General features: G+C 63.1%; 118 protein-coding genes and 4 tRNA genes (1 of these 122 cut by a window edge). 30 read left to right on the top strand and 92 right to left on the bottom strand.

The genetic code is table 11. The features are described from left to right. Positions 1-130, top strand: the 3' portion of a protein-coding gene (locus GN300_RS19625) for an acyl-[acyl-carrier-protein] thioesterase (RefSeq protein WP_007728423.1). It extends 629 nt beyond the left edge of the window; the window shows 130 of its 759 coding nt (coding positions 630-759); the start codon falls outside the window, past its left edge; it ends in the stop codon at positions 128-130. Here the strand turns inward: GN300_RS19625 and GN300_RS19620 are convergent. Then, on the bottom strand, positions 127-327 hold the full coding sequence (locus tag GN300_RS19620; protein ID WP_003941897.1) for a hypothetical protein: 201 nt from the start codon (positions 325-327) through the stop codon (positions 127-129). The genes GN300_RS19625 and GN300_RS19620 overlap by 4 nt on opposite strands. A 73-nt stretch (positions 328-400) precedes the next feature. On the opposite strand from GN300_RS19620, the gene GN300_RS19615 reads away from it, so the two are divergent. Continuing rightward, positions 401-898 carry a histidine phosphatase family protein gene (locus GN300_RS19615; protein ID WP_063314749.1) on the top strand — a complete coding sequence of 166 codons (498 nt, stop codon included), beginning with the start codon at positions 401-403 and terminating at the stop codon, positions 896-898. Positions 899-911: 13 nt separating this feature from the next. Here GN300_RS19615 and GN300_RS19610 read toward each other — a convergent pair whose 3' ends face one another. After that, positions 912-1,919: an LLM class flavin-dependent oxidoreductase gene (locus tag GN300_RS19610; protein ID WP_058038139.1), complete on the bottom strand. Its 1,008-nt coding sequence runs from the start codon at positions 1,917-1,919 to the stop codon at positions 912-914. Between the two features lie 88 nt (positions 1,920-2,007). On the opposite strand from GN300_RS19610, the gene GN300_RS19605 reads away from it, so the two are divergent. After that, complete coding sequence (locus GN300_RS19605; RefSeq protein ID WP_003942070.1) at positions 2,008-2,394, top strand: glyoxalase superfamily protein; 387 nt, start codon at positions 2,008-2,010, stop codon at positions 2,392-2,394. 72 nt (positions 2,395-2,466) lie between these two features. Here GN300_RS19605 and GN300_RS19600 read toward each other — a convergent pair whose 3' ends face one another. From GN300_RS19600 to GN300_RS19470, 27 genes are all read right to left on the bottom strand, one after another. Continuing rightward, positions 2,467-6,423, bottom strand: a complete 3,957-nt coding sequence (locus GN300_RS19600; protein WP_003941914.1) for a DNA-directed RNA polymerase subunit beta' — start codon at positions 6,421-6,423, stop codon at positions 2,467-2,469. 117 nt (positions 6,424-6,540) lie between these two features. After that, entirely contained in the window at positions 6,541-10,047 is a 3,507-nt protein-coding gene (locus tag GN300_RS19595) for a DNA-directed RNA polymerase subunit beta (RefSeq protein WP_063314750.1), read from the bottom strand. Positions 10,048-10,509: 462 nt separating this feature from the next. After that, entirely contained in the window at positions 10,510-11,358 is an 849-nt protein-coding gene (locus GN300_RS19590; protein WP_063314751.1) for a hypothetical protein, read from the bottom strand. A gap of 45 nt (positions 11,359-11,403) precedes the next feature. Continuing rightward, the gene (locus tag GN300_RS19585; RefSeq protein WP_063314752.1) at positions 11,404-12,132 is read right to left on the bottom strand and encodes a hypothetical protein; all 729 of its coding nucleotides are present in this window, start codon (positions 12,130-12,132) and stop codon (positions 11,404-11,406) included. A 99-nt stretch (positions 12,133-12,231) separates the two neighbouring features. Continuing rightward, positions 12,232-13,479: an MCE family protein gene (locus GN300_RS19580; RefSeq protein ID WP_003942085.1), complete on the bottom strand. Its 1,248-nt coding sequence runs from the start codon at positions 13,477-13,479 to the stop codon at positions 12,232-12,234. Further along, the gene (locus tag GN300_RS19575) at positions 13,476-14,753 is read right to left on the bottom strand and encodes an MCE family protein (RefSeq protein WP_003941859.1); all 1,278 of its coding nucleotides are present in this window, start codon (positions 14,751-14,753) and stop codon (positions 13,476-13,478) included. The genes GN300_RS19580 and GN300_RS19575 overlap by 4 nt, the downstream gene beginning before the upstream one ends. Beyond that, positions 14,750-16,003 carry an MCE family protein gene (locus GN300_RS19570; protein ID WP_003941941.1) on the bottom strand — a complete coding sequence of 418 codons (1,254 nt, stop codon included), beginning with the start codon at positions 16,001-16,003 and terminating at the stop codon, positions 14,750-14,752. Before GN300_RS19570 ends, GN300_RS19575 begins: the two co-directional genes overlap by 4 nt. Continuing rightward, complete coding sequence (locus GN300_RS19565; protein ID WP_003942053.1) at positions 16,003-16,998, bottom strand: MCE family protein; 996 nt, start codon at positions 16,996-16,998, stop codon at positions 16,003-16,005. Before GN300_RS19565 ends, GN300_RS19570 begins: the two co-directional genes overlap by 1 nt. Beyond that, the gene (locus GN300_RS19560; protein WP_003941932.1) at positions 16,995-18,074 is read right to left on the bottom strand and encodes an MCE family protein; all 1,080 of its coding nucleotides are present in this window, start codon (positions 18,072-18,074) and stop codon (positions 16,995-16,997) included. The genes GN300_RS19565 and GN300_RS19560 overlap by 4 nt, the downstream gene beginning before the upstream one ends. Beyond that, entirely contained in the window at positions 18,071-19,432 is a 1,362-nt protein-coding gene (locus GN300_RS19555) for an MCE family protein (protein WP_003942007.1), read from the bottom strand. The genes GN300_RS19560 and GN300_RS19555 overlap by 4 nt, the downstream gene beginning before the upstream one ends. Beyond that, positions 19,429-20,289, bottom strand: a complete 861-nt coding sequence (locus tag GN300_RS19550; RefSeq protein WP_003941894.1) for an ABC transporter permease — start codon at positions 20,287-20,289, stop codon at positions 19,429-19,431. The genes GN300_RS19555 and GN300_RS19550 overlap by 4 nt, the downstream gene beginning before the upstream one ends. A gap of 5 nt (positions 20,290-20,294) precedes the next feature. Then, positions 20,295-21,089: an ABC transporter permease gene (locus tag GN300_RS19545; protein ID WP_003942038.1), complete on the bottom strand. Its 795-nt coding sequence runs from the start codon at positions 21,087-21,089 to the stop codon at positions 20,295-20,297. Positions 21,090-21,098: 9 nt separating this feature from the next. Continuing rightward, on the bottom strand, positions 21,099-22,220 hold the full coding sequence (locus GN300_RS19540) for an ABC transporter ATP-binding protein (protein WP_206029546.1): 1,122 nt from the start codon (positions 22,218-22,220) through the stop codon (positions 21,099-21,101). Positions 22,221-22,479: 259 nt separating this feature from the next. Beyond that, complete coding sequence (rplL, locus tag GN300_RS19535) at positions 22,480-22,866, bottom strand: 50S ribosomal protein L7/L12 (protein WP_003941857.1); 387 nt, start codon at positions 22,864-22,866, stop codon at positions 22,480-22,482. Positions 22,867-22,944: 78 nt separating this feature from the next. Then, positions 22,945-23,529, bottom strand: a complete 585-nt coding sequence (gene rplJ / locus GN300_RS19530; protein WP_003942074.1) for a 50S ribosomal protein L10 — start codon at positions 23,527-23,529, stop codon at positions 22,945-22,947. A gap of 419 nt (positions 23,530-23,948) precedes the next feature. Beyond that, a complete protein-coding gene (locus GN300_RS19525; RefSeq protein ID WP_063314754.1) occupies positions 23,949-24,641 on the bottom strand; it encodes a hypothetical protein in 693 nt (230 codons plus the stop codon). Between the two features lie 134 nt (positions 24,642-24,775). Beyond that, the gene (rplA, locus tag GN300_RS19520; RefSeq protein ID WP_063314755.1) at positions 24,776-25,495 is read right to left on the bottom strand and encodes a 50S ribosomal protein L1; all 720 of its coding nucleotides are present in this window, start codon (positions 25,493-25,495) and stop codon (positions 24,776-24,778) included. A gap of 109 nt (positions 25,496-25,604) precedes the next feature. Next, positions 25,605-26,039, bottom strand: a complete 435-nt coding sequence (gene rplK, locus GN300_RS19515; RefSeq protein WP_003941896.1) for a 50S ribosomal protein L11 — start codon at positions 26,037-26,039, stop codon at positions 25,605-25,607. Positions 26,040-26,105: 66 nt separating this feature from the next. Next, positions 26,106-26,942 carry a transcription termination/antitermination protein NusG gene (nusG, locus tag GN300_RS19510; protein WP_003942049.1) on the bottom strand — a complete coding sequence of 279 codons (837 nt, stop codon included), beginning with the start codon at positions 26,940-26,942 and terminating at the stop codon, positions 26,106-26,108. Between the two features lie 84 nt (positions 26,943-27,026). Next, positions 27,027-27,530: a preprotein translocase subunit SecE gene (gene secE, locus GN300_RS19505; RefSeq protein WP_003942030.1), complete on the bottom strand. Its 504-nt coding sequence runs from the start codon at positions 27,528-27,530 to the stop codon at positions 27,027-27,029. Positions 27,531-27,561: 31 nt separating this feature from the next. Then, a tRNA-Trp gene (locus GN300_RS19500) sits at positions 27,562-27,634 on the bottom strand. A gap of 173 nt (positions 27,635-27,807) precedes the next feature. Next, the gene (gene hadB / locus GN300_RS19495; protein WP_003941909.1) at positions 27,808-28,233 is read right to left on the bottom strand and encodes a (3R)-hydroxyacyl-ACP dehydratase subunit HadB; all 426 of its coding nucleotides are present in this window, start codon (positions 28,231-28,233) and stop codon (positions 27,808-27,810) included. Then, the gene (gene hadA, locus GN300_RS19490; protein WP_019744315.1) at positions 28,220-28,774 is read right to left on the bottom strand and encodes a (3R)-hydroxyacyl-ACP dehydratase subunit HadA; all 555 of its coding nucleotides are present in this window, start codon (positions 28,772-28,774) and stop codon (positions 28,220-28,222) included. Before hadA ends, hadB begins: the two co-directional genes overlap by 14 nt. A gap of 86 nt (positions 28,775-28,860) precedes the next feature. Then, a complete protein-coding gene (rpmG, locus tag GN300_RS19485) occupies positions 28,861-29,028 on the bottom strand; it encodes a 50S ribosomal protein L33 (RefSeq protein ID WP_003941903.1) in 168 nt (55 codons plus the stop codon). Between the two features lie 61 nt (positions 29,029-29,089). Then, a tRNA-Met gene (locus tag GN300_RS19480) sits at positions 29,090-29,162 on the bottom strand. A gap of 45 nt (positions 29,163-29,207) precedes the next feature. Next, positions 29,208-29,280: transfer RNA gene (locus GN300_RS19475), tRNA-Thr, on the bottom strand. Positions 29,281-29,610: 330 nt separating this feature from the next. Beyond that, positions 29,611-29,693: transfer RNA gene (locus GN300_RS19470), tRNA-Tyr, on the bottom strand. A 224-nt stretch (positions 29,694-29,917) separates the two neighbouring features. Here GN300_RS19470 and GN300_RS19465 point away from each other — a divergent pair. After that, positions 29,918-30,409 carry a YajQ family cyclic di-GMP-binding protein gene (locus GN300_RS19465; protein WP_003941854.1) on the top strand — a complete coding sequence of 164 codons (492 nt, stop codon included), beginning with the start codon at positions 29,918-29,920 and terminating at the stop codon, positions 30,407-30,409. Positions 30,410-30,480: 71 nt separating this feature from the next. Here the strand turns inward: GN300_RS19465 and htpX are convergent, their stop codons facing one another. Next, complete coding sequence (gene htpX, locus GN300_RS19460; protein WP_007728460.1) at positions 30,481-31,344, bottom strand: zinc metalloprotease HtpX; 864 nt, start codon at positions 31,342-31,344, stop codon at positions 30,481-30,483. 152 nt (positions 31,345-31,496) lie between these two features. Next, the gene (locus GN300_RS19455) at positions 31,497-32,546 is read right to left on the bottom strand and encodes a polyprenyl synthetase family protein (RefSeq protein WP_037129929.1); all 1,050 of its coding nucleotides are present in this window, start codon (positions 32,544-32,546) and stop codon (positions 31,497-31,499) included. A gap of 104 nt (positions 32,547-32,650) precedes the next feature. On the opposite strand from GN300_RS19455, the gene GN300_RS19450 reads away from it, so the two are divergent. After that, a complete protein-coding gene (locus GN300_RS19450) occupies positions 32,651-33,913 on the top strand; it encodes a geranylgeranyl reductase family protein (protein WP_372482300.1) in 1,263 nt (420 codons plus the stop codon). A 55-nt stretch (positions 33,914-33,968) separates the two neighbouring features. Here the strand turns inward: GN300_RS19450 and GN300_RS19445 are convergent, their stop codons facing one another. From GN300_RS19445 to menD, 4 genes are all read right to left on the bottom strand, one after another. Next, on the bottom strand, positions 33,969-34,667 hold the full coding sequence (locus GN300_RS19445; RefSeq protein ID WP_003941879.1) for a demethylmenaquinone methyltransferase: 699 nt from the start codon (positions 34,665-34,667) through the stop codon (positions 33,969-33,971). A gap of 37 nt (positions 34,668-34,704) precedes the next feature. Beyond that, positions 34,705-35,850, bottom strand: coding sequence for a glycosyltransferase family 1 protein (locus GN300_RS19440; RefSeq protein ID WP_197487691.1), 1,146 nt, complete (start codon positions 35,848-35,850; stop codon positions 34,705-34,707). A gap of 68 nt (positions 35,851-35,918) precedes the next feature. After that, a complete protein-coding gene (locus tag GN300_RS19435; RefSeq protein ID WP_007728471.1) occupies positions 35,919-36,362 on the bottom strand; it encodes a DUF3592 domain-containing protein in 444 nt (147 codons plus the stop codon). After that, positions 36,359-37,972, bottom strand: a complete 1,614-nt coding sequence (gene menD, locus GN300_RS19430; protein WP_003942063.1) for a 2-succinyl-5-enolpyruvyl-6-hydroxy-3-cyclohexene-1-carboxylic-acid synthase — start codon at positions 37,970-37,972, stop codon at positions 36,359-36,361. The genes GN300_RS19435 and menD overlap by 4 nt, the downstream gene beginning before the upstream one ends. Before the next feature lie 68 nt (positions 37,973-38,040). Here menD and GN300_RS19425 point away from each other — a divergent pair, with 68 nt between their 5' ends. Continuing rightward, a complete protein-coding gene (locus GN300_RS19425) occupies positions 38,041-38,643 on the top strand; it encodes a flavin reductase family protein (protein ID WP_039972961.1) in 603 nt (200 codons plus the stop codon). A 58-nt stretch (positions 38,644-38,701) separates the two neighbouring features. Further along, positions 38,702-39,529: a siderophore-interacting protein gene (locus GN300_RS19420; protein ID WP_042453072.1), complete on the top strand. Its 828-nt coding sequence runs from the start codon at positions 38,702-38,704 to the stop codon at positions 39,527-39,529. 66 nt (positions 39,530-39,595) lie between these two features. Here the strand turns inward: GN300_RS19420 and GN300_RS19415 are convergent, their stop codons facing one another. Genes GN300_RS19415 through GN300_RS19405 form a run of 3 tightly spaced genes read right to left on the bottom strand, consistent with a single transcriptional unit; the run spans position 39,596 to position 41,732 of the window. Continuing rightward, positions 39,596-40,042, bottom strand: a complete 447-nt coding sequence (locus GN300_RS19415) for a hypothetical protein (protein WP_003941973.1) — start codon at positions 40,040-40,042, stop codon at positions 39,596-39,598. 48 nt (positions 40,043-40,090) lie between these two features. After that, positions 40,091-41,086 (bottom strand): o-succinylbenzoate synthase, encoded by a 996-nt coding sequence (locus GN300_RS19410; RefSeq protein WP_063314757.1) that lies wholly within the window; start codon positions 41,084-41,086, stop codon positions 40,091-40,093. Position 41,087: 1 nt separating this feature from the next. Beyond that, a complete protein-coding gene (locus GN300_RS19405) occupies positions 41,088-41,732 on the bottom strand; it encodes a PaaI family thioesterase (RefSeq protein WP_037129937.1) in 645 nt (214 codons plus the stop codon). Between the two features lie 83 nt (positions 41,733-41,815). On the opposite strand from GN300_RS19405, the gene GN300_RS19400 reads away from it, so the two are divergent. Both GN300_RS19400 and GN300_RS19395 read left to right on the top strand, forming a co-directional pair. After that, complete coding sequence (locus GN300_RS19400) at positions 41,816-42,709, top strand: 1,4-dihydroxy-2-naphthoyl-CoA synthase (RefSeq protein ID WP_024487301.1); 894 nt, start codon at positions 41,816-41,818, stop codon at positions 42,707-42,709. A 28-nt stretch (positions 42,710-42,737) separates the two neighbouring features. Continuing rightward, complete coding sequence (locus GN300_RS19395) at positions 42,738-43,127, top strand: VOC family protein (protein ID WP_003941917.1); 390 nt, start codon at positions 42,738-42,740, stop codon at positions 43,125-43,127. Positions 43,128-43,224: 97 nt separating this feature from the next. Here the strand turns inward: GN300_RS19395 and GN300_RS19390 are convergent, their stop codons facing one another. From GN300_RS19390 to GN300_RS19370, 5 genes are read right to left on the bottom strand one after another with little or no spacing between them, the layout of a single operon-like run. Continuing rightward, on the bottom strand, positions 43,225-43,584 hold the full coding sequence (locus GN300_RS19390) for a hypothetical protein (RefSeq protein ID WP_003942018.1): 360 nt from the start codon (positions 43,582-43,584) through the stop codon (positions 43,225-43,227). Between the two features lie 2 nt (positions 43,585-43,586). Then, positions 43,587-44,345: an ABC transporter ATP-binding protein gene (locus GN300_RS19385; RefSeq protein ID WP_003941866.1), complete on the bottom strand. Its 759-nt coding sequence runs from the start codon at positions 44,343-44,345 to the stop codon at positions 43,587-43,589. Beyond that, entirely contained in the window at positions 44,342-45,085 is a 744-nt protein-coding gene (locus tag GN300_RS19380; RefSeq protein WP_063314758.1) for an ABC transporter ATP-binding protein, read from the bottom strand. Before GN300_RS19380 ends, GN300_RS19385 begins: the two co-directional genes overlap by 4 nt. Further along, the gene (locus GN300_RS19375; protein ID WP_063314759.1) at positions 45,078-47,336 is read right to left on the bottom strand and encodes an ABC transporter permease; all 2,259 of its coding nucleotides are present in this window, start codon (positions 47,334-47,336) and stop codon (positions 45,078-45,080) included. The genes GN300_RS19380 and GN300_RS19375 overlap by 8 nt, the downstream gene beginning before the upstream one ends. Before the next feature lie 60 nt (positions 47,337-47,396). Further along, positions 47,397-48,821, bottom strand: coding sequence for an ABC transporter substrate-binding protein (locus tag GN300_RS19370; protein ID WP_063314760.1), 1,425 nt, complete (start codon positions 48,819-48,821; stop codon positions 47,397-47,399). Between the two features lie 284 nt (positions 48,822-49,105). Here GN300_RS19370 and GN300_RS19365 point away from each other — a divergent pair, with 284 nt between their 5' ends. The 5 genes from GN300_RS19365 to menE are packed head-to-tail and all read left to right on the top strand — an operon-like array spanning position 49,106 to position 52,417. Then, the gene (locus tag GN300_RS19365; RefSeq protein WP_063314761.1) at positions 49,106-50,305 is read left to right on the top strand and encodes an inorganic phosphate transporter; all 1,200 of its coding nucleotides are present in this window, start codon (positions 49,106-49,108) and stop codon (positions 50,303-50,305) included. A 15-nt stretch (positions 50,306-50,320) separates the two neighbouring features. Continuing rightward, the gene (locus GN300_RS19360) at positions 50,321-50,584 is read left to right on the top strand and encodes a hypothetical protein (protein ID WP_003942079.1); all 264 of its coding nucleotides are present in this window, start codon (positions 50,321-50,323) and stop codon (positions 50,582-50,584) included. Between the two features lie 54 nt (positions 50,585-50,638). Beyond that, positions 50,639-50,974 (top strand): DUF3349 domain-containing protein, encoded by a 336-nt coding sequence (locus GN300_RS19355; RefSeq protein ID WP_003941853.1) that lies wholly within the window; start codon positions 50,639-50,641, stop codon positions 50,972-50,974. Between the two features lie 4 nt (positions 50,975-50,978). Further along, complete coding sequence (locus tag GN300_RS19350) at positions 50,979-51,281, top strand: DUF3349 domain-containing protein (protein ID WP_003941976.1); 303 nt, start codon at positions 50,979-50,981, stop codon at positions 51,279-51,281. Beyond that, a complete protein-coding gene (gene menE, locus GN300_RS19345) occupies positions 51,278-52,417 on the top strand; it encodes an o-succinylbenzoate--CoA ligase (protein WP_063315120.1) in 1,140 nt (379 codons plus the stop codon). The genes GN300_RS19350 and menE overlap by 4 nt, the downstream gene beginning before the upstream one ends. A gap of 54 nt (positions 52,418-52,471) precedes the next feature. Here menE and GN300_RS19340 read toward each other — a convergent pair whose 3' ends face one another. Beyond that, a complete protein-coding gene (locus tag GN300_RS19340; RefSeq protein WP_063314762.1) occupies positions 52,472-53,365 on the bottom strand; it encodes a type IV toxin-antitoxin system AbiEi family antitoxin domain-containing protein in 894 nt (297 codons plus the stop codon). Between the two features lie 154 nt (positions 53,366-53,519). On the opposite strand from GN300_RS19340, the gene GN300_RS19335 reads away from it, so the two are divergent. Together GN300_RS19335 and GN300_RS19330 are read left to right on the top strand one after the other, a co-directional pair. Then, entirely contained in the window at positions 53,520-54,527 is a 1,008-nt protein-coding gene (locus tag GN300_RS19335; RefSeq protein WP_003941960.1) for a daunorubicin resistance protein DrrA family ABC transporter ATP-binding protein, read from the top strand. Further along, positions 54,524-55,351 carry an ABC transporter permease gene (locus GN300_RS19330; protein ID WP_003941848.1) on the top strand — a complete coding sequence of 276 codons (828 nt, stop codon included), beginning with the start codon at positions 54,524-54,526 and terminating at the stop codon, positions 55,349-55,351. Before GN300_RS19335 ends, GN300_RS19330 begins: the two co-directional genes overlap by 4 nt. Positions 55,352-55,372: 21 nt before the next feature. Here GN300_RS19330 and GN300_RS19325 read toward each other — a convergent pair whose 3' ends face one another. Next, entirely contained in the window at positions 55,373-58,621 is a 3,249-nt protein-coding gene (locus tag GN300_RS19325; RefSeq protein ID WP_063315121.1) for a BTAD domain-containing putative transcriptional regulator, read from the bottom strand. Between the two features lie 49 nt (positions 58,622-58,670). Between GN300_RS19325 and GN300_RS19320 the strand changes: the two genes are divergently transcribed. After that, positions 58,671-59,540, top strand: a complete 870-nt coding sequence (locus GN300_RS19320) for a 1,4-dihydroxy-2-naphthoate polyprenyltransferase (protein WP_019744341.1) — start codon at positions 58,671-58,673, stop codon at positions 59,538-59,540. A gap of 12 nt (positions 59,541-59,552) precedes the next feature. Here GN300_RS19320 and GN300_RS19315 read toward each other — a convergent pair whose 3' ends face one another. From GN300_RS19315 to GN300_RS19300, 4 genes are read right to left on the bottom strand one after another with little or no spacing between them, the layout of a single operon-like run. Beyond that, entirely contained in the window at positions 59,553-59,933 is a 381-nt protein-coding gene (locus GN300_RS19315) for a phage holin family protein (protein ID WP_003941998.1), read from the bottom strand. A gap of 49 nt (positions 59,934-59,982) precedes the next feature. After that, positions 59,983-60,549 carry a Clp protease N-terminal domain-containing protein gene (locus GN300_RS19310; protein WP_063314763.1) on the bottom strand — a complete coding sequence of 189 codons (567 nt, stop codon included), beginning with the start codon at positions 60,547-60,549 and terminating at the stop codon, positions 59,983-59,985. A gap of 5 nt (positions 60,550-60,554) precedes the next feature. Then, positions 60,555-60,806 (bottom strand): HTH domain-containing protein, encoded by a 252-nt coding sequence (locus GN300_RS19305; RefSeq protein ID WP_003941869.1) that lies wholly within the window; start codon positions 60,804-60,806, stop codon positions 60,555-60,557. A gap of 54 nt (positions 60,807-60,860) precedes the next feature. Continuing rightward, complete coding sequence (locus tag GN300_RS19300) at positions 60,861-61,598, bottom strand: 1-acyl-sn-glycerol-3-phosphate acyltransferase (RefSeq protein WP_054828445.1); 738 nt, start codon at positions 61,596-61,598, stop codon at positions 60,861-60,863. A 122-nt stretch (positions 61,599-61,720) separates the two neighbouring features. On the opposite strand from GN300_RS19300, the gene GN300_RS19295 reads away from it, so the two are divergent. After that, positions 61,721-62,344, top strand: a complete 624-nt coding sequence (locus GN300_RS19295; protein ID WP_063314764.1) for a GNAT family N-acetyltransferase — start codon at positions 61,721-61,723, stop codon at positions 62,342-62,344. On the opposite strand, the gene GN300_RS19290 is transcribed toward GN300_RS19295, so the two are convergent. After that, complete coding sequence (locus GN300_RS19290) at positions 62,242-63,345, bottom strand: PLP-dependent cysteine synthase family protein (RefSeq protein ID WP_063314765.1); 1,104 nt, start codon at positions 63,343-63,345, stop codon at positions 62,242-62,244. The two genes, GN300_RS19295 and GN300_RS19290, sit on opposite strands and share 103 nt — an antisense overlap. Next, a complete protein-coding gene (locus GN300_RS19285; RefSeq protein WP_030535490.1) occupies positions 63,342-63,728 on the bottom strand; it encodes a DUF4229 domain-containing protein in 387 nt (128 codons plus the stop codon). The genes GN300_RS19290 and GN300_RS19285 overlap by 4 nt, the downstream gene beginning before the upstream one ends. Positions 63,729-64,019: 291 nt before the next feature. On the opposite strand from GN300_RS19285, the gene GN300_RS19280 reads away from it, so the two are divergent. Further along, positions 64,020-64,232, top strand: a complete 213-nt coding sequence (locus GN300_RS19280) for a BldC family transcriptional regulator (protein WP_003942029.1) — start codon at positions 64,020-64,022, stop codon at positions 64,230-64,232. Positions 64,233-64,416: 184 nt separating this feature from the next. Next, positions 64,417-64,623, top strand: a complete 207-nt coding sequence (locus GN300_RS19275) for a hypothetical protein (protein WP_003941996.1) — start codon at positions 64,417-64,419, stop codon at positions 64,621-64,623. Positions 64,624-64,648: 25 nt separating this feature from the next. On the opposite strand, the gene GN300_RS19270 is transcribed toward GN300_RS19275, so the two are convergent. The 7 genes from GN300_RS19270 to hemL form a co-directional block, all read right to left on the bottom strand. After that, positions 64,649-66,310, bottom strand: coding sequence for a MinD/ParA family protein (locus tag GN300_RS19270; RefSeq protein WP_156511687.1), 1,662 nt, complete (start codon positions 66,308-66,310; stop codon positions 64,649-64,651). Positions 66,311-66,453: 143 nt separating this feature from the next. After that, positions 66,454-67,416: a c-type cytochrome biogenesis protein CcsB gene (ccsB, locus tag GN300_RS19265; protein WP_003941951.1), complete on the bottom strand. Its 963-nt coding sequence runs from the start codon at positions 67,414-67,416 to the stop codon at positions 66,454-66,456. Beyond that, positions 67,413-69,077, bottom strand: a complete 1,665-nt coding sequence (locus GN300_RS19260) for a cytochrome c biogenesis protein ResB (RefSeq protein WP_063314766.1) — start codon at positions 69,075-69,077, stop codon at positions 67,413-67,415. Before GN300_RS19260 ends, ccsB begins: the two co-directional genes overlap by 4 nt. Next, positions 69,074-69,922 carry a cytochrome c biogenesis CcdA family protein gene (locus GN300_RS19255; RefSeq protein WP_007735278.1) on the bottom strand — a complete coding sequence of 283 codons (849 nt, stop codon included), beginning with the start codon at positions 69,920-69,922 and terminating at the stop codon, positions 69,074-69,076. Before GN300_RS19255 ends, GN300_RS19260 begins: the two co-directional genes overlap by 4 nt. Before the next feature lie 2 nt (positions 69,923-69,924). Beyond that, a complete protein-coding gene (locus GN300_RS19250) occupies positions 69,925-70,530 on the bottom strand; it encodes a TlpA disulfide reductase family protein (protein WP_003942071.1) in 606 nt (201 codons plus the stop codon). After that, positions 70,527-71,186 carry a histidine phosphatase family protein gene (locus GN300_RS19245; protein WP_003941868.1) on the bottom strand — a complete coding sequence of 220 codons (660 nt, stop codon included), beginning with the start codon at positions 71,184-71,186 and terminating at the stop codon, positions 70,527-70,529. The genes GN300_RS19250 and GN300_RS19245 overlap by 4 nt, the downstream gene beginning before the upstream one ends. Positions 71,187-71,252: 66 nt before the next feature. Continuing rightward, a complete protein-coding gene (hemL, locus tag GN300_RS19240; RefSeq protein WP_063314767.1) occupies positions 71,253-72,578 on the bottom strand; it encodes a glutamate-1-semialdehyde 2,1-aminomutase in 1,326 nt (441 codons plus the stop codon). A gap of 110 nt (positions 72,579-72,688) precedes the next feature. Here hemL and GN300_RS19235 point away from each other — a divergent pair, with 110 nt between their 5' ends. Together GN300_RS19235 and GN300_RS19230 are read left to right on the top strand one after the other, a co-directional pair. Next, positions 72,689-73,036, top strand: coding sequence for a hypothetical protein (locus tag GN300_RS19235; RefSeq protein WP_063314768.1), 348 nt, complete (start codon positions 72,689-72,691; stop codon positions 73,034-73,036). A gap of 59 nt (positions 73,037-73,095) precedes the next feature. Continuing rightward, a complete protein-coding gene (locus GN300_RS19230) occupies positions 73,096-75,027 on the top strand; it encodes an acyl-CoA dehydrogenase (protein WP_063315123.1) in 1,932 nt (643 codons plus the stop codon). A 40-nt stretch (positions 75,028-75,067) separates the two neighbouring features. Here GN300_RS19230 and GN300_RS19225 read toward each other — a convergent pair whose 3' ends face one another. Then, positions 75,068-76,084, bottom strand: coding sequence for an ABC transporter permease (locus GN300_RS19225; protein WP_007735285.1), 1,017 nt, complete (start codon positions 76,082-76,084; stop codon positions 75,068-75,070). Between the two features lie 131 nt (positions 76,085-76,215). Between GN300_RS19225 and GN300_RS19220 the strand changes: the two genes are divergently transcribed. Next, positions 76,216-76,776, top strand: coding sequence for a TetR family transcriptional regulator (locus tag GN300_RS19220; protein WP_007735287.1), 561 nt, complete (start codon positions 76,216-76,218; stop codon positions 76,774-76,776). Here GN300_RS19220 and GN300_RS19215 read toward each other — a convergent pair. From GN300_RS19215 to GN300_RS19175, 9 genes are all read right to left on the bottom strand, one after another. Then, positions 76,767-77,642, bottom strand: coding sequence for a TIGR03619 family F420-dependent LLM class oxidoreductase (locus GN300_RS19215; protein WP_063314769.1), 876 nt, complete (start codon positions 77,640-77,642; stop codon positions 76,767-76,769). The two genes, GN300_RS19220 and GN300_RS19215, sit on opposite strands and share 10 nt — an antisense overlap. After that, entirely contained in the window at positions 77,639-79,297 is a 1,659-nt protein-coding gene (locus GN300_RS19210; RefSeq protein WP_063314770.1) for an ABC transporter substrate-binding protein, read from the bottom strand. Before GN300_RS19210 ends, GN300_RS19215 begins: the two co-directional genes overlap by 4 nt. A 24-nt stretch (positions 79,298-79,321) precedes the next feature. Further along, positions 79,322-80,383 (bottom strand): DUF1214 domain-containing protein, encoded by a 1,062-nt coding sequence (locus GN300_RS19205; protein WP_063314771.1) that lies wholly within the window; start codon positions 80,381-80,383, stop codon positions 79,322-79,324. An 88-nt stretch (positions 80,384-80,471) separates the two neighbouring features. Continuing rightward, positions 80,472-81,617, bottom strand: coding sequence for a sulfotransferase (locus GN300_RS19200; RefSeq protein WP_063314772.1), 1,146 nt, complete (start codon positions 81,615-81,617; stop codon positions 80,472-80,474). A 22-nt stretch (positions 81,618-81,639) separates the two neighbouring features. Then, the gene (locus GN300_RS19195) at positions 81,640-82,431 is read right to left on the bottom strand and encodes an SDR family oxidoreductase (protein WP_063314773.1); all 792 of its coding nucleotides are present in this window, start codon (positions 82,429-82,431) and stop codon (positions 81,640-81,642) included. Continuing rightward, a complete protein-coding gene (locus GN300_RS19190) occupies positions 82,425-82,784 on the bottom strand; it encodes a nuclear transport factor 2 family protein (protein ID WP_003942015.1) in 360 nt (119 codons plus the stop codon). Before GN300_RS19190 ends, GN300_RS19195 begins: the two co-directional genes overlap by 7 nt. Positions 82,785-82,808: 24 nt before the next feature. After that, complete coding sequence (gene cysN / locus GN300_RS19185; RefSeq protein ID WP_063314774.1) at positions 82,809-84,710, bottom strand: sulfate adenylyltransferase subunit CysN; 1,902 nt, start codon at positions 84,708-84,710, stop codon at positions 82,809-82,811. Continuing rightward, positions 84,710-85,615, bottom strand: a complete 906-nt coding sequence (cysD, locus tag GN300_RS19180; protein ID WP_019744365.1) for a sulfate adenylyltransferase subunit CysD — start codon at positions 85,613-85,615, stop codon at positions 84,710-84,712. Before cysD ends, cysN begins: the two co-directional genes overlap by 1 nt. Continuing rightward, complete coding sequence (locus GN300_RS19175) at positions 85,612-86,358, bottom strand: 3'(2'),5'-bisphosphate nucleotidase CysQ (RefSeq protein ID WP_042453014.1); 747 nt, start codon at positions 86,356-86,358, stop codon at positions 85,612-85,614. Before GN300_RS19175 ends, cysD begins: the two co-directional genes overlap by 4 nt. 254 nt (positions 86,359-86,612) lie before the next feature. Here GN300_RS19175 and GN300_RS19170 point away from each other — a divergent pair, with 254 nt between their 5' ends. Beyond that, positions 86,613-87,224, top strand: a complete 612-nt coding sequence (locus GN300_RS19170; RefSeq protein WP_003942004.1) for a TetR/AcrR family transcriptional regulator — start codon at positions 86,613-86,615, stop codon at positions 87,222-87,224. Between the two features lie 12 nt (positions 87,225-87,236). Here GN300_RS19170 and GN300_RS19165 read toward each other — a convergent pair whose 3' ends face one another. The 12 genes from GN300_RS19165 to GN300_RS19110 all read right to left on the bottom strand — a co-directional run bounded on the left by GN300_RS19165 (position 87,237) and on the right by GN300_RS19110 (position 95,991). After that, entirely contained in the window at positions 87,237-87,518 is a 282-nt protein-coding gene (locus GN300_RS19165; RefSeq protein ID WP_003942012.1) for a metal-sensitive transcriptional regulator, read from the bottom strand. Between the two features lie 31 nt (positions 87,519-87,549). Continuing rightward, complete coding sequence (locus GN300_RS19160) at positions 87,550-87,822, bottom strand: hypothetical protein (RefSeq protein WP_007735305.1); 273 nt, start codon at positions 87,820-87,822, stop codon at positions 87,550-87,552. Further along, positions 87,815-88,330 (bottom strand): hypothetical protein, encoded by a 516-nt coding sequence (locus tag GN300_RS19155; protein WP_003941872.1) that lies wholly within the window; start codon positions 88,328-88,330, stop codon positions 87,815-87,817. Before GN300_RS19155 ends, GN300_RS19160 begins: the two co-directional genes overlap by 8 nt. After that, entirely contained in the window at positions 88,323-88,760 is a 438-nt protein-coding gene (locus GN300_RS19150; RefSeq protein WP_003942066.1) for a hypothetical protein, read from the bottom strand. Before GN300_RS19150 ends, GN300_RS19155 begins: the two co-directional genes overlap by 8 nt. Before the next feature lie 15 nt (positions 88,761-88,775). Continuing rightward, complete coding sequence (locus GN300_RS19145; RefSeq protein ID WP_003941930.1) at positions 88,776-88,931, bottom strand: hypothetical protein; 156 nt, start codon at positions 88,929-88,931, stop codon at positions 88,776-88,778. A gap of 57 nt (positions 88,932-88,988) precedes the next feature. Beyond that, on the bottom strand, positions 88,989-89,651 hold the full coding sequence (locus GN300_RS19140; protein WP_003942024.1) for a hypothetical protein: 663 nt from the start codon (positions 89,649-89,651) through the stop codon (positions 88,989-88,991). A gap of 49 nt (positions 89,652-89,700) precedes the next feature. Beyond that, positions 89,701-90,675 (bottom strand): porphobilinogen synthase, encoded by a 975-nt coding sequence (gene hemB, locus GN300_RS19135; RefSeq protein ID WP_007735309.1) that lies wholly within the window; start codon positions 90,673-90,675, stop codon positions 89,701-89,703. Positions 90,676-90,750: 75 nt separating this feature from the next. Next, complete coding sequence (locus GN300_RS19130; protein ID WP_003941969.1) at positions 90,751-92,313, bottom strand: bifunctional uroporphyrinogen-III C-methyltransferase/uroporphyrinogen-III synthase; 1,563 nt, start codon at positions 92,311-92,313, stop codon at positions 90,751-90,753. 60 nt (positions 92,314-92,373) lie between these two features. Next, positions 92,374-93,348, bottom strand: a complete 975-nt coding sequence (hemC, locus tag GN300_RS19125; protein WP_007735311.1) for a hydroxymethylbilane synthase — start codon at positions 93,346-93,348, stop codon at positions 92,374-92,376. Next, positions 93,345-94,706, bottom strand: coding sequence for a glutamyl-tRNA reductase (locus GN300_RS19120; RefSeq protein ID WP_003941867.1), 1,362 nt, complete (start codon positions 94,704-94,706; stop codon positions 93,345-93,347). The genes hemC and GN300_RS19120 overlap by 4 nt, the downstream gene beginning before the upstream one ends. Beyond that, a complete protein-coding gene (locus GN300_RS19115; RefSeq protein ID WP_007735314.1) occupies positions 94,703-95,590 on the bottom strand; it encodes a redox-sensing transcriptional repressor Rex in 888 nt (295 codons plus the stop codon). Before GN300_RS19115 ends, GN300_RS19120 begins: the two co-directional genes overlap by 4 nt. A 140-nt stretch (positions 95,591-95,730) precedes the next feature. Then, positions 95,731-95,991, bottom strand: coding sequence for a glutaredoxin family protein (locus GN300_RS19110; protein WP_003941953.1), 261 nt, complete (start codon positions 95,989-95,991; stop codon positions 95,731-95,733). A 200-nt stretch (positions 95,992-96,191) separates the two neighbouring features. Between GN300_RS19110 and GN300_RS19105 the strand changes: the two genes are divergently transcribed. Next, complete coding sequence (locus GN300_RS19105) at positions 96,192-97,187, top strand: HAD family phosphatase (RefSeq protein WP_020968932.1); 996 nt, start codon at positions 96,192-96,194, stop codon at positions 97,185-97,187. Between the two features lie 39 nt (positions 97,188-97,226). On the opposite strand, the gene GN300_RS19100 is transcribed toward GN300_RS19105, so the two are convergent. From GN300_RS19100 to GN300_RS19070, 7 genes are all read right to left on the bottom strand, one after another. Next, on the bottom strand, positions 97,227-98,264 hold the full coding sequence (locus GN300_RS19100; RefSeq protein ID WP_007735315.1) for a lysophospholipid acyltransferase family protein: 1,038 nt from the start codon (positions 98,262-98,264) through the stop codon (positions 97,227-97,229). Beyond that, positions 98,261-99,394 (bottom strand): NAD-dependent epimerase/dehydratase family protein, encoded by a 1,134-nt coding sequence (locus tag GN300_RS19095; RefSeq protein WP_063314775.1) that lies wholly within the window; start codon positions 99,392-99,394, stop codon positions 98,261-98,263. Before GN300_RS19095 ends, GN300_RS19100 begins: the two co-directional genes overlap by 4 nt. A gap of 217 nt (positions 99,395-99,611) precedes the next feature. Continuing rightward, positions 99,612-99,713 carry a 30S ribosomal protein bS22 gene (locus GN300_RS19090; protein WP_003402602.1) on the bottom strand — a complete coding sequence of 34 codons (102 nt, stop codon included), beginning with the start codon at positions 99,711-99,713 and terminating at the stop codon, positions 99,612-99,614. Between the two features lie 244 nt (positions 99,714-99,957). Beyond that, on the bottom strand, positions 99,958-100,194 hold the full coding sequence (locus tag GN300_RS19085) for a helix-turn-helix domain-containing protein (RefSeq protein WP_003941845.1): 237 nt from the start codon (positions 100,192-100,194) through the stop codon (positions 99,958-99,960). 126 nt (positions 100,195-100,320) lie between these two features. Next, a complete protein-coding gene (gene proC / locus GN300_RS19080; protein WP_003941923.1) occupies positions 100,321-101,136 on the bottom strand; it encodes a pyrroline-5-carboxylate reductase in 816 nt (271 codons plus the stop codon). Between the two features lie 34 nt (positions 101,137-101,170). Beyond that, entirely contained in the window at positions 101,171-102,016 is an 846-nt protein-coding gene (locus GN300_RS19075) for a thioesterase family protein (protein ID WP_007735317.1), read from the bottom strand. Beyond that, entirely contained in the window at positions 102,013-102,651 is a 639-nt protein-coding gene (locus GN300_RS19070) for a MerR family transcriptional regulator (protein WP_063314776.1), read from the bottom strand. The genes GN300_RS19075 and GN300_RS19070 overlap by 4 nt, the downstream gene beginning before the upstream one ends. A gap of 150 nt (positions 102,652-102,801) precedes the next feature. Between GN300_RS19070 and GN300_RS19065 the strand changes: the two genes are divergently transcribed. The 4 genes from GN300_RS19065 (at position 102,802) to GN300_RS19050 (ending at position 108,817) form a co-directional block, all read left to right on the top strand. Beyond that, positions 102,802-103,425 (top strand): TetR/AcrR family transcriptional regulator, encoded by a 624-nt coding sequence (locus tag GN300_RS19065; RefSeq protein ID WP_003942051.1) that lies wholly within the window; start codon positions 102,802-102,804, stop codon positions 103,423-103,425. A 155-nt stretch (positions 103,426-103,580) separates the two neighbouring features. Further along, positions 103,581-105,047 (top strand): wax ester/triacylglycerol synthase domain-containing protein, encoded by a 1,467-nt coding sequence (locus GN300_RS19060; protein WP_007735322.1) that lies wholly within the window; start codon positions 103,581-103,583, stop codon positions 105,045-105,047. Positions 105,048-105,050: 3 nt separating this feature from the next. Continuing rightward, entirely contained in the window at positions 105,051-107,387 is a 2,337-nt protein-coding gene (locus GN300_RS19055) for a glycerol-3-phosphate 1-O-acyltransferase (RefSeq protein WP_007735324.1), read from the top strand. After that, a complete protein-coding gene (locus GN300_RS19050) occupies positions 107,384-108,817 on the top strand; it encodes an HAD-IB family hydrolase (RefSeq protein WP_003941905.1) in 1,434 nt (477 codons plus the stop codon). Before GN300_RS19055 ends, GN300_RS19050 begins: the two co-directional genes overlap by 4 nt. On the opposite strand, the gene GN300_RS19045 is transcribed toward GN300_RS19050, so the two are convergent. Genes GN300_RS19045 through GN300_RS19035 form a run of 3 tightly spaced genes read right to left on the bottom strand, consistent with a single transcriptional unit; the run spans position 108,797 to position 111,772 of the window. Beyond that, positions 108,797-109,681, bottom strand: coding sequence for a sugar phosphate isomerase/epimerase (locus GN300_RS19045; protein WP_042923251.1), 885 nt, complete (start codon positions 109,679-109,681; stop codon positions 108,797-108,799). The genes GN300_RS19050 and GN300_RS19045 overlap by 21 nt on opposite strands. A gap of 7 nt (positions 109,682-109,688) precedes the next feature. Next, positions 109,689-110,822, bottom strand: coding sequence for a hypothetical protein (locus tag GN300_RS19040; protein WP_063314777.1), 1,134 nt, complete (start codon positions 110,820-110,822; stop codon positions 109,689-109,691). Beyond that, positions 110,822-111,772 carry a Ppx/GppA phosphatase family protein gene (locus GN300_RS19035; RefSeq protein ID WP_003941975.1) on the bottom strand — a complete coding sequence of 317 codons (951 nt, stop codon included), beginning with the start codon at positions 111,770-111,772 and terminating at the stop codon, positions 110,822-110,824. The genes GN300_RS19040 and GN300_RS19035 overlap by 1 nt, the downstream gene beginning before the upstream one ends. Positions 111,773-111,838: 66 nt before the next feature. On the opposite strand from GN300_RS19035, the gene GN300_RS19030 reads away from it, so the two are divergent. Then, positions 111,839-112,624 carry a hypothetical protein gene (locus tag GN300_RS19030; protein WP_003941928.1) on the top strand — a complete coding sequence of 262 codons (786 nt, stop codon included), beginning with the start codon at positions 111,839-111,841 and terminating at the stop codon, positions 112,622-112,624. A gap of 100 nt (positions 112,625-112,724) precedes the next feature. Here the strand turns inward: GN300_RS19030 and GN300_RS19025 are convergent, their stop codons facing one another. Further along, the gene (locus GN300_RS19025; protein WP_003942020.1) at positions 112,725-113,414 is read right to left on the bottom strand and encodes a response regulator transcription factor; all 690 of its coding nucleotides are present in this window, start codon (positions 113,412-113,414) and stop codon (positions 112,725-112,727) included. Next, the gene (locus GN300_RS19020) at positions 113,411-114,646 is read right to left on the bottom strand and encodes a cell wall metabolism sensor histidine kinase WalK (protein ID WP_003941938.1); all 1,236 of its coding nucleotides are present in this window, start codon (positions 114,644-114,646) and stop codon (positions 113,411-113,413) included. The genes GN300_RS19025 and GN300_RS19020 overlap by 4 nt, the downstream gene beginning before the upstream one ends. Positions 114,647-114,657 lie beyond the last annotated feature (11 nt).

Below are 114,657 nucleotides of genomic sequence, written 5' to 3'. Positions count from 1 at the left end.
CGAGTACCTCTCCCCCATCGTCTCCAGCGACGACGTCGTCCTGCGCAGCCGCGTCGACGACAAGACCGTCACGGTCTGGTTCCTGGTCGGCGAAGCGCTCCGCGCAGTTGCGCAGGTGAGCGCCCTCTAACGCAGTTTCTGGGTCGCGACAGCCGCGACACCGAACACCAACGCAAGAAGAATCGCGGCCCAGAAACCGAAGAGCCACCACACCACGCCGAACACGACCACTGCCGGGGCAACGGTGATGAAAGCGATGGTGGGGCTTTCGCGTACCACCTCGAGTGCAGTTCGGGCATTAGTTCGATCGAGCTTCTTACCGGCCATCGAAAACCTCCTTCAAGGTCCTGACCATCCAGAGTAACCGGACTGACGGGCACAAAGCGGATACCGTGAACGCATGGCCGACCACCGCACCCTCGTCCTCATGCGACACGGCAAGTCCAGCTACCCCGAGGGCATCCGTGATCACGAGCGTCCGCTCGCCGAACGGGGCCTGCGCGAAGCCCGCATCGGCGGCGAATGGATCCGCGAAAACGTCCCGCCCGTCGACGCCGTTCTGTGCTCCACCTCCCGGCGGACCGTCGAAACCCTTGCCTCGACGGGAATCGAAGCTCCCGCCGGGTTCGAGAAGTCCATCTACGGCGGCTCACCCGCAGACGTCATTGCAGCTGCGCGAACCACGTCCGACCACGTCAAGACGCTCCTGATCGTCGGACACGAACCCGGAATTCCCTGGACTGCAATCGATCTCGCATCGAACGAAAACTCCGAAGCGGCCCAACGTATCCGCGACAAGTTCCCCACTTCGGCGATCGCCGTCCTCTCCGTACCGGTGCCGTGGACCGAACTCGACGACTCCGTCGCCACTCTGCTCGAGTTTCACGTGCCTCGTTAGATCAACCACACTGCTAAACCACCTCACGCAGTAGGCGGTCCGAAAGTGCAAGCGCGTCACGGTCGTACGTCGACGTGGACGCCAGCAATTCGTCGGCACCGGTTCGCTCGGCCAGATCGTGAAGCTGCTGCTTCACCTCGACGGGCGTCCCGTGCAGCGCCGAAGCCGTGAACGACTCGATGCGCCTGGCGTTTCGATCACTGCGCGGGGCGCGCCTGATCTCGTCCGGCGACACGAGCGGCGGAAACTCCCCTGTCCGTGACGATTCTGCGAGCGCGTACGCCTCCGGGATCAGCAACTCACGGGCCGCCTCGGTGGTATCGGCAACCGCCACCTCGAGGGAAACCACCACATAGGGTTCGGGGTGTGTGTCGGTGGGCTGGAAAGCTCGGCGGTACTCGTCCAACGCATCCACCCGATCGGTGCTACCGATTCCCAGTATCGGCCCACCCACGACCACCGGAAGCCCCAGCTGCGCTGCCACTTTCAGACCTGTGCGCGTCGCCAGCACGAAGATCGGGACTCCAGTCTGCGACGCCGGCCGTGCCGTCACTGCCGCGGAACCGTCCAGATAACGCCTCACCTCGTCCAGGTCCGACACAAACGTGTCCGGAGCGTCCTTGCCACGTCGTAGTGCCTGACGAACAGGCTCCGTGAATCCCAGCGATCGGCCGAGGCCGAGATCGATTCGCCCCGGGTACAGAGCCTCCAGCATCAGGAACTGCTCGGCGACGATCAGCGGTTGGTGATTCGGCAGCATGACCCCACCGCTGCCGAGTCTGATATCGCGCGTATGCGCGCCGATCGCGGCAAGCAGTACTGCCGGCGACCCGCTCCCGATCCCGGGCACCGCGTGATGCTCGGCCACCCAGAACCGGTGGTAGCCGAGAGCGTCGGCGTGCGCGGCACGTTCGACGGAATGCGTCAGAGCTGCGGAGTCGGGGTATCCGCTCCTGGTTCGGGATCGGTCGAGCAGTGAGAGAAGCACCCTCGGAGCAACAAGGAATTCGGAAAGTTTCATCCGGACGCCAAACGAGGACCGTTTCTGACCGCAATACCCGCAACACTGGACCTGTCGCCGGAATTCACCATCACATGAAGGGCACGTCATGGACATCAAGCTCGAACTGGTCGCCATTCCCGTCACCGACATCGACCGCGCCAAGGACTTCTACGTCCGCCTCGGATTCAATGCCGACCACGATCACACGGTCAGCGAAGACCTGCGATTCGTCCAGCTGACCCCTCCCGGTTCGGCCTGCTCGATCTGCATCGGCAAGGGAATCACCGACGCCGAGCCCGGCTCGGTCGTCGGCATGCAGGTAGTGGTCAAGGACATCGAAGAGGCCGAGCGCGAGTTCAAGAGCCGCGGCATCGACATCAGCCCGATCGACGACCAGGCCTGGGGGCGGTTCATCTACTTCGCCGACCCCGACGGGAACAAGTGGGCCGTCCAGGAGATCGTCATCCCGGACCTCAGCGGCAGCAACTCCTGAAAACGTCCCACTCCTGACATGAAAAATCCCCCCACCTCTTTCGAAGTGGGGGGATTTTCTACGAACTAACGCTTAGCGGTAGTCGTTGCTGAAGCCGTAGTCGTCCAGCGGAACTGCAGCACCGGTGTTCTGGCCGAAGCCGTCCGGGCTGTAGTACTGGTCGTCGTACGACGGCACTGCGTAAGCAGCGGCGCGTGCCTCTTCGGTGGGCTGAACCTGGATGTTGCGGTAACGGTTGATACCGGTACCGGCAGGGATCAGCTTGCCGATGATGACATTTTCCTTCAGACCGATCAGCTTGTCCGAGCGGCAGTTGATAGCCGCGTCGGTCAAGACACGAGTGGTCTCCTGGAACGATGCCGCGGACAGCCACGAATCCGTCGCGAGCGACGCCTTCGTGATACCCATGAGCACCGGACGGCCGGCTGCGGGCTCGCCACCCTCGGCGACAACGCGGCGGTTTGCCGACTCGAACTCGGCGCGCTCGGTGAGCGAACCGGGCAGGAACTCGGTGGCACCGGAATCGATGATCGTCACGCGACGAAGCATCTGGCGCACGATGACCTCGATGTGCTTGTCGTGGATCGACACACCCTGGCTCCGGTACACCTCCTGGACCTCGTTGACCAAGTGGATCTGAACCTGACGCGGACCCATGACTCGCAGGACCTCGTGGGGATCGGCAGCACCTTCCATGAGCTGCTGTCCGACCTCGACGTGGTCACCGTCAGCCAAGAGGCTTTCGCGACCGTCGGCATGCTTGAAGACACGCAGACGCTGACGCTTGCTGAGCTTGTCGTAGACAACCTCTTCGCCGCCGTCGTCCGGAACGATGGTGATCTTGTAGAAACGATCGCCGTCTTCGAGCTGTACCCGACCGGTGACGTCCGCGATAGGAGCCTTGCCCTTGGGCACACGTGCCTCGAACAGCTCCTGGACACGCGGCAGACCGCCGGTGATGTCATCTCCTGCGACACCACCCTGGTGGAAGGTACGCATGGTCAGCTGGGTACCGGGCTCACCGATCGACTGTGCGGCGACGATACCGACAGCCTCACCGATGTCGACCAGCTTGCCGGTGGCCATCGAGCGGCCGTAGCAAGTGGCGCAAACGCCGGTGCCGGTGGTGCAGGTCAGGACCGAGCGGACCTTGACCGTCGTGATGCCGGCTTCGAGCAGAGCATCGATCGCGGGGTCACCGAGATCGTGGCCACGCTCGACGATGACGGTGCCGTTCGCGTCGACTGCATCGGCCGCCAAGGTACGGGCGTACGTGCTGGTCTCCACGTGAGCATCGCGGATCATCGTGCCGTCGGCCTGCTTCTCGGCGATCGTGGTGACGATGCCGCGCTCTGTTCCACAGTCGACCTCGCGGACGATGACGTCCTGCGAAACGTCCACCAGACGACGGGTCAGGTAACCCGAGTCGGCGGTGCGGAGTGCGGTATCGGCCAGACCCTTACGAGCACCGTGCGTGTTGATGAAGTACTCGAGAACGGTCAGGCCTTCCTTGAAGGAAGACTTGATCGGACGCGGGATGAACTCACCCTTCGGGTTTGTCACCAGGCCCTTCATACCGGCGAGCGAGCGAACCTGAGTCATGTTGCCGGCTGCGCCGGACTTCACGATCATCGGGATCGGGTTGCTGTCGGGGAAGTGAGCCTCCATGGCCTTGCCGACCTTGTCGGTCGCTTCCTGCCAAATGGTGACCAGAGCGCTGTTGCGCTCCTTCTTGTCCAGAGCACCACGCTGGTACTGCTTCTCGATCTTGTCGGCCTGAGCCTCGAAGTCCTCGATGATGGCAGGCTTCTCCGGCGGCACGAGCACGTCGGAGATCGAGACCGTGACACCCGAACGGGTGGCCCAGTAGAACCCGACGTCCTTGAGCTTGTCGACGGTCTGAGCAACCACGATCATCGGGTACCGCTCGGCGAGATCGTTGATGATCGTCGCCTGGCGCTTCTTCGGCATCTGCTCGTTGACGAACGGGTAGTCCGCCGGAAGCAGCTCGTTGAAGAGCACACGGCCGAGTGTCGTGGTGGCGGTCCAGCCGTCACCGTAGTTCCAGCCCTCGGGGAACAGTTCGTTCTCGAGGTCGCGCGGCGGACGCTGCTGCGTCAGACGCACCTTGATCTGAGCCTGAACCGAGAGCGCGCCGCGGTCGACTGCCATCTGAGCCTCGGCGGGCGAGGAGTACACGCCCTGCTCTGCCTCGTCGTTGGTCGGAGCAACGAGCTCACCGGTGACACCCTCGTCGAGACGGGTCAGGTGGAACAGACCCGTGACCATGTCCAGACGCGGCATGGCGAGCGGGCGACCCGAAGCAGGCGAGAGGATGTTGTTCGAGGACAGCATCAGGATGCGTGCCTCGGCCTGAGCCTCTGCCGACAGCGGGAGGTGAACAGCCATCTGGTCACCGTCGAAGTCGGCGTTGAAGGCCTCACACACCAGCGGGTGGAGCTGAATGGCCTTGCCCTCGACGAGCTGCGGCTCGAATGCCTGGATACCCAGACGGTGCAGCGTAGGTGCACGGTTGAGCAGCACGGGGTGCTCGGCGATGACCTCTTCGAGGACGTCCCACACCTGGACGCGCTTGCGCTCGACCATGCGCTTTGCCGACTTGATGTTCTGCGCGTGGTTCAGATCGACCAGACGCTTCATCACGAACGGCTTGAACAGCTCGAGAGCCATCAGCTTGGGCAGACCACACTGGTGCAGCTTGAGCTGAGGACCGACGACGATGACGGAACGACCCGAGTAGTCGACGCGCTTACCGAGCAGGTTCTGACGGAAGCGACCCTGCTTGCCCTTGAGCAGATCGCTCAGGGACTTCAGCGGGCGGTTACCCGGTCCGGTGACCGGGCGTCCACGACGACCGTTGTCGAACAGGGCGTCGACCGACTCCTGCAGCATCCGCTTCTCGTTGTTGACGATGATCTCGGGAGCACCGAGGTCGATCAGTCGCTTGAGGCGGTTGTTGCGGTTGATGACGCGGCGGTACAGGTCGTTGAGGTCGGACGTCGCGAAACGTCCACCGTCGAGCTGAACCATCGGGCGAAGCTCCGGCGGGATCACCGGAACAGCGTTGAGGACCATGCCCATCGGCGAGTTGCCGTTGGTCTGGAATGCCGCAACCACCTTGAGGCGCTTGAGTGCACGCAGCTTCTTCTGGCCCTTGCCGCTGCGGATGGTCTCGCGGAGAGACTCTGCCTCGGCGTCGAGGTCGAAGTTCTGCATCAGGATCTGGATGGACTCTGCGCCCATCGCACCCGTGAAGTACTCGCCGTAACGGTCGACCAGCTCGCGGTACAGGAGCTCGTCGATGATGAGCTGCTTGACGCTCAGCTTGGTGAAGGTGGTCCAGATCTCGTCGAGACGATCCAGCTCACGCTGCGCGCGGTCACGGAGCTGACGCATTTCGCGCTCGCCGCCGTCCTTGACCTTGCGGCGGACATCGGACTTCGCGCCCTCTGCCTCGAGCTCGGCGATGTCGGCTTCGAGCTTCTGCGCACGTGCCTCGAGATCGGCGTCGCGCTGATCTGCGACGGTCTTCTTCTCGACCTGCATCTCGGCTTCGAGGGTGGACAGCTCGTTGTGACGGAGCTCCTCGTCGACACCGACGATGACGTAGGCAGCGAAGTAGATGATCTTTTCGAGATCCTTCGGAGCCAGGTCGAGCAGGTAACCGAGACGGCTCGGAACACCCTTGAAGTACCAGATGTGCGTGACCGGTGCGGCCAGTTCGATGTGACCCATGCGCTCACGACGAACCTTGGCGCGAGTGACCTCGACGCCACAGCGCTCACAGATGATGCCCTTGAAGCGGACACGCTTGTACTTACCGCAGTAGCACTCCCAGTCCCGAGTGGGGCCGAAGATCTTCTCGCAGAAGAGGCCGTCCTTCTCGGGCTTGAGCGTGCGGTAGTTGATGGTCTCCGGCTTCTTGACCTCGCCGTAGGACCAATTGCGGATGTCCTCTGCACTGGCCAAGCCAATGCGGAGTTCATCGAAGAAGTTGACGTCGAGCACGTAACTTCCTTTCCCCGTTGGGGTTACGGTTGCCGGTCACCCGGCAACCTGACTGCCAATTCAAATGTGAACTACGCCCCCGGGCCGCTCTTTCAAGAGCAACCCGGGGACCGAAACCTAGTTCGCGAGGTCGTCGACCGTCGCAGCTTCGTTCCTGGACAGGTTGATGCCCAGGTTCGCTGCGGCCCGCTCCAAGTCCTCGTCGTCGCCGTCCGCCATCGTGATGGCCGCGCCGTCCGAGGACAGCACCTCCACGTTGAGGCAGAGCGACTGGAGCTCCTTGAGGAGCACCTTGAACGACTCGGGGATGCCGGGTTCGGGGATGTTCTCGCCCTTGACGATGGCTTCGTACACCTTGACTCGACCGACCACGTCGTCCGACTTGATGGTCAGCAGTTCCTGCAGCGTGTAAGCCGCGCCGTAGGCCTGCATCGCCCAGCACTCCATCTCACCGAAGCGCTGGCCACCGAACTGGGCCTTACCACCGAGAGGCTGCTGCGTGATCATCGAGTACGGACCGGTCGAACGAGCGTGGATCTTGTCGTCGACCAAGTGGTGCAGCTTGATGATGTACATGTAACCGACCGAGACCGGGTACGGGAACGGCTCGCCGGAGCGGCCGTCGAACAAGGTGGCCTTTCCGTCGGGTCCGACCATCTGCTCGCCGTCACGGTTCGGCAGCGTCGCGCCGAGGAGACCGGTGAGCTCGTCTTCCTTCGCACCGTCGAACACCGGGGTGGCGATGTTCGAGTCGGCCGGAGCGGACAGCATCTCTTCCGGCAGGGTCGCAGCCCAGTCGGGACGAGAGCCGTCGGACGCGATCTGAACGTTCCAGCCGGTCTTGCCGATCCACCCGAGGTGGGTCTCCAAGACCTGACCGATGTTCATACGACGCGGGACGCCGTGCGTGTTCAAGATGATGTCGACAGGCGTGCCGTCCGAGAGGAACGGCATGTCTTCCTGCGGCAGGATCTTGCCGATGACGCCCTTGTTACCGTGGCGGCCGGCGAGCTTGTCACCGTCCTGGATCTTGCGCTTCTGTGCCACGTAGACGCGGACCAGCTCGTTGACACCGGGAGGCAGATCGTCGTCTTCGTCACGCGAGAACACGCGGATTCCGATGACCTTGCCGGTCTCACCGTGAGGAACCTTGAGGGACGTGTCACGAACCTCGCGAGCCTTCTCACCGAAGATGGCGCGAAGGAGGCGCTCTTCGGGGGTCAGCTCGGTCTCGCCCTTCGGCGTGACCTTTCCGACCAGCACGTCGCCGTCACGAACCTCGGCACCGATACGGATGATGCCGCGCTCGTCGAGGTCGGCGAGGACCTCGTCGGAGACGTTCGGGATGTCGCGAGTGATTTCCTCGGCACCGAGCTTGGTGTCGCGGGCATCGATCTCGTGCTCCTCGATGTGAATCGAGGTCAGGACGTCCTCTTCCACGAGACGCTGCGACAGAATGATCGCGTCCTCGTAGTTGTGGCCTTCCCACGGCATGATCGCGACGAGCAAGTTCTTGCCCAGCGCCATCTCACCGTTCTCGGTGCAAGGACCGTCGGCCAGAACCTGGCCGGCCTCGACACGCTGTCCCTCGTCCACGATCGGACGCTGGTTGGCGCACGTGCCCTGGTTGGAACGCGCGAACTTGCGCATCCGGTACGTCTTGCGGCTTCCGTCGTCAGCCATCACCGTGACGTAGTCCGCGGAGATCTCCTCCACGACACCGGTCTTCTCGGTGATGATGACGTCGCCGGCATCCACAGCTGCACGCAGCTCCATGCCGGTACCGACGAGAGGTGCCTCGCTGCGAACCAGCGGGACAGCCTGACGCTGCATGTTCGCGCCCATCAGGGCACGGTTTGCATCGTCGTGCTCGAGGAACGGAATCATCGCGGTTGCGACGGACACCATCTGACGCGGCGAAACGTCCATGTAGTCGATGTCGGAGGACGCGACGAACTCGACCTCGCCACCCTTACGGCGGACGAGAATCTTCGAGTCGGTGAAGCGACCCTCGCGGTCGATGGCCGAGTTGGCCTGCGCGACTACGTGGCGGTCTTCTTCGTCAGCGGTCAGGTAGTCGACCTCGTCGGTCACCTGTCCGTCGACGACGCGACGGTACGGGGTCTCGATGAAACCGAACGGGTTGACGCGGGCGTAGACCGACAGCGAACCGATCAGGCCGATGTTCGGGCCTTCCGGGGTCTCGATCGGGCACATGCGGCCGTAGTGCGACGGGTGAACGTCGCGAACCTCGAGGCCGGCGCGCTCACGGGACAGACCACCCGGGCCGAGGGCGGACAGACGACGCTTGTCCGTCAGCCCCGACAGCGGGTTGTTCTGGTCCATGAACTGCGACAGCTGGGAGGTTCCGAAGAACTCCCTGATCGCAGCGACGACGGGACGGATGTTGATCAGCGTCTGAGGCGTGATTGCCTCGACGTCCTGTGTGGTCATGCGCTCACGAACCACACGCTCCATGCGGGACAGGCCCACGCGGATCTGGTTCTGGATGAGCTCGCCGACGGTACGCAGACGACGGTTGCCGAAGTGGTCGATGTCGTCGACCTCGACGGGAACCTCGACGCCGCCCGGAGCCGTCATCGAGGTGTCACCTGCGTGCAGACGCACGAGGTACTCGACGGTGGCGACGATGTCTTCTTCGGTGAGCGTGGATGCAACGATCGGCTGACCCGCGTTCAGGCCGAGCTTCTTGTTGATCTTGTAACGACCCACGCGAGCGAGGTCGTAGCGCTTGTCCTTGAAGAACAGGTTCTCCAGCAGGGTCTGCGCGCTCTCCTTGGTGGGGGGCTCGCCCGGACGCAGCTTGCGGTAGATGTCGAGCAACGCCTCATCGGTGCCGGCGGTGTTGTCCTTCTCCAGCGTGGCCATGAGGATCTCGGAGAAGCCGAAGCGCTCCGTGATCTGCTCGGTGGTCCAGCCGAGTGCCTTGAGCAGGACGGTGACAGGCTGACGACGCTTGCGGTCGATACGGACACCAACGGTGTCGCGCTTGTCGACGTCGAACTCGAGCCATGCGCCGCGACCCGGGATCACCTTGACGCTGTGCAGATCCTTCTCGGTGCTCTTGTCGACGCTCATGTCGAAGTACACACCGGGGGAACGCACGAGCTGCGAGACGACCACACGCTCGGTGCCGTTGATGATGAAGGTGCCCTTGTCGGTCATCATCGGGAAATCTCCCATGAAGACCGTCTGGCTCTTGATCTCACCAGTGTTGTTGTTGATGAACTCCGCGGTGACGAACAACGGCGCCGCGTAGGTCATGTCCTTGTCTTTGCACTCGTCCGTCGAGGCCTTGACCTCGTCGAATCGAGGGTCGGAGAAGGACAGCGACATAGTGCCGTTGAAATCCTCGATCGGAGAAAGCTCCGCGAGGATGTCCTCGAGACCACCGGACACTGCATTGTCGCCGAGTGCCGCTGCTCGTTCACGCCAACTCTGCGCGCCGATCAGCCACTCGAACGAATCTGTCTGTACGTCAAGAAGCCCGGGAACTTCGAGGGGTTCGCGAACTTTCGCGAACGAAACCCTCTTCGGGGCTCCGGGGATTCCGGAAACTGCCTTGGTCTGGCTAGAGACTGCCAAGATGCGTCCTTCCAGCACCTCACGCGGGCCGCTCCGTGCTGTTGCGACCGCCGCTGTATCTGCTTCGAATTTCGCTGGTTACAACCCGAACGAAACCCGTCGCAGAAAGCAAGAAGTACTTGACTTCGCAGCGGTTGAGACGAGGGGTGGACAGGAGGCAGCCAGCGCAACGTCCAAAAGTACACCCTTACTCTGGAAATGTCGAGTCGGGTGTAACTGAGGGTCGAATTCAGATACTGACGTGAGACTGCCGATCACTCGTCCGTGCATGTTCACCGATCAGAGTGGACCTTGCGGACCGCTCCGTCAAGGGCGAGAGCGCGTGTCGCAGCATTCGAACATTCGTGACGCGCATTCGAACACTGCCACCGGGAGTGTAGCCAGCAGCGGCGTCACATACGAAAAATCTGGACCGACATCGTGCGTCGATCCAGATCTTCGCGCTGGTGCGCAGGGTGCTACTGGTCGCGAATCTCCGAGCTACTGGTCGCGGATCTCCGAGATCAGCCAGTTTCCGTCCTGCTTCTCCAGACTCACGATGACCATTCCGGAGCGAGAGTCTGCCGCCACGCCGTTCTGCGTCGAGCTGACGTTCAGTTGGGCGAGCAACTGTGCTCGGTCCTTCTCGAGCCGTGTGATCCCGATCAGCGGGACATCAGCGGTCGTTGCCGTCTGGGTTTGTTCGACGCCGGCCTTCTGCGTGTCCTTGTACTGCGTCAGCTGATCGCGCATCGACTGGTTCAGGCCCTGGACACCCTTGTCGAAATCGGCGTCGAACGTGTCGGGAGAGAACGTGAAGACTGCAGCCAACGCCGACGGCGTCACACGAAGAACCTCAGCCGTGGCGCCTTCGTCCACCCAGGCGATGTCGTCCGTCTTCGCGCCGACTTTGAAGAAGGCGATGCCGGCGAGGATCGCGACGATGACCGCTGCGGCCCCCAGGATCGCGACCAGGCGCCAACCGGCCTTGGATTGTGTAGGTGTTGTCGCCGACTCCCCCGCGCCCGTCTCCGAGGTAGCAGGGGCCTTGGGCTCGTCTGCGACGGTTTTCGCCGGTTTGGTCAGATCGGGGCCTGGTGTGGATTCCGGAGCGTCGGTTTCCGTCTTCGGCGGCTCGATGTCGCCGGACTCTGCCTTCGTGAGCGTCGGCTTCGCAACCTCCGGCTTCACAGCCTCCTGTGTTTCTTCTTCCGGCTGTTCGATCGTGGGCTCGACCGGATCCGAATCGGACGTCCCCGCGGGGACGTTGAGCGAGCGAGCGCTTCCGGCGATCTTCGGCCGACGGTTCTGCGCGGAGGACGGTCCGCCGGTACGACGTTTGGGTGGCATTACGCGCTTCTCCTTCGAGGGATGTCGGTGTGCAGGTTCGACGAACTACTGGCCACCGGAATCACCACCCTCGGTTGTCGGTGCAGGAGTACCGGACGCAGGTGCCTCGGTCCCCGAACCAGGGGCAGGCGTTGCATCAGGTGCAGGCGTGGAGCCGTCGGTGGCCGGCAGGGTGCCGGAGCCGAGATCGAGTCGCGATCCGATCGGATCAGCCGACTGAGCCTTCCAGACCCCGTCGATCTCGACCATGCCCAGCCGCATGCCGAGCTGATTCTTGACGAACTGGTTGCCCTGGGTCGTGGTGACTCGAACGACGACCAGTGCCGTGGCGGTCCGGTCATCGGTATTGAGCTCGGTCAGCGCGGACTGAACGACTTCGGTGTCAGCCTTCGAGCCCGAGTTACGCAACTCGTCGGTGATGGAATCCTGAACGGTCTGCAGATACGTCGTCATCTCGTCACCGGTCACCGAAGAACGCATGTTCTCGATCGACTGGTCGAGATTGGCCGAATCCGCGTTGTTGAGGTTGATCGCGACTTGCTGCGCACCGATAAGCGCGTCGTCACGCATCTCGGCGGTGGTGCGGTCGGTGGTGAGCGCCCGAACGTACGGGACGCCGAACACACCGAGCACAACCACGGCCGCCAGAAGCAGGACACCGACCGCAATCAGAGACGCTGTCAGCCCCTTCGGTCTACCGGTTGTCGGCGCTCCCGATTCGACTTGCTCGGGCCCGCCGGACTGCGGGGAACTGTTTCTCTGAATCACACTCACTACCCTACTTACCTGTTTTGCCCAGCCTCTGGCCGCGAATCGTCAACTGCCACAACTCAGTAGCCTGAACTGCACAAACTCGACCACATTCGGATCGGTCTACTTCGGTGTCACTCCGAGCAACGGCGCCAACTGCGTCGCGATCGGGTTGAGGTTCAACTTGTCCGGATCGACCTTCGGCTTGAAGTCCCAAGGCTGGATCGTGTCGGGATCGGCGTACACCACGCGGTTGGCACTGCGGACGCCCGTCTCGCTGCCCAGCGGCGTCTCACACGAGGCCGCGGTGTTGAGCGGGAAATCCTGCTGGGTGTCGTCGAAGTTGGGATTCTGACGCTTCATCTCGTCCAGGATCGCCATGGTGCCTTCGTAACCCACCGTGCACGAGAGCGGATTGTTGGTCTCGAGCACCAAGCCCTGATGGACCGTTCCGTCGCCGGGAGCAACCGTCGGTGCGGCAGCGGCCAGGCCGGGAAGGAAGATCAGGAACGGCTGCAGCGCGATCGTTCGGGGTGCAAGCGTCTTGGTGGTCGCGGCAAGATTGGTCAGGTCAGTCGTCAGGCTCGGGCCCGCCTCGTTGATGAGGGCACCGATCTGATCGCTGGCCGGGATGCCGTTGTCGATCAAGCGACGGATGTCCGGATCGCTGGTCCTCAACTGCGCCGTGACAGCATCGAGATCGGTACTGAACTGCTTGATCGCGGAGGACTGATCCGACTGCGTCGTCAGTACCGTCTCACTGTTCCGAATCAGCGCGAGCGTCTGAGGCAGAGTGTCGAGCCCGGACTGCGAGAGACCGGACAGCGAATCGGCCAGGACCTGAATGTCCTCGCCCTTGCCGTTGAACGCTGCACCGAGTTCGACGGCGACGGTGTGGAGCGCGTCGACGGGCACGGACTTGACCAAGCCGTTGGCACTGGTCAGCACATCCTCGATCGGGATCGGAGTTGTGGTGTCCCCCACCGCGATCACCGAGCCGTCCTCGAGAAACGGTCCCTGGTCGGTATCGGGCTGAAGGTCGACGTACTGCTCACCGATGGCGGAGCGGTTGGCCACGACGGCACGGGCCGACGCGGGAATCTCCGGAGCACTGTTGTCGATCTTCAGGTCGACCTGAATTCCGTCCTCGGTCAACGACATGTCGCCCACTCGCCCGACCGGCACGCCGCGATACGTCACCTCGGCGTTGGTGAAAATTCCACCGGACGTGGCCAATTCGGTCTTGACCGTGTACTGACCGAACCCCATGAGGTTGTCCAGGCGCACGTACTTGGCGCCGACGTAGATGAGACCCAGGAGCGCAACCACGACAAAGCCGACGAGCTGCCATCTGACCAGAGCTGATCTCACTGTCCATCACCGCCGATTCCGAACTGTTCCAGCATTCCCTGGATGGGGTTGAGTGGGTTCGCCGCGGGCGCCGGCGTTGCCGGGTCACCCGCTGTTGTGGCGGGAAGGCCGGCGACAACGGGAACCTGCGGCAGGATCGGAGCGATCGGCAGCAGTGACACTGTCGGCCAGCCCGGTCGCGGTCCGTTGCCGTTGTAGTACGGGTTGGAGGGGTCGACCACCGGCTTGGGATTGCCGAACTTGGGCTGGCGGTATTCCGGTTCTCCCTGCCCGACACCGAGACCCGAGAGTGTATTGCCGATCTGCAGGTCGACACTCAGGAAGAGGTTGACGGAACCACCCTGTGCAATCTTCTCGACACCGTCCGGGAACGGGAACGTCGGAAGGAACGGAAGTGCCCCCACGAAGTCGTCACCGGAGTCTGCGAGCGCCTGCAGCGTCGGACGCAGAGCCTGAAGATCAGCGATCAGATCGTCCTTGGACTGTGTGAGGACGTCGGTTCCCACTGTTCCGAGTCGATCCACCTGAGCGAGCATCTGCGTCAGCTGCGGACGCTGCTCGTTGAGAACCTGTGTCGCAACGGGGAGTTCCTCGAGAATCTTCCCGATCTTCTCGTTCTGATCGTTGACGCGAGTCGAGAGCACATCCAGGCCGTCGAGCGCGCGTGTGATGTCGTCACGCTGCTCGTTGAGTCCACCGATGAGTGTGTTCGCCTGCTCCAGAAGACTTCTCGTCTTGCCTTCGCGACCGTCGAACGCGGCACCGAGTTCTTCGACGATGGGCTGCAACTGGCCCACACCGCCGCCGTTGAGCAGCAGCGACAATGCGCCGAGAACCTGCTCGATCTCCGTGGCGTGGCGAGTGCGATCGAGCGGAATGAGGTCACCGTCGGCCAGCTTCGCAGAGTCCGGTCCGGACGGCGGGGCCGACAACTGGATGAATTTCTCGCCGAGCAGGTTGGTCTGCTCGACCGCGGCAATTGCGTTGGCGGGCAGATCAACCGACGAGTCGAGGATGATGCCGACGTCCGCGGTCCATCCGTCCGGTCCGACCGACACGTCGTCGACTCGACCGACCGGAACACCGTCGACCTTCACAGCGGACTGCGGAACAAGGTCCAAGACATCGTCGAACTGAATGGTCAAGTGCATCGGATCGGAACCCACGTCAGGACCGCCGGGAAGCGGAACCGCGTAGATCCCCTCGGACGAGCAGGCTGTTGCCGAGATCAGGACGGCGCACAATCCGGCGCCGACTATCAACGAACGCTTCACTCGCCCTCCCCGTTTCCACTGGTCAGTCGCGGTGACACGACGCCGGGCACAGTGCCCGGAACTACCTGCATCTGTCGTTCGGAACCGGCAAGGATGCCGAAGGGAAGGTTCAGGCCTGCAGCCTGATTGGCTGCGTCGGTCATCGCCGCGACGTTTGCGCACTGGTCGATGGCCGGTTGCATCTGCCTTCCCAACGCCTCGAACCGAGGATCACCGGGCAACAGCTTGCCGAGGTCCATCAACTTGCAGAGCACGCCGGCCGGGTTCTGAAGATCAGGGAACGCCAGACGTGAAGCCAGCACACCTGATTCGGCGTCGTACGAGTTGACCAAGTTGGAGATCGCCAACGGAAGCATGGTGAGCGTGTTGGCCAGGGCTTCCTTGTTGTTCGCCAATGTCTGTGTCGGTTCGACGAGACCTTCGGTTGTCTGGACCAACTGATCGCGGTTGTCTGCCACGAACTTCGCGACGTCGCCGAGAGCAATCGAGAGCTGGTTCAGAGCGGCACCGAGATCGTCGCGCTCACCTGCCAAGAATCCGGTCAGGTCCGACAACTGCGTGTTGAACTGGCGCACCTGCTGATCGTTGGCCGCGAGAGCGCCCACAAAAGTATCCAGGTTCTTGATGGTGAGCGAGATGTTGTCACGCGAATCGTTGAGCGTCCGTGCGGCATCCGAGAGGTTGGTGATGCTGTCTCCCAACGCTTCACCGTTGCCCTCGAGGTTGGCCGCACCTGTCTCGACGAAATCGGACAGTGCTCCGTTCTTGTTGGCACCTTCAGGACCGAGAGCCGACGCGAGTTCGTCGATGCTGGAGTACAACTGGTCGACCTCGACAGGCGTCGCCGTCTTCTCGATCGGAATTACTGCACCGCTGGCCATCTTGTCGCCGCCGGTGAAGACCGGTGTCAGCTGGATGTAGCGGTCGGCAACCACCGACGGCGTGATCTGAGCGGCACTGGCACCCGCGGGAATGTCGATCCCACGATCGACACGCAGCTCGACCTTGACCTGATCTCCCTGGGGTTCGACGGATTCGACGGTGCCGACCTTGACACCGAGGACACGAACGTCGGAACCGTCGTAGATACCCACCGACTTGTCGAAGTAGGCGGTGATCTTGGTGGTACCGGCGCGAGTGAACACCCACCACAGCGCGCCACCGATTACGAGTAACCCGATCAGAACAGCGGCGATGATCGCGACCGAGCGCTTCTTGGAGCCGCTTCCGGCTTCGGCAGTATCAGCCATCAGTTGCCTCCCAACGTACGAACGGGGTCACGGTAGCCCGGAATGTCCGGCAGACCCGGCGGAAGGAGGTTCACGACGACCTGGTCGAACCAACGGCCGTTGCCGACCACGTTGGCATACAAGCGAATGAAGGGTTCGTAGAGCTTCAGTGCCTTGTCCAGGTTCTCGTTGTTTGCCTTCAGGATGTCGATGACGCCGTTGAGCTGCGTCAGCGCCGGCCCGATTGCCGCCTCGTTGTCACGAACGAGACCGGTGAGCTGCTGAGAGACGCGCTGAGTTCCGGTGAGCAGCTGCGAAATCGCTTGCTGGCGATTGTTGAGCTCCTGCACCAGTAGTCCACCGTCTCGGATCAGCTGGGTGAATTCCTTGTTGCGGTCAGCAAGAATCTGCGACGTCTTCCCGGTGGCGGCGAAGAGCTTCTGCAAGTCCTGATCGCGGCTCGCGATCGTCTGCGACAGCCGACTGACACCGTCGAGCGAAGCGCGGACATCGCCAGGCGTCTCGGAGAATGCCTGGGACAACGTCTCCATGCTCTTCGCCAACTGGTCGGTGTCGATGTCGCCGACGGTGTCCGCCGCGGCCGAGAAGGCCTGAACGACGTCGTACGGAGAGGTGGTGCGCTCGAGCGGAATCCGATCCTTGGGATCGAGGTTGTCGGTTCCGCGCGGATCTAGTGCGAGGTACTTCTGTCCCAGAATGGTCTTGATCTGAATGGACGCAGAGGTTTGATCTCCCACCCACGCGTCACTGACCTTGAAGTCGACGAGAACACGGTCACCGTCGAGATCGACGGAAGTGACCTTGCCGACCTTCACGCCGGCGATACGAACCTCGTTACCAGGCTTGAGACCCGCGGCTTCGGAGAACTCGGCGGAGTAGGACGAGCCTGCTCCCACGAACGGAAGCGAATCGAGGAAGAACGCGGACAAAGTGGCCAGCAGCACCACGAAGATACCGATGGCTCCGGCCATTGCCGGACTGCGACGTTTACTCATCGACCTTGCAACTCCCTCATACCGTCTTGAGTGCATCGCGTGGCCGCGTTGGTGTAAATCGGCTGATTGACCGTCGGCAGGCCGGTGGGCAGATTCAGCGACGCAGACTGTCCTGGACCGGCAACGATGTCGATTCCGCACAGATAGAACTGGAACCAGGAACCGTAGCTCGCTACGCGTGCGAGCTTCTCGAGCTTGACCGGCAAGGTCTCGAGCACCGCGTTGACGTCGTCACTCCGACGATTGAGTGTGGTCGCCAGTGTGTTGAGCGCCGTGATCGAGCCCTGAATCGACGGCCGCGTCGGCTCGAGCAAGTCTGCCGTCGCGTCGGTCAGACCTGCGAGTGAGGTGACGGCCGAACCGACCACCCCACGCTCGTTGGCCAACCCGGTGACGAGTTGCTGGGTGTTGACGATCAGTGAATCAAGGTTCTTGTCGTTCGCGTTGACGGTGTCGAGAACGTCGTTGAGGTTCTTGATCACCGCGCCGATGACCGCGTCCTTGTCCGCGACGGTGTTGGTCAGGCTCGCGGTGTTGCGCACGAGCTCACTGATGGTGCCCGATTCGCCTTGGAAGACCTGGATGATCTGGTACGACAGCTTGTTGACGTCGTCCGCGCTCAGGGTGGTGAACAGCGGCTTGAAGCCGTTGAAGAGTGTCGTGAGGTTGACTGCCGGGCGCGTCTGAGACAGCGGCAGGGTATCGCCGCCGGTGATCTTCTTGCCTTGGCTGCCTTCACCTTGCGAGAGCGAGATGTACCGCTGCCCCACCAGGTTGCGGAACCGGATGGTGGCGATGGAACTGGCCGGCAACCAATCACGGTCGGACACCGAGAACTGGACCTCGGCCTGGTTGTCGTTGACGATGGCAATCTTCTCGACCTGGCCGACACGAACACCGGCAATGCGGACCTCGTCGCCCTCGTTCAACGAAGTGACGTCGGAGAAGACGGCGTTGAACTTGGTGCCGCCACCGCCGCCGAGGTTGGCGATACTGGCTGCCAGCAGTCCTGTCGCCAGGACCGTCACCACAACGAAGATGATGAGCTTTGTCAGCGGAGCTGCGAGTCCTCTCATTGGACGCTCACCTCCGCACCTGCGAATGCCGGAGCGCTGACCATCGTGGTCCACGCCGGAACATCGTCCGGCGCAACACCGTTGGCCTGTCCGTAGATCACCTTCAACGTATCCTCTTCGAGTTTCGAGCCCGCGTAGCCGGCCTGCTGAGCCGGACCGCTGTTGTTGGTCGAGAACAACTGAGGTCCGGAGCCCTCGGGTGCAGGCAGGAATTCCATGGTGGCGGGACCTGGATTGCGGGAAGGAACCTGGTAGGAACCGTCACCGTACGAACCGCCGGGGTACTGCGGGAACGGACGACCGGGCTCGGTGACGTTGTCGTAGCAAACCGGGCCGCGGTTGTCGACGAGCCGTGGCTCGTCTTGGTTGGGCAGGTAGCGACCCTTGGGGTTCACGATCTGAATACTCGCACGCACACCAGGATTGGGCGCGTCGGTGGACAGGATCTTGGCAGCTTCCGGAGCGGTGTCCGAGAAGCCCTTGAACGTGCACCCGAAGGTCGGGGAGTACTGGGCCAGAAGCTGGAGAGCTTCCTTCGAATCCGCAGCGAGCGTGATGATCGAGGACGAGTTCGCTTCGAGGAAGGCTGCGGTGTCAGACGATGTCACGGTGAGCGACGCCAGCAGTGTCCGCAACTGGTCCTGCTTCTGCACCACCGTGTTACCCGTGGTCCGCAGATTGTCGAGAGCGTTGATCAGATCGGGCGCAGCGTCCGAGTACGTCTGGGAGAAGTCCGCGAACTTGCGCAGATCCTCTTGCACCGCGGGCAGTTCGGTATTGACGCCGCGGAAGATCTCCTCGAGACGATCGACCGTCAGACCGAGCTCGGCGCCGCGTCCCGTCAGACCCTGCGCGAGAGAACCGAGAGTGTTCGCCAGATCCTGCGGCGGAATCGCCTGCAGAAGTGGGAGCAGTCCGTCCAGAACGTCGCCGACCTCGACAGCATTGCCGCTCTTGTCCTGGTGGATCACCGTTCCCGCGGAAATCGGGGTCGCGGTGGTTCCCTCCGGAATGATCAGGGAGACGTAGCGCTCACCGAAAAGCGTCTTCGGAAGCAGACGCGCCGTGACGTTGGACGGAATGAGATCAGCCTTGTCCGGCTCGATCGCGAGGACCGAGGTGACCTGGCCGTCTTTCGTCGACGCGGATCGCACCTCGCCGACCAGCAGCCCACGGACCTTGACGTCCGCGTTGGGTGGCAACGCATTTCCGACTGTGTCGGTCACGAGGTCGATCTTCACGACGTCCTTGAACGTCTTGTTGAAGGTTCCGATGGTGAAGGCCAGGAACAATGCCAACACCACGAAGAACACGAGTCCGAGCACACGGCGGCGCAGGACTGACGGAGCCTCGATCATCCGGCCACCCTCACTGTCGTCGTGGTGCCCCAGATTGCGAGGCTGAGGAAGAAGTCGAGAACGGCGATCGTCACGATTGCGGCGCGAACAGCGCGGCCGACGGCCACGCCGACACCTGCGGGACCACCTGAGGCATGGAACCCGTAGTAGCAGTGGATCAGGATCAGCACGAAGGCGAATACCAGGACTTTCGCAAACGAATACAGCACGTCCTGCGGTGGCAGGAACAGGTTGAAGTAGTGGTCGTAGGAACCCGTCGACTGCCCGTTGAAGACCGTGCTGATCACTCTCGAGGCGAGGTACGCCGCAAGCAGACCCACGATGTACAGCGGGATGACGGCGACGAAGCCGGCGATCATGCGCGTCGTGACCAGGAACGGCACCGACGGAACTGCCATGACCTCGAGCGCGTCGATCTCTTCGGAGATTCGCATGGCACCGAGTTGGGCGGTGAAGCCACAACCAACCGTGGCCGAGAGCGCAAGAGCCGCAACGATCGGAGCGATCTCACGGGTGTTGACGTATGCGGAGAGGAAGCCGGTCAGGACCGAGCTACCCAACTGCTCCAGAGCGGCGAAGCCCTGGAGGCCGACGACGACACCCGTGAATCCGGACATCATCGCGATGACGCCGATGGTTCCGCCGATCACTGCGAGCGCACCGCTACCGAAGGTCACTTCGGCGAGTAGTCGAAGCGTCTCCTTCCGGTACCGATGCAGGGTGCGCGGGGTCCACGCGATGGCGCGCGCGTAGAACGACATCTGCTCGCCCGCGCGGTCCAACGCGTTCACTGGAATTCTGGCTACTTTGCGACTCTTCAGCAGGAACTGATCGCCGCGGCCTCGTGCGATGGTCATTTAGGTCAAGATCCCTTCGCCGGCACGATCTGGAGGTACACCATCGTCAGAATCAGATTGGCGAAGAACAACAGCAGGAACGTGATGACGACGGCCTGGTTCACCGCCTCACCGACGCCCTTCGGGCCACCGGACGGGTGGAGTCCCTTGTACGCGGAGATCACACCAGCGATGACACCGAACACCGCGGCTTTGATCTCACCGCTCCAAATGTCCGGTAGCTGCGCAAAAGCTGAGAACGACGAGATGTAGGCACCGGGGTTACCGCCCTGCAGGATCACGTTGAAGAAGTAACCACCCGCGATACCGACGACGGACACCAGTCCGTTGAGCAGAACAGCGATCAGCACCATCGCGAGTACACGCGGAACCACCAGGCGCTGAATCGGATTGATTCCGAGGACTTCCATCGCGTCGATCTCTTCACGGATGGTTCGAGAACCGAGATCGGCCGTCACGGCCGATCCGGCCGCACCGGCGACCAGCAACGCTGTCACCAGGGGGCTACCCTGCTGGATCACCGCCAGGACGCTGGCAGCGCCGGTGAACGATTCTGCACCCAACTGCTTGATCAGCGAACCGGTCTGCAGTGAGACGACGGCGCCGAAAGGGATGGCTACCAATGCCGTCGGCAAAATTGTCACGCTGGCGATGAACCAGGCCTGCTCGATGAACTCACGGAACTGAAATGGACGCCGGAACGTATTCCTGACGACGTCGACAAACAGTTCGACGATGTTTCCGGCCTGAGTTAATGCTCCGTTGACCGGACTCAGAACCGAGTTGCGGGTAACCCCCATCCGATATGCCTACCCTTGCCCGTGTGTCGTGTTTCCGTAGGGATCGCCCTCGTATGCAGGAATGACCTGCGTGTCTTGCGAGTTGTCGTTCCACTCCCCCTGATAGCCGCTCGCGTCGGCGTACTGGGGATCGTACTGCCCAGTTCCGTCAACCTCGTCGAGGCTGTCCTGAATCGCCGCCTGTGCGTTAGCTGGGAGGGTGTGCATGATCTGACGGACGCGCTCCTGGCGACGACGAACAGCCTGACGCTCCGGGTTTCCGGGGGTGGCCTTCATCTGCGGCACGATGCCCTCGACGTCGTCGACACCACCGGCGTGGTGACCGGCGTCGACGAGCGCCTGCTCGTGCGCCATCTGAGCCTCGTCCTTCTCCTCCGACATACCGATCGGACCGATCATCGTTCCGTTGAGGAACTGCTTGACGACGGGCTCGTCCGAGGTGAGCAGCACCTCGCGAGGACCGAACATCACCAACTGACGACGGAAGAGCATGCCGATGTTGTCCGGCACCGTGCGTGCGAGGTTGATGTTGTGCGAGACGATCAGAATCGTCGCGTCCGACTGGGCGTTGATGTCGATCAGCGTTTGGCTGATGTACGTCGTACGCACCGGATCCAGACCGGAGTCGGGCTCGTCGACGAGGATGATCTCGGGATCGAGAACGAGTGCACGCGCCAGACCGGCACGCTTGCGCATACCGCCGGAGATCTCACCGGGAAGCTTGTCCTCGGCGCCGACCAGACCCGTGAGGTCCAACTTCTCCATCACGATCTTGCGGATATCGGATTCCGACTTCTTGGTGTGCTCACGAAGCGGGAAGGCGATGTTGTCGTACAAGTTCATCGAGCCGAACAGTGCGCCGTCCTGGAAGAGAACGCCGAACAGCTTGCGGATCTCGTAGAGCTCCTTGGAGGAGCACTGCAGGATGTCCGTGCCGTCGATGACGATGGAGCCTTGTTCAGGGCGGAGCAGTCCGATCAGGGACTTCAGGAACACCGACTTACCGGTACCCGAAGGCCCGAGCAGTGCGCTGACCTCACCCGCGGGAAGTGTCAACGACACGTCCTGCCAAATCCTCTGCGACCCGAAAGACTTTGTCAGTCCTTGTACCGCTACCTCGACTCCCACCATTACCTCCGCGACGTCCGTTGCATGCATGCACCCGTGTGGGTTGGGTCACTCTATCGCATGGGAGTGGTACCCGTGACTGCGAATACTACTAACGAGTAGGGAAGAAGCATAATTCAGATCACAGCCTAGTTCGGACACCCCTCCCACCTGCATGAATTCCGGCATATCACCCGCGAAAAAAGTTCAAAAAAAGAGGGCCACTCCCCGTGGGGAGTGGCCCTCTTCGTTACTACTCGCGAAGAGCAGCGGGAAGACCGTCTTACTTGATGACGATCTTTGCGCCGGCAGCTTCGAGCTTTTCCTTGGCAGCCTCTGCGGCGTCCTTGGCAACCTTCTCGAGGATGGCCTTCGGAGCGCTCTCGACGAGGTCCTTGGCTTCCTTCAGGCCGAGGCCGGAAACGACCTCACGGACGACCTTGATGACCTGGATCTTCTTGTCGCCAGCCGACTCGAGGACGACGTCGAACTCGTCCTGCTCTTCAGCAGCTTCTGCGCCGGCAGCCGGTGCGCCTGCAGCGGCGACGGCGACGGGAGCAGCAGCGGTGACCTCGAAGGTCTCCTCGAATGCCTTAACGAACTCCGAGAGCTCGAGGAGGGTGAGCTCCTTGAACTGGTCCAACAACTCTTCGGTGCTGAGCTTCGCCATTGTGGCGGTCCTTCCTGTAAGTCCCATGTCGCTGATCCGCGACCGGGCGGGGTTATAGCAGTGATGCGCGGGTGCGGATCAGCTTTCGGCTTCGGCCTCGGCCGGAGCCTCGGTGGCAGCCTCTGCGGGGGCCTCTGCGGCTCCGCCTTCTGCAGCCTTCTTCTCCTGCAGGGCAGCGGCCAGACGGGCCATCTGCGAAGCGGGAGCATTGAACAGGCCTGCGGCCTTTGCCAAGTTGCCCTTCATCGCGCCGGCAAGCTTTGCCAACAGGATTTCGCGGGATTCGAGATCCGCGATCTTGTTGACCTCTTCCACGGACAGCGCAGCGCCGTCCATGTAGCCGCCCTTGATGATGAGCGCCTTGTTGTCCTTAGCGAAGTTCTTCAGAGCCTTCGCAGCGTCGACCGGTTCGCCCTTGATGAATGCAATGGCGGTCGGACCAACGAACAGGTCATCAAGGCCCTCGATGCCAGCCTCTGCGGCGGCACGCTTGACCAGGGTGTTCTTGGCGACGGAGTAGGTGGCACCTTCTCCGAGAGCGCGTCGCAGTGTCGTGATGTTGCCAACCGAAAGGCCACGGTATTCCGTGACCACAGCGGCGGTCGAACCCTTGAACTGCTCGGTGATTTCCGCAACTGCGGAAACCTTCTCAGGCTTTGCCATACTTCGCCTCCTCTCGTGACAGTCGTTGTCCCACTCAGGAACCGCTGCACCTCATCGGGGTGAACCCGAGAAGACACAGTCCGCGACATGCAAAACGCCCCGGCGCAAGCGCACGGGGCGTACAGAGGAAACATGAAGAAGAGGCTTACGAATCAGCGTAACGATGCAAAGCGAGGCAGTGCATAACCAGGCAATCTGTAGAACCACTACATCAAGCTATCCCCCTACCTCGTTCACCTACGTGGGCCGCCGGGCACTCCCGGACTTTCAACCACACCCATCACTGAGTGCAATCACCAACGGTCTTGGGTAGAACATGATTTTGGGGTGAAGTTCATATCCAGCACTGAACTCCGCCTCGAAGACTACCTGACTGCTCGCTGCACAACCAAATCGGGTTCGTCACGCACCCGATTCCTTCAAGCACCGATAGCCCTGGCGATCTTGTGTTCGATTGCTGCCCGAGCTCGGTCCGGCAACACCAGCAATCCATCGAGTTCCTTGTGGGCCTTCCGGTACGCACTCTGACGTTCCTGTGGCGTCGCGCCCTCGTCCATGGCCAGTCGCAGCAGACGTTGCGCCCTTACCAGGCGTTCTTGTTCGTCGAGGGTGAATCCGCTCCGTCGGCGGCGCTTCGCCTCAGCTTCCGCGATTTCGAAGGCGATCGAGTAAGCGTGCACCGCCTCGCGGTACTCGGTTTGTGCCTGCTGGTTGCCGATCATCGTCTCCGGATTGCCTGGGCGAAGCAGATCGGCACGATATTTGGCTCGATGAAAATCGGCGGTCAAAGGCTCGCGCATGTCCGTCATCATCGGGGTGTCGAGCAGTGTGACCGGATCGAGCTCGTACGCGAACCATCGGGCGTCGACCGCATCGTGCTGCTCGATTGCCTTGGCCAGCTCTCGGCGCTGTGTTTCTTCGTCGGCGTGATGTTGTGCGTTGGCTTGCGCGATGGCGACCTTGGTCTGCTGCTTGAGCCGGAAGCGCTCTTGCCGGCGCTCGATCCGCCTTTCGTTGGCAACCGCGACACCCTTCAGCGCCCCACCGATGGTGCCGCCGAAAACGAAGATCAGCCACCAAAAGTTTCCGAGGAACTGGAACGCTTCGTGCATACCCCGATGATGCCACCGTTGGATCGATACCACCGTTGGACCGATACCACCGGCAGAGGCAGGCCCTCCCGACACAGACAAGAAGGCCGGCAGGGAGTGATCCCTGCCGGCCTTCTTGTTCGTATGCGGACTGCTTACGCGTCTGCAGCATCCTCGAGGAGGTTGCGAGTACGGTTCGGATCCACCGGGATGCCCGGACCGGTGGTGGTCGAGACCGTGATCTTCTTCACGTAGCGACCCTTGGCCGACGAGGGCTTCGCACGCAGGATCTCGTCCAGGGCTGCGCCGTAGTTCTCCACCAGCTTCTCATCGTCGAACGATGCCTTGCCGATGACGAAGTGCAGGTTGGCCTGCTTGTCGACGCGGAAGTTGATCTTTCCGCCCTTGATGTCGTTGACAGCCTTGGTGACATCCGCCGTGACGGTGCCCGTCTTCGGGTTCGGCATCAGGCCACGCGGTCCGAGGACACGGGCGATGCGGCCGACCTTGGCCATCTGATCAGGAGTCGCGATTGCGGCGTCGAAATCGACCCATCCACCCTGGATGCGCTCGATCAGGTCTTCTGCACCGACTACGTCAGCGCCTGCAGCCTCGGCTTCTGATGCCTTCTCGCCAACAGCGAACACGATGACGCGAGCGGTCTTACCGGTGCCGTGGGGCAGGTTGACCGTTCCGCGGACCATCTGGTCAGCCTTACGGGGGTCGACGCCCAGACGAACTGCAACCTCAACGGTTGCATCCATCTTGGTGGACGACGTCTCCTTGGCGAGCTTTGCAGCCTGAAGCGGGCTGTAGAGCTTGTCTGCGTCGATCTTCTCAGCGGCGGCGAGGTACGCCTTGCTGCGCTTTGCCATTTGTTCTGTCCTTACTTGTCACTGCAGCGAATTACCTGTGCAGTGGTGAATGGTTCAGTTGTGGTCGGGGCCTGGCCGGCCCTCCCACGTAATGCTGTGGAGCGGACTATCAGCCCTGGACCGTGATGCCCATGGAACGAGCGGTGCCGGCGATGATCTTCGCGGCCTGCTCGATGTCATTGGCATTGAGGTCTTCAGCCTTGGTCTTCGCGATTTCGCGCACCTGATCCATGGTCACCGAGGCAACCTTGGTCTTGTGCGGTTCGCCGGAGCCCTTGGCGACGCCAGCTGCCTTGAGGAGCAGCTTGGCGGCGGGAGGGGTCTTCAGCTTGAAATCGAAGGTCCGGTCTTCGTAGACCGAGATCTCGACCGGCACAACGTTGCCGCGCTGGGACTCAGTCGCCGCGTTGTAGGCCTTGCAGAACTCCATGATGTTCACGCCGTGCTGACCGAGCGCGGGACCCACGGGAGGTGCAGGGTTAGCCTGACCTGCCTGGATCTGCAGCTTGATGAGCCCGGCGAGCTTCTTCTTCTTTGGGGGCATCTCTAGTTCCTAGTTTCTAGCTTGGGTGTGTGTCTTGCGTCGAACAAATTGCAAGTTTTGGGGTGGTCAGATCTTCGCGACCTGGTTGAAGTTGAGCTCAACCGGGGTTTCACGACCGAAGATCGACACGAGAACCTTGAGCTTCTGCTGCTCGCCGTTGACCTCGCTGATGCTGGCCGGAAGGGTTGCGAACGGGCCGTCCATGACGGTGACCGACTCGCCGACCTCGAAGTCGACCTCGATGAGGGGCTTGCCGAAGGACTCGGACGGTGCCTCGCCTGCTGCGACGGCGGCCGCTGCAGCCTGCTGCTTCTTCTGCTCCTGCTGCGGGAGCAGGAACTTGACGACCTCGTTGAGGGTCAGCGGCGAGGGACGCGACGTGGCACCGACAAAACCGGTGACACCAGGCGTGTTGCGCACGGCGCCCCACGACTCGTCGTTGAGCTCCATGCGAACGAGGATGTATCCGGGCAGAACCTTGCGGTTGACCTGCTTGCGCTGGCCGTTCTTGATCTCGGTGACCTCTTCGGTGGGAACTTCCACCTGGAAGATGTAGTCGCCGACATCGAGGTTCTGAACGCGAGTCTCGAGGTTGGTCTTGACCTTGTTCTCGTAACCGGCGTACGAGTGGATGACGTACCAGTCACCCGGGGCGCGGCGCAGCGCAGCCTTGAGTTCGGCAACGGGATCCTCGACCTCGAGCTCGGCGGCGGGAGCGGCCTCGTCGGAGTTCTCGGCATCGTCGGAGATGACGTCCTCGGTCGCTGCAGCGTCTGCATCAGTGCCTTCGGCAACGTCTGCATCGGTGCCTTCGGCAACCACGACGTCTACTTCGGCTGCCGCCTCGGCAGAAACACGCTCTTCGGCCAAAGCCTCATTCGTGTCGTTCTCGGGGGTGCTCACTGGGGCACTCGCTTCCTCTCGTTACTCGGACCCGGGTCGGGTCTTGTCGCGCTCGCAGGCAAAGACGCCCGACTGCTACGGCGATCAGCCGAACAGCCAGGTGACACCCTTGATCACAGCGATATCGACGCCGCTGATGAAAGCGACCATGAAGACCACGAACGTCAGCACGACGCTGGTGTAGGTGATCATCTGCTTGCGGTTCGGCCAGATGACCTTACGGAGTTCTGCGATGACCTCGCGGAAGAATTTGCGCAGGCGCTTGAAGATGTTGTCCTTCTTCGCCTTGGGCTTCTTGCCGGGGTTCGTTGCAGTCGGCTTGGCCGAAGATGTCCGGGATGCCGTCCGGGCCGGAGTCTTCACGGTGGACGCGCTGACCGAGGCGCCGCGTGCAGCGCGCTTGCCGGTCGGCTTGTTGGAAACCCCACTGGATGCGGAGGGAGCCTTCTCGGCACCGTCCTTGTCCAACGAAAGATCGGAACGCGTAGTCGCGTCAGCTGCAGTGTCGTCGACACCGGTCGAATCGGCAGACGGTGAAGTCTCCGCATCCGAAGTGTCGGCGTCGCGCTTGGCGCGCTCCTCGCTCACGTCGTTCCTCTCAGTCGCTGGCATCCGGGGGCAGGGGCGACAGGACTTGAACCTGCAACCTGCGGTTTTGGAGACCGCTGCTCTGCCAGTTGAGCTACGCCCCTTTGGTTGACCTCGACAGGTAGACCCTGCCTGAATCAACCGTTCTGCGATCACACAACATACGCGCTACCCGAGGTGAATGTCTTGCAACATTCAGGGCAGCGCGCAGCGCTGAGGAATCCCAGAAATCTCAGTGTACTTCAAAGCCCCGGAACAAACACAATCCGCCCTGCGATCAGGCTAGACGGACCGTGGCAGTGGCACGACCGAAGATCTTCTTACCTTCGGACTTGGCCACAATTGCCAGTACTGCGGTCTTGCTTTCTTCGTCGATCGACTTCACCTTGGCGGTGAACTCGATCTCGGCAGCCTTGTCGGCTGCCACGATCACCGGGCTCGTGAACCGTACGTTGTACTCGGTCACTGCGCCCGGATCTCCCAGCCATTCGGTAACGTAGCCGGCACCGATGCCCATGGAGAGCATGCCGTGCGCGACGACGTCCGGCAAGCCGGCAAGTCGTGCGACCTCGTCACTGAAGTGAATCGGATTGGGATCTCCCGAAACACCCGCGTAGTTGGCGAGGTTTCCACGCGTCAGGGTGACGGACTTCTCGGGGAGAAGTTCGCCGACACTCACGTCGGAAAATTTACGAAGCGACATGCATCATCACGTCCTTGACTGCGTGGGCGATGTTCTCGTCCACTTCCCCACCCGTTCGAGCAACAAGCGTCGTCCACGTGGTGACAACTGCTTCGTCGTTCTGATCGGTGATGATGTTCTTGGTCACGATGATGTCGCTACCTGCGGCCTGCCTGAACGAATCCAGGAAGACGTCGCAGAAGAGTCGGTCACCGACCTGCATGGGCTTGTGCAGCACCAAGCGCTGATCGGTCTGAAGAATCTGACTCAGGTCGTAGCCTGTGACGATCTCTTCGAACAGACGCCGCTGAGCAATGGCACCCACGATGGCGACGAACGTGATGGGAGCGATCAGGCCGTCGTATCCGAGGCCCTTGGCTGCCGACTCGTCGTAGTGCGCGGGATGGGCGTCCTGGACGGCGCGAGCGAACTCGCGCACCTTCTCGCGTCCGACCTCGTAGAAGTCTTCGACACGATAGTGGTGACCGACCATCTGGACGGCATGAGCGGCCGGGTCCGTAGGGACCTCGGCCGCTGCCTGGTTCTCTTGCAAATCTGTCACGCGGTGAGACTCTCTTCTAGCTAGGACCCGAAGACGCAGGCCCAGAGAGGGTCTTCCGCGAAAATCGTCGTCCTGTTAAGGACTTACTACTTCGACTCGCGATGCGACTGGTGGGTTCCGCAGTTGGGGCAGAACTTCTTGAGCTCCAGGCGATCGGGGTCGTTGCGCCGATTCTTCTTGGTGATGTAGTTGCGGTGCTTGCATACCTCGCAGGCCAAGGTGATCTTGGGCCGAACGTCGGTCGAGGAGGCCACGGGATGCCTTCTTTCGGGTGTATCTGATTACGAGCAATCAGGGTGGATCATGCATATTGTGTAGCGGTGACCGGACTTGAACCGGCGACGCAACGATTATGAGTCGTTTGCTCTACCAACTGAGCTACACCGCCTCGGTGTCGAGTGTCGCGCGGAAAGCACGGCACCACAATCCAGCGAGCCCCCTAACGGAATCGAACCGTTGACCTTTTCCTTACCATGGAAACGCTCTACCGACTGAGCTAAGGGGGCGTGGCTCAGGAGTGCGTTGCCGCTCTCTTGAAGCCTCCGAAAGATTACACACGAACGAGCGCCAGCACCAAATCCGCTGGTCATCGGGGCAAAAATGGTGCCGGAGCCCATTGTTGCACCGATCGGGGCCGCTGGCGAGGGCTTTGCGGGAACCAGCTCGACCCTGCACTCCCCCTGAAACCATCCCCCGGTGCCCATCCCGAGGCCCCTGGGCCCCCGACACCCCTGAGCCGAAGCCGGCGGCTGCGTCGCCAACGCGCGCTCGACCTCGGTACACGCACAAAAAAGTCAGCCCCGACTCTCGCGAAGAGAATCGGGGCTGACTTGGTGTGGCAGATGTAGGATTCGAACCTACGTAGGCATAAGCCGACGGATTTACAGTCCGCTCCCATTGGCCGCTCGGGCAATCTGCCGTGCTTGCACCAGGCTTCGATCCGGCGCATTCGCAAGTATATCGCGACGTGCGGCGGCCGAAAACGGCTTCCTCGGTGCGGTGAGAAGAATACAACGAACACACCCCCATTTTGCAAACCGGGTGGTAACGGGCGGTGCCGACCCGATAACGTCGAGGTGTCCACCGGTATGGAAGGTGGGCGGAACTCGATGTTCGTGAACTACCGGAAAGCGGGAGTGTGAAGTGGCTGATTCGTCCTTCGACGTGGTGAGCAAGGTTGACCGTCAAGAGGTGGACAACGCCCTGCATCAGGCTGCCAAGGAGTTGACCACGCGTTTCGACTTCCGAAACACGGGAGCGTCGATCGAGTGGTCTGGTGAAGAGACGATCACGTTGAACGCCGACACCGAGGAGCGACTGCTGGCCGCCCTCGATGTGTTCAAGGAGAAGTTGATCCGTCGTGACATCTCACTGAAGGCATTCGATGCCGGCGAGCCGGCGCAGTCCGGAAAGATCTACAAGCTGTCCGGAACCTTGGTCCAGGGCATCAGCAGCGAGAACGCGAAGAAGATCACCAAGAAGATTCGCGACGAGGGCCCCAAGGGCGTCAAGGCGCAGATCCAGGGTGAGGAACTTCGTGTGAGCAGCAAGAAGCGCGACGACCTCCAGGGCGTCATCTCCCTGCTCAAGGGTGAGGACTTCGGGATCGCCCTGCAGTTCGTGAACTACCGGTAGTAGGGGCTGCGCCCCTGTGCGCCTTTTTGGTAGTTCCGACGACCAGAAAGGCTCACAGGGGCCGAAGGCCCCTACATCCCCGCCATCTTCTCCAAACGCTCGATCCGGTCCGCCATGGGCGGATGCGTCGAGAACAGCTTGCTGACCTTGTCCCCCGCTCTGAAGGGGTTGGCGATCATCAGGTGGGACTGCGCCGCGAGCTTGGGCTCAGGCGGCAACGGCGCGGCTGCGACGCCCGACTCGAGCTTGCGCAGCGCCGACGCCAACGCCAGCGGGTCACCGGTGAGCTCGGCTCCCGATTGATCCGCCTGGTACTCGCGAGAGCGCGAGACGGCCAGCTTGACCACGGTTGCCGCGATCGGTCCCAGCAGGGAGACGAGCAGCAGCGCGATCGGATTGCTTCCCTGCCCGTTCCCTCGGCCGCCGAAGATGCTCGCGTACATCGCGAAGTTGGCCAGGCCAGAGATGACGCTGGCCATCGCGCCGGCCACGGACGAGATCAAAATGTCCCGGTTGTAGACGTGGGAGAGTTCGTGCCCGAGCACGGCACGCAGTTCGCGTTCGTTCAGGATCTGCATGATGCCGCTGGTCACGCACACCGCGGCATGCCGAGGGCTACGACCGGTGGCAAACGCGTTCGGGGCGTTCGTGGGGCTGACGTACAGCCTGGGCATCGGTTGGTGCGCCGTCGTGGCGAGTTCGCGCACGATCCGGTAGATCGCCGGTGCCTCGACCTCGGTGATGGGCTGGGCGCGCATCGATCGAAGCGCCAGCTTGTCGCTGTTGAAGTACACGTAGGCATTCATGCCGACGGCAAACAGAACGGATCCCCACAGAAGGAACGGGCTGTTGAACAGCGAGCCGATGAAGACGATCAGCGCCGACATCCCCACCAACAAGCCGAATGTCTTCGCACCGTTCGCGTAGCCGTGCAAACCGCTCACCTCTTGCCTCGCTGGAGCCGAAGGCTCACCTGAACTCCCCGGTGTATGCACCGGTTCTGTTCAGTCAACGAAGGACAGGGTCATCAGGGTTCCCACCCAGTGCCTGTCGGGGTTTCCACCCGGTAGCCCGATTCGCCGAGGTGTCAGCCGACTCGTTCGATCGTGTAATCGACGAGACGCACGAGCGCTTCGTTGGCCGGTCCCTGCGGGAGCTCAGCCAACTGAGCTTTCGCCGCGACGGCATACTCGCCCAGCTTTGCCTTCGCCTTGACCATGCCCGGCGAACGCTCGAGCAGTTCGAGAGCTTCTTCTACCAGGGCATCTTCGGTAACCGGGCCCGCGAGCAGCTCCCGCAGGCGATCTGCGTCGGCCCCTTCTTCGCGGAACGCGTACAGGACGGGCAGGGTGTGGACACCCTCGCGCAGGTCGGTGCCCGGAGTCTTGCCGGACTGCGCCGATACGGACGAGATGTCGATGATGTCGTCGGAGATCTGGAACGCGGTGCCGACGGCGTCACCCAGGCGCTCGAGGCGCTCGATGTGAGCTGCGTCGGCGCCGGAGAAGGTGCCGCCGAAGCGTCCCGAAGCAGCGATCAGCGAACCGGTCTTCTCCCACACGACCTTGAGGTAGTGCTCGACCGGATCCTGCTCCTTCTTGACACCGATCGTCTCGCGCATCTGGCCGGTGACCAGTTCGGCGAATGTTTCGGCGATGATCCGAACGGCCTCGGGTCCGAGCGTCGACACCAGGCGTGATGCGTGCGCGAACAGATAGTCGCCGGCCAGGATCGCCACACTGTTTCCCCAGCGGGCGTTGGCGCTGGGTGCTCCGCGCCGCATGGACGCCTCGTCCATGACGTCGTCGTGATAGAGCGTCGCCAGGTGAACGAGTTCGGTGACAGTCGCTGCGGTGATGATCGACGGATCGTTCGGCACCGGTCCGAGTTGCGCGGTCAGGATCGTGAACAACGGACGGAAGCGCTTTCCACCAGCTCGCGCGAGATGCAGCGCAGCCTCGGTGAGGAAGTCTTCTCCGTCGGACAGCTCGCTGACCAACAACTCCTCGACATCGGAGAGTCCACCACGCACTACTGCGGCGAGCTGTTCGTCGCCCAGGTCGATGCCTGCAACGACGGTGCTCGATGCGGTTGCGTCGGCAGCAGTCTTTTCGGTGCTCACGATGTCAGTACCCATTCCTGTCGTCAGTGACGGCTCGGTTCCCACGGTAGTGAACCTAGCGGTTCGCACTCGGGACGGCCTCGCCACGGTGGCGATCGCGAGCCTGGGAAGATGTGAGTGTGTCCGTAGAAGAGCAGTCCCCCGTCGTCGATTCGCTTCCGAACGAAACCGACATTGTGGTCATCGGCGCAGGTCCCGCGGGTTCTTCGGCCGCGGCGTGGGCCGCCCGCAGCGGCCGAGACGTCGTGCTGGTGGACGCTGCCGTCTTCCCGCGAGACAAGACTTGTGGTGATGGACTCACTCCGCGCGCCGTGGCCGAACTGGATCTCCTCGGCCTCGGCGAGTGGGTTCGGTCACACACGACGAACAAGGGACTACGGTTGTCCGGCTTCGGACAAGAACTCGAACTCGAGTGGCCAGGGACGTCGTTCCCGCCGATCGGCAGTGCGATCCCCCGCACCGAACTCGACGACGCCATTCGCCGGTGCGCCGTCGAATCGGGCGCGGTCATGGTCGAGGGCACCAAGGCCGTCGACGTCGAACTCGACGGTGATCGAGTAGCCGCCGTCGTACTCGCCGGCCCCTCGGGACGAAGCACTCTTCGTTGCCGGACGCTGATCATCGCCGACGGCGTTCGCTCGACGCTCGGCAAGAAGCTGGGACGGCAGTGGCACCGGGACACCGCGTACGGCGTCGCGGCACGCGCGTATGTCGCGACGCCGCGCAGCGCCGACCCGTGGATCACCTCGCATCTGGAACTGCGGGACGCAGAGGGCACGTTGCAGGCGGGGTACGGCTGGATCTTCCCGCTCGGTACCGGCGAGGTGAACATCGGCGTCGGGACACTGGCGACGTCCAAGCGCCCGGCACCAGGTGCCCTGCGACCCTTGCTGGACCTCTACACCGATCAGCGCCGAAGCGAGTGGCAGTGGAGCAGCGAAATACATTCCGTCGCTTCGGCTTTGCTACCTATGGGTGGAGCAGTTTCCAACATCGCCGGACGCAACTGGGCCGTGATCGGCGACGCCGCAGCGTGCGTGAACCCGCTCAACGGTGAGGGCATCGACTACGGCCTCGAAGGCGGACGTCTGGTGGTCGAACAGCTCGGCGCCGACGACCTCACGGAGCTGTGGCCGACCGTGCTTCGGGAGCATTACGGCCAGGCGTTCTCGGTCGCGCGCCGGCTCGCAGGCCTGCTGACGGTTCCGCAGTTCCTGCCCGCGTCGGGCCCGATTGCGATGCGCTCACGTGCACTGATGACGGTCGCCGTTCGGGTGATGGGGAACCTCGTCACCGACGCCGACGTCGACCTGACGGCGAGGGCCTGGCGGGCGTCGGGGGCCGCGTCGAGAAAGATCGACTCCCGACCGTTGTTCGGTTGAGCAAGTGCTGTGCGCCTTTAATAACCGCCGGGGGTTGATAAAGGCGCACAGCAGTTCAGGCAGTGGCGTAATGCAGCGCCACGATGCCGCCGGTGAGGTTGCGCCACTTGACGTTCTTCCACCCGGCAGCCTCGATCTTGCGGGCCAACTCTTCCTGGGTCGGCCAGGCACGGATCGATTCGGCGAGGTACACGTAGGCGTCGGGGTTGCTGCTGACGGTGCGTGCGACCTGCGGGAGCGCCTTCATCAGGTACTCCATGTAGACCGTGCGGAAGGGCCCGAAGACGGGCGTCGAGAACTCGCTGACGACGAGACGTCCGCCCGGCTTGGTGACGCGGGCAATCTCACGCAGTCCGGCTTCGAAGTCGGAGACGTTGCGCAGGCCGAAGGAAATCGTCGCGGCGTCGAACACGTTGTCGGCATAGGGCAGGTACATCGCGTCACCTGCGACCATCGGAACTTTGCGCGAGATTCCGGCCTTGAGCATGCCCTTGGAGAAGTCGGTGGCGACGCACCAGGCACCGGAGCGCCCCAGTTCGACGGTCGAGACTCCGGTTCCGGCGGCGAGGTCGAGTACCTTCTCGCCCGGCTTGAGGTCGAGGGCTTCGCGGGTGGCCTTGCGCCAACCCTTGTCCTGGCCGAAGGACAGCACGGTGTTGGTGAGGTCGTATCGCTCCGCGACGTCGTCGAACATCGACGCGACTTCGTGCGGTTGCTTCTCGAGAGTTGCTCGGGTTCCGTGTGTAGTGGCCACACCCGAAACGCTACCAACCCTCGGGCAGCGAGGGCGTTCAGGCTGCTCTGGCACCCGTTCGCCGCCCGAGGCCCTGCACGTCCTCGTAGTGACGGAGCAACTCTTCGCAGATTGCCGGCCAGGTCCGGTGCAGCACCGAGCGCCTCGCCGCGGAGCCGAACTGCACCCGCAGATCACGCTGACGAAGTGCGTCCACGGCGCTTGGCAGGAGTTCGGTGAACCTGTCCGTCGGCAGGAGGTAGCCGTTGCGGCAATGCGAGATCAGGTCACGTGGTCCGCCGGCGTCCGGTCCGACGACAGGCACACCGCTCGCGAGGGCTTCCTGGACCGCCTGGCAAAAGGTCTCGTGCTCGCCGGGGTGAACGAATACGTCCAGGCTCGCATAGGCGTCGGCCAGCTCGATACCGCCCAGTTGTCCGGTGAAGATCGCGTCCGGCATCAGTCGTCGTAGGTTCTCGCGATCCGGGCCGTCTCCGACGATCACGATCTGCACGCTGGGATCGCCGGCCAGGGCCGCCAATCGTTCGACGTGCTTTTCGGGCGCGAGGCGACCGACGAAGCCGACCACCAACCGGTCGCTGTCGCCGATCCAGGACTGCCGCAACACCGAGGTACGACGCGAAGGCGCGAATCGTTGCGCGTCGACGCCGCGGGCCCATCGGTGCACGCGCGGAATGCCGTGCTCTTCGAGGGCGTCGACTGCCGACGTGGAGGGCGCGAGGGTCCTGTTGCAGCTCTTGTGGATTCGACGGGTCCACGCCCACGCGGCGCGGCTGGTGACGCCGAGACCGTAGCTTTCGGCAAATCCGGCGACATCGGTTTGGTAGACCGCGACGGTGGGGATTCCGAGGCGTTTGGCGACGGCCACTCCCCCGGCGCCGAGCAGGAACGGTGACGCCAGATGGACGACGTCGGGCGCGAAGGTCCGCACGGCCGTGGTCAATCGTGGTTGCGGCAGGCCGACGGGAAGTGAACTGACTTTGGGCACCATGACGGCTGGCACCCGAACCACCTGAACGCCTTCGTGTTCGGTGGCGGCAGAGGTGTCGGATCCGACGGTGTCCGGCGCAATGACCATGGCGTCGTGGCCAGTGCGATCGAGGTGTTCGAGCACGCGTAGTACCGAGTTGGTGACGCCGTTCATGTTGGGCAGGAATGACTCCGCAACGATGGCTACTCTCACACCGAGAACGGTGACAGGGCCAGGAAAAGTCCACGTCATGTTCGTGTGAAGTTCGGGCGAAGCGCGAACTAACTCGAGGCGACCGGCGCCGAACTTGCCGCCTGCGCTTCCCGCTTGCGCAGGTACCAGATCGACGGTCCAGCCAGGAGCCACGTCACGACGATCACCGATCCTGCCGGGATCAGCGCCACCGTCGCGTTGCGTCCCGCTACCCGGACCAAATCAGGGTCGGCTTTGGAGTACTCCACCTCGATGCGTTGTCCCACAGTCAGATTGGTGGGGTAGAGCACGCCGAGTTCAGGGTTGTGGTTGGCGCCGTCCGGTGTCACGAAGCTGATCGCCGAACGTAGCGAGCCTGCCGAGAGCACCTCGGCAGTTGCGGTCCCCATGTTCGATTCGATGGTCCGATCGTTGCGCCAGGCACCGAGAACCAGGATCACCGCGAGCACGGAAATGCCGACCGCAACCACCAGTACGCCGATGCGGAGACGACGCAGAACCGTTTGCGTCACAGCTGTGCCCGCACGGAAGCGTGGAGTTCGCGCAGCCCACTGCGATCCGTCGCGACCTCGAGCACACGAATGCCGTTGGCCGGTTGCGCCAGCGTCGTTGCCAGGGCGTCGACGGTGACCGCTGCGTGGGGCACGCGGTAGGCCGCGCACAGCGCAGCGAGGTCCATGCCGTGTGGTGTTCCGAACACTCGCTCGAAGACGCCGGCGTACTGCGGGTCGCCTTGTTCGAGGAGCTCGAAGATACCGCCGCCGTCGTCGTTGGCGACGACGATGGTGAGGTCGCTCGGCCTCGGCTCACCGGTCCCGATCAGCAGCCCGGAAGCGTCGTGCAGGAATGTCAGGTCGCCCATGAGAGCGACGGTCCGGCCGCCCTCGTACGCCAACGCGGCGCCCACCGCCGCCGAGACGGTGCCGTCGATACCTGCGACGCCGCGATTCGACAGCACCCGTACGGCGGGCTTGGGATAGCTCACGAGGGCCGCGTCGCGAACAGGGTTGGATGCGCCGAGCAGAAGCTGGTCGCCGTCCGCGAGAGCATCCATCACAGCAGCTGCCACGTGCAGGCCGGTGGCCTTGGGGTGGGCGTCGAGTTGCTTGCGGACGGCAGTTTCGGCGTGTTCGGTCAGCGCGGCACATCGAGCGATCCAGGCGGGATCGGGAGTCCCGGTGACCACTGCTCTGGTTCCGGTGGCGAGTACGTTGCCGGATACGTCCGGCCAGCGCGGCCCGGTAGTCAGCGCGTAGACGTCGACGCCCGGGTCGGCCAGCACCTTCGAGACCTGACGATGCAACGTCGGGCGGCCGGTGATGATCGCCTGCTTGGGCTTGAGTTGCGAGAGCGCGAGTGGATGCAGTGCGATCCCGTGCATCGGAGCCGTCGGCTCGGCCACGGTCGGCAGGCCGGCCAGCTCAGGCCGAAGTGCGCTGCCGTGTCCGGAAATGACCACCGTATCTGCGGTGAGGTCCAGATCGACCGGAACATCGAGCGTCGCGTTCTGGGTGGTGGTCCAGGCCGCACCGCCGGGACGGCCCTCCGGGACCGGTCCCTGCACGTGCACGTCCGGCACCAGCGGCTCACGAAGTGGAATGTCGAAATGCACCGGACCCGCATTTCCGGATCGGGTTCCGCGGGCAGCGGCGAGGACCCGGCATACCGCCGAGCGCCACTGGCTGTTCTGCGTCGAATCGTCCTCCGCCAGGCCCAGGCTGATGGTTGCGCGGACTTGACTGCCGAAGAGCCCGAGCTGCTCGACGGTCTGGTTGGCGCCGGTGCCGAGCATCTCGTACGGCCGGTTGGCGCTCAGGACCACCAGCGGCACTCGCGCGTAGTTGGCCTCGAGGACAGCAGGTCCGAGATTCGCGACGGCGGTCCCGGAAGTCATCACGATGGGGACCGGTCGTTTCCCGGCGATTGCCAGTCCGAGTGCCAGAAAGCCTGCTGTCCGCTCGTCGATCCGCATGTGCAGACGCAACCGGCCGTCGAGGTCGGCGGCCTGGAGGGCGAATGCGAGGGGCGCGTTGCGAGAGCCTGGACACAGCACGACTTCACGCACGCCACCACGAACCAGTTCGTCGACGACGGCTGTGGCTTGTGCAGTGGACGGATTCACGCCTTCAAGAGTGTCAGACGTTCGGGCGCAAGCATGCCCAGGGGCGGGGACAGCGGCATTATGTGTGGGTGCGCACACTCTTCGATCCAGCCGAGCTCGAACCCCGCCGGTTCTATCAGTTACTCACCGCTTCGGTGGTCCCCCGGCCGATTGCCTGGGTGTCCACCCTGTCGGCGGACGGCGTCGGCAATCTGGCTCCGTACAGCTTTTTCACCGTGGCAAGTTCGGCGCCGCCGATCGTGCAGTTCACGTCGGTCGGACGCAAGGACAGTCTGCGCAACATCGAAGCGACCGGCGAATTCGTGATCAACCTGGCGACTGCCAGGCTTGCCGACGTGGTGAACCAGAGTTCCGCCTTCTACGACGCCGAGGCCGACGAGTTTCTCGAGTTGAACATCCGTAGCGAGCCGAGCGAGCGGGTTCGCCCCGTACGGGTCGCCGACTCCCCGATCGCCATCGAATGCACGCTCCACCAGGTCATCGAGGTCGGCAATTCATTTGTCGTGATGGGAAATGTGGTGGCGGTCGCAGTACGTCCCGAGGCTGTCGCCGACGACGGCCTACCGGACTTCGCGGCAATCGCACCGATGAGCCGACTTGGCCGAGCGCAGTGGGGTCTTCCTCCCGAAGTCGTCGAAAAGGACAGACCCACCACTCCACAGCGACCGTAAATCAGGTTAGGGTTACCTGATTAGGTACGAGTAACAGATAATCAGGGAGCAACCAGTCATGGCCAAGCGCGCCAAGTTCGTGAAACCGGCCTCACGCAGCATCGTGTCGGCGCAGGTCGTGGCGAACAAACGAATCAGCCCCAGCTTCATCCGGGTGACCATTGCCGGCGAAGAGCTGTCCACCATCGCTCCGATGGGTGCCGATCAGTGGTTCCGCATGTTCATCCCGCAGGTCGGCCAGAGTGAACTCCGGTTGCCGAGCGCGGCCAGCAATCTCTGGTATGCGCAGTACCTGTTGATGTCCAAGGACACGCGACCCGTCGTGCGCAACTACACGATTCGCGCCTACCGTGCCGCCGGATCCGGTCTCTTCGGCGAGACCACGGAGATCGACATCGACTTCGCTTATCACGGCGACATCGGCCCGGCATCCGCGTGGGCGGACACCGCGTCGGCCGGCGACGAGGTCGCTCTCTTGGACGAAGGCTGCATCTACAACCCCACACCCGAGGCCAAGTGGCAACTGCTCGTCGGCGACGAGAGTGCACTTCCCGCGATCATCGGCATTCTGGAATCCGCGCCCGCAGACCTGCGTGCCGAGGTCTTCGTCGAGATTCCGAACATCGAAGACAAGCAAGACATTCCGGAGTTGGCGAACGTCAACGTGCATTGGCTCGTTCGCGAGGACGAACACGCGACGCCGGGTGTTCTGACCCTCGAGACCGTCCGCGCCGCCGAACTGCCCGAGGGGCCGTCGTACACCTTTGTCGCCGGCGAACAGGCACTCACCACCGGGCTGCGTCGGCACCTCGTGAACGACCGGAAGTTCGCCAAAACCGACATCACCTTCACCGGCTTCTGGCGCCACGGACATTCGGCTCACTGACAAACGCACCGAAAACGACGAGTGGCCCGAGAGAAACTCCCGGGCCACTCGTCGTTTTACGTTCGCTTATGCAGCGTGCTTCTGGATCACATCGCCCAGACGCGGCAGAGCTGCAGTCACATGCTTCTTCGCCGAACCGCGCAGCTTCGAGTACATCGACTTGACGACGGCCTTGTCGCTGCCCTCGATACGCTCGTCCGTCACCTCGAGGAGGGAATCGGCAACCGCGTCACCGCGGGCGCTGATGAAATCGGCGAAGCTGCCTTCGCCGGAAGCCGAGAATTCCTGCCAGTACGGCTCGAGCTTTGCCACGAAAGCCGGCAGAAGCGCGGTGACGGCGTCCGGCACGATGGACGGGCTCACCTTCTTGACCGCGCCGTAGCCACCCTTGAGAGCCAGCCCTGAGGCCCCCGACTTATCCGAAACCTCTGCGTCGATCAAGGTCTGCACGTCCGCGACGACCGCGGGAACCCGTGATTCCTCGAGCAGGGTTTCGTTCAGAGCTGCAACCACTTTCGATCCCTTCATTCTTCACTGATGTTCATCAGGTCGCGCCCGAGACTATACGAAATTCGGCTGGTCCCTACTGCCGAGTATCCGATGGCAGCGCCGAGCCCTCTCCAACCACCAGTCGCGCCGGTCCGCGGGCGCGGCCAGCGTCTCGAGCAGAACCGGATCAGGCTCGACGGCACCCACCGACAAAGCACCGTCGACAGCTGCCCCGGTGACCGCGACATCCCGGACGAACAGGCCGCCGGTACCGAGTCCGCAGGCAAACGGAAGGGTGGGCAAGGCTGCCGCGGCCGCCAGTCCCGCGGACATCCCCACAGCCGTGTCCAGAGCGCTCGAGACCACCACCGGCACCCCGTAGTCCGCCAGCTGCGCCGACAGCGCCACCACAGCACGCATTCCGCCCAGCGGCGGCACCTTCACGACGGCGACGTCCGCTCCCCCCGCTCGTACGACGCGCAGCGGGTCCTCGGCACGGCGAATGCTCTCGTCGGCAGCGATCCGCACACCGGTCCCCGCGGCGCGGACCCTGACCAGTTCCTCGACGCTTGCACAAGGCTGCTCGGCGTATTCGAGTTCACCGTCATCGGTGATCGCTCGCAAGGCCGTGATCGCCTCGTCCACGCTCCACCCGCCGTTGGCGTCGACGCGCACGTTCGGGATGTGCCGACGCACCTCGTTCACCCGGGCGACGTCCTGCGCCAGCGACTGTCCCTTCTCGGCGACCTTGACCTTGGCGGTCCGGGCCCCGGGGAAGCGCTCCAGCAATTCCGGAACGGCAGACGCGTCGATCGCCGGCACGGTCGCGTTGACGGGAACTGCGTCACGAAGCGCAGGCGGCGGACCCAGCCACGCCGCTTCGATACCCGCGAGCAGCCACTGCGACGCCTCTTCGTCGTCGTACTCGACGAACGGGGCGAATTCTCCCCACCCGGCCGGGCCGCGAACGAGCAGGGCCTCACGAGTCGTGATGCCGCGAAAGCGAACTCGCATCGGCAGCGCGAGAACCACGGCGTCCGCGATCAGATCGTCGAACGAGGGGAACATGTCAGGGCTGTCCCGGAAGCAGTTCGATCATGAGCGCCTCACCGTCGGCGAGGAGCTTGCCGTCGAGATCGGTCAGGCGCGCGCTGACAAAAGTCTTGCGACCCTCGACCCGATCCACCTGCCCCTCGATCACCAGTTGTTGATTGAGCGGAGTGATCGCGCGGTAATTGATGTGGAGGTAGCCGGTGCGGGAGATCGGACGGCCACCCGCGTGGACCGTCATCCCGAAGACGTCGTCGAACAGCAAGGGCAGGACACCGCCGTGAGCGGCGCCGTTGCCGCCCAGGTGGTAGCGACGGAAGACGCCGGTACTGCGGACTCCTTCGGTGTCGAACTTCTCGACCATCCACGGGAGCATGAGGAGGCTGCCGCGTCCGGGCAGTTGGATGTTCGAGCCCGCGGGCGACTTGCCTTCCGGGACCTCGTACGGAGTCAACCGATCGGCAAGCTCCTCGGCTTGCGTAGCGATGTCTGCGAGTACGTCGTCGGGAACATTGGTCGAGACGGCAAGGTCCTGCAACCTGCGCATCGCTTCGACGAAGCGGCCGAAGTCCGGACCTGCGGGAGTGTGCCGGAACCGTGGAAATCCGCCCCGCTTCTCACCGTCTGTGACGATCTCCGTGCCGTCTGCGGTTTGTTCGCTCATGACCTGCACGTTAGCGCGCCCGGGAACGTGTTCTACCTCAGGTATCCGTTAGACGCGCGAGCCGTGCCTCTATCGTGGCTCAGGTGACCTTCAACCCGCAGCTCTGGCGCCCTGTCCCCGGATTCGAGAACCTCACCGACATCACCTACCACCGGCACGTCAGTCAAGGCACCGTTCGCGTCGCCTTCGACCGACCGGAAGTACGTAATGCGTTCCGCCCGCACACCGTCGACGAGTTGTACCGCGCGCTCGATCACGCCCGGATGACCTCCGACGTGGGAGCGGTGCTCCTGACCGGCAACGGACCCAGCGAGAAGGACGGCGGTTGGGCGTTCTGCTCCGGCGGAGACCAGCGCATCCGTGGTCGCAGCGGCTACCAGTACGCCGAAGGTGAAACGGCGGACACCGTCGACAAAGCACGCGCCGGGCGCCTGCACATCCTCGAGGTCCAGCGCCTGATCCGCTTCATGCCGAAGGTCGTGATCTGCCTGGTCAACGGCTGGGCTGCGGGCGGCGGCCACAGCCTGCACGTGGTGTGCGACCTGACGCTCGCCAGCCGCGAGCACGCACGGTTCAAGCAGACCGACGCCGACGTCGGAAGCTTCGACGGCGGCTACGGCAGCGCCTATCTGGCAAAGATGGTGGGCCAGAAGTTCGCTCGCGAGATCTTCTTCCTGGGTGAGACGTACACCGCCGAGGAAATGCATCAGATGGGCGCGGTCAACAAGGTTGTCGACCACGCGGAACTCGAAAACGTCGCGATCGACTGGGCCGGCAAGATCAACGGCAAGTCGCCGCAGGCACAGCGGATGCTCAAGTACGCGTTCAACCTGCAGGACGACGGGTTGGTCGGCCAGCAGCTGTTCGCCGGTGAGGCAACACGTTTGGCGTACATGACCGACGAGGCCGTCGAGGGTCGTGACTCGTTCCTCGAAAAGCGTGATCCCGACTGGTCACCATATCCCTGGTATTTCTGACACAGTAGGTGCGAGAGGGAGGTCGGACGTGGAGATTCTGAGCAGTCGGACGATTTTGCGCCCGAGCGAGTACGAACGAACGCTGAGCTTCTACCGAGACACCCTCGGTCTGGCGATCGCTCGTGAATATCCCGGCGGCACAGTCTTCTTCGCCGGCCAAGGGCTGATCGAAGTCGCTGCGCACGGCGGCACCGGCGAGGGCGGCTTTCGCGGCGCGATCTGGCTGCAGGTCCGGGACCTCACTGCCGTTCAGACCGAACTGGTTCTCGCCGGGGTCAAGATCGCGCGCGAGGCAAGACAGGAACCGTGGGGTCTACACGAGATGTGGATCGCCGACCCGGACGGGACACCGATCGTGATGGTGCAGATCCCGGAGGACCATCCCATCCGACGCGATTCCCGGCCACCGTCCGCGTAGTCGAGACACCGCTGTAGCCGAGACACCGCTGTAGCCGAGCAATGACAGATGCCCGCCACGACTTTCGTGGCGGGCATCTTTCGGTTCTTCACAAAGATCAGTTGCGCGTGCTCAACGCCTGCGAGATCTGATCTGTCTGTGCCTGGCCCTCGAGCAGTTGGCGAACCAGCCACAGCCGCAGCACCTTTGCCACCGATGCGGCCAGGAAGAGAGCGGCACCGACCACTGTCAGGGCGAGGAAAACCACGGTGAGGATCTGGTACGACACCAGATCCCGCAGGTCCGAGAGCGTCAGCGAAGAGATGTAGACGACGAAGGCGCCGACCACTCCGACGACCATGAGCACCAGGCCCGCGATGCGCGTCGCCGCGTCGCCGCCTGCCTGCTTCTTGTCCAGCTTCAACTCTGCGATGTTCTTCTTGAATTCCTCACGGCGATCTTCGGCGAGAGTAGTCATCGTCATCCTCCTAGATAACTGGTAGAAAGTTCGTTTTCGATGTCGTGTGGATCGCCGGTCTTGACGACGCGTCCCTGCAACATCAGTGCGGCCGACGTCGCGATGGGCAGCACCGCTCGCGCGAACTGCTCGGCGACGAGAATGGAAATGCCTTCGGCTGCAAGCGAGCCGACGACGTCGTACATCTGCGAGACGATTCGAGGTGCGAGACCCATCGACAGCTCGTCGAGCAGGAGCACCGTCGGGTGAGTGCCGAGTGCCCGTGACAGCGCCAGCATCTGCTGCTCACCACCGGACATCGATCCGGCCAACTGTCCGCGCCGCTCCCCCAGGATCGGGAACCTGCCGTACGCAACCTCTTCGAGTTCGGCCAGCCCGACGCCCGTTCCGGTGGCGATCCACAGGTTTTCCCGCACAGTGAGGTTGGCGAAGATCCCGCGTCCTTCGGGGATGGAGCAGACCCCCAGCCGAGCCAACTCCGAAGGCTCGACTCCGTTCACGACCTGGCCCGCGAGCCGGAACTCGCCGCGGGTGACCGGAAGGACGCCCGAGCAGATCTTGAGCGTCGACGTCTTGCCGCCACCGTTGGGTCCGAGTAGCGCCACCACGGCGCCCGGTTCCAGAATCAGGTCCACCCCGTGCAGAACTTCGATGGATCCGTAACCGGCGCGGACACCGGACAGTTCGAGCAACGGTTCGGCGCGGTCGGGGCTGCGTATACCCTCGTCGATTTTCGCCTCGCCAATTTTCGCTGAAGTCATACCGCCTCCTCCTCGGTCCCGATGTAGGCCGCGATCACTTCCGGATCCGTCCGGATCTTCTCCGGTTCACCCGAGGCGAGGACTGCGCCGTAGTCGAGCACGTGGATGGTCGAGCACACTTTCATCACCAGCGGAATGTCGTGCTCCACCAGACAGATTCCGAGTCCACCCGCAGCAAGTTCGGTGAGCATCTCGGCAAAGACCTCGGTTTCCTGCTCGGTCTGACCCGAGGCCGGTTCGTCGAGCAGCAGCACTCGCGGGTCGGTCATGAGCGCCCGTGCAACTTCGACGACGCGGGCGCGTCCGGTGGGGATGTCCGCGACGTCCTTGTCCGCGACATCCGTCAGCCCGGTCAGCTCCAGCAGACGATCCGTCTCGCTGTCCACGTCGATCTTGTTGCGGCCGTTCGCCTTGTGGATGTCTCCGGCGACGCGCAGGTTGTCACGTACCGACAGCGAGACGAACAGTTCGAGCCGCTGGAAGGTACGTGCCAGCCCGCGACCTGCCCGCTTGTGCGGCGGTAGCTTCGTCACGTCGACGCCGCCGAGGAACACCTGACCGGAGGTGGGTTTCTGCAGCCCGGTGATGGTGTTGAAGAGCGTCGTCTTGCCGGCACCGTTCGGTCCGATGAGTCCTGTCACGGTGCCGGGTTGCACGGTGAGCGAAACGTCCTTGACCGCGACGTGTCCACCGAAACGAACGCTCACACCGCGCGTTTCGAGAAGTGGTGTATCAGACATGGACGGTCAACTCCTTCGGCGAGCCACCCTGGTACTGAGGAATCCCCAGTTCGCGGTCGATCTCGTCACGGATCTCGGGGCTGTAGGGGACATCGATCCCGATGTCCTCGGGAACGACTGTCGCTTTGGCGGCCAGTTCCTCCGGAGTGAGAACCGCGCTGGGCATGACCATCTCACCGATCACCGGCAGCATGAACACCACCGCGATCGTGATGGACGCGAACCACCAGTTGCCGAGTACACCGGTCAGAGCGAGGACGTAGGTCAGCAGAACGACTGCGGCGCCGCCGATCAGAACAGGCTTGGCACCGGCGAGCCGTCGGTAGCCCTCGATCACGCTGTGGACCGTTCCGCTGGGGTTCGCGCCGACGCCGATGCCGATCAGTGCCGGGCTGACTGCCGCGATGTTGCCGAAGAGCAGCCACATTCCCTCCAACTCCGGTTGCGCCGAAGCCAGATTGGTGAACGAGACCATGATGACCGCAAACCCGATTCCAGCCATCAGTCCACCGAACAGGGCGCCGGTGACGTATCCGATACCCGCGACGACGGTCAGCATGAGCAGCGAGAGGCTGACCATGATGGCAAAGCTCTCGCCCGAGACGGACCCCATGGCGCTCGACATCAGAATGCCGCCGAGACCGGCGATCCCCGAAGAGATCATGAAGACGCTGAGCTTGAGCCGAACCAGGCTCTGTCCGAGCATGGCCGAACCGGCCGGGCTGTCCTTCATCGCCGCGAGTCGGCGCCCGTAGCCGCTGTTACGCAACGCGATGACGCCGACGCCGAGTATCGAGAACAGCGCGGTCACGGTCATCAGGAACACCGTCTCGTTGCTCAGATCGAGCGGACCGATCTTCAGCGGAGGGAGGGCGATGTTCCCGTCCTTGAACAGCGAGTACTTCATGCCGAACATCTCGTGTTCGGTGGTGTCGCGAAGGACCATGTTGGAGAGGAACACTCCGAAGGCCATGGTTGCCAGCGCGAGATACAGCCCTCTGAGCCGCAGCGCCGGCAGGGCGACGAGGCCACCGATCACGGCGGTGACGAGGACTCCGACGACGATGCCCCACAGGTTGAGGTGCGCAGCCAACCCGGAACCGGAGATCCCGAAGTGGAAGGCCACGATGGTAGCGATAGCGCCGAAAGATACCGGCGCCAAGTTCAATTCACCCGCGTAGCCGGTGAGGAGTGTGAGCGAGAGCGCGATGATCGCGAAAGTCATTCCGATGGTCAGTGTGGTGACGGCGGAGGTCACCATCAGCAGACGGATCAGGTAGACGATGACGATCAGTGCCACGCCCCAGACGACGGCCTTGCGCACGCTCGGCACGTGGTAACGCTCGCGAGTACGAGTGACCGCGCCACGCAAGCGGTCCTGTGGGAGCACGATCAGCACCACGAACAGCGCGATCATCGGCAGGGAGACACGGAAATTCGATGTCCAACTCCAACTCGTCGGGAAGTACGCCAATACGTACGTACCGGCAAGCCCGAGGACCACGGCGCCGACGAACGTGCGCGGAATGCTGCGCAACCGGCCGAACATGGCCGCGGCAAACGCGTCGATCACCAAGAGTGTCAACATGTTCGCCTCGAGTGTGCCGCCACTGATCGGGGTGATCAGGATGCCGGCCAGGACTGCGAGCGTCGAACCCATCGCCCAGGACAGGGCCGCAAGACGCTCCGGATTGTGGCCGTTGAGGCGCAACAGTTCCGGATCGTCGACGACGCCGCGCATCGCGACACCGGCGCGGGTGCGCGTGAACAGGATGCGCAGGCCGACGGCGATGGCGATCGCAACGAGGATGCAGATCAACTCGTGGTAGCGGATGCTCGCGCCGAACACCGTGATCTTGGACTGGTCGCCGAAGAACATCTGCATCGTCCGAGCGGTCTCGGGGTGCCAGAACCAGTGCGAGATCGAGAGCATTCCGAGCAGGATCGAGACCGTCACAACGATTTTGGTGACCTCGGCGGTATCGCGCAGACCCTTCATGATCAGGACGTAGAGGCCGAGGCCCATCAGTGGCCCGACCAGGACGAGTGAAATCAGCAAAGCGACGACGGTGGGAAGTTCCCAGCCGTAGCGCAACTGCCAGTAGATGAACGCACCGAGCATTGCCTGTGCACCGTGCGCGAAGTTGAAGATGCCTGACGTGTTGTACGTGAGTACCAGCCCGGAGGCGGCGATCGCGTACACCGACCCCAGGACCAGGCCCAGGATCGTGAAAGTGACAAAAGTGTTCATGGCTGAACCCTCGTTAGGGACTCGGGCGGCGGTTGGCGCTCGCCGCCCGAGTCGGAAGAATCAGGACTGCGGCTTGATGACGTTGGCGTTCTGGTACTTCGTCGACACGCGGTCAGCGCCGAGTTCGGTCCCCCAGGTGCTCTTGTCGGTCGCGACGAGGTACTTGGGGTCACACTTGAATTCGCCCGCGGTGGACGGGAACGCCTGCGCGTAGCTACTGCCCTTCAACGAGGTCATGAGTCCGCAGGTGGCCGGCATGTTCTTGCCGGGATCGGTGACGGCGTGCAATCCGCCGCCGTCCCACTCGTGAATGTTCGAGAGTTCGTTCACCATGCACTGACGCGTCAGATCGCTACCGCACTCGTCCGCGGCGGCCGCCCACAGCAGGAAGGACGACGCCGCCTGCATACCGAGGAGCGCGGTCTTGCCACCCTGCTCGGAGACCAGATCGACGTACTTCTTCACTGCGGGCACCTTGTCCGCGTTCTCGAGCATCTGGAAGGTCATGCCCGCGTTGAGGTTGTCGAGCAGTCCGGTGTCCTTGTTCCAATCGGAGACGGTCGCGCCGTACCAGGTGGCTTCACCGAAGAAGATGGGATCGATCCCGACCTGGTCGAGGGCCTTCACGAAGTTCAGCTCCGACGGGCTTGCCGATCGTGACGTCCAGATCCCCTTCGCGCCGCACTCCTTGTACTTCTCGGCGAACGGCACATAGCTCGATTCCCCCTCGTAGTTGAGTGTGACGCCGCAATCCTTGAGCTTGAAGCCCGCAGCCTCGGCGATCGAGCGAATCTTCGTGGTGGAGCTGATGATCGTGGGCATCGTGCTGTTGACGACGTCGAAGTCGTTCACCAGATCGGGGTGCATCTCGGCCATCTGGAACCACTGCGAACCGTTCGCGTAGTCGACCGGGAACGGGACACCCTGGAATGTCATCGGTCCGTTGGCTGCGTCGGGTGACACGGTGAAGCCTGGCACGGACACCAGGTTGCACGCGACACGCGTCTGCTCGGCGGTCTGATCCATCGCGAAGCCGTAGCCGACCATCATGAACTGGCTCGCGCACGCTTCCTGCATGACCGAGTTGGCCTGCGTCATCGCGGCGTCGTAGTCGGTACCGACAACCTTGCGGCCGTTGATGCCGCCCTGATCGTTGCACCAAGAGATGAGCGCGTTCACCGCATCGCTCATTTCCTTGTTCAGCCCAGGAGACTTCACATAACCGCGGTCGTCACCGAACCCGATCTTGATCTCGGTGTCGCTGACGCCTTGATCGGTTGCGCCGGTGGCGTCGCCTTCACCACAGGGCGAATCGAGGGTGCCGAACTTCGCGTCGGATGTGCTCGACGCAAGGTCTGCGCTGACGCCGGGTCCGCCGACAGCGACGGCGTAGGGATCGTCACCACGATTCGATGCGCAGGCTGACGCCAGAACGGCGGTCGCGGCGAGTGCCACGATCAGCTTCGTGGACTTGTTGGGCTTCACGGTCGGAGCTCTCCTTCTCACTGACAGACACCGAGAAACAGGGGTGAAACCCCTGTTCCGGTGCGCTCGGTGCCCGTAGGTAATCAGCGTTTAAAACGGTCCGAATGTGCCTTCCCGGTGAGTGAGACCAAAAAGTGAGGTCCCACACAGGGTTCCGATTTCGTGGCGCTGAACACATCGCGAACGGCAGCGCCGCAGCCCACGCGCGGGGACGTACTCCGCGGAGCCCCTGTTCGCATCCCGTTCGCTGTACTTTTACGCGTTCGATACGCACAATTCACGTTGTGACCGCAGAGCTCGTAATCCTCCTGGTGGTAGTTGTCACCGCCCTCGCGTTCGATTTCACGAATGGTTTTCACGACACCGGTAACGCAATGGCCACCTCCATCGCGACCGGAGCACTCAAGCCCAAAGTTGCGGTCACACTTTCCGCGATCCTGAACCTGGTCGGTGCGTTCCTGTCCGTCGAGGTCGCTGCGACCGTGGCCAAAGGCGTCGTCAACCTCGGCGCGGTCAGTGGGCAGGATCTGCTGCTGATCGTCTTCGCCGGTCTCGTCGGCGGAATCATCTGGAATCTGGCGACCTGGCTGCTCGGATTGCCGTCGAGCTCCTCACACGCACTGTTCGGCGGATTGATCGGCGCCGCAATCGCCTCCATCGGTATGGGCGGCGTCGAGTGGGGTGGAGTTCTGACCAAGGTCGTCGTCCCCGCGATCCTCGCGCCGGTCGTCGCGGCCCTGGTCGCAGGCGTCGGTACCAAGCTCGTGTACCGAATCACCGCATCCGTCAAGGAAGACGAGCGTGAGCGCGGTTTCCGTTTCGGCCAGATCGGCACCGCCTCATTGATCTCACTTGCGCACGGCACCAATGACGCCCAGAAGACTATGGGCGTCATCTTTTTGGCCCTGGTCGCTCACGGCACCATCACCGCCGAGACCGAGATGCCGTTCTGGGTGAAGTTCACCTGTGCCGTCGCGATCGCTCTCGGCACCTACCTGGGCGGTTGGCGCATCATCCGCACCCTGGGCAAGGGCCTTGTCGAGATCGCCGCGCCGCAGGGTCTGGCAGCCGAAGCGTCGTCCGCCGCCATCATTCTCACGTCGAGCCACCTCGGACTCCCCCTCTCGACCACCCACGTCGCCACCGGATCGATCCTCGGTACCGGCATCGGGCGCAAGGGCGCCGAGGTCCGCTGGGGCGTCGCAGGCCGGATGGCCGCCGCCTGGTTGATCACCTTGCCGTCGGCCGCAGTGGTCGGCGCCATCTGCTGGGCACTCGCGCATCTGATCGGCGGCCTGGCCGGCGTGCTCGTCGTCTTCGCTGCCCTCATCGCGTTCGCGATCTTCATGTACCTGCGTTCGCGTAAGGAACCCGTAGACGCCGCCAACGTGACCGCCGAATGGGACGACAATCCGGATGCGACGGCTCGCGAGATTCCGACTGCTGATCCCACTCCGTCCACCGAACCCACTCGCAACTCCTGAAAGGGGCGCAAGAGAATGCATCTACTCACCGATACCCTCGATTCGCTCTGGCAGGTAGTGGCAGTGGGACTGCTCTTCGGAGCCGGACTGCCGGCGATCTTCGCCTTCGGCCTCAAGTCGCTGAGTCTGCCGAACGCCGACGGCACCGAAGGACCGTCCACCCTGGGTAAAATGGGTGCGTACCTCTGTTTTGCGGTCGTGCTCGTCACGATCTTCGCCGGAATACTGTTGTTGATGAAGAACTTCTTGGCCAGCACGTTCGGAATCCACGTCTTCTGAGTGGTCGTCGCGGCACACCACTGAAACCACCGAAACGAAAATGAGGCCGAGGATTTGAGCAAGTATTCATTGCGCAGCGTGCTCGACTGGCTGCGTGCCGGGTATCCCGAGGGCATCCCGGACAAGGATCATTTTGCGCTGCTCGCCGTTCTCCGTCGTCGTCTGACCGACGAGGAGATCGAGCAGGTCGTTTCGATGTCCATCGAGTCGGCACACGAAGTGCCGGACCGCCATGTCGACTACGACACCATCCGCGCCATCATCGAGGGAATCCTCAACGAGGAGCCGTCCGAGGACGACGTCGATCGTGTCACCGAAAGGCTGCGCGCAGGTGGGTGGCCGGTCATCGAAGACGTGGACACCGACAACGAAGTTCGAGACGTGAGCTGACGTCATGGCCCTTCCGCCCTTCCTCACGTCGATAGTCGGCTGGTTGCGGGCCGGCTATCCCAATGGCGTCCCCGAGCAGGACTACATCCCACTTTTCGCGCTCCTCACTCGCAGACTCTCCGAAACCGAGGTCGACGCCGTCGCCGATGCGTTGATCGAGGACGGCGATCTGCCCATCGAGAAGACCGACATCCAGGTCCTCATCACGAAGATCACCAACGAGATGCCACTCGAAACCGACGTCGACCGCGTACGAAGCCATCTGGCTGCCGGTGGTTGGCCGCTGGCCGGGCCGGACGTCCGGTGAACGTTCTTCGCACACTGGCCGTTCCACAGGGTGAGGCGGTCTTCGAGGTACTGCCTGCCATCGCGCAGATCCTGGACGGCGTGCACGACGCCGTGCTTCCCGTCCCGGCGGCCGACGCACGCGAGACGGCCCGACTGAGCGACGCTCTGCACCCCGATCAGCCAATCGACGACGGCATCTCGCTGGTGGTCGCCACGTCGGGGACCACCGGAACCCCGAAGGGCGCGATGCTCACCGCGAGCGCACTGCGAGCCAGCGGCGACGCGACCCACGAACGCCTCGGCGGCACCGGATCCTGGTTACTGGTTCTCCCCCCGCACCACATCGCCGGGATGCAAGTTCTGTTGCGCAGTGTCCTCGCCGGAACACAACCGGTGATCGTCGACGTCAGTGCGGGTTTCGACCCTGCCGCATTGCCGGGCGCTGTCGCCGCGATGAGCGGACCGCGCCGCTACACCTCGTTGGTGCCGACGCAGTTGGTCAAGGCACTCGGTGATCGCGCCGCGGTCGAGGCTCTGGCTTCGCTCGACGCGGTTCTGCTCGGCGGCGCTGCTACTCCCGCACCGGTACTCGCGCAGGCCACCGAAGCGGGCATCACCGTCGTCCGCACCTACGGGATGAGCGAAACGTCCGGCGGTTGCGTCTACGACGGAATCCCGTTGTCCGGAGCGCAGATTCGTATCGACGACGGCCGAGTTCTGCTGGGCGGTCCGATGCTCGCGTCCGGGTACCGCGGGCTTGCCGACCACCCCGCTTTCGCCGAGCCCGGGTGGTTCCGGACCGACGACGCCGGATCAGTGGTCGACGGAGTCCTCCGCATCACCGGCCGGTTGGACGAGGCAATCTCCACCGGCGGGCTGACCGTCGTACCGCAGGTGGTCGAGGCCGCGCTGGCCGATCACCCCGCCGTTCGCGAGTGCGCGGTGATCGGCATCGAGGACCCGCGGCTGGGGCAGCGGGTGGTGGCCGTCGTCGTACCCGAGGGCGAAGCTCCGACGCTCGACGAACTACGCGCACATGCTCAGCGGACACTCGACGTCACCGCAGCGCCGCGGGAACTCTTCGTCCTGGACGCGCTCCCCCTGCGCGGACCTGGCAAGCTCGACCGCGCCGCCCTGGTAGCGCGGTTCAGCTAGCAGCCGCAGCCCGATTGTTCAGCCGCAGGCCTGATCAGCGCCGCGGCTGCACAATCAGCGCGCGGCTCCGCGGAGGCAAGCCCGCTCGAACCTTTCGCGGACACGTTCGAAGTCGCGAAGATCCGCCCATACCCACCGGAACACCTCGAACCCCGCGTCCCGGATCGCGTCCTCCCGCAGTTTCTCGCGCTCTACCGCCCTCCCCGGATTGTCGCCGCGATACTTGACCATCCCGTCGAACTCGCCCACCACACCGTGCTCTTTCCAGAAGAAATCGACTCTCCCGATGAACCGGCCACCGTGACGGATCTCGTGCTGCAGGGTCGGCATCGGCCAACCGTCGTCGCGCATGCGTACCCGGCTGATGGACTCCCCCGGACTCTCGGCACCTGGTTCGATGAACGTCGCCGCCACTCGAGCGCGACTCATTCCCAGCCGTCCGCGCGCATGATCGAGCGAAGCGTCGACGTTCTCACGCCTCATCCCACGTCGCGGGGCGCAATCACCGATCACCACGGCGGTCTCGAACAGCGTCGTCCGTGCGAGGTCGACGAACGTTCGCGCAAGCGACGTGGTTGCGACGCCGTCGATCAGCACGACCTCCTCGGCCGGGACCACTGCCGGATGAAGATGCAAGGTTTGACTCTTCCGCCCACCCGAGCACCGGTTACGCGTCATGTGCACGGTGTCCAATCGCAATCCGCCGCAATCCAATCCGTGCATGACCGCTGCCGAAGCGTGGCTCACGATTGCGCCTGGTCCACAGCTTTCGGTGGCTACCATGACAGCGCAGCGGTGGCGTGCTCTCGCATCGAGTTCGCGGAAGTGATCGGCGCGCATGTAGATCCCCGCTGCGATTCGGTGCAGCTCGCCGCGCCTGACCGCTCGCTGCAACTGCGCGTCGCTGGTGCCGTCCCGGTGAGCCTGTGCCCGCGTAAGAATCTCCATGCAGCGAGCGTGATGCCGCCGCGCCCGCACACCGACAAGCAAGATCCGTCTGGGGATTGTTTGCCGGTTGTGGAGCACCGACCTCGCGCACTGTGCAAGTAACCGCAAGTTCCACGCAAGGTCCATGCAAGATCGGTCTGCCAAGCTTCATCCCATGAACCACACAGCTTCGCCTCTTGCCATCGAGGCCGACGGACTCGTCAAGAAGTTCGGCGAGCACCGCGCGGTCGACGGCGTCAGCCTCACCGTCCCCACCGGCTCGGTGTTCGGCGTCCTCGGGCCGAACGGCGCCGGCAAGACCACCACCGTCCGCATGCTCGCCACTCTCCTGCGCCCCGACGGCGGTGAGGCGCGCATCTTCGGCCACGACGTCAGCCGTGAACCGACCGCGGTCCGATCCCTGATCGGCGTCACCGGTCAGTACGCCTCCGTCGACGAGGATCTGACGGCGACCGAGAACCTCGTGATCTTCTCGCGGCTGCTCGGCCTGAGCCGCCGCGATGCGCGCACCAAGTCCCTGGAACTCCTCGAGGAGTTCGATCTGGTCGAGGCCGCGACCAAACCGCTGAAGAACTTCTCCGGTGGCATGCGTCGACGCCTGGATCTGGCGGCAAGCCTGATCGCGCGCCCGCCGCTGCTGTTTCTCGACGAGCCCACCACCGGCCTCGATCCGCGCACCCGCGCCCAGATGTGGGTGACCATCCGGCGACTCGTCGCCGAGGGTTCGACGGTGTTGCTCACCACGCAGTACCTCGACGAAGCCGATCAACTGGCCGATCGCATCGCGGTGATCGACCGCGGCCGCGTGATCGCCAACGGCACCGCCGACGAACTCAAGGCTTCGGTCGGGATCTCCTCGCTCCAACTCAAGCTGGTCGATCGTGATCGCACCGAGGAGGCTCGCTCGCTCATCGCCGCTGCGCTGAGCGTCGAGGTGGGTGTCACTCCCGAGGTCGGGCGGATCACCGCCCCGCTGAGCGACCCGTCGATCACGGCGGACCTGTTGATCCGTCTGCGTGAGCAAGGTATCGCCGTCGACGAAATCAACGTACAGAAACCCAGCCTGGACGAAGTGTTCCTGACCATCACCGGGCACCAGCCCGAAGACGGTGGTCGCAACGACGCCCAGTCCGACAACGACTCCGATCGGAGCGTCGCATGACAACCACTCTCACCAAACCCCGGTCGCCGATAGCCCAGCCGGATGCCGCACCCCGCCGCATCAGCCTGCAGCAGAGCTTCGCGAACACGTTCACGATGGCGTACCGCGGAATTCTCAAGATCAAGCACAACCCCGAGCAACTGTTCGACGTCGTCATCCAGCCGATCATCTTCACGTTGATGTTCACCTACATCTTCGGCGGCGCGATCGCCGGTGACGTGACGGCATATCTGCCGACGATCATCCCCGGCATCCTCGTCCAAACCGTCATCACCGGTTCCATCGTCACGGGCACGCAGCTTCGTGAGGACATGGACAAGGGCGTGTTCGACCGCTTCAAGTCCCTTCCCATCGCTCGTATCGCCCCGCTGTCCGGTGCATTGCTCGCCGACGTCGTGCGCTACGGCATCGCCACGACCATCACGTTCATCGTCGGTTTCGCGATGGGTTACCGCCCCGCAGGCGGCGTGGTCGGCATTCTGTCTGCCGCGATCCTGGTCATGGTGTGCGCCTTCTCCATCAGCTGGATCTTCGCTCTCATGGGCGTGCTGATGAACAAAGCGTCCACGGTGCAGGGTGTTTCGATGCTCGTGCTGTTCCCGCTGACGTTCCTGTCGAATGCGTTCGTCGATCCTGCCACCATGCCGAGTTGGCTTCAGAAGTTCGTGAACGTCAATCCGGTCTCACACCTGGTGACCGCGGTTCGCGAGCTGGCCAACGACGGCCACTTCGGTATCCACGTCGTGTGGTCGCTGGTGGGCGCCGCGGTGATCGTTGCCGTCATGGCACCTTTGACCGTGCGGATGTACATGCGCAAGACATAAGTCCCGCACCATCGTCCAGACCTAGTCCAGCATCGGTCCGCGAAGCGCAGCCAACACTGCTTCGCGGACCGCTCTGCGTGAGTAACCCGATACCTTCTCGGTTTCCACAGACCACCTGTCGGCTCCGACCAGACCAACCGCGAAGTCGGAGAGGCGCGCGTGATGGAGCGAGACGAAGTCTTGTCTCCCCGGCATTTTCAACGACAAAGCCATCAGTTCGACTCCGCGTTCGATGTTGCCCGTGACAAGATCGAACGACCCGATCGCCGACGCCAACGAACCCGCGAGCGGCAGGTCCGCGTAACCGTTGGGATCGAGCTTGAGAGCACTCGACTCCTTCATCTGCAGAACGCGGCCCGCCACCAGTTCGTGCCGGCCGTGAACTGCGTGAGCGCACACAGCCGCGGCACCGAGCAGAACGACGAAGGGATCACCGAAGATGTTCTCGATCGCAGAACCCAACAGCTCCAGCGCTTCTCGATACCGAGCCAAGCCCTCGTCGATACGGCCGTCCGCGAGATCCGCCTCGGCGATACTCGCTATGAGCGCCGCGCGCCGTTGATCGGTTTCGATGGCCCCGGCCCCACCCGAATGCGCCAATGCCGGACGTGCACGATCGAGAAGCACCCGACCACCAGCGGTGTCACCGGCCGCGATCATTGCTCCGGCTTGAAAGCAGATGAGCTGCATCGCCTCGTCACGCGCACCGAGGCGTTCCATCGACGCCGCCGCGATCGCGTAGAACTCGATGGCCTCGCCATAGCGGGCGGATTGGCTGTGAACCGACCCGACATGTTGGGCCGCCATCGCCAGACCCCACTCGTCACCGATGCTGGTGGCGTAGTCGAACAGAGTCTCCCCGTCCAGCAACGCACCGCGCAGATCTCCGATGTTCTCCCGCATGTTCGAACGCGCGGACAGCGCCGCCATTCGGGTCTCGGGATCGGAACTGCGAACGCCTTCGGCCACCAACCGCGCAAGTTTGTGGTTGGCGATCCCACTCGTGGTCAGCTTGATCAGAAATGCGAACAACGGACCGAGATCATCGCGCTCACGCAACAGCTTTCGAAGTCGGATCCGCGCACGGGCATGGTTTCGATCGGCCTCTCCGAAGAAGAGATGCATCGCCACCAGGATGAACGTAGCGCCCACCAGTTCTGCATTCACGTCGCGCAGATCGTTGTCCGCGGTCGCCCCGACGATCTTCGACGCCCAGTTCGAGATTTCCGAGTTCGATCCTCGTACGGCCCACAGAATCGCAAGGACGGGGAAGACGTTGGCTACGGTCACCGCGTCGCCGCGTTCCACGGCCCAGCGAAGTACAGCCAGAAGGTTGTCGTGCTCGGCGTCGAGGTCGGCAATCAGACGGAGCTGATCCGTCCGTGCACGCACGACGGCATCCTCGGCGATCGCAATCGCCCAGTCGTCGAGGCGCCGAATCACTTCCGGTCCCTCTCCGGACGCGGCGAGTTGCTCCTCGCCGTATTCACGGACAGTCTCGAGCATGTAGTACCGAAGATCTCCCTGCCCGTCGCTGACGGAAAGAAGTGACTGATTCACCAGCGCTTCGACGGCACTTGCCACATCGGTCAACTCGCCCCACCCGGCAACGGCCTGCGCCGAAGAAAGGGTGAAGCCGGCCGGGAATCGGCACAATCGACGCAACGCGATCTGATCCCCGCTGCCCAACAGATTCCAGCTCCAGTCGATCACCGCGTGCAGGGTGCGATGCCGATCCGGAGACGTCGGATCATCGGAGCGCAACAACGCGAACCTGTCTCGCAGTCTCGAACCGATTTCGTCGACGCTCATGGTGCGGACCCGCGCGGCAGCGAGCTCGATCGCCAGCGGGAGTCCGTCGAGCGTCGTACACAGCTTGACTACCGCGTCGACATCCAGATGAACAGACGGCCGCACCGCACGGGCTCTCGCCGAGAAGAGTTCGACTGCCGAGCCGCTTCCGTCGTCGATCGCCAACGGCGGCAACGGGTACACCGCCTCGGCACTGATCATGAGCGGAGAACGACTGGTGGTCAGAACCGTCAGCTGACGACCGGCCGCGATCATCTCGGCCACGATCTCCGAACACGCGCCGATCACGTGCTCACAATTGTCGAGGATGAGCAACATCGGACCGGCAGACAGCGCCTCTTTGAGTCGCTCTCTCGCCGAATGCGTTCGGCCGACGGTCAATTTGCCTGGCGCCAGATCGGATTCGCTGATTCCGAGGGTGCCTCCGATGGCCGCGATGACATCTTCGCTGCTGCGCAACGACGCCAACTCCACGAGGACCACCGAGACGCCCGGCTGGTTCACGGATCCGCGCAGGCCCAATTCGTGTGCAAGACGGGTCTTTCCGGCGCCACCAGGCCCGAGAATGGTGACGACGCGGGAGCGGGCGAGCAAGGATTCGATCTGGTCGATGTCGTTGTCGCGACCGAGCAAGGTGTTGGGGGCAGCGCGCAGACCGATCGCACGGGCGGCCCGCGGTGTAGCCGCAGGTGCCCCGAGAAGTTCCGCGTTGAGAGTCACCAGTGCGGGTGACGGATCAGCGCCCAGGCGATTGGCGAGGTGGTTGCGGAACTCCGCGAACACTTCGAGTGCCTCGTTGACTCGGCCTGCTCCGGCGAGCGCACGCATCAACGCCTCGGCCGCTGTGTCGTCGAATGGGCTCGCCAGATGGCGTCCGCGCACCAGGGGAATGGCTGCCGCGTACTCCCCCAATGTGAGCAACGCGTCGATCTGCGCCGTCTCCAGTTCGTCGTACACCCGGCCTGCGTCGAGCGCCAGACGATCTGCAACGTCGCCGACGACGTCACTCCCGGGGGTACCGCGCCACAGGCGCAATGACGCGGTCGTGACGGCGAGCGCTTCGGACGCGTCGGCGCCGACGGTGCGCAGACCACGGGCGGCGTCCGCAGCCCTGGCCAGGTCGACACGCTCCCGAGCGAGAGTGAGCCGGTATCCGGCCGCCGTGACTTCGAGGGCCCCGTCCGGGAGTGCAGATCGCAGGCGCGAGACCTGAGTGTGGAGGGCGTTCATCGGTGAGCGCGGCGGCTCCAGCCCCCAGACGTCGTCGATCAGGCTCTGCGCGGTACGTGGCTCACCCGGATTGCGAGCCAGCGCAACCAGAAGAGTTCGAGCTCGCGGACCCGGCAACGGAACCAGACGATCGCCCACTTTGGTCGAAACGGGTCCGAGCAAGGCAATGTCTGCCAGGTCTTCGCCCGACTGCGCGTACCTGGCGCGCTCACTCACGTCTCGAGTCATGTGCTGATCCACCGCGTTCGATCGTATTGCACAGTGCAAAGATCGTTGTATGGCAACAGCTGCTCAATGGATCGAAGGCGCGAGGCCGCGCACACTCCCGAACGCGATTGCGCCCGTGCTGGTCGGCACCGGAGCCGCGGCGTCCCTGGACCTCGCAGTGTGGTGGAAGGCGCTCCTGGCACTGATCGTCTCCTTGGCCTTGATCGTCGGGGTGAATTTCGCGAACGACTACTCCGACGGAATCCGCGGAACGGACGACGACCGCGTCGGGCCACTGCGCTTGGTCGGATCGAAGTTGGTCAGTCCCGGAGCCGTGAAGGCCGCGGCGATCAGCTGCTTCACCGTTGCCGCGGTAGCCGGGTTCGTTCTGGCAGCGACCACAGCCTGGTGGCTGGTTGCGGTCGGCGTGTTCTGCATCATCGGTGCCTGGTTCTACACCGGCGGCAAGAAGCCGTACGGATACAGCGGGTTCGGCGAGATCGCCGTGTTCATCTTCTTCGGACTGATTGCAGTTCTGGGAACTCAGTTCGTACAGGCCGAACGGGTGGATCTGGCCGGGCTGGCCGGCGCGATCGCCATCGGTTCGTTCTCGAGTGCGGTGCTCGTTGCCAACAATCTTCGAGACATCCCGACCGACACCGAGTCCGGAAAGATCACTCTCGCAGTCCGGCTCGGCGACGCCAAGACCCGCACACTGCACGTGATCCTGCTGGCCGTCCCGTTCGTCGCGACCCTGCTGCTGATCCTGCGCACTCCGTGGGCATTGCTCGGATTGCTGGCGTTGCCACTGGCAATCCGAGCCAACGCCCCACTGCGTTCGGGCGGGCAGGGTATGGCCCTGATCCCCGCGTTGCGCGACACCGGACTCGCCATGCTCGTCTGGGGTGCCGCGACCGCAGTTGCGCTCAGTCTCGCCTGAAAGTCGACGGACTCAACGGTTGTCCGGGACGAACGCGCTGAGCAGAAAGTTCACGATCGAGATGATCAGCGCACCCCAGACTGCCGTCCAGAAGCCGTCGACCGTCAAGCCGTAGGACGTTCCGGACGAGATCCACGCCGTCAGCATCAGCATGAGGGCGTTGATCACGAGCGTGAACAATCCGAGAGTCAGGATGAGCAGCGGTAGCGAGAGAAGCTGCACTACCGGCTTGATGAACGCGTTGACCACCGTGAAGATCAAAGCGATCACCGCGATCACGAGAACCGTGCCCCAGGTGCCGTTGTCGTGGTTGGCGATCGTGATGCCGGTGACCCACGCCGACGCCAGCCAGATGGCTATGCCGTTGATGATGAGACGTGCCAGAAATGTCATGTCTGAATGCTGGCACATCCCGCCCCGTGCATGCCGAGCCGTGCCGAATCTAGGCGGCGCGATTCATCTTCGCTTCCAAGCGCTCACGGATCACCGACATCGTGACCTGCGTTTCGAGGGCCTGACGGGTAGGCCCGTCGGCGACACGCAGGATGCCGAGCAGGATGTGTTCGGCGCCGATGCGATTGTCCTTGTGCGCGAGCGCTTCACGGAGCGAGAGTTCCAACACCTTCTTGGAGTCCTTCTCGAATCGTGAACGAGGGAACCCGAATCGGCTCTTGCGAGAAGTGTCGACGCCGTCCGGCACAGGAGCCTCGTCCAGCACACCTTCGCCGAAGGACTGCTCGAGACTCTCCCGAACCGCATCGAGATCGATGCCGATCGACTTGAGTATCTCGGCGTCGTCGTCGAAATTGTTGGAGCTACCTTCGTTCGATACGGCGCCGGCGTGGCGGATCACGTCGAGCGTGACACCAGACTCGGTGAGCACCTCGGTGGCGATGCCCCGATCAGAGGTGATCAGCGCGGTCAGAAGTTCCATCGGCGTGACAGGACCGGAGCCGGCGACAGCATCGACAACGACGCCTCGAGCCTGTGCGGAGAACCTTTCGAACATGGCAATTACCTGCCCTTCTCGCGCAGTGAACGCAGCATCGATTCCGACTGCGCGGACGCGTATTTCTTGTGGACGGCTTGACGGCTGACCTCGAGAGCTTCCGCGATCGCCTGCCAGGACCATCCGTGACGGCGCGCATTGGCGACCTGAATGGCCTCGAGTTTTTCGAGAAGACGACGCAGCGCTCGAACAGCACGCAATCCCTCGGTGGGATCCGGGCTACCGGCGGCAGCAGCGAGAGAGGTTGCTTCGGTCATGATGTCAATTTAGGTTGACAACCGGAATCTGTCAACCAAAATTGACAGGCGCGCCTAGTATCCGGCGACGGCCCCGTTCACTGCCACCTGCAAATCCGCCTGCACAGTTCGGGCGATATCCATCGGCTTGTCCGGAAGTTCGGTCACCGGCATTCCGACAAAGACACTCGCAGCCTTGACGTCGCCGGCCACCGGACCGTAGTTGATGCCGATCGACACCAGAGCCGGTGAGCATCCCAATTTCTCGGCGCGCGCGATGATGTGGCCGATTCCACTGTTGACGTGCTGCAACCGCGTCGGATCTTCGGTGTTGCACGTCCCTTCCGGGAAAATCGCCAGACAATCCCCGTTGCCCAGACGCTCGGCCGCGACGTCCATCATCACTCGGCCGGCATCCGAAACAGCCCGGAGGCCGTAGTTCTTGCTGCGAAAAACCGGGATGCTGCCCATCATGTCGACCTTCTTGCGCTGTGAAGGATCAACGAAGAGTTCGTCTTTGGCGAGGACCCGGGTCCGTCCGATCACTCGACGCAACGGAGTACGCCACGCGGTCGCGGCGAGCGTGAACTGGTCGCTCTCGGTCAGATGATTGACCGCCACGACCAACTGCGTCTTACGTTCCAGCAGAGTCTTCAGCGCAGCTTCCGCACCCGGCGCGTACCTCACTCGCGGGCGGTACTTCAGCGCCAATGCGGCATAAGCGAGCTTCGCCACGAATCGGTTCTGCTGATGACTGCGGTAGTACTCGTACACAGCCTCGTAATTGTCGAGTGAAACTTCAGGATTGCCCATGGTCCGCCCTCGCTGGAGAAGTGCCCCTTGACCAAACGATACACAACCTACGGTTGCGTAGGTTTGCGTTACAGAAGGCGTAGCGCTGGGAGAAACTCCACTCTTGAGGTAAAACGGTTTCTGTGATCCGCTCGGCCATATCCACCGACCTACCCGCACTGCAACAGATCGAGATCGCCGCGGGCGAACCGTTCCGAGACATCGGGATGGACGCCATCGCAGACGATCCACCGCCGACGCTCGACGAGTTGAACGATTTTCTCGCAGCCGAGCACATCTGGGTTCAGACCGACGCAAACGACGTACCCGTTGCGTACGCGCTCGTCGAGATCGTGGACGGCGGTGCGCATATCGAACAGGTCTCCGTTCACCCCGATCATGCCCGCAAAGGCCTCGGAGCTCAGCTGATCGACGCCGTCACCGAATGGGCGGCGGACCATCACCACGATCTCGTGACTCTGACGACGTTCGTCGACGTTCCGTGGAACGCGCCGTACTACGAGCGACTCGGGTTCGTGCGTCTGGCCGAGAACACGCTCTCTCCCGGCCTGATACGCATCAGAACGGACGAGCAGTCGTCCGGGCTGGACGCCTGGCCGCGGGTGACGATGAGCCGCCCGTCACACGGTCCGGCGCCGGCGATTCAGGAACTGGCCGTCCACGCACCCGAACGGACGAACTCGTCCAGCACTGCCGTCGGACCGAGCAGGTCGATCCCTTCCGACGCCACCCATTCGTCGTTGTAGTACGTCCCCGAGTAACGCTCTCCGCCGTCGCACAGGAGGGTGACGACGCTGCCGCTGCGCCCGGCCGCCATCATTTCGGCAATCAACGCAAAAGCTCCCCACAGGTTCGTCCCCGTCGAGCCGCCCACTTTGCGCCCCAGGGCCGCGCTGGCGTGCCGTGCGGCCGCGATCGAGCCTGCGTCCGGCACCTTGATCATTCGGTCGACCACCTGACCGACAAACGACGGTTCGACGCGCGGACGGCCGATGCCCTCGATCCGGGAACCTCGAGTACCGACGATCGACGGATCGCTCGCTCGCCACGCGTCGAAAAACACGGAGTGCTCCGGGTCCACCACGCACAGCCCCGTGTCGAATTTCCGGTAACGAAGAAAGCGGCCGATCGTGGCACCGGTTCCGCCCGTCCCGGCTCCGACGACCACCCAGTCGGGAATCGGATGTTCCTCGTGTTCGAGCTGAGTGAAGATCGATTCGGCGATGTTGTTGTTTCCGCGCCAATCCGTCGCGCGCTCGGCGTGGGTGAACTGGTCCATGTAGTGACCGTTCAACTCACTCGCGAGCCGATGCGATTCCGAGTAGATCGACGACGGATCGCTCACGAAATGACAACGTCCCCCCTGCGCCTCGATCAACGCGATCTTGGCGGGACTCGTGCTCGCGGGCATCACCGCGACAAAATCCAGGCCCAGCAACTTCGCGAAATACGCCTCGCTGACAGCCGTCGATCCGGACGACGCTTCGATGACAGTGGTCTCTTCGGTAACCCAGCCGTTGCAGATCGCGTAGAGGAAAAGCGACCGTGCGAGTCGATGCTTGAGACTCCCCGTGATGTGGGTCGACTCGTCCTTCAGATAAAGCTGGACGGTCCAGTTACTCGGCAGCGGATAGCGCAGCAGGTGAGTGTCCGCGCTGCGTTGCGCGTCGGCTTCGATCAACCGCACCGCGTTGTCGACCCACTGGCGTGAGGTCCGACGGTCGACGTCGAGCGACCCCGTGGTCACCGCCCGTCTCCGCGCAGCTTGGAGCGAAGATCGTCACGATCGGACCGACGCTGGGCGTCGACCGCCGCAATGCCCGCATTGACGCGCTTGCGCAGTTTCGCGAAGAGCAGCAACGACAGCGGCAGCGCGATCAGAACTGCGAACAGCGCCGCGACGATCAAGGGAACGTCCGTGCCGGCGAGCTTTCCGCCACCGATGATGACGGCACCGATCACGACGACAAGCAGCAGCCGAGCGACCGAGTACAGCACCACGTCGCGGGCTAGTTGACCCTTGGTCACCGGCCCGGAAGCCGACTTTGCTTGCCCAGAGTTTGCGGAAGGTTTACTGGCCTTGACCGGCTCAGAAGGAACATTTTCGGGGTTTTCAGACAACTGACTCACCCTCTCAGGTTACCCATTCCGAATACAGGTGGGACCGAGCCCGCTATATCCATTTTGTCCTTTACTTAAACATTACTTTTTCTTGAAAGATCGACTACCCGGCTATATCTGTGCAAACATTGCGCTACCACTCAGAAAACGGTCGAATGTGAGCGAAGGACTTCGAAACAAACTCGACGCAGGTTTTTGGCAACTGGTCGACACACCGGTTCGGAACCAAAGTTCGGAATCACTGCTCGGTTCGGAATCACTGTTCGTCAAACGTTCGACATCAACATGGAGGACCTCACAATGAGCGCACCAACCTTCAATACCGCCGCAGACGCACTCATGACGCCCGGACAGGTAGCGGCATTGTTTCATGTCGATCCCAAGACCGTGACCCGCTGGGCACACGCAGGACGACTGGGCTCGCTTCGCACGCCAGGAGGACATCGTCGATTCCGTGAGACCGAGGTCATGCAGCTTCTGCGCTCGCTGACCACCGAAGCAGACAACAACTGAGCAACTTCAGCTCACTTCGAAGCACTTTGCAGTACCCGACAGATCTTGCAGTACCCGACAGATCTTGCAGTACCCGACAGATACAGCACTAGCGCACTGAGCCGAAACGCTTGTCCGCACCACTTCTGGTGAAGCGGGGCGGAGACTGAGTAGGCTCGACTTCAGTTCCCTGAGGAGGTGCGCCGTGTTGTATCTGTTGGCGTTGGTGGGTTTGGTGACATTGATCGTTCTGATGTGGAAGGCATTCGGGCCCGATCCGTCGACGCGCACCCCGGTGAGCGGTGTACGCGGGCCGGATGACGATCCCGAATTCCTGTGGAATGTGAACCAGCAAACACGACGCAAGCGCACGGAAGGTCCGGACGTACCGCCGACTGACGCGTCGACGTAGCGTCCGGGCTCACCCGGCTATCCGATTACCGCCCCGTCAACGCGAACGGGGAGGCCGGAAAGTCCTGCGCAACCACCGCAGCCAACTCCAGCACCGCTTCCCGAGTACCTGGACGCAGCCGGTCCAGATCGATTTCGGCGCCCTCTTCCAAATGCGGATCGAACGGAATCAGTTTCACCGCTCGACAGCGCTGCTCGAAGTGCTCGACGACCCGCGGCAGATCAACCTTGCCCGAGCGAGGCCGTACCGCGTTGATGACAGCTACGGACGTGGCGACCAGCCTGCTGTAACCGTGAGCGTCGAGCCAGTCAAGTGTTGCGGAGGCGCTACGTGCACCGTCGACGGAACCGGAACTGACGACGATCAACGAATCTGCACCTTCGAGAATGGCCTGCATCGCCGAGTGCATCAATCCGGTGCCGCAATCGGTCAGAACTATGCTGTAGAACTTCTCGAGCATGTCGACCGTGCGCGTGTAGTCCCCACCGCTGAAGGCCTCTGAAACTGCTGGATCGCTGTCGGAGGCAAGCACTTCGAGCCGGTGTCGATTTTGCGATGTGTAGCCACGGACGTCGCTGTACTTCTCGATGCTGTTCTCGTCGCGCAGCAGGTTTCGCACTGTTGCCGGAGTTTCGAGCGGGATCTTCTGGCTCAGCGTTCCCCGGTCGGGGTTTGCATCGACAGCGACGACGCGATCGCCGCGGATCGAGCCGAACATCGACCCCAGTGTCGCTGTGGTCGTGGTTTTTCCGACGCCGCCTTTGAGACTGAGCACCGCAACCTTGTAGCAGCCCTGCAGCGGCTGGTTGATCTGGCGCGTCAACTCGACGAGGTGCTGCTCCTTTGCACCGTTTCCGAGGTTCACCGATCGGCCGGACAACGTGTACAGCGCCTTGCGCCAGCCGCCCACCGGGGCAGGCCGGACAGGCCGCTTGACGAGGAGCGCAGCCGAGAGATCTTGCGCAGTCATCGGGAGAGCGGACTCGAAGCGACTGTCCGGAGCCGAGGTGAGTCCGGTCTGCGGCATCGGAGCGCGAGTAGGTGGCGCCGTCGGCGGGGCCATCGGCACGGCCTGACCATTCTGGAGGGCGTGGCCGTTCTGCACCGGCGCAGCGCCGGGATGACCGAACTGCCGAATCGCGGGATTGGGCGGATGGACGCCGGGCGAAAAAGGTACCTGCGGTTGCGGGAGCGGTCTCGCGGATGAATGCGCCGTCGGGCCGGGCTGCGAATTCTGGACAGGCTGCAGGTTCTGAACAGGCTGCGAGTTCCGAACAGGCTGCGAATTCTGAACAGGCTGCGGAACGCCAGTTCGTGAATCCGGAAGCGACCCTCCACGATTCGTAGGTTCGTAGGTCTGCATCGGCATCGCCGGCGAGGTCGAGAACTGGCCGTTGATCGGGCCTGGCTGCGCTGCCGGATACTGGATGACCGGAGTCTTGGGACCTGGTACCGGAGCCGCTGGGGTCGTCGTCGGCGGCGGAGCGGCGGGTGCACCGGGCGCCTGGCCGGCGACTTGCTGGAGCGGCCCGGAGTCGACCGGGGCCACGAAGAGACTACGAACGTCGCTGGGAACCGAGTCCGATGACGTCTCGGGCGCGGATGCGCGCGGCTCGCGCCGCGTCGGCTCGGCAGGGCGCACCGGCTCCCACAATCCTGCTCCGGCGTCTTCAATCTTGTCGGCCATCTCGCCGCTCCCCCTCGTCGATCCCACAGCTACCAGACAGCTAGTAATTCGCCAAGCTGCATCGTAACTGTTGCCCGCCCCTGACGTACCTACCGGTAATACCTACAGACCGGTCGGCAGCCACCCACGGTACCTCGAGAGGATCAGGTGAGTCCCGCGTAGGAGTGCAAGCCGGAGACGACCATGTTGATGATGAAGAGATTGAACAGCATCGCAACAAAACCGGCGATGTTGATCCAGGCGGCCTTCGTCTCCCGCCACCCGGACGTTGCCCTCGCATGCAGGTAGGCCGCGTAGATCACCCAGGCGATGAAGGACATCGTCTCCTTCGGATCCCAACCCCAGAAGCGTCCCCACGCAGCTTCCGCCCAGATGGCACCGAGGATGACGCCGGCGCCGAACAGCGGAAACGCGATGATCGTGCTCTTGTACGCCAAGCGGTCGAGAGTCTGGGCATCGGGCAGTCGCTCTGCGATCCGGCCACCGATACTCGTGCCTTCGTCACCGGGCGGGAACTTCAGTCGCAGCAGGAACAGAAGGCTCGCGATACCGCCGATCATGAAGATTCCGGAACCGACGCTGACGATCGTCACGTGAATCGGAAGCCAGTACGAGCGCAGCGCCGGAACCACGGGAGCCGCGTCGGCGTAAAGGACCGTGCCGGCGAGGAACATCAAGATCAGAACCGGCACCAGCAAGAAGACCCACATCGGACGGTACGCCGGCTTGATCAACAGGACGTGCCCGACCAGCAACGACGCCGCACACGCCATCGCCACGAATTCGTACATGTTGCCGAGCGGGAATCGTTCCGTCGCAAATCCGCGGAGCACGATCGACGCGATGATCAGCACCGTTCCGACGACCAGGACAGCTCGGCCCATTCCGCCGAATCGTTCCGAGAGCGACTTGCTCGGAGTCTCCGCGACCCTGCCAGGCACGGATGCGTCGACACCGCCGGCGGAGACCAGTTCCTTGTCCTGAACCGCCTTTGCTCTGGCCGACGCGTACTGCACGATGAGCAGCACAAACGCCAGCACGAGCACGGTGAAGGCGGACTTGAAGGCCCAGTCGCTGTACTGCGCGAGTGTCTCGTTCGTTGTCATCGGGCGTTCTCCTGCGCGTGCGGTTGGTTCACCGCGGTGGTCGGATTGCTTTTCAGCAAGCGGTCGGCGAGGCGGTCGAACTCGTCGCCCCAGCCTGCGTGGTCGGTGCGGGCAAGCCCACCAAGTTCTACTACAGTACGTCGTTCGTCATCTGGATAGATACGTGCCCAGACGCGGCGACGCTTGATCACGAGCGAGACGAGTAGGCCCGCCATCATGGTCAACGCCGAAACCAACACCCACACCTGAGCGGGATCGTGGGAGACCTGCAGGTTCACGAAGTCGACGGCACCATCGAATCGCACCTGGGTTCCGTCGGCAAGCGTCGCGCTCTCCCCCGGAAACAGATTGACTCGATCCTGCTTGACCAGTCGGCCCTGATTGATCAGTTCGGTGTTGAGTTCGAACAGCGATTGCGGGTTACCGGTATCGAGTCCGGTGTCGCCCTTGTAGATGTCGATGGCGACTGCCGGATCGTTCATCGCCGGGTAGCTCGACGACAGCAGGTTGCCGTGGAACAGCGCGGTGGGCGCGAACAATCCTTCGATGGCAATCTGATTCTTCCGACGCTCGTTCGCATCGGGATACATGCCGCCCGGCGGGTCGAAGCGCATCGCGCCACTGCTCAGGAACGTCGTGGCGTCGTCCGGACGCCACTGGAGCGTCTCGGTGCGGGTCTCACCGTTCGGGAACGTGACGGTGAATGTCGGCGCGTATCCGTGTCCCTGCAGGTACACACGATCGCCGGCGATCCGCAGTGGGTGGTTCACCTGGATGGTCGTGTCCCGCCAGGTATCGGACTCGAGGTCGTCGCCTGCCTGGTACGAGATGTCCGAGGTGAACATCTCGGCCTGACCGGTCTCGAGGTAGTCGGCCTGGAAATTCTTCACACGTACACACAGCGGGGTCATGCCGGTGCCGTCGAGGCTCAGACCGGCGACGAAGGAGTCGAACACTGCCGGCGAGGTGGTGCAGAACCCGGGGCCGTCGTTGGCGATGACGATGCGATTGCCCTCGTAGCCGAACAACTTGCCCGCGGCGATCGCGATCAACAATCCGACCAGCGAGAGGTGGAACACGAGGTTGCCGAACTCGCGGAGGTATCCCTTCTCCGCCGAGATGGTGATCTCGCCTTCGCGTCGTGATTTCGAATCGCCGCGACGCGTTTCGACGCGCCACCCGCGCAGTTCTTTCGACACCCGGGCAGCAAGTTCGTCGGGAGTCTCGCCGTCCACGACGCTCTTGGTGTGGTGCGGCAGGCGAGCAAGATTGCGCGGCGCATTCACCGGACGGGTGCGCAGCGCCTTCGCGTGCTCCACGCAACGCGGCAGGATGCAGCCGACCAGCGAGATGAAGAGCAGTGCGTAGATCGCGGTGAACCAGAAACTGCTGAACACGTCGAACAATTCGAGGCGGTCCATCCACGGACCGAGCGTCGGACGCGCGGCGATGTAGTCGGTGACCTTGCCCTCGTTGAGGGTTCGCTGTGGCAGCAGGGCGCCGGGGATCGCAGCGAGCGCGAGGAGGAACAGCAGTACCAGCGCGGTCCGCATCGAGGTGAGCCCGCGCCAGGTGTTGCGCCCGAGTGCAACGACTCGACCGATCACCGACTGCTTCGGCAGCACGGGTTTCGGGTGGTCGTTATTGTCGTCAGCTGTCATATCGGCAGCGTCACCTCCGAGATAAATGCGTCGCGAACCCAGCCGACGAACTGGTCCCACGCGCCGGTGACGAGGGCGATTCCCACTGCCACCAACATGATTCCGCCGAAAATTTGAATGGTGCGTGCATTACGACGCAACCAGCCGACGCCGGTCAGCGCGCGCGCCGATCCCAGCGCCAAGATGATGAACGGCAGGCCGAGTCCGATGCAGTACGCGACGATCAACGTGACACCACGCGCGGCGGTCATCCCGTCGGTTCCCGCCGCTACGGACATCACGCCTGCCAATGTCGGACCGAGGCACGGCGTCCAGCCCAGAGCGAACACTCCCCCGAGCAGCGGCGCACCCACCAGTGACGACACGCGACGCGGTTCGAAACGAACGTCCTTCTGCAGCGCCGGAATCAGCCCGATGAAGACGAGACCCATTGCGATGGTGACGACACCGCCCACTCGCATCAGGACCTCGCGGTTGACGAGCAGCGTGGAGATCACGCCGAATACCGACGCGGTCGCGAGGACGAACACAACGGTGAAGCCCGCGACGAACAGTCCGGCCGCACCAGCCACCCTCAGTCGACTGCTCCGGGTGATCGTCCGCGTCTTCGCCTCTTCGGCGGTGATCGCGGGAGCGTCGGCACCGACGACGCCGGCCAGGTAGGACAGGTAGCCGGGAACGAGCGGCACGACGCACGGTGAAGCGAACGACACCAGACCGGCGAGCACACAGGCGCCGAGGGCGAGCAGAAGCGGACCGGACGACGCCGCGTTCTGAAACGCTTCGCCCACACCGGCACTCAATGTGTCGCTGCCGGCCAGCAGCGTAGTGGTCGTGGTTGTCATCTTTACTGCGCGTCTTCCTGAGCTACTCGCTGGACGACGGGCAGCAAATCCTCGGCGAGAAGTTCTTGGAGGAACACCGCGGCGACGCGATGCTGGCGGTCCAGGACGATCGTCGTCGGAATGACCGACGTGGGGTAGCCGTCACCGAGGGCGATCAGCGAACGCATCGACGGGTCGTAGATCGACGGGTACGAGACCTTGTTGTCGACCACGAAGTCCTGCGCTTTGTTCTTGGTGTCGTCGCGGACGTTGATGCCGAGGAACTGCACGCCCGAATCCTTGGTCTGCTCGTAGACCTGTTCCAGGTCGTCGGCTTCGGCACGGCACGGTCCGCACCACTGACCCCAGACGTTGAGGACGACGACCTTGCCCTCGAAGTCGTCGACACCGACCTTCTGACCTTCGTTCATCAGATCGGGCCCGGAGAGCTTGCCGATGGTGCCTCGGTCGGACGGCGGATCGTAGAAGATCTTGGTTTGTCCGCCCGGTGAGACGAAGTCGAAAGTTCCGCCCTGTGCGACGGCGTCGTCGCCGGTCGCGCAGGACGAGAGAAGAAGCATCGCCGACGCAGCGGCTGCGAATGCTGCGGCGATGCGGCGCGAAATCATGCTCCTGTCACTCTCGGGTCGGAGGCGCCGGCAGGTTCGGAGTAGACGATGTCGACCAGGGTGTCGCCTTCGTAGACCAGTGAAGTCAACGAGGCCAGTCCACACTGACGGTGACGGGGATCGTGCCAGAGACGCTCGCCCTGCAGGAATCGACGCAGAGTCCAGACCGGAAGTTGATGGCTGACGACGACGGCTTCGTGTCCGACTGCCGCGACGCGTGCGGCATTGACGGCTGCGAGCATGCGATGGGCGATCTGCAGGTAGGGCTCGCCCCAGGACGGGGTGAACGGGTCACGCAGTTTCCACCAGTGACGCGGACGCGAGAGCGCACCGTCCCCGACGGCAACCTTGAGACCCTCGAACTCGTTGCCTGCCTCGATCAGGTTTTCGTCCGTGACGATGTCGAGCTTGTGTGCCTCGGCGATCGGAGTCGCGGTCTCTTGTGCCCGCTGCAGCGGCGACGCGACCACGTGGGTGATGTCGTGATCGGCGAGCACCGACGCGACCGCACGAGCCTGAGCTTCGCCCGCCACCGACAACCGGAAACCCGGGAGCCGTCCGTAGAGGATCCCGCGCGGGTTGTGTACTTCGCCGTGGCGCAGGACGTGGACGATGGTGCGGGTGGACGTGTGGTCGGGGTGATCGGCGTCGGTCACAGTCGAGGGTCCTCGCTGAAGATGATGGATGTCGGAAGCGTGCGGGTGTTCTGGAATGGGAACTGGTCAGGGCTTGACGGCAGCAGCTGCGGCCTTGGCTGCGTGAGGCATGGCGTCGGCGATGATCGAGAAGGCTCGATCGTCGAGGGCTGCGGAGACGAACCACGCTTCGAACGCGCTCGGCGGCGGGTACACGCCGCGGGAGAGCAGTGCGTGGAAGAAGGCGGGGAATCGCCAGGTCTGCGCGGCTTTGGCTTCGTCGTAGTTGGTCACCGTGTTCTCGGTGAAGAACACGCTCACCAAGGTGCCTGCGTACTGCACTCGGTGTTCGACGCCTTCGGCGGTGAGTGCTTGGGTCATGAGGTCGCCGAGGGCGGTCGCGTTCCGGCCGAGCTTGGCGTACACCTCGGCGTCGGCGGCGCGCAGGCTCGCGAGTCCGGCGGCGACGGCTACGGGGTTACCCGAGAGGGTGCCTGCCTGGTAGACGGGACCGTCCGGTGCGAGGTGGCCCATGATGTCGGCGCGGCCGCCGAATGCTGCGGCGGGCAGGCCGCCGCTCATGACCTTGCCGAAGGTGTAGAGGTCGCCTGCGACGTTGTCGATGCCGTACCAACCCGAGGCACTGACGCGGAATCCGGTCATCACCTCGTCCATGATCAGGAGTGCGCCGTGCTCACGGGTGAGACGACGCAGACCCTCGTTGAAACCGGGAAGCGGTGCGACGGCGCCCATGTTTCCGGCGGCAGCTTCGGTGATGACACACGCGATGGCCCCGGGATTGGCCTCGAACGCCGCGGCCACCGCGTCGAGGTCGTTGTAGCGCACGACGATGGTGTCTTCGGCTTGAGCGCCGGTCACGCCGGGAGAGGTCGGCAGCCCGAACGTCGCGGGGCCGGATCCGGCGTCGGCGAGAAGGGCGTCGACGTGGCCGTGGTAGCAACCGGAGAACTTGACGATCTTGGTCCGCCCGGTGAATCCGCGGGCGAGGCGGACTGCGCTCATCGTGGCTTCGGTTCCGGAGTTAACCAGGCGAACCTTTTCCACGGGCGCGACGCGGGCGACGATTTCCTCGGCAAGAGCGACTTCGCCTTCGGTCGGCGCACCGAAGGAGAGACCTCCGAGCGCGGCTTCGCGAACGGCTTCGACGACTGCCGGGTGAGCGTGCCCGAGGATCATCGGACCCCAGGACGACACCAGGTCGACGTAGTTGTTTCCGTCGACGTCGGTGAGGGTGTAGCCGGATGCTTCGCGAATGAATCGCGGTGTTCCGCCGACCGAACCGAACGCGCGGACGGGCGAGTTGACGCCACCCGGAATCACGTTGCCGGCACGTTCGAAGAGCCGAGCGGAGTTCGTTGCATGCACGTCGGGATCACCGGAAGACACAGTCACGGCTTCCAGTGTCCCAGTTCTGTCGAATCTGACAACGACAGGGTGTAGGACTTCGGTGCTCGAGGCGAGTTTTCCGGTCGAACCGGGCCCCGCGTGAGACGATTCCGGGCATGAAGCGACTGTTGACGACGCTGATGGTCTCGGCTGCGATTCTTCTCACATCGTGTGGTTGGGACGCTTCGAACGACGACAAGGCGACAGTTTCGTCGCCGCCGAGCGCCACCGACTCGGCTCGAACCACCGCGGCGACGAGCACCGACCCCGCGTTTCTCGGCGGGTGTTCGGCGGTGTCCGTCTACGTTCAGCAGCGTGTTCAGAGCGGCGACACGTCGACCCAGACGGCGGGCGCCGACTTCCTGAAGATCGTCGAGAACGACCCTTCGTACCAGGCTATGTCCGAGAGCGAGAAGGAACTCTTCCGCCAAGGAATCGAAGCGGGTGCCGCGGGCTCCTGCTGAATGTGAGGTTGGGATCGAACCGGGTTGCCCGCGGTGCGCTACGCGCTATCGTCGGTTCCATGGCCACCACAGCGGACCACCTCAGGACAACACTCGACGGACGCTGGCGGGAGGTGCGTGAGCGCGTTCGCGGCGAATTGAACGACGAACGTTTTGCTCCGCACTACACACCCAACACCGCCATTGCGCGCTCCAAGGCTCTCGAACAGATGCGGGTCCTCGCCGATCTCGGGTACGCCGCAAACGGTTTCGCCGTCTCTCACGGCGGAACGGGCGACGCGGGTGGCGCCGTCACCAGCATCGAGATGCTCGCGATGTCCGACCTCTCACTGATGGTCAAGGCCGGCGTCCAGTGGGGTCTGTTCGGCGGCGCCATCGAAAACCTCGGCACCGAGCGTCACCACCAGGCGTACGTCAAGCCGCTGATCGATCTGGACCTGCTCGGTTGCTTTGCGATGACCGAGACCGGTCACGGCAGCGACGTCCAGGAACTCGAAACCACGGCGACCTACGACGTCGAGACGGGCGAGTTCGTCGTCAACTCCCCCACTCCGTCCTCTCGCAAGGACTACATCGGCGGCGCTGCCCAGCACGCCACCGTCGCAGCGGTGTTCGCACAGCTGATCACCGGAGGCGAAAGTCAGGGCGTCCACTGCTTTGTCGTGCCGATTCGTGACGACGCCGGCAACGACCTCCCCGGCGTCACGACGTCCGACTGCGGGCTCAAGGGTGGACTGCCCGGAGTCGACAACGGCCGCATCGTCTTCGACCAGGTCCGCATCCCGCGTGAGAATCTACTCAACCGTTACGCCGACATCGCCGAGGACGGCACGTACAGCTCGGCGATCGAGAACCCGAACCGTCGTTTCTTCACGATGGTCGGCACACTGGTTCGTGGACGTGTCACCGTCGGTGGTTCCGCGGCAGCGGCCGCCCGCGTCGGATTGGCCATCGCCGGTCGATACGCCCTGCAGCGCAGGCAGTTCAGTGCTCCGAAGAGTGACGACGAAGTCCTGATCATGGACTACCTCGTCCACCAGAAGCGTCTGCTGCCGTTGATCGCCCGCTCGTACGCTCTGCAGTTCGCACAGAACGAACTCGTAGCCGCGATGCACGACATCCAGAGCAGCGACGACCCGGATCCGCAGGAGCAGCGCGAACTCGAAGGTCGCGCCGCCGGACTCAAGGCCGCCAACACCTGGCATGCCACTCGGGCCATCCAGGAGGCACGCGAAGCCTGCGGCGGCGCAGGCTATCTCGCCGAGAACCGCCTCACCGCACTCAAGGCGGACACCGACGTCTTCACCACGTTCGAGGGTGACAACCACGTTCTGACGCAGTTGGTCGCAAAAGAACTCCTCACCTCCTACGCCGACGAAGTCCGCGGCATGAGCCCGGTCGACTGGATGCGCTTCGCCGCTACGACGGTCTCCGACGTGGTCAAGAAACGCACGGCAGCGCAGCAGATCCTGCAGACGATCGTCGACACTCGCCAGGACAACGAAGAGGACGGCAGCCTCTTCAATCGCGGCACCCAGATGAAGATGTTCGAAGACCGCGAAGAGTACCTACTCGCCACTGCGGCAAGGCGATTGCAGGCAGCGCAGAAGCGCGAGGAGAACCCGTTCGACGCGTTCAACTTCGTGCAGGACCACGTGCTCAAAGCCGCTCAGGCGCACATCGAGCGCGTCATCCTGGAAGCATTCGTCGCCGGCATCGACTCGTGTGAGGACGAGACCGCAAAGGAACTCTTCGGCGAGGTGTGCGATCTCTACGCACTGTCCGTGATCGAAGAGGACAAGGCCTGGTTCATGGAGCACCGGCATCTGTCGGTGGAGCGTTCGAAGGCCGTGACGCGCGGAATCAACGAGCGTTGCCGCACCCTGCGCCCCCACGTCGAGACACTGATCGACGGGTTCGGCATTCCGGACATCCTGCTGGGGTCCGCGATGCTCGACGGACCGGGCACCGACGCGGTACGGCTGAAGTAAAGGGTTCGGGTGGGGTCGGCAATCGCCGGCCCCACCACACTCAGTGCGCTGCTGCCTTTTTCGACTGGCGAGAGGCGAGCAGTCCGGTCAGGCCGAGTGCCGCGACCAGCCAGATCCCCAGAACGAGCAGGTGCGGTCCGGCGCCGTTGCCACTGAAGTAGATGACGGAGCGGATGGGCTCCATGGCTGCCGATCCGAGCCAGAACGAATGGATGTGCTGCCAAAATCCCGGCAGGAACGACACCGGAATGGCACCACCCGAACTCGGGAAGTTGATGAAAACGAGCACCGTCAGCACCGCGAAGATCGCGGCTTGGCCGAGCAGTCGATTGAGCAGAATGCTCACCGCACCGACGGTGAACGTGTAAACCATCGAGATTCCCAGCAGTTGCAGGATCTGGCCGAATGACGCCCCGAAGGCGTGCATGAAGATGCTGGTGATGCCGAAGGCTATGAGCGGGGTGAGTATCGCCGCACCGGCCAGGATCGAATACTGCTCTCGCAACCGCATTCTCGGCGCAACCTGACTGAGCACCGTGATGGTCAGGTAGCCACCGAGGGTGCAGACGATCAGGAAGTAGAAGAGTCCGACAGTCGAGGAGTCGCGCGCCGTGACAGGCGCCGAGTCGATCACCGTGACCTGCTGCCCCGTCTGCTCCGCAACCGAATGCGCCAAGCTGCTCACCACGGAAACCGTCGAGGCGCCCGCGCCGGTGGCGATATGTGCGGTCACGGCGTCACCGATCTCGATGGCGCCGATCGCATCGCGGTTGTCGATCCGAGAGAGTGCGTCGGCGGCGTTGGCTGTGGCAACGATGTCGAACTTGTCACCCGACGAAGCCTGGATTCCGTCGATCAGCGGGGCCGTGACGGACGGCGACCCGACCACCACGATCGGTGCCTGATTCGGCGTCGGCGAATGGAAGGCGCTGACGTAGCACAGGCAGAACATGATGACGAAGAACAACGGAAATGCGAGTCCACTGCCCACCATCTTCCAATTGGTCGGCGGATCGACAACTTCTTCGCTGGGTACTCGGACGTCGGTATCTGTCATATTCCACGCTCTCTTCACTAACCGCATCTAGCTGTCAACACCGTTGACAGACTCAACAGTCAACACCGTTGACACGTTATAGTCAACGCCGTTGACAACGCGGTCGGCGAGCGAGCACAGAGGTCGATGTCGTGACACCCACGAGGCACACGCCAGAGCAGGAGCACCCCTCGACATCCGAGGCGATTCGCGCGGCGGCGTTCCAACTGTTCGGCGAGCACGGGTTCGGCGGCACGTCAGTTCGCGCCATCGCCAAAGTTGCCGGAATCGATCCGGCCCTGGTCATCCGGCATTTCGGGTCCAAAGAAGCACTGTTCCTGGAAACCACGCCGGTTGCGGACTACTTCGAAGGCCAGTTCGACGGCCCACTCGACACCCTCGGTGAGCGAATCGCCGCCTTCGTCCTGGGCAAGGCCGACGCCCGGATGCTGTCGGTGTACACAGCGCTCATGCGAGCATCGGACAGTCCACGCATCCGGGAGCGACTCCGAGACATGACCGGAGTATTCGCCACCAATCTCGCCGCTCGTCTAGACGGCGAAGACGCGTACACCCGCGCACTCCTGGTCTCCGCCCAGGTGTCCGGGCTGTTGAGCGTCCTCAGCGACGAAAGTATCCCCCAGTCCGCAGATCGCGACGAGTTGGCAAAACTCTACGGCCGGGCGATGCAGACGCTGATCGATCAGTACTGAGCGATGACCTCCTCGGCGAACCGCCGAATGGAGTCGAGTCGTCCCTGACGATCACCGGAGTCAACTCCGTAGTAATACCAGGGCAAAACTCTGATTTCCGTGACTCCGAGAGTCTCGAGTTCGCGATATCCGTCCAGATCACGAACATCCGTCGGCGAGACGTTGACGCCGAAAGGAACATCGGCACGACCGTACTCGACCCGCAATTCCGTGAGACGATCGATGGCGCAGGCTAATTCGGCTTTGGTCGTGTTCACCGACATCCAACCGTCGGCCAGCCTGGCTGCACGGCGCAACCCCGGTTCGCTGTGCCCACCGATGTAGATCGGAACCGGAATCTCCGGAGCAGGACTGATCATCAGAGCGTCGAAATCGTAGTGCTTGCCGTGGTATTCGACCCATTCCGGCCCACGTCCCGCACACACCGCCTTGATGATCTCGATGGCTTCGTCGGTACGCGCACCGCGGGTGCGCATCTCGGTACCGGTGAAGGTGAATTCCTCGGGAATCCAGGACAAACCGACGCCGAGAGCGACGCGGTTCCTCGACATCACGGCCATGGTCGCGACCTGCTTGGCCGTCAACAGCGGATCGCGCAGTGGAAGTTTGAACACGTTGGTGTAGAACTGAATTCGCGATGTGACGGCCGCCATCGCCGCCATGGCAATGAACGGATCAGGCATCGGCGTCTCGGGCGCCCACATCCGCTTCCCGTCAGCAGTGTACGGGTACGGCGCCGACACCTGCTCCGGATAGAACACGGAATCCGGCATCGCGATTCCGTCGAACCCCACCTCTTCGGCGACCTGCGCCAACTCGCACAGTTCCAGGGCGTCGATCATCGCACCCGCCAAGGACCACTTCATCGTTCCACCGTTTCGCCGTTGGGCGAGATCCAAGCGCCGCCCAAGAACATGATGTCGGTGATGTTGCGAACGACGCCGTGAACGTTGCCGTCCCATGCGGTCAACACCGACGCCGGCCCCCAGATCACGTAAGGCACAGTCGCGTTGGCGTACTCCTGCACCTTGCTGATCGCCTCACGGACAGCATTGTCCGTTGATGCCGTCTGCACAGCTGTGATCATCGCGTCCATCTCCGGGTCCGCGAAGCCGGACGGGTTGTTCTTCGAATCACTGGCCATACTGTTGTACAAATTGAGGTACGGCGCTTCTTCTCCGACCGGAGCGCCACCTCTGGTCATGTCGAAATCGTGGTCCTTGTATACCCGTCGAACCAGATCGGTCACATCGGTCGCGTAGTCGATGGTGACGTCGAAACCGATCGCGTTCAGCGACGCCTGAACCGTCAGTGCCGTCGCCTGTTGGCTCGGCTCCGAGGTGGTGAGGTAGCGGAGTTTCCCGTCGTACCCGTCGGACTTCGCTTGATCGAGCAGCGCCTTTGCCTTCACCTGATCGAACGGAATGCCTGCTGTGTTGTTGTACCAACGTGACGTCTGCGGGACCAGTTCGGAACTGGCGGTGCCCAATCCGTTGTTCGCCCGGGTATTGACCGCCGCCGGATCCACCCCGTAGGCGATCGCCTGACGGACGCGAACATCGGCCCCGGGCTTGCCCTCACGGTTGTTGATCGTGCCAATCCCGTTCTGTCCGGTCGGACTGAGGTAACCCGAGTATCCGTCGTCGAGAGCTTGTTCGATCACGGCCTCGTCGCGGAGGATGTACGTCATGTCGATCTGGCCGCTCTTCAACGATTCGTACTGAGACTGCGCACCCGACGTGGGAACAAACCGCACTGTGTCCAGTGGAGGTTTACCGCCCTGATAATCCGTGCGTGCGGCGAGTACCAGTTCTTCGTGCGGGGCGAACTTGGCCAAGGTGAACGGACCCGCCCCGATCGGTGTGAACGCTCCCTCCCCGGTTCCTGAAACCGACCCTGCCTCTCCCCCTGAACTTCGCGCAACGATCATTCCGGGCCCGAGCGACAACAGCGCCGGGAATTGACGCCAGGGCCGCTCGAGCACGAATTCGACTGTGGTGGCGTCGGGCGTCTCGATCCGATCCACGATGTTGAGCCAGGTCTGCGATACATCACCCTTGCCTGCCACGAATCGATCGATACTCCACTTCACCGCTTCCGCGTCGAGCGGACTTCCGTCGCTGAAGGTGAGGCCATCAGCCAAAGTGACGGTGTACGAAGTGAAGTCGCTGTTGTTCGACAGTGTCTTCGCGAGTTGTGGCACGAAGCTCCCGTTTGTGGAGTCGCTGCGTACCAGCGTGTCGTAAATCGCGGCCATTTCGGTTCCGCCGGTCGAACCGGCTGCTTGCGTTCTCGTGGGGTCCAACGAGGAAGGGAACGAATAGGACCCGAAGGTGAGAACACCGCCGTCGATCCGCTCCCCCACATCTGGGGCGCCCACAAAACCAGCTGCGCCACTACTGCTCGGTGAAGCCGATCCCGAGTTGTCCCCACTGCTCGACGCGCAGCCGGCCAACATCAATGCACCGGCAAGCCCGAGCGCGACAAAGCGAGGGCCGAACCTAATCTTCCTGGTGTACATACGTTCCCAATCTCCGTCAGCGTGTCAGATCTTGACTACCTTCGACGTCGGGATCGGGTGCGAGTCCGCCTTGATCCAGCGCAGCGCCCATGTCCCCTCGGCATGCGAATCGGTGTCGATCCAGTTGCCATAACCCGGATCCTTCGCCGCCACGACGATTGTCATGGTGCCGTCGTCGTTGAGCTTCGCGGTGTGATTGTTGATGTAGATGTTCGTGCGGTTGTAGTCGAGGGACTCGACCCAGAAGTTCTGCAGCACGAAGTTGAAGTACTCGCAGTTCGGAACCTCGGTCTCGATGACCCACGCCTCGTCCTCGGCGAGCTTCCAGTAACCGTGGAAGTAGAAGATCGTCGGATCGCCGCCGGCATCCTGGAAGTAGTCCTGTCCCCAGTCGAAGATCTCGTTGGTGTGCGGCTGGAATTTGCGCGACCATTCCAGGAAGGTCTCCGCCATCCCCTTCACGATCCCGACGGACTTGGTGAGACGCTCGCCGATCTCTTCCGGAGTCAACGGGACGAACTCCCCGTCCGGGTTCAGGCATTCGATGGTCAGATCACCGACAACCTCGTTGCGTCGATCCCGGTGAGTTTGCCGAACGGAGATGAGGTTGCTGTCGGGCGCCAAAGGCAGCCAAGCGCCCTCATCGGGCTTGTCGACGCTCGCGATGAACTCGAAACGGCCGTTCTCGTCGACCTCGAGGTCGTGGATATGCAGATCGCCGGTCTGCAGCATGGTGCCGTCGATGTGGTACCGATTTACGCGCGAGCCGAAGGTGATCAGCGGGACGGTGCCTCGGGTGCCGATGATCCGGTAGTTGTACTTACCGGAAATGTTGGCGCGCATGTAGACGTTGTCCGGGTTGTCGGCACCGATCTTCGTCATCATGTTCGGGTTCGGAGCCGACGAGAACTGCGGCCACCGCGGATCGGTGTACTCGACACAGTTGATCGTGCCGTACCGAAGCAACCGACTCAGGTAGCGGACGCCCTCGGCTTGAGTCAGCGGATCCTGAGGGACGATCTCGTCTTCCAGGACCTTTCCGACCTCGAGCAGATCTGCGCAGAACTTTTCCCAAACAGCATTCATGTGAATCTCCTTGTTTCGGTTGGGGCTTCGCCCTGTGCGCCTTTTTGGTAGTCGGCACTACCAAAAAGGCGCACAGGGCCGGAGGGCTTCAGGGTGTGGTGGCGAACTTCGCTTCGACGTCGGCAGCGCTCACGCCGAAATCCTCGAGCGAATAGCGATGCGACGGACGACGGTGCTCGGCAAGGCTGGCCTGATGCGACGCCTCCACCGCGGCGCGGGCGTCGTCTGTGAAGGGCAGGGCGAACTGTGCATAGATCTTCTCGACGGTGCCGACCGCATCGGCGATGAAGTCCTTGTAGTCGACGTCGATGAACTGATCGGGGTTGTAACGGCTACGGGCATTGTTGAGGTTCGCATTCCCTCGCGCCCACAACTCCAGTTGCGTGCGCCCGATGGCCGGACGATCGAAGGCCCTCGACATGTCGTGTCCGCCCTGCTCTACGAGGCTGAAGGTGGACGCCATCGATGTCAACGGGTCCCGGAAGGTCCGAACGAACAGTGCATCCGGATAGACCGACATGATCTCGTCGATCGCGAAGACATGGCTCGGGCTTTTGAGCACCCACCGTCTGTCCTGGTCGTGCAGCCCGATCAACTGCAGGTTCTTCTTGTGCCGCGCATATGTTTCGGTCCAGTCCTGCTCCGCCAGCCACCGGGTGTAACTCGGCACGTACGCCACCGTCTCGAACGCGGTCGAGAGCATCGTCTGCTGCAGCAGCCGCCAGCATTCCTCGACCTCCTCCGCCCCCATGAAATGAACCTTCATCAGGTCTGCCTCGTTACGCTGGCGAGCACGGTAGAAGGCGTCGGAGCGAACGTAATCTTCGTTCTCCGACCACGTGTCGCGCTCGGGGCGCGGCTGCGGCGTCTCGGCGAGCCACATCTCGGCGCCCTGATGCGCCGGGTCGGCACCGAGCAAGCGGTGCAGCGCGGTGCTGCCGGTGCGGGTCAACCCGACCACGAAGATCGGGCGTTCGATCGGAACATCTACGTGCTCTGGATATTTCGCGAATCCGGCCTCACTGGTCAGGCGACCCGCGAGCGCTCCGACGATCATCTTGCGAGCGATCACCTTGCCGTGAGGAGTGAGGTCGGCCTCGTTCTGGAACGACTCGAGGAGAACTCGAAGTCCTTCGAGATAGCCTTCGCTGCCGAAGTTTTCGTACCCGGCCGCCTCGCGCGCAGCCTGGTGCAGGTGATCGATGGAACCGATGCCGTCGTAATCCTGTGTCATGGCTAGTCCTTGTATGAGTTGATCAGTGGTGCGTGTGACCGCAGTTGACGTCGAGACATTGCCCTGTGATGGCCCTGGCTGAATCGGACAGGAGGAAGACGACAGCGTTTGCGATGTCATCTGGCTCCGGCAATCGGCGCAGATCGGCGCCCGCTGCGATCTCGTCGTAGATCACCTTGGGGTCGACTCCTGCCTCCGCCGCCTTCTTCTCGAACATGTTCTTGACCGAGTCCGCCCAGATATAGTCGGGAGCAACCGAATTGACTCGAACGCCCTTGGGACCGAGATCGATCGACAAACTGCGTGCCATTGCCAGGAGCCCGGATTTCATGATGCGGTAGGCCCCGAACCCGGGAAGCTGGTTGCGCAACACCATGGACGTGACCATCACGACGGACCCGTGCGACTCGATCAATGCCGGAGCAAATTCTCTGGTGACGTTCAACGCCGCGAGCAAGTTGATGTCGATGCCCGACTGGATGGACGCCACGTCGGCGTCCAGGAGCGGGACCTGCGCGGGTTGAACAAATGCGTTGTTCACCAAGCAATGCACCGCACCGAACTCAGCGACAGTTGTCTCCGCCAACGAAGCGATCGAATCGACGTCGGTGAGGTTCGTCGGGACGGCCAACGCGATTCCGCCGCGGTCTCGAATCTCCGTTGCCACCGATTCCAAGCGCTCGGGTGTGCGGGCAGCCAGAACAACCTTCGCTCCGGCCGCCGCACTCTGCAGCGCAATCGAACGACCCAGCGCCGGGCCCACTCCCGAGACGACGACAACCTTGCCTGCCAGCAGGCCCTGATGGGTCAGCACAGCGCCTGCGGATCGAGAACAACACTCAGGGAGATGATCTTGCCGTTCTCGTCGAACTCGAACACATCGGTGGCAGCGAAGTCAGGGATACCGGCGCGCTGCACCCGAAGCTGCATCGCTGCGTACTTTCCCGTCACCGAAATCGGACCGAGCAGGCTGACTGTGAAATCGACCTGCGCGTTCGCGGTATCGAATTCGCGAATCTCGTCGATGCCGCGGTAGGTCTGGACCCCCAGCGGTTCGTGTTGAACTGCGTCGGGCGCAAACAGCGCAACCAGTCCGTCGACGTCGTGACTTCCGAGACACTTGACGTAATCTTCTACGGCAGAAACTATTTCAGCCCTGTCAGGCATGGATGCTCCTCGTGTTCAGGCGGATCAAGAAATGGTTCCGCGAGCGCGGAGATGGTCGACGATCGCGATCGCAGCGTCCTCGGTCGTCGTGACACTGGTGTCGATGTGAATGTCAGGGTTCTGCGGCGGTTCGTACGGCGAATCGATTCCGGTGAAGTTCACCAACTCGCCCCGTCGAGCCTTCTTGTACAGACCCTTGGGATCTCGCTCCTCTGCGACGGCAAGAGCGGTGTCGACGAAGATTTCGACGAACTGTCCGTCGCCGATCAATTCACGGGCGGCATGACGCTCGGCCTCGAACGGTGAAATGAAGGACGCGAGCACGATCAGACCGGCGTCCGCCATCAGTCGGGTGACCTCGGTGACGCGACGGATGTTCTCGACGCGGTCGGCTTCGGTGAATCCGAGGTCTCGATTCAGCCCGTGACGGACGTTGTCTCCGTCGAGGAGGTAGGTGTGCGCGCCGAGTGCGTGCAGTTGACGCTCGACATCGTTCGCGATGGTCGACTTTCCCGAACCGGAGAGACCGGTGAACCACAGAACTGCGGGTTGGTGTCCCTTGAGCCTGGTGTGCGCGGCCTCGTCGACGTCGACGGATTGCCAGTGAATGTTGTCCGATCGACGCAGCGAGTGCGTGATCATGCCCGCACCGACAGTGCCGTTGGTAAGGCGGTCGATGAGGATGAAGCTACCGGTGTCACGGTTGCCGACGTACGGGTCGAACGGGACCGGTCGATCGAAACTGAGGTTGCACACACCGATTTCGTTGAGCGCGAGAGTAGTCGTTGCGGTCTTCTCGAGAGTGTTGACGTTGATCTTGTGTTTCGGTTTGGTGATGCGCGCAGTGACTGTGACGGTACCGATCTGGCACAGGAACGGCCGTTCGGGCAGCATGGGAGCCTCACCCATCCAGACGATGCAGGCCTCGAACTGATCGGCTACGGCCGGCGGATTGTCGCCGATGGACAGCACATCACCGCGACTGATGTCGATCTCGTCGGCGAGCGTGATGGTGACCGAGCGGCCCGCACCGGCAACGTCGAGGTCGCCACCCATGGTCACGATGCGCTCGACTGTGGACGTCTTTCCACTGGGGAGCACGCGGATGGGATCTCCGGGAGATACGGTGCCGGAAACGATCTGGCCGGAGAATCCGCGGAAGTCGAGGTCCGGCCGGTTGACCCACTGCACCGGCATCCGGAACGGAGCCGCGGCGGCAGCATCGTCGATGTCCACGCTTTCGAGATGCTCGATCAGGCTTGGTCCGGAGTACCACGGGGTATTCGCACTGCGCTCGGTGAGATTGTCACCCATGTATGCCGACATCGGGATGGCGACGAACCCGTCCAGACCGATCTCGTGAGCGAACTCTGCATAATCCGCGGTAATGGCATCGAAGACCTCTTGCGAGTAGTCGACGAGGTCGAGTTTGTTCACGGCAAGCACCACGTGCTTGATCCCCAGCAGCGACACCAGATACGAGTGCCGGCGGGTCTGGGTCAGTATTCCCTTGCGGGAATCGACAAGGATCACAGCAAGATCGGCGGTCGACGCGCCCGTCACCATGTTTCGGGTGTACTGCTCGTGCCCCGGAGTATCGGCGACGACGAACTTGCGTCGCTCGGTCGTGAAGTAGCGATAGGCGACGTCGATCGTGATGCCCTGCTCACGTTCGGCGGCGAGACCGTCGACCAGGAGCGCGAAATCGAGCCCCTCCCCCTGGGTTCCGCTCTTGCGCGAATCGGCTTCGAGCGCCGTCAACTGGTCGTCGAAGACGAGTTTCGATTCGTAGAGCAGACGGCCGATCAAGGTGCTCTTGCCGTCGTCGACGCTGCCGCACGTGATGAATCGCAGCATGCTCTTGTTCGCATGACGTTCGAGGTACGCCTCGATGTCGTCAGCGATCAGATCCGAGGAAACAGTCATCAGAAGTACCCCTCTTGCTTCTTCTTCTCCATCGACGCGCTGGAGTCGTGGTCGATGACCCGTCCCTGGCGTTCGGAAGTGGTGGTGAGCAACATTTCCGAGATGATCTCGGTCAGGCTCGTGGCGGTCGATTCGACGGCTCCGGTCAGCGGGTAGCAGCCGAGGGTGCGGAAACGAACGCTCTTGAGTTCCGGAGTCTCTCCCGGCAGCAACGGCATCCGGTCGTCGTCGACCATGATCAGCGCACCGTCCCGCTCGACGACGGGCCGCTTGTCGGCAAAATACAGCGGAACGATCGGAATCTCTTCCTGGCGTATGTATTCCCACACATCCAGCTCGGTCCAGTTCGAGAGAGGGAAGACGCGCAGGCTCTCGCCCGGCGCTTTGCGGACGTTGTACATCCGCCACAGTTCCGGTCGCTGCTGCTTGGGATCCCAACGGTGCGCAGCTGATCGGATCGAGAAGATGCGTTCCTTGGCGCGGGATTTTTCTTCGTCACGTCGGGCGCCGCCGAATGCAGCGTCGAACTTGTAGTGATCGAGGGCTTGTTTGAGGCCTTCGGTCTTCCACATATCGGTATGGACGGCCGAGCCGTGAGTGAACGGGTTGATCCCCTGCTTCACGCAGTCCGGGTTGGTGTGGACGATCAGATCGAGATCGCCTGCAGCGGCGGTACTGTCACGAAGTTTGTACATTTCACGGAACTTCCACGTGGTATCGACGTGCAGAAGCGGAAACGGCAGCTTCGACGGATAGAAGGCCTTGCGCGCCAGATGCAGCATCACGGCGGAGTCCTTGCCCACCGAGTACAACATCACCGGGTTCTCGCTCTGGGCAACAGCTTCACGCATGATGTGAATGCTCTCGGCTTCGAGTCGTTCGAGGTGCGTCAGTGTCGCGGTCATCGGCCCAGTTCCTCCAGTGCTTTCGGGGCGAGTTCGGGTCGGCAGATCAGCAGATCCGGCAACCACGGGTTTTCCTGGTTGTAGCGCAGTTCGCTGCCATCGATACGCGAAACATGCAGTCCCGCAGCATGTGCGACAGCAACGGGCGCCGCCGAATCCCACTCGTACTGTCCGCCCGCATGTGCGTAGATGTCTGCCTCACCCGAGACGACCGCCATTGCTTTGGCTCCGGCGGATCCCATTTCGATCAACTCCGCGCCCATCGAGTCGGCCATGCGCATGACCGGTTCCGGACGACGCGTCCGCGATACGACGACTCGAACCGGCGTCGCGGCATCCCGTTCGGTCCGATCATCGCTGCTCGAATAGGTGACGCCAAGGGCAGGCATTGCGACCGCACCGGTTGTGAGGACACCGTTTTCGGTCAGCGCAACATGAACGGCCCAGTCCGATCGTCCGGCCTCGCCGTACTCACGGGTGCCGTCGAGAGGGTCGACGATCCACACCCGATCCGCAGCCAGCCTCGCGAGGTCGTCAGCCCCTTCCTCCGACAGCACTGCATCCGCAGGAAAGCGTCGGGCAAGTTCGGCGACGATGAATTCGTGACTGAGCCGATCGGCCGCGTTCTTGAAAGTCGCGACATCACCGTCGTTTTCGCCGAGGGATTTCCGATGGTCGAGCAGAAGTTCTCCAGCCGCAGCGGCGATGTCGATCGCCGCGCGTTCATCGTTAGTGCGTGTCATAGGTACTCCACAACTGTGTAGACCTCCCGATCGATACGGGAAGAAAGGTCAGGCCGACCGCAGAGTGTCCAGCGCTTTGCACTGGCCTCGATGTGGTCTGCGCCATACCGTAACACCAGAATGAACGATGTTCATTCTATTTCGAACAATGTTCATTCTATGATCTGAGTCACATCGAATTCTGGGCGGCGTTCGACAACGAACAGTGTTCGATGTGAATTGAGGATGCCGACCACCGCGACTACGGTGATCAAATGAGCAGTACCAGCAGCAAGTCGATCTACGGCGACGCCGAAGTGCGTCGACGCCGAACTCTCGACGCGGCGATCTCGCTTCTGGACGAAGGAGGCTACTCCGCGCTCACGATCCGCGCTGTCGCCAAACGAGCCGGCACCAGCACTGGCCTGATCTACCAGTACTTCGTCGACAAGCAGGACATCTTCGCCGCCCTCCTCAGCGAAAGTCAGCTGGAAATGGCGGACTTCGTGAACTCGCTCCCCCGCGAGCAGGGACTGAGCGCCTTACTCGAGTCCATGATTTCCGAGTTTGCTCGGCACTGGGCACGGGTGGGTCGACTCACCACCACTTGGCGCGACATCGAAGGCATGGCCGGGTCCGACCGAGAAAGCATGCGGGAACTTCACGCATCCGTAGCGGTCTACAACTCGGCATTGATTCGAGCGCTCACCGAATCTGCTGCAGCCGAAGGGAGCAGGTTGATCGACGACCCCGCGTTGATCCATCTCGTGCTCTCCGGACTCAAAGGCCTGTCGGACACCATCGTCATCAACATCGCCAAAGAAGTCACACCCGAGTACTTCGTGAGCTTCTCCGCCCGGGCGCTCGCGCGGTCCATCACGGAGTGACGGACCGACACCTTACGAACGAACGAGGCGAGCGATGGCCGCCTGAGCTTCCTTGATCTTGACGTCCGCTTCCGGACCACCCTGCTTGGCAGCTTCGACGACGCAACCCGCAAGGTGGGCGTCGAGAAGCTTCAGGGACACGGACTGCAACGCGCTCGTCGCGGCGGATACCTGGGTGAGCACGTCGATGCAGTACCGGTCGTCTGCGACCATGCGTGAAATTCCGGCTACCTGACCTTCGATACGACGAAGGCGCTTGAGCAGATCGTCCTGCTCGGGGCTGTAACTACTCATACCGCAACTATACCCCCTACCCGTATGAGGGCTACTGCGATGCGACGAAGCCCACCCGGACGCGGCGCACGACATCGATGGCCATCAGCCCCGCAACCAGAATCGACAACCCGGCGCCCGAGATCCAGAGACCGTCGTAGTGCGTGCTCTCGAACGGTGGAGCGCCCTCCAGTATCGGTCCGAAGTCGGACGTCGTCGTACCCGCTCGCCAGCACACGACCGCCAGAATCGTTGCGGCGACGATACCGAGTACACCGATCCACGTCTTCACGTCGACACGCGGGGATGGCTGTGGCTCAGTCATCGGCAGACCCGTCCGGTTCGACACCAACCACAACGACCTGACTCAACGCCTCGCGAAGTGCCTGATCGTCCTTTGCCCACGCCCGCACCAATCCCCCGGTGGTCAAACGTAAGCCGATACCGTGCCGACGCCTGGGCACTCCGGACAGCTCACCGAGCGCGCGTGCCGTTTCCCACGGTTCCATTTCGTCCTCGTAGGCAGCGTCGTCGGACTCCGGGAACACCTCGGCGATCTCGGTGATCGGCACCTCTTCGGTTCCCTGACGCAACGTGGTCGCGGTCAGAAGTACGCTCGCGTGCCGCCGTGCTGCGATCACCTGCACGTAGACCAATCCGGTGAGGATCACGGCGAACATCGCCAGACCGAACCAATGCACCACCGGGCCGGTGAACAGTTCGATGACCAAGGCGATCAGGCAGAAGATCGGACCGAACGCGATGGCCCACCACCGAGAACCCGGTTCGTAGTACAGAACGTCCGGGCCGATTTCCGGCGCGCGATCAGCCACGGGCAAACCAACTTCGGGTGGTGTCGCGGTAGATCGCGACGCAGGCACAGATCAGCATGACGGGAACAACCAGCGCGAGCACGGTACTGATCCCGGCCACGACCAGCGCGATCTGCAGCACCGCGAACACTCCGGACACGATCACCAGGATCCGTCGGCACAACGCCCTTCCGGCGCGAGTGGGACCGGCGAGGCCGCCGATCGCGAGGCCGGTCAACAGCAGAACCAGCCCTGACACCCGCACGAAGGTGACGTAGATGTCGATGTTTCCGGCAGAAACGCCTTGATCGGTGAACTGCTCACGCAACGAATACGAAGCGCTGGTGACATTGATCAGGCCGAAGAGTATGAGCAGGAACGCGCTGGCGATCCACAGCCAGAATGCTGCCTCGACAGCCGTCGGGCGCCTGACCTTCGTAGAGATACTCACGGGTTCAAGTGTGCGCTATCCGCTGACGATGCCCGGAATCATGAGCATCAGGAGTGTCACCAGAACAGAGGCTCCGAGGATCGCGAACAAGATCACTTCGGTGCGTGAACCACGTTGGCGCAGTGGCGCGTCGTGGGTGCTTTCCGTACGCAGGGCTTCCTGAGAACTCATCGCGTCCGACCTCTCCCCTACTACTTCAGTGACCCGTTTCACAGTACCCCGAGCTACCTACCGGTTCCCCGCCGGGGGGAAACGAAGAAAGTACGGATTGGACTCTTTTCGGTGCATCATCACGATCGCCCCGACAGCAGCAACTGCCTGCAGGATTTCCGCTCCGCCGAACAGCAGAGTGGCCGCGCCGCCGTCTCCGCCGAGCCCGAAGATCACCGGGATCGCGGAGACCAGCATGAAGACGCCACAGAACGTCAGCAACATTCGAGCCCAGTTCTTGCCGCGACTCATCGCGCGCACGAACAGAAGGAACACCGCGGTGACGATCACGACCAAAACCGCAGAGAACACGATGACCAGTGGGAACATGCCCTCCACGTCGGAACGCGTCAGACCGGCGTCGACAGCTGCCTGATTTCTGAGCATCTCGTCGACGAACATCGACTTCTGCCCGAGCAGCATCCAGATCATCGCGCCGCCCTGGACCAACCCCAGCGCCGTCACAGCCCACCACAACTGAATCGCAGTCACGACGTCCGTCGGCGGCTCGGGTTTCGGCGCAGGTCCCGGGTATCCGTTGTAACCGGGGCCGTATCCCGGGATCTGACCCGTCGGCATCGGTCCGAGTTCGCGGTACGGCTGATTCTCGAACGGCTGGTTCTCGTAGGGAGGTTCCCGGCGGGGCGGTTCCTGGCGCGACGGCGGCCACTGCTCGGTCATGACACCAGCGTATCGGTCGATACCGGCGCAGCCACCATGCGTGACTCCGTCACAGCCATCCGGCAACTTCCGACGCCCAGTACGTGAGGACCACGTCGGCACCGGCGCGGCGAATGCTGATGAGCGATTCGAGAATCGCCGCGTCCCGATCGATCCACCCGTTCTGCGCGGCCGCGGTGATCATCGAGTACTCCCCCGAGATCTGGTACGCAGCGACCGGAACCGGGGACCGGTCGGCGGTCTCACGCAGAATGTCCAGGTAGGACATTGCAGGCTTGACCATCACCATGTCGGCGCCCTCGGCGACGTCGAGGTCTACCTCGCGCATCGACTCGCGGCGATTGGCGCCGTCCTGCTGATACGTACGACGGTCGCCTTGCAGTGAGGATCCGACGGCTTCACGGAACGGCCCGTAGAACGCTGACGCATATTTCGCGGCATAGGCGAGCTGACCGACATCGACATACCCCGAAGCATCGAGTGCACCGCGGATCGCAGCCACCTGACCGTCCATCATGCCGCTGGGACCGAGCAGGTGCGCACCCGATTCAGCTTGTGCGAGAGCCATTTCGACGTATCGGATCAAGGTCGCGTCGTTGTCGACAGCGCCGCCGGCAGTCAACACGCCGCAGTGGCCGTGATCGGTGAACTCGTCGAGGCAGGTATCGGCCATGATGACCGTCGAATCGCCGAGTTCGTCTGCCAGAGCGCGCAATCCGACGTTGAGGATTCCGTCGGGATCGGAGGCACCGGACCCCTGGGGATCCTTGTCCTCCGCCTTCGGAACACCGAACAGCATCAGGCCACCGACGCCGGCTTCCACCGCTTCCACCGCTGCGGACCGCAGCGAATCGAGAGTGTGCTGGAAAACGCCTGGCATGGAACTGATCTCACGCGGTGCGTCGATGCCGTCGGCGACGAACATCGGCAAAACGAGGTGCCGGGGTTCGAGCGAGGTCTCTGCCACGAGTCGCCGGAGCGCAGGAGTGCGCCGGAGCCGGCGAGGGCGATGAGTGGGAAACACGAGAAGTAGCCCTCCTTCGTCGGAACCTGTGAGCGGTTGAGGAGTCCACAGACTCCTCAACCCCTCACGGATGCTCTAGCGCCTTCGAGACTTCTTGCGCGGGGGCGGCAAAGCACCTTCGGCGCGCAGACGAGCAGCATGCTCGGCGAGAGCCTCCACCAGCGGTCCCACCTGCGAGGTCTCGGGCTGCACGTCGACGCGCAGACCGAACTCGATAGCGGTTTCGGCCGTCTTCGGGCCGATGCACGCGACCAACGTGCGGGCGTGCGGCTTGCCGGCGATGCCGACGAGGTTGCGCACGGTCGAGGACGAGGTGAAGCAGACGGCGTCGAATCCACCGGTCTTGATCATCTCGCGGGTCTCGGCCGGCGGCGGCGCTGCCCGGACGGTGCGGTAGGCGGTGACGTCGTCGATCTCCCAACCGCGTTCGCGCAGGCCCTCTGCGAGGGTTTCGGTCGCAATGTCCGCCCGCGGCAACAGAACCCGGTTGACCGGATCGAAAACGTCGTCGTACGGGGCGAATTCGGCCAACAGGCCTTCGCTGGACTGCTCACCGGTCGGGATCAGCTCGGGGTTGATGCCGAACGAGCGCACCTTGGCTGCGGTTGCTTCACCGATGCAGGCGATCTTCACACCGGAGAAGGCGCGAGCGTCGAGGCCGAACTCTTCGAACTTCTCCCACACTGCGCGAACAGCATTGGTGGAAGTGAAGACGACCCACTGGTAGCGACCGTCGACGAGTCCCTTGACCGAACGCTCCATCTGAGCCGGGCTGCGAGGCGGCTCGACGGCGATGGTCGGAACCTCGATCGGGATCGCTCCGTGAGTGACCAGACGGTCGCTCATCTCGCCGGCCTGATCCTTGGTGCGCGGCACGAGGACGGTCCAGCCGTACAGAGCGCGCGATTCCCACCACGACATCTTGTTGCGCTGCGCGACAACCTTGCCGACGGTGACGATGAGCGAGCCCACCAGTTCGGATCCGGCTTCGTTGAGCGTCGCGAGAGTTGCCTCGACGGTTCGCTGCTGACGAGTGGTACCGCGGACGGTGATCGCAGCAGGCGTCTGCGGGGCCAAGCCGTTCTCGACCAGCGCGCTGGCGGTCTCGGCGAGATGTCCGGACGTCGCGTGCAGGACAAGCGGTCCCGGTGCAGCGGCCAGAGCAGCCCAGTCGACTTCACCGCGAACGTCGGCCTCGGTGTGACCCGAGCCGAGCGCCATGCCGGCGTAGCTCGGCACAGCCGAACCGGAAGGCAGACCCGGGAGAACCTCGAACTGAACCTGCGTACGGGCGACTGCGGTGACCTCTGCGATCACGGAATCCGTGGTCAGCGGGTCGCCGGAGACCAGACGCACGACGTCGTGGCCGTTCTTGGCCTCGTGCACCAATGTCTTTGCAACCTCGGCAGGCTCGCCGAGTGCCGGACGCACGTCCGCGATCAGCTCGCCGGTCTCCTCGTCGCGGCCCATGTCGATGCCGACGAGTGCGACGACGCCCTTGTCGACATCCGGATCGGTGAATGCCATTGCGGCGCCGGTGAGGACGTCACGTGCGCGAACGGTGAGCAGGGCGGGGTCGCCCGGTCCCGATCCCACGAACAGGATCCGTCCGGGAGTGTTCTTTCGGACTCGGGTCATCGGTGATTCTCCAGTGCGCTGTATCGAAATGGGAACTTGGTGCAAGTGCAAAGTGGGGCGTCAAACATCGGCTGCCTCGCCTGTAGTCACGTTCATCAACTCGCGGGCGCCGAGTTCGAGTAACTCGCGCGCTACCGCTCGGCCGAGTTCCTCGGCCTTGTCCGGCGCACCCACGGCGCCGGTACGGATGACGTCCGAACCGTCGATGGCGGCTGCGCAGCCGCGTACCGACAGTTCGTCGAAGATTCTGCCGTCGTCGTCGAGGGATTCGACGATCTCCGCGATCGCTCCCACCGGAGCGGTGCAGCCGGCTTCCAACTCGGCGAGCAGGGCGCGCTCGGCCGTAACTGCTGCCCGGGTACCCGCGTCGTCGTGCTCGGCGAGGATCGCCGCCAATTCCACATTGGCAGAAAGGCATTCGACGGCCAGAGCACCCTGCGCCGGAGCGGGGAGCATCTGCACGGGCTCGATGTTCTCGGTGATGAGATCGAGCAGACCGATACGAGACAGGCCGGCGCGAGCGAGGATCACGGCGTCGAGTTCACCGGATTCGACCTTGCCGAGACGGCGCTGCAGGTTGCCCCGCAACGGCACGATGTCGAGGCCGAGACCGAGTGCCTTCAGCTGCGAAACACGGCGCGGCGCCGAGGTTCCCACCTTGGAACCGGCTGGAAGCTCCCCGAGGACCAGACCGTCACGGGCGACCAGCGCGTCACGCGGATCTTCGCGTGGCGGAATCGCCGCGATGACGAAACGCGGGTCCTGCGCGGTCGGTAAGTCCTTGTAGGAATGCACCGCAACGTCGACGCGGTTGTCCAGCAAAGCTTCTCGAAGCTCTGCCGTGAACACTCCGACGCCGATCTTCTGGACGGGATCGGTGGACTGGTCGCCCTTGGTCTTGATGATGACCAACTCGGCGGGATGTCCGGCCGCAATGAGGGCATCGCGCACGGTACCGGCTTGCGTGGTCGCGAGAAGACTTCCGCGAGTGCCGATCCGCAGCGGGCTCCCCGATCGAGGGGTGGTGACGCTCATGCCTGCAGGTCCCTTCCAGTGCGGTCGCCGTCCACCAGATCGGTGGGTGTGGCCACGGCCGCGGGAGATCCGGGGCTGAGTTCGAAGAGTTCGCGCAGCGCTGCTGCGTAGGAGTCGCCGCCGGGGGCCGACGCGAGTTGCTTGACGCGCACGGTCGGGGCGTGGAGCAGCTTGTCCACGACGCGTCGCACGGTGCGTGCAACCTCGTCGCGCTGCGGATCGTCCAGGCCGGGCAGACGCGAATCGAGTCGCATCAGTTCGGCTTCGACGACGTCGGCGGCGCGCTGACGCAAAGCCGTCACGGTCGGAGTGACCTCCGCGAGGCGCTGTCCGGCAAGGTAGGTCGCAAGCTCGCCGGCGACGATGGTGCGTGCGGCATCTGCGTCAGAGGCGGCGGCGCCTGCCGCTGGATCACGCTGCAGCGTCTCCATGTCGAGAACGGTCACACCCGGCAGGCCGGCGACGGCGGGATCGATGTCGCGCGGCAGCCCGAGGTCGCAGATGACGAGGTGCTTGGTGTTGTCGCGATCGGGCTCGGCGAGTGCGCGGTGCACATCCGCCAGGGTGACCACTGCCCCGACCGCGCCGGTACAGGTGACCATGACATCTGCCTGCGCCATCGCGGCCGAAAGCTGATCGAAGGCAACACCGTCGGCGTCGACGCCGTTGGAGCGTGCCGTCTCTGCCAGGTGCTCGGCGCGTTCCTGTGTCCGGTTGACGACGACGATGCGTGCGATTCCGGCGCGGGTGAGATGCGCAACCGACAGACCGCCCATCGAGCCTGCACCGACAACCACGGCAGTGCGGCCGACCAGGCCGCCCTCACCGATGATGCCCGCTGCACGATCGAGAGCCACCGACACGACTGATGCTCCGGCGGAGTCGATTCCGGTTTCGGAATGCACTCGCTTGCCGACGCGCAGTGCCTGCTGAGCCAGTTCGTGGACGACGCGTCCGGCGGCCTGCTGCGCATCCGAAGATGCGTAGGCCGAACGGATCTGGCCGAGGATCTGCTGTTCGCCGATCACCATGGAATCGAGGCCGCTGGCCACCGCGAAGAGGTGCTCGACGGCTGCTTCGCTGTAGCGGACGTACGCGTGAGCGTGCAGCGCTGTCAGGTCGAGACCCGAATGGTCGGCCAGGATTTCACCGACCTCGGTGAGTGCACCGTGGAACGCGTCCACCACCGCGTAGACCTCCACCCGGTTACAGGTGGAGACGATCATCGCTTCGGAGATGTGCGAAGACGCCAGAAGCTTGTCGATCAGCTTCGGACGATCGGTGTCGGTGACAGCTACTCGCTCGAGCACCGGGACGGGCGCGGTTCGATGCGAGACCCCGACAAGCAGAACACTCACGGCGCGATCACTGATCCGTTTCTTGTCGAACCTGCTCCGACCGGAGCGGGTGAACTGGTGGATGGGACTGACGAAGCGGATGCGGCGTGAGCCACTCGTACTCGCGGCGCGCTGGATGCCTGATCGGCATTGCGCGCACTGTTGAAGGAGAGAACCTGCATCTCGACGGCTAGATCTACACGTCGCAGTTCCACGTGATCGGGAACGTCGAGGGCGATCGGCGAAAAACTCATGATGCAGCGCAGCCCGGCGCTGACGAACTGGTCGCACACGCCCTGAGCTGCCTCGTCCGGTGTGGAGATGACGCCGATGGTCGCATTCAGTTCACGGCAGGCGACGGTCAGTTCCTCGGTGCTGCGCACGACGAGATCCCCGACTCTGCTTCCGATTCGATCTGCGTCACTGTCGAAGAGTCCGACCATCTCGAAACCGCGGCGGCTGAATCCGCCGTAGCCGACCAGTGCCTTGCCGAGGTTTCCGACTCCGACGAGAACGACCTTGTGCCCACGATCGAGTCCGAGTGCACGCTCGATGCGGATGCGGAGCCTGTTGACGTCGTACCCGACGCCACGGACACCGTTGGGTCCGAGGAACGACAGATCCTTACGCAACTTCGCTGATCCGACACCTGACGCCTGCGCGAGTTCCTCGCTCGAGACGATGGAGGTACCCCGGTCGGACATCACTCCGAGGACCCGCAGGTATGCGGCCAAGCGCGTCACCGTAGCCTGGGGGATGACGCGATCCTGAGCGATCGGGTCGGTAACCGAGGCGCTGGAAGCGTCGGTGACGGAAGAGCCCGCAGCGCCGGTGACGCGCTGAGCCACAGGCTCATGCGTCTGGTGCGGTTCGGTCACGTCGCTGGCTCCTCGTCCGGTCGACACGACTGTCGACCTCCACGATGCTCCGGGGGAATGTTCACACCACGGTAACCGCTTGTGAACCCATGCACAAAGTTGCTCGAGACGGGTTCGATGTGCCGTTCACCTGCAAAGCGGCTCCGCGGACAACTTTGAGGGTTGCCTTACTTGCGTAAATCGTCACGAAGGCGCTCCTCGTCGACTTCCCAGTAACCGTGCTCGCGTCCGTCGAGAAGAATGACGGGCAATCTGTCTCCGTACTCCGCTCTCAGCTCTGGATCCGTCGCGGCAGCTTCGTCCACGTCGATGCACGTCAATTCCAGCTCGAACTCGGAACAGACGCGTCGCAGGACCTCCGCCGCGCCGACGCAGGACGCGCATCCTGCGCGTGTCAACAGGGTCACTTCATGCGTAGCTGCAGTCATCGACGCATACCTTTCTTCTACGGGGACGCCATCTACTTGATCGGTCGAGTGTGCCTCCGGAGCCCCACTCGGTGCCAAATCGGCGGAGAGGAACGTCACACACCACAGGGAAGGTCACCATCCAACCCATCGGGCCTCATCGCGGAGGATAGGCTGACTCGAAGAGTTCTCTGCTCGAGAATGCAACACGGGAGGTGCGGGTGCCTGCGCGATCACTACCGAACGGCTCCGGATTCGGATCAGGGCTTGCCGGGGTCATTCTCCCCGGGCGTCGCCACGTGAAGAATCCGCTGGGCCCGAGTGAGTCGGAAGTTCGAGCCAATCTCGCCGGCGAGGCGAGCGCTGACGCAGCTCTGGCATTGCACGAAGCTGCCAACCCCACAGAACCGGAAACCGGCGAAGAGCCCCCGGCCGTTCCGCGCGACCTCACGGCCGCCGCATTCTTCGACGTCGACAACACCATGGTGCAGGGTGCGTCGATCATCCACTTCGCCCGTGGTCTCGCTGCGCGAAAGTATCTCAAGACCTCGGATCTGGTGGATTTCGCGTGGAAGCAGATCAAGTTCCGAGTCACCGGCCGAGAAAGTAGTGACGACGTCGCCGAAGGCCGCGAGAAAGCACTGTCCTTCGTGGCCGGTCGATCCACCGCCGAACTCGCCCGCCTCGGCGAGGAGATCTACGACGAGGTCATCGCCGACAAGATCTGGCCAGGCACGAGGGCGTTGGCCCAGATGCACCTCGACGCCGGACAACAGGTGTGGTTGGTGACGGCAACTCCGGTCGAACTGGCTCAGGTCATCGCCGAGAAACTGGGATTGACCGGCGCCTTGGGCACTGTCGCCGAGAGTGAGGACGGCGTCTTCACCGGCCGACTCGTCGGCGACATCCTGCACGGCATGGGCAAGGCGCACGCCGTACGGACGTTGGCGGTGCGTGAAGGCCTCAATCTCAAGCGCTGTTCCGCCTACTCCGACAGCCACAACGACGTTCCGATGCTCTCGTTGGTGGGGACACCGGTGGCGATCAATCCCGACGCAGATCTTCGTGAACTCGCGAAGAACCGCGGGTGGGAAGTTCGCGATTTCCGCACCGGACGAAAGGCCGCCAAGATCGGCGTACCGACGGCGCTGGTGCTCGGAGCGGTCGGCGGGGCGCTCGCCGCAATTCTCGCCAGGCGCAAAGAACAGAACGCCTGAGCGGGTTCGGTCCGGATCGAGCAGCGATCCGGACCGAACTCAGCCGAGAAAGACGTTGCGGCGCTTGGCCAACAGTCGATACAGCGTCTGCTGAATGGTTTCCCGGACGTGGTCCGTGACCTCGAACAGGACCATCGGATCGTCGGCGGCACCGCTCTCGAAGGTGTCGGTGACGATGGGCTTTCCGAACTCGATGTACCACTTCGACGGCAACGGAACCAGGCCGAGCGGCCCGAAGTGCGGAAACAGCGGTGTCACCGGGAAATACGGAAGACCGAGAACGCGTGCGAGTGTGGTGAGATCACCGATTTTGGGATAGATCTCCTCCGAACCCACGATCGAGCACGGAATGATCGGAACACCGGTTCGCATTGCGGCCGACACGAAGCCACCGCGCCCGAACCGCTGCAACTTGTACCGCTCACTGAACGGTTTCCCGATGCCCTTGAATCCTTCCGGGAACACGGCCGCGACTTCACCGTCGTTGAGCAGACGCTCGGCGTCGGGGTTGCAGGCCAACGTATGGCCGGCTTTGCGCGCCAGTCCACCCACCACCGGCATCTCGAATGCCATGTCCGCAGCCAACATTCGCAGTGGACGATGCGCTGGATGGTGATCGTGCACGGCAACCGACGTCATCAGTCCGTCGATCGGGATCACACCGGCGTGGTTGGCGACCACAAGCGCTCCCCCGGTGAGGGGAATGTTCTCGATCCCACTGACCTCGACGCGAAACCACTTCTCGAACAACGGGCGCAACATCGGCATGACGACGTTGTCCGCGAAATGCGGGTCGAACCCGAACTCGTCGACCTCGTAGTCGCCGGACACCCGACGTCGGAGGAATTCTGCTGCCGAGGCGATCTGGTCGACGATCGCCGACCTGGCCGAATCGACGAACGTGCTCTCACCGCCGTGGTCGGCCGCCGAGGACACTCCGGACGGATGCCGACGTTCACTTTGTTCACGGATGTCACGCTCCGCACCGGTGACGGACTCACGCGAACGGGAAGTTGCCGACTTTCCGGTGTGAGTTGCGCTGGGCCGCAGGGGAATTACCTTCGCCACGTCAGTCACCCCTTCACCGCACTTCGTCCCGACAGCGGCATGTGCATCACGTCTGCACTTGTTGCCGCCGCGGCGGCGTCACCGCCGAGGATGGTGGTCAACGCATTCTCCGCCCGATCGATCCACTCGGACTTGATGATCCGGCGCGTCTGCATCGCACGCATGAAATCGTCGAGTGCTTGCATGGTGGTCCATCGCGGCTCGAACCCCAGCTCGCTGCGCATGCGAGTGGTGTCGAGTCCGCAGCCGAACCGGAAGTACTCGAGTTGCTCGTCGGTGTACAGCCTCATGGACGACCCCACCAACGCGCTCCCGACGCTGCGGAACAGAGCGAGCGGCATGGGAACTTCCACCCTGCCTGCCCGGCGGATCGCCTGCGACATCATGACCACTCCGTCGCCGGCGATGTTGTACGTACCCGAAGCGTGTCCGATGGTCGCCTTCTCCAGCGCCGCGAGGGCATCCTCGACGTGGAGCAATTGCAGGCGCGCGTTGCGCCCGACGATGGTGGGCACGAGTGGGGCGGTGACGTAGTGCCCGACGGTTGCAGTCAGCTGAGGTCCGATCAACGGCGCCAACCGCAGAATCCCGACCGAGATGTCCGGGCGCCGACGCCCCATTCCGCGGAGGTATCCCTCGATCTCGAGGCTGTCGCGGGCATATCCGCCCGGCGGCCGGCGGCGCGCACTCATTTCTTCGGTGAACTGAGCGGGATCCTTGGCACTGCACCCGTAGACGACCGAAGCCGAGCGCAGGACCACCTTGCGAACCGTCGGAGCTTTCTGACAGACCGCGAACAGTTGCATGGCGCCGATGACGTTCATGTCCTTCATCGCGGCGCGGCTGCCGGCTTTGGGGGCTTTCTGAAGCGTCGACGCGTGCACGACGGTGTCGACCTCGGCGTTTCGGATCACTTTGCCGATCAGCGGATTGCGGATGTCTGCTCGCACGAATTCCGCGCGGCCCATTCTGCGCATCATGTCCTTGCTCGGACTGACGGCGTCGACGGCGATGACACGCTCGATCGACGGATTCTGCGCAAGCCTGGTCACCAGGTAGCCGCCGAGAAATCTGCTCGCCCCGGTCACCAGTACGACGCGAGGCGTCGTGCCCCCTGAAGTGTTGTCACCTTCAACCACCAAGTACCCCCATATCCAGTAGAAACGCGCTCTGCCGAAGCGTCCCTCCCGCGATTTTCCCCCACTTTACGGGCAGAGGGGGTCCCGCGCTGACTACCCAAATTTCGGCCATTCAAGACAAACCGCCCAGCCAATGAGACGTGGCACACATCGCTTCCCCCCGAATATGCTGATGCCCGCCACCCCGGAAGGGGTGGCGGGCATCAACAGGTACTGCTTATTTACCGAGTTTCCTGCGCTGTACTCGGGTACGACGAAGCAGCTTGCGGTGCTTCTTCTTCGACATGCGCTTGCGACGCTTCTTGATCACTGAACCCATAGCGGGTGTCCCTCACGTTCTTCTCTAGCGTTCCTGCGCACGCCGGTCACGTACGCCTGCGCCAAGCAATTGGCGCCTGGCCCTCGTTTTAACTAGCTCAGCGCCTTACGACACCAGCTTGCTGGTACGACAGTGACTCATCGTACCGGTGTGGAGTCACTCGGCATAAACCGAGCCTCCGGCACAGCAACCGCTGTGCCCGCGACTCGGCTCACGCCGAGGTCATCCTCTTCGAACCGGCTGGTCAGCCGGCATCGAAGTACGAGGTTTCGAGGTAATCGTGTACTGCCTTCGCATGTACACGGAACGAACGGCCCACTCGTACAGCAGGCAATTCGCCACTGTGTACCAACCGGTACACAGTCATTTTCGACACCCTCATCAAAGTTGCTACCTCAGCAACAGTGAGGAATTGCGTGCCGGCCACTGCCGGCTTTCCGTCGTGGGACGAACCCATGGACGGCTTGTTTGCAGACACCATTAATCCACATACCTCCAGCACGACTCGCGCCGCCGGCTTCCCCTCCGGCGGAACAGACACGTACGTACTAAGTCGAGCTTAGCTGTACTGGTGGGGTTAAAGCGACGGGTGTGGCTAAACGGACGACTAATCCGCAGCTGCACCCATTGCGGCCGAGCGCGACTTGGCGGCATCCAAGGCATCGAAGAACGCCGTCCGCAGGCCGCCCGCTTCGAGCTGACGCAGTGCCGCAGCCGTCGTTCCGCCCGGTGACGTCACCGCGGCGCGAAGATCCGTCGCGCTGTCGCCGGTGCGATCGAGCATCGCTGCGGAACCGACCATCGTCTGCACCACCAATTCGGTAGCGACCGGGCGCGTCAGGCCGAGACCGACTCCCGCGTCGATCATCGCTTCGGCGACCAGAAAGAAGTAGGCCGGGCCGGAACCGGAGACAGCAGTGACCGCGTCGATCTGCGATTCGGGAACCGTGACCACCTTGCCGACGCTGCCGAGGATGCCGCGTACGAGCTCGAGATGCTCGGCCTTGACGTGCCGTCCGGGCGAGAGCACGCTCACGCCCTCCCCGACCAACATGGGGGTGTTCGGCATGACGCGGATGACCGGGAACCCTGCGGGCAGACGCGTTTCGAAGAATCCCGTGGGGATTCCCGCCGCAAGGGAAACGATCAATTGTTCGAGGTCGCCGTCCAGATCGACCTTCGTCAACGCCGTGAGCGCTGACTCGACGTCGTTCGGCTTCACCGCGATGACGATGACGTCCGCGCCCTCGGCGGCATCGGCGACCGTGCTGACGCGGATGGAGTATTCGGCGATCAATTCGTCTGCGCGAGGCTGATATTGCTCGGCGACGACCAGATCCTTGATGGCGTGGCCGGCCTGCAACAGCCCGGAGATCAGCGCCTCGCCGATCTTGCCGCCACCGATAATCGCAATTCTTGTCATGGCGAACAGCCTGCCACGACCGCAGCGATCGACCCTAGCGGGGCATCATCGCCAATTGACGACTCTGGACGACGACTGCGCCCGTCGAATCGAGAACAGCATGATCCTCTTCGAACCACGTGCTGCCCAGAACATCCGAGCTCGCCCGCACGCGAAGCCATCCCGGCGTCGGCAGTCGGCGCAGGTACGTCGTCAACTGCACGGTCGGCGCCCACCCGAACAGGCCGCGGTTCATCGTCACCGGCGCGCTGATGTCACCCGCCATGATCGCGAACAGTACAGCGGTGTCGAGGTCGTTTTCGTCCTCGGGTCGAGGACGGACCCACATCCTGACCTCGGCCTCGCCTTGGCTGCCGGTCAGGAAGTGCGCCGAGGTGGTATCGATTCGCATGTCGCAACCCTGACCGACATGCACGACCTGCGCCATCGGGTGATCGCCGATGACTGCCACCGCACTCTCCGGCGGTTCCGGTGACATGTCGTCGATCGACGAGGCCGTGACGAAGGTGGGGTCGCCGTCATCGGGGAATCCGAGCGTGACCGCCGCGCGAACAGCGCTGCGGCCCGCCTGGCTCAACTCGACGTCTAATAACGCGACCTGGCGTCCCTGCTTTCGGACGATCACCTCCAGTTCGACTTCACCCGGATCTGGGGCCGACAGATAGTTGGCGCTCACCGCGAGTGGCTGCATCTTCAGAAGCGAGTCGTTCTCACCTGCGCCGTCTCGCAGACATTGACGCGCTGCAGCGGCGCACACAGCCATCATGGAGCCGCCGTGCACTTTCGGCCCGATGGTCCAGATCGAATCGATCGTTGCGGTGTATCGCCCGTCGCCGAGCGAGGTGAGGCGATTGAGATCTTGAAAGGGACTGGTGCTCATCGATTTTCCTGTTCGGTGCTTTCTCGGTGTTGCGGGAAATGTCGTGCGGCCAAATCTTGGTGCGCCAGGCGTCGCAAAGCTGTCAGGACGGGTTCGTACATGGCGGTTCCGAGGACCGCATAGCGAATGCCGTCCTCGGTCGAACTGGTAGGCATCAGCTCGATTTCCACTTCGGCAATCCCTCGGATGTGGTCGCCGTAGGCGCGCAGGCGCGCGTCCGAGAGACTCAGTCCGGCATCCTCGAGGCCGATCAGTGCCCGCTCGAGGTGCGCGACCGCCACGTACCTCGGCTCGAAAACCTGACCGAGAAACTCCAGAACCTTGCGAGCTCTGGGGAACTCTGGATCCGGTTCAGGTTCGACGTACGGGGGTAGTTGCGCGATTGCGCGGCCGAAAGTCTCGAATTCGGATCGTTCGTCAGTGTCCACCAGTTCGAGCACCGCGCGAATCCGTGGAATCGCGAGTCCCGCCCCGGCCAGGGCCCTGATCAACGCGAGTCGCCGGACGTGCTGTTCGCCGTACCTCGCTCCCGTTGCGCTGGTCGGCTCACCCGGCATCAGCAGACCTTCACGGAGGTAGTACTTGATAGTGGCCAGTGCAACGCCGGACTGTGCGGCCAGTTCGGAAACCTTCACCGCTCCTCCGTCCAACTCGCTCGACCCATTACTGGATAGTGATGCTATCCAATGGGGGCCGAGCATCGGTAAGGAGGACACGCCTTGCGCTAGGGTTGAACCTTCTTTGCGCACACCACCAGAAATTTCCGAACGGAGCGAACAGGCGGAATGACGGATTTGCAGTCGGAGGCTCAGCCCGACGAACAGTGGCGCATCGTGGAACCACTGACGCTGACTCCCCTGCTCACCGCCGCACTCGAGGTGTTCCACGAACTCGGTTACCACGGAGCGTCGGTTCGTGACATCGCAAAACGTGCCGGCGTCACCGTGCCGACGCTGTATTACCACCACGGCAACAAACAGGGCATCCTCGTCGCGCTGATGGAACCGGGCATCGAGAACGTCACCGCACGCGCGAGCGCTGCGGTCGACGCTGCCGGACCGTCGCCGACGGCACAGTTCGGCAATCTCGTCGAGGCGTGTGTTCTGCACATGACCAGTCGCTCCGACATAGCCTTCCTCGATTCCGAACTGCGGTACCTCGAGGACGCGGAACGAAAGAGCTACGCCGCCAAGCGAAAGAAGCTCGAGAACCTACTCGTCGACGTACTGACGGCAGGCGTCGAGAGCGGTGAGTTCACGGTCCCGGACATCACCGGAACGGGCCGTGCACTACTGGGAATGTGTCAGTCCGTCGTCCTCTGGTATCGACTCGACGGACCGCAGACTCCGCGCGAAGTCAGTGTTCTCTACCGCGAGATAGCCCTGAAAGCCGTCGGCGTCACTTCTTGAGCACTGAACTTCCCGGCATGTCCGATTAGCCCTTAACTGACGAACGTCACAGCTGTCGGCTGACACCGAAACCGGGACGCGCCCACGGTCGCGGGTCCACACTTAGAAGCAGAGATGCGCGGGGTGGATCCGCAGACCGAGGGAGTTCTTGACGTATGGCCAACAGCAATCCATTTGTTCCTCCTAGCGCGGTCGACGTCGACCTTTCCGCGGTCGCCTGGGGGGCGAACCGCACGATGTCCGACTTCGAGACTGGAATGTGGCGGATGGAAGAGGCGCAGCCGCAACTGCGCTCACCGATCGTTGCGGTAGAGGTACTCGATCGTGCCCCGGACTGGGATCGACTTCTCGACGCAGTCGAGTGGGCATCGCACGTGGTTCCGCGTATTCGTATGCGAGCAGTGGAACCGGCAATGCAGCTGGGCAACCCGGTGTGGTCCGTCGATCCCGAGTTCGACATCGGCTACCACCTACGACGCGTCCGCTTACCTGCACCGGCGGACTTCGATCACGCACTGCGCATGTGTCGTCACCTTGCGACGGAACCTTTCGACAAGGCTCGACCGCCGTGGAGCGCGCTGCTCATCGAAGGTCTCGACGACGGTCGCGCCGTGTTCGTGGTCAAGACTCACCACTCCATCACCGACGGCATGGGCGGCATCCAGATGATGACGCTCCTGCACAGCAGACGCCCGGACCCCACTCCGAACAAGCCCGACCGCACACCGCCTGCTCCTGAGCATCTGTCGTCGGTGGGCGCCTTCGGCGAGGAGGTCGTCAGCGAGATCCGGCGTGCGCCCTCGCGTATCGCCAAGCTGGTCCGTGGTGCCACCAATGTTGCGACCACGGCGATCTCGAGTCCGATCACGACTGCTTCCGAGGTCCTCGGTTACGCCAATTCACTCCGCAAGATCGTCACTCCCCCAGCTCGTTCCGGTTCCCCTCTGCTCCACGATCGTGGTCTCGGACGATGGTTCGGAACTCTCGAGGTGGGTGTCCCCGAGCTCAAGGCCGGGGCGAAAGCTGCCGGTGGCTCACTCAACGATGCGTACGTCGCTGCCTTGCTCGGCGGCTTCCGTCGCTACCACGAAGCCTTCGGACAGTCCGTCGACAGCATTCCGATGGGTATGCCGATCAGCATGCGTACGGGCGCAGACGCCAACGGCGGCAACAGGTTTGCAGCCGTTCGCTTCAACGGCCCGGTCTCCGAAACCGATCCGGCCAAACGCATCAGGCAGGTGCGAGAGATCGTACTGGGTCTCCGGGAGGAGCCCGCGTTGGACGCTCTCGACGTCGCCGCCCCGATCCTCGCCCGCCTGCCGAATTATCTACTCGCGAACTGGTATCTGTCACAGTCGACGGGTCTGGACCTGCAGGCCAGCAACGTCGCCGGCGTACCGGTACCGGTCTATCTCGCCGGAGCGAAGATCGAGCGGATGTTCCCGTTCGGCCCGGCGCCCGGTTGCGCGGCAATGGCGACACTGGTCTCCCACGTCGGGGTGTGCTGTATCGGAATCAATCTCGACACCGCTGCGATCACGAAACCCGCGCTGCTGATGCAGTGCTTGCAGGAGAGCCTGGACGAGATCGTCGCTCTCGGAGTCACAACGGAAGGTGCGTGAGTCATGAGCGAGAACACGACCAACCCGCGCGTGTACCTCACCGAAACCATGACAGAGGCCGAAGCCGGCGTGCTGCGAAAGTGGCTTGCCGACAAGGCAAGCTCATCCGAAACTCGGCCGGTCACCGTCAACATCACCGACAAGACCCTGGCAGAACTGGCGGCACGGACCGACGACCCGATGCTCGCACCGCTTCGCGTGGTGTGGATTCCGGACACCCACACCAAGCACAACGTCGCGGTGCGACTACGTGATGCGCTGGCACCACGCGATCCTCTCCACCCCGGACGCGGTGCACAACGCAGAACCCTGCGCACCGACCCCTCACGGTGCCAGGTCATCGAAGGTGAACCCGCACCACTGAGCGATCTCGAGCGTCGCCTCGAAAAGAGCGGTGGCGGTTCGCTACCGGAGTTCATCCGACGGCAGGCCGCTCTGGCACTCGAACGCGCCGAATTGGGCCTTCTGGGTGGCCAGTACAAGGTGTCACGGTTCGTCGTCGACGAGATCACCGACACCCGCCGATTCGCCACCGAGGTCATGGCTTTGGCCGACCGGTTGAACATCGCCGTCGCCGAAGTCGATCGCCGCGCACGTGAAGCTCTCGAAGAAATGGTTGCCACCCAGAGTCGCCAAGCCATCGCGGTGTGGGATCGCCTGGGCCGCTACTTCGCTCGCGCCTACAAGCTGGACGTGGACACGAGCCGCTTCGAGGAACTCCGTGAGCTGAACAAGGAACACTCACTGGTCTTCCTCCCGAGTCACCGTTCGTACCTCGATCCCCTCGTCCTGCGTCCGGCGTTGATCGCGAACGGCTTGCCGCTCAATCACGTCATGGGCGGCCTCAACATCAGCTTCTGGCCCATGGGCTCGATCCTCAAGCGCAGCGGCACCGTCTTCATTCGTCGAAGCATCGGCAACGACGAGGTCTACAAGTGGTCGATGCACGAGTACATGCGCTACCTGCTCACCAAACGCTTCAATCTGGAGTGGTACATCGAAGGTGGACGCGGGCGTACCGGGAAACTACGCCCACCGCGCTTCGGTCTCCTGACCTACCTGACCAAGGCCTTTCAGGTCAGCGGCGCATCCGACGTGTACCTCGTCCCCGTCGCGCTGAGCTACGACCAGCTCTACGAGGTCGGGGCAATGGCTGCCGAGGCACTCGGCGCCGAGAAGACACCGGAAGGCCTGCGCTGGATGGTGGGTTACGTACGCGCCCAGGGAAAACGCAACGGCGTCGCGCACGTGACCATCGGCCGGCCGCTCTCACTCGCGGACGCACTCAGCCAGGAAACCGATCAGCGCCTCGCCATTCAGAAGGCCGGCATCGAGGTGTGTCACCGCATCAACGAGGTCACCCCGGTGACCGTGTCTTCACTGGCGATGTTGGCGTTCCTCGGAATCGAAGACCGGGCGTTGACAGTTCGTGAACTCACCGCGATTCTCACGCCGCTGTTCGGCTACATCACCGCGCGAAATCTTCCGATCGCCGGCGACGTCGAACTGTCCGATCCGCGTGTCATCGAGAAGGCATTGCAGACACACGTCGATTCCGGGGTGCTCGAGCGCTTCGATCGGGGCGGCGAGCAGGTCTTCTACCTCGGCAAGGACCAGCATCTTGTCGCTGCCTTCTACCGCAACAACACGATTCACTTTCTTGTCGTGCGTGCCATCACCGAACTCGTACTTCAGGCAGCCGTCGAAGAGCGGTTCGAGGACCCCATCGGGGACGGGTGGGCAGAGGCCAAGCGCATCCGAGATTTGTTGAAATTCGAGTTCTTCTTCAGTGACCGGGACACGTTCGAGCAGGAGATGCGGACCGAGCTGACGCTGATCGACCCCGAGTGGGAAACCGTCATGGCCGACGACAAACGAACCGAGCACATGATCGAGACGGTTCGCCCGTACCTCGCGCACCGCGTGCTCCAACCGTTCCTCGAGGCGTACCAGGTTGTCGCCGATCAGCTTGTGCTCGCGCCGATTTCGACATCGTTCGACGAAAAGTCGTTCATCAGCAACTGCATCGACGTCGCACATCAGCGTCGACTGCGGCAGCAGATCGCCAGCAACGAATCCGTCTCCGGTGAGTTGTTCGCCACCGCACTGAATTTGGCGCGCAACCGTAACTTGATCGAAGTCGACGACGACGGAGTCCGGGCCCGGCGCCTGGCATTCGCTGCCGAGATCAAGGTTCAGGTCGAGCGCCTGCGTCACCTTCGCGCACTCGCGCATGCACGACTCGATCAGGTGGCGATGCCGGTACCGGACGCCGCTGCGGTAGTGACCATTCCAGAAGCAAACCGAGCGCCCGCCGCGAACGAGGAAGTAGGACTGTGACCGGACTCGAGCGTCTGCACTCCGCCATCGAAGCCGCCCCGCCCGGGCCCGGAACGATCGCCGCCTTCGACCTCGACGGCACCTTGATCAGCGGGTACTCGGCCAGCGTTGTGTACCGAGACCGCCTGCGACGCTTGGATATCAGCGTCGGCGAACTCTTGCGCACCACCGGTGCCGCGATCGACACCCAATTCCGCGGTGCTGACGTCGGAGCACTGATGGACATCGGCGTTCGAGCCTTGGGCGGCCGTACCGTCGAGGAACTGAACGACTGGGGCCGACGGCTGTTCAAGCAGGAAATCGCCGCGATGATCTACCCGGAAGCCCGCGGGCTACTGGCGGCACACCGGCGAGCCGGCCACACGATCGTGATGGCTACGTCGGCGACTCCGTTCCAGGCCAAGTACGTCGCCGAAGATCTCGACATCGAAGACGTGCTGTGCACCGAACCCGAAGTCGTCGACGGCATGCTCACCGGCGAACTGTCTTCGCCCGCACTGTGGGGGCCGGCCAAGGCCAATGCCCTTGCAGGCTATGCCGAGAAGATGGGCGCCGATCTGAAGAACGCGTTTGCGTACTCCAACGGTGTCGAAGACGTCTTCATGCTCGAGGCCGTCGGGCGACCTGTCGCGTTGAATCCCGATCGTGGTCTGGCCAAGATCGCGTTGCGCAATCACTGGCCTTCGGTCAGCCTGCGTAAACCGCAACGAGGCGCAACACCGATCTCCACGATCCGAACGGCGACGGCCATGGGCGCGCTTGCTGCCACCGCCGCCCTCGGTGCGTCGGCAGGCATTGTCACCGGGAACCGTCAACTGGGTGCGAACCTGGTCGGCACGTACGGCCCCGACATCTCGCTCTCACTGCTGGGCATCGACGTCGAGATCGACGGCGAGCACAACGTGTGGGATCACCGCCCGGCGGTGTTCATGTTCAACCATCAGAGTTCCCTGGACATGTTGGTCCTGGGCACCGTGATCAAGCGTGACGTGACCGGCGTCGCGAAGAAGGAAGCGGCAAGCGATCCGCGGTTCATGCCCGTCGGTGCACTGCTCGACGTCGCCTACATCGACCGCACCGACACCACGAAGGCGAAGGCTGCACTGCAACCGGCAGTCGACAAGCTGAAGAATGGTGTCTCGATAGTCATAGCTCCGGAGGGCACCCGTTCTCCGACGCCACGTCTGGGCCCTTTCAAGAAGGGTGGATTCCACTTGGCGATCCAAGCCGGTGTGCCGATCGTGCCCGTGGTGATTCACAACGCGGGTGAACGGATGTGGCGCAATTCGCTTGTCGCCCATCCAGGCCCGGTCTATGTCTCGGTGCTCGATCCCATCTCGACCGAAGGCTGGGAGACCAAAGACCTCGACGCACACGTCGAGAAGGTGCGCGCGCAGTTCGAAGCTGCGCTACTTGCCGGCCACCGCTGAGCGTGCCAGGTGCTCGCGTGCAAACGCGAGCGCCTGCGCCAGCATCGACGACCGCTCCCGCCGGGTGCGCGCGTTCTGCGTGTTGATCTCGATGACTGCCTGGCCGCTGAATTCGCTCGCAGCCAATTGCTGACACAACTCCGCGCACGGCTGTGAGCCATGCCCCGGAATCAGGTGCTCGTCCATCGACGCCCCGCGACCGTCGGCCAGGTGCAGGTGCTCGAGCCCCTTGCCCATACGGGAGGCCAACTCCAGGGCATCCATGCCCGCCGTCGCGGTGTGCGACAGGTCGAGTGTGTAGTGAGCATGATCGGAATCGGTCGGGTCGTACGACGGACTGAACGCGGACAACGCTGCCCCTGGACCGCCACGTTTACGCAGACGCTCCGCGGACTTGTCCTTGCCGCCGAAGAAGCTGTCGGCGCGCATGGGGAACATGTTCTCCACCGCCACCACGACGCTGCTCTTCGATTCGAGTTCGACAACCTGTTCCGCGAAGCCTTCGGCGTACTTGCGCTGCCACCGGAACGGCGGGTGGACGACCACCGTCGTCGCTCCCAAGGTTTCGGCGGTGCGCACCGAACGCTCGAGCTTCTCGACCGGATCGGAACCCCACACGCGCTGCGAAATCAGCAGACACGGCGCATGCACGGCCTGCACCGGAATGGCGTACTTGCGAACGAGGGCGGCAACAGCACCGATGTCCTGACTCACGGATTCGGCCCACACCATCAGTTCGACACCGTCGTATCCGAGATCAGCGGCGTAGCGAAATGCTGCTTCCGTGTTCTCCGGATATACCGAAGCCGTCGACAAGCCGACGGCTATCGGCCGACGAACCATGCGCTGCGATCCCCCGATCATCGTCCGATCAACCCGAGGTCAACAAGAACGCCAGTGGACCGAGCGTCACGATCATGCCGACGACCACCGCGATCACGAAACTCGTGATGTCGTCCGTCTTCCGCAGAACCCGCACGACAGCAACCAGGCCGACGATCACGATCAGCGCGAGCACCAACGCCACCCACGGCAGCATGTCCCACAGCTTCTCGAAGCCCTTGAACATCGCGCCGCCGACGATCAGTGCAACAACCACCTGACCGGCAAGCACTGCCCATTCACGGATCGAGTTACGCTCGCCTGCCTCTTCCGCTGCCGGTTCGGCTTCGACATCGGACTCCGCGGCGGCACTGGTCTTTTCTGCACCGTCATCGACAGCCGGCGCCTTGACCAGATCGACCACGGCGGTGGATTCGGCCTCGCCGGCATCCGCGTCTGCGATCTTGTCGATCAGTTCGGTGCTCTCTTCCGGCGCGGCCGGAGCGGGAGCGGTCTGTGCAGGTGCCTTGGCGACGGGAGTGGGGACACGCGGCGGCAGGATCGGCGGACGCAACGACGGCGACTGCGTTGCGGCGCGCTCCTGACGCATCAGGTCGCCCGCCAGGGTCTGACCCGACAGCAGGGCTGGTTCCTGCGTTACCTGCGTCGGTGACGAGGAGTTGAGCGGTGCCCGGCTCACCCACTGCCCGGGCGAGGACTTCGAGGTCTGTCCCGGCGAAGGCGTGGAAGTCGGCTTCGGAGTGGTGACCGGCGGCGCAGCAACCGGCTTCGACTCGCCCTTGGGTGCCTGCGGCTCGTCATCGTCATCGTCGTCGTCGAACGAGACGGCGAAGGCTGCGGTGCGATCGGCGGGAACCTTCGGTGCCGGTTCGACTGACTTGGCGGTTTCCGCGACAGCCTCGGCCGGCGCTGAAGGTGCAGAGTTCTCCGGCGCAGCGGTTTCCGGCGCAGCGGCTTCAGGCTGGGCTGCTGGTTCGCCGGACTCGGGCTCGGCGGCCGCGCGCGATCCCGACTGGCGAACGATCGGGATCTCACCCGTCAGTTCGGCGACGGAGATGCCACCGGCTACGCCGCGCCGGCGTCGTCCACCTCGGGATTCGACGCTCTGACCGTTCCGCTTGAGCAGTTCCGCTACGGAAATCTGCTGACTGTCCTCGGTCATCAAGCACTCACCACCAATTCACCGCCCATTTCTGTGTCGAGCTTTCGCAGAATCAGACCCTCACGCAGTGCCCAGGGACAAATTTCCAGTTCGTCCACTCCGAGCGCCCGCATGGTTGCCTCTGCGATGAGCGCGCCGGCCACAATCTGCTGTGACCGATCCGAGCTCACTCCTTCCAATTCTGCACGGTCCGCCGCCGTCATCCTGGATATGAAGGCTATGAGTTGCCTGAGTCCGCTGGAAGTCAGGGTCCGTTTTGCCCGGGGGCCTGCGGCAGAAGGGGCCGCGCCGGTGAGCCGAGCCAACGATCGGAAGGTCTTCGAAGTCCCGACCGTGCGGTCCCAGTCGCCGGCGGCGCGCAGTTCCTTGGCTGGTCCGACCAACTCCGCGTCCAGCCAGTCGCGCAATACAGCGACCCGGCGCTTGCCCGGCGGATCGGCCTGTAGCCAGTCGCGCGTCAACCGTCCGGCACCGAGTTGCAGTGAGAAGGCGACGTCCGGATCCTCGTCACCACCTGCTGTGAGTTCGAGCGAGCCGCCGCCGATGTCCAGGTTCAGGATGCGTCCGGCGCTCCAGCCGTACCAGCGGCGCACGGCCAGAAAGGTCAAGCGGGCTTCGTCGACCCCGGACAGAACCTCGAGGTTGACTCCGGTCTCGGCGCGGACGCGGGCGAGTACGGCTTCGGAATTGTTGGCGTCACGGACCGCGGAAGTGGCAAAAGCCATCATTTCCTCGCACCCGGACGTCTTGGCGATACCGGCGAATTCGGAAACCGTCGACACCAACCGATCGGCTCCTGACGTGGTGATATCGCCGCGGTCGTCAGTGTTTTCTGCCAGCCTCAACGTGGACTTGGTCGAGCTCATGGGTGTTGGGTGGCCGCCCCGATGGGCGTCCACAACCAATAGATGGACGGTATTGCTTCCGACGTCGAGTACCCCTAGTCGCACATCGCCACGTTACTGGGTCTACGGTCGGCCCTTGTGACAGCAGGTAACCCAGACCGGTCCCACAAGATGACTCCGAGCCCCGAGGTCGATCTCGATTTCCCGCGCGAATGGGTCGAATTTGTCGATCCGGATAACTCCGAACACCTCATTTCCGCTGATATGACGTGGTTGCTCTCGCATTGGACCTGCGTGTTCGGCACGCCGGCGTGTCAGGGCATCATCGGAGACCGCCCGGACGACGGTTGCTGCTCGCACGGCGCTTTCCTCTCCGATCAGGAAGATCAGGACAAGCTCGATGCGTCAGTGAAAATGCTCACAGCCGAAGACTGGCAGTTCATGGAAAAGGGTCTCGGCAAGAAGGGCTACGTCGAAGAAGACGACCTCGAGGACGAGCCCGCGCTGCGCACCCGCCGCTACAAAGGAGCGTGCATCTTCCTCAACCGGCCGGGTTTTGCCGGAGGCGAGGGCTGCGCTCTGCATTCCATGGCGCTCAAGAAGGGCATCGAGCCGCTCGAGGTGAAACCGGACGTGTGCTGGCAGCTACCGATCCGCCGCACCCAGGACTGGGTCGACCGGCCGGACGGCGTCCAGATCCTCAAGACCACGATCACCGAGTACGACCGCCGCGGCTGGGGTGAGGGCGGCGACGACCTCGCCTGGTACTGCTCCGGCTCCCCCGACGCTCATGTCGGGGAGCGGCAGGTCTGGCAGTCCTACGGGCCCGAGTTGACGGAACTTCTCGGAAAGCGCGCGTACGACGAGCTGGCTCGCCTCTGCAGGCGTCGCGCGGGCCTCGGCCTCATCGCAGTCCATCCGGCGACCACGATCGCTCAGAACAAAGCTCAGGGCTGACTCCGCCTGAACAAAAAGAATTCAGCCGCTCACACGATCGTGTGAGCGGCTGAATTCTTCTCGACATTTCTTCTCGACATTTCTTCTCGACGAGGTTCGATCACGCTTCGAGCTTGTAACCCAATCCACGGACCGTGACCAGATGTTCCGGCTTGGCCGGATCCGATTCGATCTTCGAACGCAACCGCTTCACGTGTACATCAAGGGTTTTGGTGTCACCGACGTAGTCGGCGCCCCAGACGCGGTCGATCAACTGTCCGCGGGTCAGCACCCGACCGGAGTTGCGGAGCAGGTACTCGAGGAGATCGAACTCCTTGAGCGGCAACGTCACCGGGTTACCCGCGACCTGCACGACGTGGCGCTCGACGTCCATCCGTACCGGTCCGGCCTCGAGCACCCCGTTGTCGGAGGCGAGGTCCGCCTCGTTCTCCACCCCGCGGCGCAGCACCGCACGGATGCGAGCGATCAGCTCACGCGCCGAATACGGTTTGGTCACATAGTCGTCCGCACCGAGTTCCAGTCCGACGACCTTGTCGATCTCACTGTCACGCGCCGTCACCATGATGACGGGGACGCCGGAGCGCGACCGCAGCGCCTTGCAGACGTCCGTGCCACTCATGCCGGGCAGCATGAGGTCGAGCAGGACGATGTCCGCTCCGGAGCGATCGAATTCCGCCAACGCCGACGGTCCGTCGTTGACGATGGTGGTCTCGAAGCCTTCCTTGCGGAGCAGGAACGCCAGCGGGTCCGCCAAGGACTCCTCGTCCTCCACGATCAGCACACTCGTCATCGTTTGGCCTCCATGCCGTTTTCTCTACTGCCTTGTTCTCGTCTGCCGATCCGCGTGGAACCGGCGGTTCCCGCGTCGTCAGAGTCGATGTCGTCGTCCGACTCCACGTGTGCCGGTATCTGCAACGTGAAGGTAGACCCTGTACCCGGTTTGCTCCACAGTTCGATGGAGCCGTTGTGATTGGCCGCGACGTGTTTGACGATCGCCAGCCCCAGACCGGTTCCACCGGTCTGCCGTGACCGCGCCTTGTCCACGCGGAAGAATCTCTCGAACACTCGCTCCTGGTCCGCTTTCGCGATGCCTTCTCCTCGGTCGGTGACTGCGATCGCGACATTGTCGCCGCGTACCGACCGACTGACGGAAACCGGAGAACCCTTGGGCGAGTATGCAATAGCGTTCTCGATGAGGTTGGACAATGCCGTGACGAGGAGAGTCTGATCCCCGAGTACTTCCAGCCCACTCGGATGGTCGGTGGTGACCGTGATCCCGGCGGCCTCGGCCGACAGATTCGACCTCGACAGTGCTTCGGACACCACGGTGTCGACGTCGACCACGTCGAGATCCGGCAGCTTCTCGGCACCTTGCAGACGCGAGAGTGCGATCAACTCGGTGACCATCTTGCCCAGACGAATCGACTCACCGAGCACCCGTTCGCCGAAGTGGCGCACCGATTCCGGGTCGTCAGCGGACTCGAGCAGCGCCTCCGCGAGCAGGCTCATCGCACCGACCGGCGTCTTGAGTTCGTGGCTGACGTTCGCGACGAAATCGCGTCGGGTCGCCTCCATGCGGACCTGCTCGGAATCGTCGTCGGCGAACAGGACCACGAAGTTGCGATCGTCCTTGCTGAGCAACCGGGCCGTGCCACGTACCGCGATCTTGTCGCGGCCCCGCTGAGCGGTCTGCGCCGTCAGATCGACCTCGACGGGTTGACCCGTCCGCAGAACTTCCTGAGCAGCCCGCCAAGCTCGCTCGTCGACCAGACGATTCTTGACGAGACCGAGTTCCTCGGCGCGAGGATTGAAGAGCACGACGTCGTGAAAACCGTCGACGACGGCGATACCGCTTTCCGAAGCCAACACGATGAGGTCGAGAACCTGGGACATCGTGAGCCCGGTCTGTTCGTCCGAGCGCTGACTCTGGCGCGACGACAGCCTGGGTACCAGCACCCCGCCGACGAGGTAGCCGACCAAGCCGGCGACCACGACCAGCAGCACTGCAATCACGACACTCACGGCGCAATCGT

The sequence above is a fragment of the Rhodococcus sp. Ni2 genome, assembly GCF_021352185.1.
Lineage (GTDB): Bacteria > Actinomycetota > Actinomycetes > Mycobacteriales > Mycobacteriaceae > Rhodococcus_F > Rhodococcus_F qingshengii.
Note: the sequence above shows the minus strand (reverse complement) of the source record. Positions and strands in the feature narration are given on the sequence as shown.

Bases quoted from the DNA above. Each gene is read 5' to 3' on its own strand.
- GN300_RS19235 (WP_063314768.1), top strand. From the start codon at position 72,689: ATGAAGCGACTGTTGACGACGCTGATGGTCTCGGCTGCGATTCTTCTC.
- rplK (WP_003941896.1), bottom strand. From the start codon at position 26,039: ATGCCCCCAAAGAAGAAGAAGCTCGCCGGGCTCATCAAGCTGCAGATC.
- GN300_RS19310 (WP_063314763.1), bottom strand. From the start codon at position 60,549: ATGTTCGAAAGGTTCTCCGCACAGGCTCGAGGCGTCGTTGTCGATGCT.
- GN300_RS19140 (WP_003942024.1), bottom strand. From the start codon at position 89,651: ATGACCGAGCAGTGGCCGCCGTCGCGCCAGGAACCGCCCCGCCGGGAA.
- GN300_RS19550 (WP_003941894.1), bottom strand. From the start codon at position 20,289: ATGACCATCGCACGAGGCCGCGGCGATCAGTTCCTGCTGAAGAGTCGC.
- GN300_RS19215 (WP_063314769.1), bottom strand. From the start codon at position 77,642: ATGAAGTGGTCCTTGGCGGGTGCGATGATCGACGCCCTGGAACTGTGC.
- GN300_RS19380 (WP_063314758.1), bottom strand. From the start codon at position 45,085: ATGTCTGATACACCACTTCTCGAAACGCGCGGTGTGAGCGTTCGTTTC.
- GN300_RS19085 (WP_003941845.1), bottom strand. From the start codon at position 100,194: ATGGTGTCTGCAAACAAGCCGTCCATGGGTTCGTCCCACGACGGAAAG.
- cysN (WP_063314774.1), bottom strand. From the start codon at position 84,710: ATGACTGTTTCCTCGGATCTGATCGCTGACGACATCGAGGCGTACCTC.
- GN300_RS19200 (WP_063314772.1), bottom strand. From the start codon at position 81,617: ATGACACAGGATTACGACGGCATCGGTTCCATCGATCACCTGCACCAG.
- GN300_RS19590 (WP_063314751.1), bottom strand. From the start codon at position 11,358: ATGCCACCCAAACGTCGTACCGGCGGACCGTCCTCCGCGCAGAACCGT.
- GN300_RS19620 (WP_003941897.1), bottom strand. From the start codon at position 327: ATGGCCGGTAAGAAGCTCGATCGAACTAATGCCCGAACTGCACTCGAG.
- GN300_RS19045 (WP_042923251.1), bottom strand. From the start codon at position 109,681: ATGATCGGGGGATCGCAGCGCATGGTTCGTCGGCCGATAGCCGTCGGC.
- GN300_RS19320 (WP_019744341.1), top strand. From the start codon at position 58,671: ATGGCAACAGCTGCTCAATGGATCGAAGGCGCGAGGCCGCGCACACTC.
- GN300_RS19340 (WP_063314762.1), bottom strand. From the start codon at position 53,365: ATGGAGATTCTTACGCGGGCACAGGCTCACCGGGACGGCACCAGCGAC.
- GN300_RS19255 (WP_007735278.1), bottom strand. From the start codon at position 69,922: ATGACAACCACGACCACTACGCTGCTGGCCGGCAGCGACACATTGAGT.
- GN300_RS19420 (WP_042453072.1), top strand. From the start codon at position 38,702: ATGGCCAAGCGCGCCAAGTTCGTGAAACCGGCCTCACGCAGCATCGTG.
- GN300_RS19305 (WP_003941869.1), bottom strand. From the start codon at position 60,806: ATGACCGAAGCAACCTCTCTCGCTGCTGCCGCCGGTAGCCCGGATCCC.
- GN300_RS19075 (WP_007735317.1), bottom strand. From the start codon at position 102,016: ATGAGCACCAGTCCCTTTCAAGATCTCAATCGCCTCACCTCGCTCGGC.
- ccsB (WP_003941951.1), bottom strand. From the start codon at position 67,416: ATGACAACGAACGAGACACTCGCGCAGTACAGCGACTGGGCCTTCAAG.
- GN300_RS19325 (WP_063315121.1), bottom strand. From the start codon at position 58,621: ATGACTCGAGACGTGAGTGAGCGCGCCAGGTACGCGCAGTCGGGCGAA.
- GN300_RS19525 (WP_063314754.1), bottom strand. From the start codon at position 24,641: ATGCACGAAGCGTTCCAGTTCCTCGGAAACTTTTGGTGGCTGATCTTC.
- GN300_RS19545 (WP_003942038.1), bottom strand. From the start codon at position 21,089: ATGGGGGTTACCCGCAACTCGGTTCTGAGTCCGGTCAACGGAGCATTA.
- GN300_RS19030 (WP_003941928.1), top strand. From the start codon at position 111,839: ATGACTCCGAGCCCCGAGGTCGATCTCGATTTCCCGCGCGAATGGGTC.
- GN300_RS19360 (WP_003942079.1), top strand. From the start codon at position 50,321: ATGCATCTACTCACCGATACCCTCGATTCGCTCTGGCAGGTAGTGGCA.
- GN300_RS19555 (WP_003942007.1), bottom strand. From the start codon at position 19,432: ATGATCGAGGCTCCGTCAGTCCTGCGCCGCCGTGTGCTCGGACTCGTG.
- hadB (WP_003941909.1), bottom strand. From the start codon at position 28,233: ATGTCGCTTCGTAAATTTTCCGACGTGAGTGTCGGCGAACTTCTCCCC.
- GN300_RS19605 (WP_003942070.1), top strand. From the start codon at position 2,008: ATGGACATCAAGCTCGAACTGGTCGCCATTCCCGTCACCGACATCGAC.
- GN300_RS19225 (WP_007735285.1), bottom strand. From the start codon at position 76,084: ATGACAGATACCGACGTCCGAGTACCCAGCGAAGAAGTTGTCGATCCG.
- GN300_RS19315 (WP_003941998.1), bottom strand. From the start codon at position 59,933: ATGACATTTCTGGCACGTCTCATCATCAACGGCATAGCCATCTGGCTG.
- GN300_RS19230 (WP_063315123.1), top strand. From the start codon at position 73,096: ATGGCCACCACAGCGGACCACCTCAGGACAACACTCGACGGACGCTGG.
- GN300_RS19280 (WP_003942029.1), top strand. From the start codon at position 64,020: ATGAGCGCACCAACCTTCAATACCGCCGCAGACGCACTCATGACGCCC.
- GN300_RS19065 (WP_003942051.1), top strand. From the start codon at position 102,802: ATGACGGATTTGCAGTCGGAGGCTCAGCCCGACGAACAGTGGCGCATC.
- GN300_RS19560 (WP_003941932.1), bottom strand. From the start codon at position 18,074: ATGAGAGGACTCGCAGCTCCGCTGACAAAGCTCATCATCTTCGTTGTG.
- GN300_RS19170 (WP_003942004.1), top strand. From the start codon at position 86,613: ATGAGCAGTACCAGCAGCAAGTCGATCTACGGCGACGCCGAAGTGCGT.
- GN300_RS19205 (WP_063314771.1), bottom strand. From the start codon at position 80,383: ATGAATGCTGTTTGGGAAAAGTTCTGCGCAGATCTGCTCGAGGTCGGA.
- GN300_RS19060 (WP_007735322.1), top strand. From the start codon at position 103,581: ATGGCCAACAGCAATCCATTTGTTCCTCCTAGCGCGGTCGACGTCGAC.
- GN300_RS19090 (WP_003402602.1), bottom strand. From the start codon at position 99,713: ATGGGTTCAGTGATCAAGAAGCGTCGCAAGCGCATGTCGAAGAAGAAG.
- hemC (WP_007735311.1), bottom strand. From the start codon at position 93,348: ATGAGCGTCACCACCCCTCGATCGGGGAGCCCGCTGCGGATCGGCACT.
- rplL (WP_003941857.1), bottom strand. From the start codon at position 22,866: ATGGCGAAGCTCAGCACCGAAGAGTTGTTGGACCAGTTCAAGGAGCTC.
- GN300_RS19110 (WP_003941953.1), bottom strand. From the start codon at position 95,991: ATGACTGCAGCTACGCATGAAGTGACCCTGTTGACACGCGCAGGATGC.
- GN300_RS19160 (WP_007735305.1), bottom strand. From the start codon at position 87,822: ATGACTGAGCCACAGCCATCCCCGCGTGTCGACGTGAAGACGTGGATC.
- GN300_RS19335 (WP_003941960.1), top strand. From the start codon at position 53,520: ATGAACCACACAGCTTCGCCTCTTGCCATCGAGGCCGACGGACTCGTC.
- GN300_RS19565 (WP_003942053.1), bottom strand. From the start codon at position 16,998: ATGAGTAAACGTCGCAGTCCGGCAATGGCCGGAGCCATCGGTATCTTC.
- GN300_RS19390 (WP_003942018.1), bottom strand. From the start codon at position 43,584: ATGACTACTCTCGCCGAAGATCGCCGTGAGGAATTCAAGAAGAACATC.
- GN300_RS19040 (WP_063314777.1), bottom strand. From the start codon at position 110,822: ATGACCGAGGACAGTCAGCAGATTTCCGTAGCGGAACTGCTCAAGCGG.
- GN300_RS19405 (WP_037129937.1), bottom strand. From the start codon at position 41,732: ATGAGCGAACAAACCGCAGACGGCACGGAGATCGTCACAGACGGTGAG.
- GN300_RS19610 (WP_058038139.1), bottom strand. From the start codon at position 1,919: ATGAAACTTTCCGAATTCCTTGTTGCTCCGAGGGTGCTTCTCTCACTG.
- GN300_RS19175 (WP_042453014.1), bottom strand. From the start codon at position 86,358: ATGACACGCACTAACGATGAACGCGCGGCGATCGACATCGCCGCTGCG.
- GN300_RS19615 (WP_063314749.1), top strand. From the start codon at position 401: ATGGCCGACCACCGCACCCTCGTCCTCATGCGACACGGCAAGTCCAGC.
- GN300_RS19350 (WP_003941976.1), top strand. From the start codon at position 50,979: ATGGCCCTTCCGCCCTTCCTCACGTCGATAGTCGGCTGGTTGCGGGCC.
- rplA (WP_063314755.1), bottom strand. From the start codon at position 25,495: ATGGCAAAGCGCAGCAAGGCGTACCTCGCCGCCGCTGAGAAGATCGAC.
- GN300_RS19145 (WP_003941930.1), bottom strand. From the start codon at position 88,931: ATGAGTTCTCAGGAAGCCCTGCGTACGGAAAGCACCCACGACGCGCCA.
- GN300_RS19570 (WP_003941941.1), bottom strand. From the start codon at position 16,003: ATGGCTGATACTGCCGAAGCCGGAAGCGGCTCCAAGAAGCGCTCGGTC.
- GN300_RS19025 (WP_003942020.1), bottom strand. From the start codon at position 113,414: ATGACGAGTGTGCTGATCGTGGAGGACGAGGAGTCCTTGGCGGACCCG.
- GN300_RS19210 (WP_063314770.1), bottom strand. From the start codon at position 79,297: ATGTACACCAGGAAGATTAGGTTCGGCCCTCGCTTTGTCGCGCTCGGG.
- GN300_RS19375 (WP_063314759.1), bottom strand. From the start codon at position 47,336: ATGAACACTTTTGTCACTTTCACGATCCTGGGCCTGGTCCTGGGGTCG.
- GN300_RS19165 (WP_003942012.1), bottom strand. From the start codon at position 87,518: ATGAGTAGTTACAGCCCCGAGCAGGACGATCTGCTCAAGCGCCTTCGT.
- proC (WP_003941923.1), bottom strand. From the start codon at position 101,136: ATGACAAGAATTGCGATTATCGGTGGCGGCAAGATCGGCGAGGCGCTG.
- GN300_RS19410 (WP_063314757.1), bottom strand. From the start codon at position 41,086: ATGTTCCCCTCGTTCGACGATCTGATCGCGGACGCCGTGGTTCTCGCG.
- GN300_RS19130 (WP_003941969.1), bottom strand. From the start codon at position 92,313: ATGACCCGAGTCCGAAAGAACACTCCCGGACGGATCCTGTTCGTGGGA.
- GN300_RS19385 (WP_003941866.1), bottom strand. From the start codon at position 44,345: ATGACTTCAGCGAAAATTGGCGAGGCGAAAATCGACGAGGGTATACGC.
- GN300_RS19455 (WP_037129929.1), bottom strand. From the start codon at position 32,546: ATGGGTACTGACATCGTGAGCACCGAAAAGACTGCTGCCGACGCAACC.
- GN300_RS19270 (WP_156511687.1), bottom strand. From the start codon at position 66,310: ATGGCCGACAAGATTGAAGACGCCGGAGCAGGATTGTGGGAGCCGGTG.
- cysD (WP_019744365.1), bottom strand. From the start codon at position 85,615: ATGACCGCGACACTGACGCACCTCGAACGACTCGAAGCCGAGAGCATT.
- GN300_RS19260 (WP_063314766.1), bottom strand. From the start codon at position 69,077: ATGACAGCTGACGACAATAACGACCACCCGAAACCCGTGCTGCCGAAG.
- GN300_RS19540 (WP_206029546.1), bottom strand. From the start codon at position 22,220: ATGGTGGGAGTCGAGGTAGCGGTACAAGGACTGACAAAGTCTTTCGGG.
- rplJ (WP_003942074.1), bottom strand. From the start codon at position 23,529: ATGGCAAAGCCTGAGAAGGTTTCCGCAGTTGCGGAAATCACCGAGCAG.
- GN300_RS19250 (WP_003942071.1), bottom strand. From the start codon at position 70,530: ATGATTTCGCGCCGCATCGCCGCAGCATTCGCAGCCGCTGCGTCGGCG.
- GN300_RS19055 (WP_007735324.1), top strand. From the start codon at position 105,051: ATGAGCGAGAACACGACCAACCCGCGCGTGTACCTCACCGAAACCATG.
- GN300_RS19190 (WP_003942015.1), bottom strand. From the start codon at position 82,784: ATGCCTGACAGGGCTGAAATAGTTTCTGCCGTAGAAGATTACGTCAAG.
- GN300_RS19300 (WP_054828445.1), bottom strand. From the start codon at position 61,598: ATGGGCAATCCTGAAGTTTCACTCGACAATTACGAGGCTGTGTACGAG.
- GN300_RS19330 (WP_003941848.1), top strand. From the start codon at position 54,524: ATGACAACCACTCTCACCAAACCCCGGTCGCCGATAGCCCAGCCGGAT.